Source organism: Nocardia sp. NPDC058499, from assembly GCF_042719915.1.
Lineage (GTDB): Bacteria > Actinomycetota > Actinomycetes > Mycobacteriales > Mycobacteriaceae > Nocardia.
In genome coordinates this window covers 824,524-937,710 of record NZ_JBHXMZ010000002.1, presented here as the reverse complement: position 1 = coordinate 937,710, position 113,187 = coordinate 824,524, and the positions used below count along the sequence as shown (strand labels likewise).

113 protein-coding genes (1 of these 113 only partly in view) are annotated in these 113,187 nt (G+C 66.8%); 62 read left to right on the top strand and 51 right to left on the bottom strand.

From position 1 onward, the window contains the following. Positions 1-56: the 3' portion of a hypothetical protein gene (locus tag ACFWPH_RS09410; RefSeq protein WP_378749151.1), read on the top strand. The gene continues 448 nt to the left of window position 1, outside the view; 56 of the gene's 504 nt are visible here — the last part of the coding sequence; its start codon lies beyond the left edge, outside the window; it ends in the stop codon at positions 54-56. 83 nt (positions 57-139) lie between these two features. On the opposite strand, the gene sigJ is transcribed toward ACFWPH_RS09410, so the two are convergent. Beyond that, positions 140-1,036, bottom strand: a complete 897-nt coding sequence (gene sigJ, locus ACFWPH_RS09405; protein ID WP_378749149.1) for an RNA polymerase sigma factor SigJ — start codon at positions 1,034-1,036, stop codon at positions 140-142. 135 nt (positions 1,037-1,171) lie between these two features. Here sigJ and ACFWPH_RS09400 point away from each other — a divergent pair, with 135 nt between their 5' ends. Beyond that, positions 1,172-3,229: a thioredoxin domain-containing protein gene (locus ACFWPH_RS09400; protein ID WP_378749146.1), complete on the top strand. Its 2,058-nt coding sequence runs from the start codon at positions 1,172-1,174 to the stop codon at positions 3,227-3,229. A 533-nt stretch (positions 3,230-3,762) separates the two neighbouring features. On the opposite strand, the gene ACFWPH_RS09395 is transcribed toward ACFWPH_RS09400, so the two are convergent. Both ACFWPH_RS09395 and ACFWPH_RS09390 read right to left on the bottom strand, forming a co-directional pair. Next, positions 3,763-5,289, bottom strand: a complete 1,527-nt coding sequence (locus ACFWPH_RS09395; RefSeq protein ID WP_378749144.1) for an adenylate/guanylate cyclase domain-containing protein — start codon at positions 5,287-5,289, stop codon at positions 3,763-3,765. 130 nt (positions 5,290-5,419) lie between these two features. Further along, positions 5,420-6,088 (bottom strand): hemolysin III family protein, encoded by a 669-nt coding sequence (locus ACFWPH_RS09390; RefSeq protein WP_378749489.1) that lies wholly within the window; start codon positions 6,086-6,088, stop codon positions 5,420-5,422. Between the two features lie 371 nt (positions 6,089-6,459). Between ACFWPH_RS09390 and ACFWPH_RS09385 the strand changes: the two genes are divergently transcribed. After that, positions 6,460-7,239 carry an isoprenyl transferase gene (locus ACFWPH_RS09385; RefSeq protein WP_378749142.1) on the top strand — a complete coding sequence of 260 codons (780 nt, stop codon included), beginning with the start codon at positions 6,460-6,462 and terminating at the stop codon, positions 7,237-7,239. A 220-nt stretch (positions 7,240-7,459) separates the two neighbouring features. On the opposite strand, the gene coaA is transcribed toward ACFWPH_RS09385, so the two are convergent. After that, positions 7,460-8,392 carry a type I pantothenate kinase gene (gene coaA, locus ACFWPH_RS09380; RefSeq protein WP_378749141.1) on the bottom strand — a complete coding sequence of 311 codons (933 nt, stop codon included), beginning with the start codon at positions 8,390-8,392 and terminating at the stop codon, positions 7,460-7,462. 266 nt (positions 8,393-8,658) lie between these two features. Between coaA and ACFWPH_RS09375 the strand changes: the two genes are divergently transcribed. The 4 genes from ACFWPH_RS09375 (at position 8,659) to ACFWPH_RS09360 (ending at position 12,493) form a co-directional block, all read left to right on the top strand. Then, positions 8,659-9,849 carry a DUF885 domain-containing protein gene (locus ACFWPH_RS09375; protein ID WP_378749139.1) on the top strand — a complete coding sequence of 397 codons (1,191 nt, stop codon included), beginning with the start codon at positions 8,659-8,661 and terminating at the stop codon, positions 9,847-9,849. 484 nt (positions 9,850-10,333) lie between these two features. Next, positions 10,334-11,629: a serine hydroxymethyltransferase gene (glyA, locus tag ACFWPH_RS09370; protein ID WP_378749137.1), complete on the top strand. Its 1,296-nt coding sequence runs from the start codon at positions 10,334-10,336 to the stop codon at positions 11,627-11,629. A 168-nt stretch (positions 11,630-11,797) separates the two neighbouring features. Then, the gene (locus tag ACFWPH_RS09365) at positions 11,798-12,070 is read left to right on the top strand and encodes a hypothetical protein (RefSeq protein WP_378749135.1); all 273 of its coding nucleotides are present in this window, start codon (positions 11,798-11,800) and stop codon (positions 12,068-12,070) included. Between the two features lie 9 nt (positions 12,071-12,079). Further along, positions 12,080-12,493, top strand: a complete 414-nt coding sequence (locus ACFWPH_RS09360; RefSeq protein ID WP_378749133.1) for a limonene-1,2-epoxide hydrolase family protein — start codon at positions 12,080-12,082, stop codon at positions 12,491-12,493. A 183-nt stretch (positions 12,494-12,676) separates the two neighbouring features. On the opposite strand, the gene ACFWPH_RS09355 is transcribed toward ACFWPH_RS09360, so the two are convergent. Both ACFWPH_RS09355 and ACFWPH_RS09350 read right to left on the bottom strand, forming a co-directional pair. Further along, on the bottom strand, positions 12,677-14,026 hold the full coding sequence (locus tag ACFWPH_RS09355) for a PhoH family protein (RefSeq protein WP_378749131.1): 1,350 nt from the start codon (positions 14,024-14,026) through the stop codon (positions 12,677-12,679). 384 nt (positions 14,027-14,410) lie between these two features. Further along, positions 14,411-14,794 carry a DUF488 domain-containing protein gene (locus tag ACFWPH_RS09350; RefSeq protein WP_378749129.1) on the bottom strand — a complete coding sequence of 128 codons (384 nt, stop codon included), beginning with the start codon at positions 14,792-14,794 and terminating at the stop codon, positions 14,411-14,413. A gap of 105 nt (positions 14,795-14,899) precedes the next feature. Here ACFWPH_RS09350 and ACFWPH_RS09345 point away from each other — a divergent pair, with 105 nt between their 5' ends. Next, positions 14,900-15,172, top strand: coding sequence for a hypothetical protein (locus ACFWPH_RS09345; protein ID WP_378749127.1), 273 nt, complete (start codon positions 14,900-14,902; stop codon positions 15,170-15,172). Between the two features lie 34 nt (positions 15,173-15,206). Here the strand turns inward: ACFWPH_RS09345 and ACFWPH_RS09340 are convergent, their stop codons facing one another. The 4 genes from ACFWPH_RS09340 to adh are packed head-to-tail and all read right to left on the bottom strand — an operon-like array spanning position 15,207 to position 17,801. Further along, a complete protein-coding gene (locus ACFWPH_RS09340; RefSeq protein WP_378749125.1) occupies positions 15,207-15,614 on the bottom strand; it encodes a type II toxin-antitoxin system VapC family toxin in 408 nt (135 codons plus the stop codon). Further along, positions 15,611-15,847 (bottom strand): hypothetical protein, encoded by a 237-nt coding sequence (locus ACFWPH_RS09335; protein WP_378749123.1) that lies wholly within the window; start codon positions 15,845-15,847, stop codon positions 15,611-15,613. The genes ACFWPH_RS09340 and ACFWPH_RS09335 overlap by 4 nt, the downstream gene beginning before the upstream one ends. A 47-nt stretch (positions 15,848-15,894) precedes the next feature. After that, positions 15,895-16,284, bottom strand: a complete 390-nt coding sequence (locus ACFWPH_RS09330) for a DUF779 domain-containing protein (RefSeq protein WP_378749121.1) — start codon at positions 16,282-16,284, stop codon at positions 15,895-15,897. Beyond that, complete coding sequence (adh, locus tag ACFWPH_RS09325) at positions 16,284-17,801, bottom strand: aldehyde dehydrogenase (protein WP_378749119.1); 1,518 nt, start codon at positions 17,799-17,801, stop codon at positions 16,284-16,286. The genes ACFWPH_RS09330 and adh overlap by 1 nt, the downstream gene beginning before the upstream one ends. Before the next feature lie 367 nt (positions 17,802-18,168). Between adh and ACFWPH_RS09320 the strand changes: the two genes are divergently transcribed. The 15 genes from ACFWPH_RS09320 (at position 18,169) to ACFWPH_RS09250 (ending at position 31,452) form a co-directional block, all read left to right on the top strand. After that, positions 18,169-19,272, top strand: coding sequence for a serine/threonine-protein kinase (locus ACFWPH_RS09320; RefSeq protein ID WP_378749117.1), 1,104 nt, complete (start codon positions 18,169-18,171; stop codon positions 19,270-19,272). Positions 19,273-19,275: 3 nt separating this feature from the next. Then, positions 19,276-19,560: a hypothetical protein gene (locus tag ACFWPH_RS09315; RefSeq protein ID WP_378749116.1), complete on the top strand. Its 285-nt coding sequence runs from the start codon at positions 19,276-19,278 to the stop codon at positions 19,558-19,560. 217 nt (positions 19,561-19,777) lie between these two features. After that, positions 19,778-20,143 (top strand): hypothetical protein, encoded by a 366-nt coding sequence (locus ACFWPH_RS09310; RefSeq protein ID WP_378749114.1) that lies wholly within the window; start codon positions 19,778-19,780, stop codon positions 20,141-20,143. Beyond that, positions 20,140-20,769, top strand: coding sequence for a DUF3558 domain-containing protein (locus ACFWPH_RS09305; RefSeq protein WP_378749112.1), 630 nt, complete (start codon positions 20,140-20,142; stop codon positions 20,767-20,769). The genes ACFWPH_RS09310 and ACFWPH_RS09305 overlap by 4 nt, the downstream gene beginning before the upstream one ends. 171 nt (positions 20,770-20,940) lie before the next feature. Continuing rightward, on the top strand, positions 20,941-22,137 hold the full coding sequence (locus tag ACFWPH_RS09300) for a hypothetical protein (protein ID WP_378749110.1): 1,197 nt from the start codon (positions 20,941-20,943) through the stop codon (positions 22,135-22,137). Next, positions 22,134-22,841, top strand: coding sequence for an ESX secretion-associated protein EspG (locus ACFWPH_RS09295; protein ID WP_378749108.1), 708 nt, complete (start codon positions 22,134-22,136; stop codon positions 22,839-22,841). The genes ACFWPH_RS09300 and ACFWPH_RS09295 overlap by 4 nt, the downstream gene beginning before the upstream one ends. A 305-nt stretch (positions 22,842-23,146) precedes the next feature. Further along, the gene (locus ACFWPH_RS09290) at positions 23,147-24,142 is read left to right on the top strand and encodes a helix-turn-helix domain-containing protein (protein WP_378749106.1); all 996 of its coding nucleotides are present in this window, start codon (positions 23,147-23,149) and stop codon (positions 24,140-24,142) included. Next, complete coding sequence (locus ACFWPH_RS09285; RefSeq protein ID WP_378749104.1) at positions 24,102-24,311, top strand: DUF397 domain-containing protein; 210 nt, start codon at positions 24,102-24,104, stop codon at positions 24,309-24,311. Before ACFWPH_RS09290 ends, ACFWPH_RS09285 begins: the two co-directional genes overlap by 41 nt. Before the next feature lie 222 nt (positions 24,312-24,533). Next, positions 24,534-24,854, top strand: a complete 321-nt coding sequence (locus ACFWPH_RS09280) for a hypothetical protein (RefSeq protein ID WP_378749102.1) — start codon at positions 24,534-24,536, stop codon at positions 24,852-24,854. A 6-nt stretch (positions 24,855-24,860) separates the two neighbouring features. Beyond that, positions 24,861-25,901: a hypothetical protein gene (locus tag ACFWPH_RS09275; protein ID WP_378749100.1), complete on the top strand. Its 1,041-nt coding sequence runs from the start codon at positions 24,861-24,863 to the stop codon at positions 25,899-25,901. Continuing rightward, a complete protein-coding gene (locus ACFWPH_RS09270) occupies positions 25,895-26,812 on the top strand; it encodes a hypothetical protein (protein WP_378749098.1) in 918 nt (305 codons plus the stop codon). The genes ACFWPH_RS09275 and ACFWPH_RS09270 overlap by 7 nt, the downstream gene beginning before the upstream one ends. Then, positions 26,809-27,810 (top strand): LpqN/LpqT family lipoprotein, encoded by a 1,002-nt coding sequence (locus ACFWPH_RS09265; protein ID WP_378749096.1) that lies wholly within the window; start codon positions 26,809-26,811, stop codon positions 27,808-27,810. The genes ACFWPH_RS09270 and ACFWPH_RS09265 overlap by 4 nt, the downstream gene beginning before the upstream one ends. Positions 27,811-27,971: 161 nt before the next feature. After that, positions 27,972-28,850: a hypothetical protein gene (locus ACFWPH_RS09260; protein WP_378749094.1), complete on the top strand. Its 879-nt coding sequence runs from the start codon at positions 27,972-27,974 to the stop codon at positions 28,848-28,850. Between the two features lie 88 nt (positions 28,851-28,938). Beyond that, positions 28,939-29,808: a hypothetical protein gene (locus tag ACFWPH_RS09255; RefSeq protein ID WP_378749092.1), complete on the top strand. Its 870-nt coding sequence runs from the start codon at positions 28,939-28,941 to the stop codon at positions 29,806-29,808. 243 nt (positions 29,809-30,051) lie between these two features. After that, positions 30,052-31,452 carry a class II fumarate hydratase gene (locus ACFWPH_RS09250; protein WP_378749090.1) on the top strand — a complete coding sequence of 467 codons (1,401 nt, stop codon included), beginning with the start codon at positions 30,052-30,054 and terminating at the stop codon, positions 31,450-31,452. A gap of 266 nt (positions 31,453-31,718) precedes the next feature. On the opposite strand, the gene ACFWPH_RS09245 is transcribed toward ACFWPH_RS09250, so the two are convergent. The 3 genes from ACFWPH_RS09245 to glpX form a co-directional block, all read right to left on the bottom strand. Then, positions 31,719-32,576, bottom strand: a complete 858-nt coding sequence (locus ACFWPH_RS09245; RefSeq protein WP_378749088.1) for an acyl-ACP desaturase — start codon at positions 32,574-32,576, stop codon at positions 31,719-31,721. Between the two features lie 222 nt (positions 32,577-32,798). Next, a complete protein-coding gene (locus ACFWPH_RS09240) occupies positions 32,799-33,425 on the bottom strand; it encodes an esterase (protein WP_280419577.1) in 627 nt (208 codons plus the stop codon). Between the two features lie 227 nt (positions 33,426-33,652). Continuing rightward, positions 33,653-34,696 carry a class II fructose-bisphosphatase gene (glpX, locus tag ACFWPH_RS09235; protein WP_378749086.1) on the bottom strand — a complete coding sequence of 348 codons (1,044 nt, stop codon included), beginning with the start codon at positions 34,694-34,696 and terminating at the stop codon, positions 33,653-33,655. Positions 34,697-34,828: 132 nt separating this feature from the next. Between glpX and ACFWPH_RS09230 the strand changes: the two genes are divergently transcribed. Beyond that, on the top strand, positions 34,829-35,398 hold the full coding sequence (locus ACFWPH_RS09230; protein WP_378749084.1) for a DUF4245 domain-containing protein: 570 nt from the start codon (positions 34,829-34,831) through the stop codon (positions 35,396-35,398). Positions 35,399-35,401: 3 nt separating this feature from the next. Here ACFWPH_RS09230 and ACFWPH_RS09225 read toward each other — a convergent pair whose 3' ends face one another. Genes ACFWPH_RS09225 through ACFWPH_RS09215 form a run of 3 tightly spaced genes read right to left on the bottom strand, consistent with a single transcriptional unit; the run spans position 35,402 to position 37,781 of the window. Further along, on the bottom strand, positions 35,402-35,641 hold the full coding sequence (locus ACFWPH_RS09225) for an exodeoxyribonuclease VII small subunit (RefSeq protein ID WP_378749487.1): 240 nt from the start codon (positions 35,639-35,641) through the stop codon (positions 35,402-35,404). After that, complete coding sequence (gene xseA / locus ACFWPH_RS09220) at positions 35,638-36,993, bottom strand: exodeoxyribonuclease VII large subunit (protein WP_378749485.1); 1,356 nt, start codon at positions 36,991-36,993, stop codon at positions 35,638-35,640. Before xseA ends, ACFWPH_RS09225 begins: the two co-directional genes overlap by 4 nt. Before the next feature lie 14 nt (positions 36,994-37,007). Next, on the bottom strand, positions 37,008-37,781 hold the full coding sequence (locus ACFWPH_RS09215; RefSeq protein WP_378749082.1) for a lipid droplet-associated protein: 774 nt from the start codon (positions 37,779-37,781) through the stop codon (positions 37,008-37,010). A 248-nt stretch (positions 37,782-38,029) separates the two neighbouring features. Between ACFWPH_RS09215 and ACFWPH_RS09210 the strand changes: the two genes are divergently transcribed. Continuing rightward, positions 38,030-39,037: a 4-hydroxy-3-methylbut-2-enyl diphosphate reductase gene (locus tag ACFWPH_RS09210; RefSeq protein ID WP_280461162.1), complete on the top strand. Its 1,008-nt coding sequence runs from the start codon at positions 38,030-38,032 to the stop codon at positions 39,035-39,037. A 566-nt stretch (positions 39,038-39,603) separates the two neighbouring features. Here ACFWPH_RS09210 and ACFWPH_RS09205 read toward each other — a convergent pair. Beyond that, the gene (locus ACFWPH_RS09205) at positions 39,604-40,605 is read right to left on the bottom strand and encodes a DUF6542 domain-containing protein (protein ID WP_378749080.1); all 1,002 of its coding nucleotides are present in this window, start codon (positions 40,603-40,605) and stop codon (positions 39,604-39,606) included. A 291-nt stretch (positions 40,606-40,896) separates the two neighbouring features. Here ACFWPH_RS09205 and ACFWPH_RS09200 point away from each other — a divergent pair, with 291 nt between their 5' ends. Next, the gene (locus ACFWPH_RS09200) at positions 40,897-42,093 is read left to right on the top strand and encodes an exonuclease SbcCD subunit D (protein WP_378749078.1); all 1,197 of its coding nucleotides are present in this window, start codon (positions 40,897-40,899) and stop codon (positions 42,091-42,093) included. Then, positions 42,090-45,731: an AAA family ATPase gene (locus tag ACFWPH_RS09195; RefSeq protein ID WP_378749076.1), complete on the top strand. Its 3,642-nt coding sequence runs from the start codon at positions 42,090-42,092 to the stop codon at positions 45,729-45,731. Before ACFWPH_RS09200 ends, ACFWPH_RS09195 begins: the two co-directional genes overlap by 4 nt. A 267-nt stretch (positions 45,732-45,998) precedes the next feature. Here the strand turns inward: ACFWPH_RS09195 and ACFWPH_RS09190 are convergent, their stop codons facing one another. From ACFWPH_RS09190 to ACFWPH_RS09175, 4 genes are all read right to left on the bottom strand, one after another. Beyond that, the gene (locus ACFWPH_RS09190; protein ID WP_378749074.1) at positions 45,999-46,532 is read right to left on the bottom strand and encodes a methylated-DNA--[protein]-cysteine S-methyltransferase; all 534 of its coding nucleotides are present in this window, start codon (positions 46,530-46,532) and stop codon (positions 45,999-46,001) included. Continuing rightward, positions 46,532-48,124 (bottom strand): Ada metal-binding domain-containing protein, encoded by a 1,593-nt coding sequence (locus tag ACFWPH_RS09185; RefSeq protein WP_378749072.1) that lies wholly within the window; start codon positions 48,122-48,124, stop codon positions 46,532-46,534. The genes ACFWPH_RS09190 and ACFWPH_RS09185 overlap by 1 nt, the downstream gene beginning before the upstream one ends. Positions 48,125-48,218: 94 nt before the next feature. Then, positions 48,219-48,464: a YbdD/YjiX family protein gene (locus tag ACFWPH_RS09180; RefSeq protein WP_378749070.1), complete on the bottom strand. Its 246-nt coding sequence runs from the start codon at positions 48,462-48,464 to the stop codon at positions 48,219-48,221. Continuing rightward, the gene (locus ACFWPH_RS09175) at positions 48,461-50,722 is read right to left on the bottom strand and encodes a carbon starvation CstA family protein (RefSeq protein ID WP_378749068.1); all 2,262 of its coding nucleotides are present in this window, start codon (positions 50,720-50,722) and stop codon (positions 48,461-48,463) included. The genes ACFWPH_RS09180 and ACFWPH_RS09175 overlap by 4 nt, the downstream gene beginning before the upstream one ends. Positions 50,723-50,912: 190 nt before the next feature. On the opposite strand from ACFWPH_RS09175, the gene ACFWPH_RS09170 reads away from it, so the two are divergent. Genes ACFWPH_RS09170 through ACFWPH_RS09160 form a run of 3 tightly spaced genes read left to right on the top strand, consistent with a single transcriptional unit; the run spans position 50,913 to position 52,146 of the window. Next, positions 50,913-51,434, top strand: coding sequence for a pyridoxamine 5'-phosphate oxidase family protein (locus ACFWPH_RS09170; protein WP_378749066.1), 522 nt, complete (start codon positions 50,913-50,915; stop codon positions 51,432-51,434). A gap of 44 nt (positions 51,435-51,478) precedes the next feature. Next, complete coding sequence (locus ACFWPH_RS09165) at positions 51,479-51,703, top strand: hypothetical protein (protein ID WP_378749064.1); 225 nt, start codon at positions 51,479-51,481, stop codon at positions 51,701-51,703. Continuing rightward, complete coding sequence (locus ACFWPH_RS09160) at positions 51,700-52,146, top strand: PIN domain-containing protein (protein WP_378749062.1); 447 nt, start codon at positions 51,700-51,702, stop codon at positions 52,144-52,146. Before ACFWPH_RS09165 ends, ACFWPH_RS09160 begins: the two co-directional genes overlap by 4 nt. A gap of 78 nt (positions 52,147-52,224) precedes the next feature. On the opposite strand, the gene ACFWPH_RS09155 is transcribed toward ACFWPH_RS09160, so the two are convergent. Genes ACFWPH_RS09155 through ACFWPH_RS09135 form a run of 5 tightly spaced genes read right to left on the bottom strand, consistent with a single transcriptional unit; the run spans position 52,225 to position 55,632 of the window. Next, a complete protein-coding gene (locus ACFWPH_RS09155) occupies positions 52,225-52,701 on the bottom strand; it encodes a hypothetical protein (RefSeq protein WP_378749483.1) in 477 nt (158 codons plus the stop codon). 29 nt (positions 52,702-52,730) lie between these two features. Then, a complete protein-coding gene (locus ACFWPH_RS09150) occupies positions 52,731-53,819 on the bottom strand; it encodes a MerR family transcriptional regulator (protein ID WP_378749060.1) in 1,089 nt (362 codons plus the stop codon). Between the two features lie 52 nt (positions 53,820-53,871). Next, positions 53,872-54,300 carry an ester cyclase gene (locus ACFWPH_RS09145; protein ID WP_378749059.1) on the bottom strand — a complete coding sequence of 143 codons (429 nt, stop codon included), beginning with the start codon at positions 54,298-54,300 and terminating at the stop codon, positions 53,872-53,874. 59 nt (positions 54,301-54,359) lie between these two features. Continuing rightward, positions 54,360-54,785 (bottom strand): VOC family protein, encoded by a 426-nt coding sequence (locus ACFWPH_RS09140; RefSeq protein ID WP_378749057.1) that lies wholly within the window; start codon positions 54,783-54,785, stop codon positions 54,360-54,362. Between the two features lie 4 nt (positions 54,786-54,789). After that, entirely contained in the window at positions 54,790-55,632 is an 843-nt protein-coding gene (locus ACFWPH_RS09135; RefSeq protein ID WP_378749055.1) for a helix-turn-helix domain-containing protein, read from the bottom strand. Between the two features lie 386 nt (positions 55,633-56,018). Here ACFWPH_RS09135 and ACFWPH_RS09130 point away from each other — a divergent pair, with 386 nt between their 5' ends. Together ACFWPH_RS09130 and ychF are read left to right on the top strand one after the other, a co-directional pair. Further along, entirely contained in the window at positions 56,019-56,780 is a 762-nt protein-coding gene (locus ACFWPH_RS09130; RefSeq protein WP_378749053.1) for an oxygenase MpaB family protein, read from the top strand. After that, positions 56,777-57,856 (top strand): redox-regulated ATPase YchF, encoded by a 1,080-nt coding sequence (gene ychF / locus ACFWPH_RS09125; protein WP_378749051.1) that lies wholly within the window; start codon positions 56,777-56,779, stop codon positions 57,854-57,856. Before ACFWPH_RS09130 ends, ychF begins: the two co-directional genes overlap by 4 nt. A 556-nt stretch (positions 57,857-58,412) precedes the next feature. Here ychF and ACFWPH_RS09120 read toward each other — a convergent pair. After that, the gene (locus ACFWPH_RS09120; protein WP_378749049.1) at positions 58,413-58,601 is read right to left on the bottom strand and encodes a helix-turn-helix domain-containing protein; all 189 of its coding nucleotides are present in this window, start codon (positions 58,599-58,601) and stop codon (positions 58,413-58,415) included. A gap of 154 nt (positions 58,602-58,755) precedes the next feature. On the opposite strand from ACFWPH_RS09120, the gene ACFWPH_RS09115 reads away from it, so the two are divergent. After that, positions 58,756-58,926 carry a hypothetical protein gene (locus ACFWPH_RS09115; protein ID WP_378749047.1) on the top strand — a complete coding sequence of 57 codons (171 nt, stop codon included), beginning with the start codon at positions 58,756-58,758 and terminating at the stop codon, positions 58,924-58,926. A gap of 708 nt (positions 58,927-59,634) precedes the next feature. Here the strand turns inward: ACFWPH_RS09115 and ACFWPH_RS09110 are convergent. Beyond that, positions 59,635-61,458, bottom strand: coding sequence for a DUF262 domain-containing protein (locus tag ACFWPH_RS09110; protein WP_378749045.1), 1,824 nt, complete (start codon positions 61,456-61,458; stop codon positions 59,635-59,637). A 637-nt stretch (positions 61,459-62,095) separates the two neighbouring features. Between ACFWPH_RS09110 and ACFWPH_RS09105 the strand changes: the two genes are divergently transcribed. The 3 genes from ACFWPH_RS09105 to ACFWPH_RS09095 all read left to right on the top strand — a co-directional run bounded on the left by ACFWPH_RS09105 (position 62,096) and on the right by ACFWPH_RS09095 (position 63,512). Continuing rightward, positions 62,096-62,314, top strand: coding sequence for a type II toxin-antitoxin system VapB family antitoxin (locus ACFWPH_RS09105; protein ID WP_378749043.1), 219 nt, complete (start codon positions 62,096-62,098; stop codon positions 62,312-62,314). 548 nt (positions 62,315-62,862) lie between these two features. Further along, positions 62,863-63,096, top strand: coding sequence for an Arc family DNA-binding protein (locus ACFWPH_RS09100; protein ID WP_378749041.1), 234 nt, complete (start codon positions 62,863-62,865; stop codon positions 63,094-63,096). Next, a complete protein-coding gene (locus tag ACFWPH_RS09095; protein WP_378749039.1) occupies positions 63,093-63,512 on the top strand; it encodes a type II toxin-antitoxin system VapC family toxin in 420 nt (139 codons plus the stop codon). Before ACFWPH_RS09100 ends, ACFWPH_RS09095 begins: the two co-directional genes overlap by 4 nt. Positions 63,513-63,692: 180 nt before the next feature. Here the strand turns inward: ACFWPH_RS09095 and ACFWPH_RS09090 are convergent, their stop codons facing one another. Beyond that, complete coding sequence (locus ACFWPH_RS09090; protein ID WP_378749037.1) at positions 63,693-64,874, bottom strand: multiprotein-bridging factor 1 family protein; 1,182 nt, start codon at positions 64,872-64,874, stop codon at positions 63,693-63,695. A 220-nt stretch (positions 64,875-65,094) separates the two neighbouring features. Between ACFWPH_RS09090 and ACFWPH_RS09085 the strand changes: the two genes are divergently transcribed. Then, a complete protein-coding gene (locus ACFWPH_RS09085; RefSeq protein ID WP_378749035.1) occupies positions 65,095-65,340 on the top strand; it encodes a hypothetical protein in 246 nt (81 codons plus the stop codon). A 268-nt stretch (positions 65,341-65,608) separates the two neighbouring features. Here ACFWPH_RS09085 and ACFWPH_RS09080 read toward each other — a convergent pair whose 3' ends face one another. Then, complete coding sequence (locus ACFWPH_RS09080; protein ID WP_378749481.1) at positions 65,609-65,830, bottom strand: hypothetical protein; 222 nt, start codon at positions 65,828-65,830, stop codon at positions 65,609-65,611. Between the two features lie 216 nt (positions 65,831-66,046). Here ACFWPH_RS09080 and ACFWPH_RS09075 point away from each other — a divergent pair, with 216 nt between their 5' ends. Together ACFWPH_RS09075 and ACFWPH_RS09070 are read left to right on the top strand one after the other, a co-directional pair. Further along, positions 66,047-66,646 carry a TetR/AcrR family transcriptional regulator gene (locus ACFWPH_RS09075; protein WP_378749033.1) on the top strand — a complete coding sequence of 200 codons (600 nt, stop codon included), beginning with the start codon at positions 66,047-66,049 and terminating at the stop codon, positions 66,644-66,646. A 63-nt stretch (positions 66,647-66,709) separates the two neighbouring features. Next, on the top strand, positions 66,710-67,054 hold the full coding sequence (locus tag ACFWPH_RS09070; protein ID WP_378749031.1) for a hypothetical protein: 345 nt from the start codon (positions 66,710-66,712) through the stop codon (positions 67,052-67,054). Here ACFWPH_RS09070 and ACFWPH_RS09065 read toward each other — a convergent pair. From ACFWPH_RS09065 to ACFWPH_RS09030, 8 genes are all read right to left on the bottom strand, one after another. Continuing rightward, a complete protein-coding gene (locus ACFWPH_RS09065; protein WP_378749029.1) occupies positions 67,022-67,600 on the bottom strand; it encodes a hypothetical protein in 579 nt (192 codons plus the stop codon). The genes ACFWPH_RS09070 and ACFWPH_RS09065 overlap by 33 nt on opposite strands. Positions 67,601-67,690: 90 nt before the next feature. Continuing rightward, on the bottom strand, positions 67,691-68,464 hold the full coding sequence (locus tag ACFWPH_RS09060) for a type IV toxin-antitoxin system AbiEi family antitoxin (protein WP_378749027.1): 774 nt from the start codon (positions 68,462-68,464) through the stop codon (positions 67,691-67,693). A 287-nt stretch (positions 68,465-68,751) separates the two neighbouring features. Further along, on the bottom strand, positions 68,752-69,201 hold the full coding sequence (locus tag ACFWPH_RS09055; RefSeq protein WP_378749025.1) for a hypothetical protein: 450 nt from the start codon (positions 69,199-69,201) through the stop codon (positions 68,752-68,754). Between the two features lie 516 nt (positions 69,202-69,717). Beyond that, a complete protein-coding gene (locus tag ACFWPH_RS09050; RefSeq protein WP_378749023.1) occupies positions 69,718-70,035 on the bottom strand; it encodes a hypothetical protein in 318 nt (105 codons plus the stop codon). 201 nt (positions 70,036-70,236) lie between these two features. After that, the gene (locus ACFWPH_RS09045) at positions 70,237-71,121 is read right to left on the bottom strand and encodes an ABC transporter ATP-binding protein (RefSeq protein ID WP_378749479.1); all 885 of its coding nucleotides are present in this window, start codon (positions 71,119-71,121) and stop codon (positions 70,237-70,239) included. A gap of 2 nt (positions 71,122-71,123) precedes the next feature. Further along, positions 71,124-72,824, bottom strand: coding sequence for a dipeptide/oligopeptide/nickel ABC transporter permease/ATP-binding protein (locus tag ACFWPH_RS09040; protein WP_378749021.1), 1,701 nt, complete (start codon positions 72,822-72,824; stop codon positions 71,124-71,126). Next, the gene (locus ACFWPH_RS09035) at positions 72,821-73,819 is read right to left on the bottom strand and encodes an ABC transporter permease (protein WP_378749019.1); all 999 of its coding nucleotides are present in this window, start codon (positions 73,817-73,819) and stop codon (positions 72,821-72,823) included. Before ACFWPH_RS09035 ends, ACFWPH_RS09040 begins: the two co-directional genes overlap by 4 nt. Positions 73,820-73,880: 61 nt before the next feature. Next, the gene (locus tag ACFWPH_RS09030; RefSeq protein ID WP_378749017.1) at positions 73,881-75,608 is read right to left on the bottom strand and encodes an ABC transporter substrate-binding protein; all 1,728 of its coding nucleotides are present in this window, start codon (positions 75,606-75,608) and stop codon (positions 73,881-73,883) included. 222 nt (positions 75,609-75,830) lie between these two features. Here ACFWPH_RS09030 and ACFWPH_RS09025 point away from each other — a divergent pair, with 222 nt between their 5' ends. Together ACFWPH_RS09025 and ACFWPH_RS09020 are read left to right on the top strand one after the other, a co-directional pair. Further along, on the top strand, positions 75,831-76,478 hold the full coding sequence (locus ACFWPH_RS09025) for a hypothetical protein (protein ID WP_378749015.1): 648 nt from the start codon (positions 75,831-75,833) through the stop codon (positions 76,476-76,478). Beyond that, complete coding sequence (locus tag ACFWPH_RS09020) at positions 76,475-77,179, top strand: hypothetical protein (RefSeq protein WP_378749013.1); 705 nt, start codon at positions 76,475-76,477, stop codon at positions 77,177-77,179. The genes ACFWPH_RS09025 and ACFWPH_RS09020 overlap by 4 nt, the downstream gene beginning before the upstream one ends. 3 nt (positions 77,180-77,182) lie before the next feature. On the opposite strand, the gene ACFWPH_RS09015 is transcribed toward ACFWPH_RS09020, so the two are convergent. Next, on the bottom strand, positions 77,183-77,458 hold the full coding sequence (locus ACFWPH_RS09015) for a hypothetical protein (RefSeq protein WP_378749011.1): 276 nt from the start codon (positions 77,456-77,458) through the stop codon (positions 77,183-77,185). After that, a complete protein-coding gene (locus ACFWPH_RS09010) occupies positions 77,455-78,771 on the bottom strand; it encodes an MFS transporter (protein WP_378749009.1) in 1,317 nt (438 codons plus the stop codon). Before ACFWPH_RS09010 ends, ACFWPH_RS09015 begins: the two co-directional genes overlap by 4 nt. 82 nt (positions 78,772-78,853) lie before the next feature. On the opposite strand from ACFWPH_RS09010, the gene ACFWPH_RS09005 reads away from it, so the two are divergent. Next, positions 78,854-79,561, top strand: coding sequence for a lysoplasmalogenase family protein (locus tag ACFWPH_RS09005; RefSeq protein ID WP_378749007.1), 708 nt, complete (start codon positions 78,854-78,856; stop codon positions 79,559-79,561). A gap of 69 nt (positions 79,562-79,630) precedes the next feature. Here ACFWPH_RS09005 and ACFWPH_RS09000 read toward each other — a convergent pair whose 3' ends face one another. Continuing rightward, on the bottom strand, positions 79,631-80,113 hold the full coding sequence (locus ACFWPH_RS09000) for a hypothetical protein (RefSeq protein ID WP_378749005.1): 483 nt from the start codon (positions 80,111-80,113) through the stop codon (positions 79,631-79,633). A gap of 117 nt (positions 80,114-80,230) precedes the next feature. After that, positions 80,231-80,812, bottom strand: a complete 582-nt coding sequence (locus ACFWPH_RS08995) for a TetR/AcrR family transcriptional regulator (RefSeq protein ID WP_378749003.1) — start codon at positions 80,810-80,812, stop codon at positions 80,231-80,233. 146 nt (positions 80,813-80,958) lie between these two features. Here ACFWPH_RS08995 and ACFWPH_RS08990 point away from each other — a divergent pair, with 146 nt between their 5' ends. From ACFWPH_RS08990 to ACFWPH_RS08955, 8 genes are all read left to right on the top strand, one after another. Next, positions 80,959-81,978, top strand: a complete 1,020-nt coding sequence (locus ACFWPH_RS08990; protein ID WP_378749001.1) for an aldo/keto reductase — start codon at positions 80,959-80,961, stop codon at positions 81,976-81,978. Between the two features lie 51 nt (positions 81,979-82,029). Continuing rightward, the gene (locus tag ACFWPH_RS08985; protein ID WP_378748999.1) at positions 82,030-82,902 is read left to right on the top strand and encodes an LLM class flavin-dependent oxidoreductase; all 873 of its coding nucleotides are present in this window, start codon (positions 82,030-82,032) and stop codon (positions 82,900-82,902) included. A 54-nt stretch (positions 82,903-82,956) separates the two neighbouring features. Further along, a complete protein-coding gene (locus ACFWPH_RS08980) occupies positions 82,957-83,397 on the top strand; it encodes a hypothetical protein (RefSeq protein WP_378748997.1) in 441 nt (146 codons plus the stop codon). A gap of 44 nt (positions 83,398-83,441) precedes the next feature. Next, the gene (locus ACFWPH_RS08975; RefSeq protein WP_378748995.1) at positions 83,442-84,248 is read left to right on the top strand and encodes an NmrA family NAD(P)-binding protein; all 807 of its coding nucleotides are present in this window, start codon (positions 83,442-83,444) and stop codon (positions 84,246-84,248) included. Positions 84,249-84,394: 146 nt separating this feature from the next. Beyond that, a complete protein-coding gene (locus ACFWPH_RS08970) occupies positions 84,395-85,477 on the top strand; it encodes a nitronate monooxygenase (RefSeq protein WP_378748993.1) in 1,083 nt (360 codons plus the stop codon). A gap of 112 nt (positions 85,478-85,589) precedes the next feature. Further along, a complete protein-coding gene (locus ACFWPH_RS08965) occupies positions 85,590-86,987 on the top strand; it encodes a sigma 54-interacting transcriptional regulator (RefSeq protein WP_378748992.1) in 1,398 nt (465 codons plus the stop codon). Positions 86,988-87,015: 28 nt separating this feature from the next. Continuing rightward, positions 87,016-88,968 (top strand): hypothetical protein, encoded by a 1,953-nt coding sequence (locus tag ACFWPH_RS08960; RefSeq protein ID WP_378748991.1) that lies wholly within the window; start codon positions 87,016-87,018, stop codon positions 88,966-88,968. Between the two features lie 34 nt (positions 88,969-89,002). Further along, complete coding sequence (locus ACFWPH_RS08955; RefSeq protein ID WP_378749477.1) at positions 89,003-89,416, top strand: TIGR03668 family PPOX class F420-dependent oxidoreductase; 414 nt, start codon at positions 89,003-89,005, stop codon at positions 89,414-89,416. Positions 89,417-89,505: 89 nt separating this feature from the next. Here the strand turns inward: ACFWPH_RS08955 and ACFWPH_RS08950 are convergent, their stop codons facing one another. Further along, positions 89,506-90,093 (bottom strand): TerD family protein, encoded by a 588-nt coding sequence (locus ACFWPH_RS08950; protein WP_062973285.1) that lies wholly within the window; start codon positions 90,091-90,093, stop codon positions 89,506-89,508. A gap of 52 nt (positions 90,094-90,145) precedes the next feature. Further along, positions 90,146-90,661: a MarR family winged helix-turn-helix transcriptional regulator gene (locus ACFWPH_RS08945; protein ID WP_378748990.1), complete on the bottom strand. Its 516-nt coding sequence runs from the start codon at positions 90,659-90,661 to the stop codon at positions 90,146-90,148. A gap of 74 nt (positions 90,662-90,735) precedes the next feature. Between ACFWPH_RS08945 and ACFWPH_RS08940 the strand changes: the two genes are divergently transcribed. From ACFWPH_RS08940 to ACFWPH_RS08930, 3 genes are all read left to right on the top strand, one after another. Next, positions 90,736-92,175 (top strand): MFS transporter, encoded by a 1,440-nt coding sequence (locus tag ACFWPH_RS08940; protein ID WP_378748989.1) that lies wholly within the window; start codon positions 90,736-90,738, stop codon positions 92,173-92,175. Positions 92,176-92,234: 59 nt separating this feature from the next. Further along, positions 92,235-93,191, top strand: a complete 957-nt coding sequence (locus tag ACFWPH_RS08935) for a hypothetical protein (protein WP_378748988.1) — start codon at positions 92,235-92,237, stop codon at positions 93,189-93,191. Between the two features lie 457 nt (positions 93,192-93,648). Further along, positions 93,649-94,362: a DUF1906 domain-containing protein gene (locus ACFWPH_RS08930; RefSeq protein WP_378748987.1), complete on the top strand. Its 714-nt coding sequence runs from the start codon at positions 93,649-93,651 to the stop codon at positions 94,360-94,362. Positions 94,363-94,369: 7 nt separating this feature from the next. Here the strand turns inward: ACFWPH_RS08930 and ACFWPH_RS08925 are convergent, their stop codons facing one another. From ACFWPH_RS08925 to typA, 4 genes are all read right to left on the bottom strand, one after another. After that, positions 94,370-94,822 carry a hypothetical protein gene (locus ACFWPH_RS08925; RefSeq protein ID WP_378748986.1) on the bottom strand — a complete coding sequence of 151 codons (453 nt, stop codon included), beginning with the start codon at positions 94,820-94,822 and terminating at the stop codon, positions 94,370-94,372. 119 nt (positions 94,823-94,941) lie between these two features. After that, positions 94,942-95,862: an N-acetyl-1-D-myo-inositol-2-amino-2-deoxy-alpha-D-glucopyranoside deacetylase gene (gene mshB / locus ACFWPH_RS08920; RefSeq protein WP_378748985.1), complete on the bottom strand. Its 921-nt coding sequence runs from the start codon at positions 95,860-95,862 to the stop codon at positions 94,942-94,944. After that, positions 95,844-97,631, bottom strand: a complete 1,788-nt coding sequence (locus ACFWPH_RS08915) for an ABC transporter family substrate-binding protein (protein WP_378748984.1) — start codon at positions 97,629-97,631, stop codon at positions 95,844-95,846. Before ACFWPH_RS08915 ends, mshB begins: the two co-directional genes overlap by 19 nt. Before the next feature lie 50 nt (positions 97,632-97,681). After that, entirely contained in the window at positions 97,682-99,580 is a 1,899-nt protein-coding gene (gene typA / locus ACFWPH_RS08910) for a translational GTPase TypA (RefSeq protein WP_378748983.1), read from the bottom strand. Between the two features lie 148 nt (positions 99,581-99,728). Here typA and ACFWPH_RS08905 point away from each other — a divergent pair, with 148 nt between their 5' ends. Together ACFWPH_RS08905 and ACFWPH_RS08900 are read left to right on the top strand one after the other, a co-directional pair. Continuing rightward, positions 99,729-99,905 (top strand): hypothetical protein, encoded by a 177-nt coding sequence (locus tag ACFWPH_RS08905; RefSeq protein ID WP_168443446.1) that lies wholly within the window; start codon positions 99,729-99,731, stop codon positions 99,903-99,905. A gap of 75 nt (positions 99,906-99,980) precedes the next feature. Beyond that, positions 99,981-100,271 (top strand): 4a-hydroxytetrahydrobiopterin dehydratase, encoded by a 291-nt coding sequence (locus ACFWPH_RS08900; protein WP_378748982.1) that lies wholly within the window; start codon positions 99,981-99,983, stop codon positions 100,269-100,271. Here ACFWPH_RS08900 and ACFWPH_RS08895 read toward each other — a convergent pair. Continuing rightward, on the bottom strand, positions 100,216-101,478 hold the full coding sequence (locus ACFWPH_RS08895; RefSeq protein ID WP_378748981.1) for a mannosyltransferase: 1,263 nt from the start codon (positions 101,476-101,478) through the stop codon (positions 100,216-100,218). The genes ACFWPH_RS08900 and ACFWPH_RS08895 overlap by 56 nt on opposite strands. Positions 101,479-101,881: 403 nt before the next feature. Between ACFWPH_RS08895 and ACFWPH_RS08890 the strand changes: the two genes are divergently transcribed. Both ACFWPH_RS08890 and ACFWPH_RS08885 read left to right on the top strand, forming a co-directional pair. Next, entirely contained in the window at positions 101,882-102,643 is a 762-nt protein-coding gene (locus ACFWPH_RS08890) for a hypothetical protein (protein WP_378748980.1), read from the top strand. Between the two features lie 70 nt (positions 102,644-102,713). After that, complete coding sequence (locus ACFWPH_RS08885; protein ID WP_378748979.1) at positions 102,714-103,061, top strand: hypothetical protein; 348 nt, start codon at positions 102,714-102,716, stop codon at positions 103,059-103,061. 355 nt (positions 103,062-103,416) lie between these two features. On the opposite strand, the gene ACFWPH_RS08880 is transcribed toward ACFWPH_RS08885, so the two are convergent. Together ACFWPH_RS08880 and ACFWPH_RS08875 are read right to left on the bottom strand one after the other, a co-directional pair. Beyond that, entirely contained in the window at positions 103,417-105,090 is a 1,674-nt protein-coding gene (locus ACFWPH_RS08880; RefSeq protein WP_378748978.1) for a PH domain-containing protein, read from the bottom strand. Continuing rightward, positions 105,087-105,599 (bottom strand): PH domain-containing protein, encoded by a 513-nt coding sequence (locus ACFWPH_RS08875; RefSeq protein WP_378748977.1) that lies wholly within the window; start codon positions 105,597-105,599, stop codon positions 105,087-105,089. Before ACFWPH_RS08875 ends, ACFWPH_RS08880 begins: the two co-directional genes overlap by 4 nt. Before the next feature lie 164 nt (positions 105,600-105,763). Here ACFWPH_RS08875 and ACFWPH_RS08870 point away from each other — a divergent pair, with 164 nt between their 5' ends. The 5 genes from ACFWPH_RS08870 to ACFWPH_RS08850 all read left to right on the top strand — a co-directional run bounded on the left by ACFWPH_RS08870 (position 105,764) and on the right by ACFWPH_RS08850 (position 113,000). Then, the gene (locus ACFWPH_RS08870) at positions 105,764-108,343 is read left to right on the top strand and encodes a bifunctional FO biosynthesis protein CofGH (RefSeq protein WP_378749475.1); all 2,580 of its coding nucleotides are present in this window, start codon (positions 105,764-105,766) and stop codon (positions 108,341-108,343) included. Positions 108,344-108,602: 259 nt separating this feature from the next. Next, on the top strand, positions 108,603-108,926 hold the full coding sequence (fdxA, locus tag ACFWPH_RS08865; RefSeq protein ID WP_033243332.1) for a ferredoxin: 324 nt from the start codon (positions 108,603-108,605) through the stop codon (positions 108,924-108,926). Between the two features lie 13 nt (positions 108,927-108,939). Continuing rightward, the gene (gene dapC / locus ACFWPH_RS08860) at positions 108,940-110,052 is read left to right on the top strand and encodes a succinyldiaminopimelate transaminase (RefSeq protein WP_378748976.1); all 1,113 of its coding nucleotides are present in this window, start codon (positions 108,940-108,942) and stop codon (positions 110,050-110,052) included. A 298-nt stretch (positions 110,053-110,350) separates the two neighbouring features. Continuing rightward, positions 110,351-111,988, top strand: a complete 1,638-nt coding sequence (gene pruA, locus ACFWPH_RS08855) for an L-glutamate gamma-semialdehyde dehydrogenase (protein ID WP_378748975.1) — start codon at positions 110,351-110,353, stop codon at positions 111,986-111,988. Positions 111,989-112,067: 79 nt separating this feature from the next. Beyond that, positions 112,068-113,000: a proline dehydrogenase family protein gene (locus ACFWPH_RS08850; protein ID WP_378749473.1), complete on the top strand. Its 933-nt coding sequence runs from the start codon at positions 112,068-112,070 to the stop codon at positions 112,998-113,000. Positions 113,001-113,187: the final 187 nt, after the last annotated feature.

Below are 113,187 nucleotides of genomic sequence, written 5' to 3'. Positions count from 1 at the left end.
ATATCAATACTCCGGATGAACGGATGCGTGCCGAGGTCGTTCTCCCCGAGGAGTGACGGGCTGCGGCGTGGTTCGGGCATTCGCCGCTCCGGGAACTCGGGACGCGCTGCCGGCGAGCGGATTTCGAGCGGCTCCCACGTCACGTGGCCGACGACCGCCAAGGGCGCAGTTTCTCCGGATTCCGGATCGCCCAGATACGCGTGATCCGGCCCGCGACGATATCGAAGGCGTACACCGAGACAATCGCGTCGTCGAGTTGCGCAACCAGGCCGGGCCGGCCGTTCACAGTGCGCTCCAGCAGTCTTCCCGAGGCGACGTGCGGGATGCGTGCCCAGGCCCGGGCGATCTGCTCGCCGCCGTGGATCGGGTCCCGGAAGGCCAGTGCCAGTCCGCCGCTGTCGGCAGTCGCGACGGCCGCCGGATCGAGCAGGCCGATCAGCGCCTCCAGATCCCGTGCCTGCCACGCACTTTTGAATTTCCGGACCACCTCGGCGTGCTCGGTGCTCGAGGGAGCCTGCCGCGCGGTTTCGAGGCGGCGGCGGGCATTCCAGGCGAGTTGCCGGCAGGCCGCGGGGGTGCGTCCGACGATCTCGGCGACCTCGGTGAACGAGTAGCGGAAGACATCGTGCAGGACGAATGCCACTCGTTCGGCGGGAGTCATGGCGTCCAGTACGACGAGAAAGGCCATACTGATCGACTCGTCGAGGGTGATCCGGTCGGCCGGATCCTCAGGGACCGTACCGTCGAGCCATTCGGACCGGTCCGGTATCGGTTCCGGAATCCATTCCCCGACATAGCGTTCGCGCCGGACACGTGCCGAGCGGAGCTGGTCCAGGCAGATTCGGCCGGCGACCCGGGTCATCCAGGCCCCCGGCGTCACCACCTCGTTGCGCTGCTGCTCGGTGAGCGTGTACCAGCGTGCGTAGGTTTCCTGCACCACATCCTCGGCCTCGGCCAGCGAGCCGAGTAACCGGTAGGCGAGGTTGATCAGTTTCCGCCGCTCTGCGATCACCGCGGCTGATTGTGGGTCGCCCACATCCGGCTCCTTCGGTCGATGGCCTCACCCATTCGACGAATCAATGATCCCGAACGTCACGCGGCCGCACAATCGGAACGGCTGTTCCGTTCTTGCCGGGCATCGCTTGCCGGCGTTTGTGGAAGGCTGGAGGGTATGAACCGTCTGTCCGGTGCCACCTCTCCGTACCTGCGTCAGCACGCGAACAACCCGGTCCACTGGCGCGAATGGGATGCCGATGCGCTGGCCGAGGCCGCGGCACGGGATGTGCCGATTCTGCTGTCGGTGGGGTACGCGAGTTGTCACTGGTGCCATGTGATGGCGCACGAATCGTTCGAGGACCAGGCGACGGCGGCGCAGATGAACGACGAGTTCGTCTGTATCAAGGTCGATCGGGAGGAACGCCCGGATATCGACGCCGTGTACATGAACGCCACCGTCGCCATGACCGGTCAGGGTGGCTGGCCGATGACCTGTTTCCTGACCCCGGCGGGCGAACCGTTCTACTGCGGGACGTACTACCCGAAGGTGCCGCGCGGCGGGATGCCGTCGTTCACGCAGCTGCTCACCGCGATCACCGATACCTGGCGGAACCGGCGCGCCGATGTCGATACCGCGGCCGATCAGGTTGCCGATGCGCTGCGTGCGCAGGCGGGCGGGCTGCCCGAGAGCGAACTGCGGATAACCCCGCAACTGCTGGACCATGCTGTATCCGCGGCCGTCCGCGATTTCGACGAGGTCCACGGCGGTTTCGGGGGCGCCCCGAAATTCCCGCCGGCCGCGCTGTTGGAGGGCCTGCTGCGCAGCTGGGAGCGCACCGGCGATCCCGAGGTCCGCGCGGTGGTGGACCGTACCGCCGAGGCGATGGCCCGCGGCGGTATCTACGACCAGTTGCGCGGCGGCTTCGCCCGCTATTCGGTGGACGCCGCGTGGGTGGTCCCGCATTTCGAGAAAATGCTCTACGACAACGCGCAACTGCTGCGGTTCTACGCGCATCTGGCGCGGCGCACCCCGGACGATCCCCTGCCCCGGCGGATCACCGAGGAACTGGTCGGATTCCTGTTCGACGATCTGGCGACCGCGAACGGTTTCGCTTCCGCGCTCGACGCCGATACACAGGTGGAACCGGGCGCGCCCGGGATGGAGGGCGCCACCTACGTGTGGAACCCCGCCGAACTGGTCGGCGAACTCGGCCCGATCGACGGGGCGTGGGCAGGCGAAATCTTCGGGGTCACCACGGGCGGCAACTTCGAACAGGGCAGCTCCGTGCTCACCCGCGCCCGGGACCCCGAGGACACCGAACGATTCGAACGTCTGCGCACCGCTCTGCGCGCCGCCCGGGACCGGCGCCCGCAACCGGAGCGGGACGACAAGATGGTCACCGCCTGGAACTGTATGGCCATCACCGCGCTGTGCGAGGCGGCCCGGGCACTGGACCGGCGCGACTGGTTCGACGCCGCCTACGAGCTGTCCCGGGTGATCCTCGACATCCACGTCGTCGGCGACCGGGTGCTGCGCGCCTCGCTGGGCGGGGTCGCCGGGACCTCGGCAGGCGTACTGGAGGACTACGCCTGGCTGGCGACCGCGCTGCTGGCGCTGCACCAATACTCCGGGTCGGCCGGCTGGCTGCCCGATATCCACCGGATCCTGGATTCGGCGATCACCCATTTCGCCGACCCGGACGAACCCGGTAGCTGGTTCGATACCGCCGACGACGCGGAAACGCTTATCGCCCGCCCCCGCGACCCCATCGACGGCGCCACCCCGGCGGGGGCGTCCGTGCTCGCCGAAGCCCTCCTGACGGCATCCGCGGTGGTGGAACCCGAGCGCGCCGGCCGCTACCGGGAACTGGCCGATCAGACACTGACGCGAGGCGCGGTGGTGCTCGCCAAGGCGCCGCGTTCGGCCGGACAGTGGCTGACGGTCGCCGAGGCCGCGCTGCAGGGCCCGCTGCAGATCGCGATATCCACGACCGGCTATGTGCCGGTGGGTGATGTGGAGCTGCTGGAGGTCGCCCGGGCCCACGCCCCCGGCGGTGCGATCATCGTGCGGGCGACCGCAGACACCGTCCCGCTGCTTGCCGACCGCCCCGCGATCGAGGGCACCGCCGCGGCCTATGTATGCCGCGGTACGGTCTGCGATCTCCCGGTGACATCACCGGATGATCTACGTGCTGCCCTGACCGGTGAAGCCGCCGGGAACGTGCCGGAGTAGTCGGCGAACCCTCCCCGCGGCGTCGTACCGCAAGACTGCTCGAGGCCGTGACGGGCGCTCGGCGGTCGTTGGTTGGGCGCCGAGAGGCGGACTTCGACACCCGCCTTCCACAGGGCCGGCGAATCATGTTCGTAACCGCCGGACATGCCCGGCCGACGGCCTGGATGGATGGGTGCCACGATGGGCAGGGCCTCGCCGAAGGTCGTCGGGAAGCTGCGTTCGCCTTCAGGCAGCAGCATGTCGAGAGCATTGAGGACATGCGAGGCGATCGGATCGGATTTCATCCAGTGCAGTGGAATGCCGGCCTATTCGAAATGCACGGCCCGGTCCACAAGGACCGGGCCTTCGTCGTTTCCCGCCCGTGCCTGCCGGACCACGGGCCTGGGGTGGGCTGTGTTCGATCAGGCGTTCGCGGATAGATGGCGAGGCAGTGGCCGGGCGACTTTCAGGCGCTTCGGTGGGCCGGGACCGTGCGGACGGGCGCTGGGGCGAGGGCGGTGGAAATGGTGAGAAGCCGCCCCGAGTGCCGGTTCCTACGGTGTCGGCTCGGGTTCGCGGTCGGTCCACGAGGAGGTGGGCTCGGTGATGCCGCGGAGGGCCACGGCACCGTGTTTCACCCATTTCTCCCGCTCGTTCGCCGCGGCGGCATCGACCACGCTCTGCGATACCAGGATGCGCCGCGGCACTTCTTTGGCGCGGGTGGTGAGGCGGGCGGCGGCGTTCACCGCGTCGCCGATCACGGTGTATTCGCGACGGGTGTCGGTGCCGAGATCGCCGGCGAACACCCGGCCCCGGGCGACCCCGATACCGATATCCAGTTCCCCGGCCGCCGCGATCTCGTCGCGGATCCGGCGGGCCGCGCGCAGCGCGGGGGTCGCGTTGTCCGCCAATGCGATCGGCGCGCCGAAAATACACAGCGCCGCATCGCCTTCGAACTTGTTGACCAGCCCGTCGTTGTCCTCGGTGGCCGCGACCACGGTCGCCATCAACCGGTTGAGTTTGGCGACGAACTCCTGCGGCGGCAGTCCGGTGGAAATCGCCACCGACCCGGTGACGTCCACGAACAGCGCCGTCACCTCCCGCACATCGCCGGTCAGATCGACCCCGCCCGCCAGTGCGCGTTCGGCGACCTCTTCGCCGACATGCCGGTCGAACACATCGCGCAGCCGCAGCCGCTCCCGCAGATTCGCCGACATCTCGTTGACCGAATGTTCCAGCCGCCCGATCTCGCTGGCGCTGCCCACCGGCACCCGCACGTCCAGGTCACCCTGGGTGATGCGGTCCACCGCGATCCGCAGGGTGCGTAGCGGGGTGGCCACGGCCCGGGCCAGCGCCCAGGTGGCGCCCACGCCGACCGCCAGGCTGATCGCCGCGAGATAGATACCGGTGCGGATCCGGTGGTCCTGGGTGGAGGACGGATCGGCCAGCACCACGATCAACGCGCTCAGCGGCATGGCGCCGGATACCGCCCAGGCCAGTGCGACCCGCACGAACACCGAGGAACTCCAGTGCATGGTCGCGCCGAGGACACCGGCGACGATGGGCACCACGGGCCGGATCACCCGGTCGACGACGAGATAGGTCAGGCCGGCGGATTCGAGCCCGCCGATGGTGAACATGGCGAGCAGGACGACGAAATCGTTCTCCTCGGTGAGCCGGGCCAGCAGCACCGCCGAGATCACCACACCCGGTGTCCACATGGCGATCGCCCGCAGCGATACGGCGATGGGTAGATGGAGCAGGCGCCGCGCCTCGTTCGGGGTCGGTTTGCGTGACTGGTCGAGCCAGCCGAAATAGGCCATCCGGTCGCGGATGGCCAAACCGATCCCCGCCAGGATCGCCAGGGCCGGGTAGACGGTGACCGCGGCCAGCCCGCCCAGTTGGTCGGCGCCCACGCGACTCGGGAATCCGATGAGCCAGAGCTGGGTGACGATGACGGCGAGACCGGCGAAATGCGCCGCGATAACCATCAGCGACAGGCCCCCGCGGACACGGACGCTCCACAGCATCAGCCGGGAGATCCTGCCGGGCCGGGGCCGGACCGTACTGCCGTCGCTCATCGCCGGACTACCCGCGGTGGCCGCGGTCGCCGGAGCGGCCGGTATCGAAGGACACGACACAGCAGCCTAATCGACACGGCCGGGCATATTCCCACTATCGGCCTGCGTTCCCGCGCCGGACCGTGGCCGGTCAACCCAGCAGCACCAGCCATATCGCCACGTAGTGGCACAGCGCGGCGAATACGGTGGCAGCGTGGAAGAACTCGTGGTGGCCGAAGGTGGTGGGCCACGGGTTCGGCCATTTGGTCGCGTAGAGCACCGCGCCGATGCTGTAGGCGAGCCCGCCGGCCACGAGCAGCAGCACCGCCACCGGCCCGACCGACCGGTAGAGCTCCCCGCCCACCGGCACGACCGCCCAGCCGAGCAGCAGGTACAGCGGTACGCCGACCCAGGGCGGGGCGTGTGGCCACAGCATCTTCAGCGCGACTCCGGCCAGTGCCCCCGCCCATACGACCGCCAGCAGTATCCGGCCGGTGGAGCTGGGCAGACCGAGCAGGGCGAACGGGGTATAGGTGCCGGCGATGAAAAGGAAGATCATCGAATGATCGGCGCGTTTCATCCGGACCCGCGCCCGCACGGTGGTCCAGGTGATCCGGTGGTAGGTGGCACTGATTCCGAACAGTGCGCAGATGGTGAGCCCGTAGACGGTGGTCGCGACGACGGCGGTGGCCGATACGGTCGTGGCGGCGGCGACCAGCGCGATCACCGCGAGGGCGGCGATTCCGGTGGCCCAGGTGTGGATCCAGCCGCGCATCCGGGGTTTGACCAGCGCGACCAGGGAATCGGCGGGGTTGGGCACCGGATCGTCGTCATCGGTGTTTCGTGCGGTGTCGAAGCCGCGAGTGACGCTGTCGCTGTCGGGGGAGTGCCGCAGCGCGTTGCCGGGGTCGTCCGGCGGCTCGCCGGTGCCGGATCTCGGGTCTGCCGGGTCGAACACGGAACCTCCTGGATCGGCGGGGACGTCGCGGTGTCGGTTCGGGCTGTGTGGGCGGCCTGATCGGTTCGTTGTCGAACCGCCGGACAGTCCTTGACTCGCCGGTAACCTACGGCAGCGTAGGTTGCTTCGGTTGTCACTGTACCGGGTTCGCCGCGAACGCGGGCTGCTGTGGCCCACCCCACGTTCGGCGGCGAATGCGGATGAACCCCGGAAAAGGCGTACTGTAGGTCGTCGTGGAATTTCCGAGCCGGCTGCGGGGCTTTCCCTATCGCATCTACGAGGCCCGTCTGGCCAAGAAGCTTGCGGATAAACAGCATCCGCGCCACGTCGCCGTGGTGTGTGACGGCAATCGCCGCTGGGCCCGTGAGAACGGGTTCACCGATATCACCCACGGCCACCGGGTCGGGGCCCTCAAGGTCGCCGAACTGGTCAGCTGGTGTGAAGCCGAGGGAATCGAGCTGGTCACCGTCTACCTGCTCTCCACCGAGAACCTGCACCGCGGTCAGGAAGAACTGGAAACCCTGTTCGAGGTCATCACCGACGTGGTGGAGGAACTGGCCGCCCCCGAACAGAACTGGCGGGTGCGGATCGTCGGCACCCTCGACGGTCTACCCGATCTGGTCGCCAAGCGGATGCGCACCGCCACCGAACGCACCCGCGAACGCACCGGCACCCACGTCAACGTAGCCATCGGCTACGGCGGCCGCCAGGAAATCGCCGACGCGGTCCGCCAGCTGGTCCGCCAGGAAATCGCCGCGGGTGAGACCGGTGAAGACCTGGTTCAGTCGATCACGGTCAACGCCATCGGCCAGCACCTCTACACCTCCGGCCAGCCCGATCCGGACCTGGTGATCCGCACCTCCGGCGAACAACGCCTCTCCGGCTTCCTGCTCTGGCAGAGCGCCTACTCCGAAATCTGGTTCACCGAGGTCTACTGGCCCGAATTCCGCCGCGTGGACTTCCTGCGCGCCCTCCGCGACTATGCGGCCCGCCACCGCCGCTACGGTGTTTGATTGCGTCGCCTCCGGCGCCGCGGGTTTCGGCCCCCGAGGTCCCTGCTTTCAGCACTCGACACTCGCGGCTTCGCCGCGTCGCATCGAGTGCTGAAAGCAGGAACGGGCCGAAACCATTCAGGGCCTCGCTGAACTCGGCACCGCCGCTGGTTGCGTTCGGAATGGTGCCGGTGCGGGGGTCTCCGGGGCAGCGGGTCTCAGGTAGCCCCGGCAGCGCGCTTCACAACTTCCGCAGGCGGAGGCGGTTGATGCTGTGGTCGGAATCCTTGCGCAGGACCAGGGTTGCGCGCGGACGGGTGGGCAGGATGTTGTCCACCAGGTTCGGACGGTTGGTGGAATTCCAGATATCCGTGGCGGCTGCGGTCGCCTCGGAATCGGTGAGTCTCGCGTAATGGTGGAAATGGGCCTTGGGATCGGCGAATCCGGTGGCGCGCAGGCTCAGGAATCGGCGCACGTACCAGGCTTCGATATCCTCGATCCGGGCGTCCACGTAGATCGAGAAATCGAACAGATCCGAAACCATCAGGCGCGGGCCGGTTTGCAGCACGTTCAGGCCCTCGACGATCAGGATGTCGGGCTGACGGACACAATGGAATTCGCCGGGAACGATATCGTAGGAAATATGTGAATACACCGGTGCGCATACCTCTTCGGCGCCCGATTTCACCTCGGTGACGAAACGCAGCAGTTTGCGCCGGTCATAGCTTTCCGGGAAACCCTTGCGGTGCATGACGCCGCGGCGGGTGAGTTCGGCCGTGGGATAGAGGAATCCGTCGGTGGTCACCAGATCGACCCGCGGATGGTGCTCCCAGCGGGCCAGCAGCGCCTGCAGAACACGAGCGGTGGTGGATTTCCCGACGGCGACACTACCGGCGACCCCGATCACGAACGGCACCTGTTTATCGGGATGCGCTTCGCCGAGGAAGGTGGCGGTCGCGGCGAACAGCCGTTGTTTCGCGGCGACCTGCAGGTGGATGAGTCGCGCGAGCGGCAGATAGACCTCCGCGACCTCTTCCAGGTCGATCTGCTCGCCCAGGCCCCGCAGCCCGATCAGTTCTTCTTCGGTGAGTACCAGCGGAGTCGATTTGCGCAGTTCGCGCCACTGCTTCCGATCGAATTCCACATACGGACTGGGCTCGCTCGCCTTGGCCATCTACTCAGCGCTCCACTCTGCCGGACACTCGTATTCACGGTGCCGTACCTGTGAGATGCCCTGATCTCGGTGACCTCTGGTGCGGTCGGTCCGGCGCTCTGGCTGTGCCCTCATGGCTGAATTCTGCCCCTCGGGTACGAGCTGACCGACGAGGGGGTCCATTACGAGTCGGCATAACCACAGCACACCGCGGTCATTCGAACAGGTGAGCAGGTATGTGCCGGGCCGGACCGCGAGAGCCCGCATTCGCGGCTATCGTCGGATGGATGCAAGCCCATCCTGTGGTAACGGAATACCTGCGGCTCGGATTGGCATTCGACCGGCTCGAAGAGGGATTCGTCGACGCCTACACCGGCGCCCCTCAGTTGCGGCGCGATATCGAGAACGGGCCCCGTCCCGAACCCCGTGAGCTGGCCACTACCGCCACGCGGCTGCGCGCCGAACTCCTGGCCGCCGGGCTGGGGCCGCAACGCACCGCGTTCCTCGACGCGCACCTGCGGGCGCTGGAGTGCTCTGCGCGCAAGTTCGCGGGCGAAGAGATCGGCTTCGTCGACGAGGTCAGCAGGTACTTCGATGTGGATATCGCCCCTGGCGATCCGGCCGAATACCGGGAGGCACACCAGAAGATCGGCGAAGTGCTGGAGGGAGAGGGACCGCTCGCCGAACGGATGGCCGCCCACCGCAAGGCCGACGAGATCCCACCGGACCGGCTCGAAGACTGTGTGCACGCGTTCTCCGGGGCGCTGCGCGAGCTCGTGCGAGCGCGGTACCCGCTACCCGACCACGAACACGTCACCTACGAGGTGGTGGGCGACAAGCCGTGGTCCGGGTTCAACTACTACCTGGGGAACTACCGCTCGAAGGTCGCGATCAACTCCGATCTGCGCCAGCACATGGCGGTACTACCCAAGCTCATCGCCCATGAGGCGTACCCGGGTCATCACACCGAGCACTGCCGCAAGGAAGCCGGGCTGGTGGCCGCCGGCCACGGCGAGCAGACCATCTTCCTGGTGAACACGCCGCAGTGCCTGATGGCCGAGGGTCTCGCCGATCTGGCGCTGCGCTCGATCATCGGCCCCGGCTGGGGGAAATGGGCGCAGGAGATCTACGCGGACCTGGGCCTGCGGTTCGACGGTGAACGCGCCGAACGCCTGTCCGAGGCCTCGGCGCAGCTGCTCGGTGTCCGCCAGGACGCGGCGCTCATGCTGCACGATCAAGGCAAGGACGCCGACGAGGTGGCCGGCTTCCTGGAACGCTGGTCGCTGACGACCCCCGACCGCGCCCGCCAATCCCTGCGCTTCCTGTCGTCCCCGCTGTGGCGCGCCTACATCAGCACCTACGTGGAGGGCTACAAACTGCTCGGCGGCTGGCTGGACCGTGCCGCCGATGCGGACGACCGCGCCGACCGGTTCCGCCGCCTACTGGACGACCCCCTCATCCCGTCGTCCTTGCGCTGATCAATTCGGCGACTCGGTCCCCGATCCCGGGAACCGAGCCCCTGCACCACTACCTCCCCGAACCGTTTACGTTCCCGGGGTGGGGCCCGCCCGGTTCTGGAGCGACGGAGCGGGGGAGCGAAGCGGAGGAGCGGAGGAGTGAAGAACCGGGCCCCCAAGGGCCCCACCCTCGAGACGCGGAGCGTCTCCAAAATTACAGCCCGCCCCTTCACGGACGGCCTACCGCGAGACCAACGTCGACCTGCGAGAGCTAGGTCACCCTGCAAGCCCGACGTCACCCTGCTAGTCCGACGTCGACCTGCGAGACCGACGTCGACCTGCGAGACCGACGTCGACCTGCGAGACCGACGTCGACCTGCGAGAGCCACGTCGACCTGCGAGAGCGGCCATCAACCTCGAGGCCGGTGTCAACCTACGAGCGCAGGACGCAACACCCCCCGACCCCGCGCCGCCGGAGGCACCACCATGAACATAGACTGGCGCCGTGACGCAGACGACCGCCTCTGTCAATACCCAGTCTCTCGGTGAGCTCGATCCGGAGCTCGCCGCCGCGATGGCGGGTGAGCTCGCCCGTGAGCGCGACACCCTGGAGATGATCGCGTCGGAGAATTTCGTGCCGCGCGCGGTGCTGCAGGCGCAGGGCAGTGTGCTCACCAACAAATACGCCGAGGGTTACCCCGGCCGCCGTTACTACGGCGGTTGCGAGCACGTCGATGTCGTGGAGAACATGGCCCGCGAGCGCGCGAAGGCACTGTTCGGCGCCGATTTCGCGAACGTGCAGCCGCATTCGGGTGCGCAGGCCAATGCCGCGGTGCTGATGTCGCTGATGGATCCGGGCGACCGGCTGCTCGGCCTGGACCTCGCGCACGGCGGCCACCTCACCCACGGCATGCGGCTGAACTTCTCCGGCAAGCTGTACGAGGTCCATTCCTACGGTGTGTCCAAAGAGGACCATCGCGTGGAAATGGACAATGTCCGGGCGATCGCGCGGGAATCGCGGCCGAAGGTGATCGTGGCCGGCTGGTCGGCGTATCCGCGGCATCAGGATTTCGCGGCGTTCCGGGAGATCGCCGATGAGGTCGGCGCCTACCTGTGGGTGGATATGGCGCATTTCGCCGGGCTGGTCGCGGCCGGGCTGCATCCGTCGCCGGTGCCCTACGCCGATGTCGTCTCCTCGACCGTGCACAAGACGCTCGGTGGCCCGCGGTCCGGCCTGATCCTGGCCAAGCAGGATTACGCCAAGAAGCTGAACAGTTCGGTGTTCCCGGGTCAGCAGGGCGGCCCGCTCATGCATGTGATCGCGGCCAAGGCCGTGGCCTTCAAGATCGCGGGCACGCCGGAGTTCGCGGAACGCCAGCAGCGCACGATCTCCGGCGCCAAGATCCTCGCCGAACGCCTCACCGCGGCCGATGTCGCGAAGAACGGGGTCAGCGTGCTCACCGGCGGTACGGATGTGCATCTGGTCCTGGTGGATCTGCGCAATTCCGATATCGACGGCCAGCAGGGTGAGGATCTGCTGCACGAGGTCGGTATCACGGTGAACCGGAACGCGGTCCCGTTCGACCCGCGCCCCCCGATGGTGACCTCCGGTCTGCGTATCGGCACCGCCGCCCTGGCGACCCGCGGTTTCGGCGATACCGAGTTCACCGAGGTCGCCGATATCATCGGCACCGCCCTCGCCGGTGGCGCCGATCTGGACGCACTGCGCGCCCGGGTGTCGAAACTGGCCCAGGACTTCCCGCTGTACCAGGACCTGGAGGACTGGAACCTCCTGGGCTGAGAGCCCACGCGACGGAACCGGCTCGGGCGCAACACGTCCGATCCGGTCGTCCAGGCCTTGTTGCCCGCTGTACGCAGCCGGCCCTCGGAAACGACGTGCGGCCGCCGGGTCGGCGACGGGCCGAACGGAACCCGTTCGCGCGGCGGGCGTGACGGCTGGAGTGCCCGTGTGGGGACTACCGAATACGCACCGGGTGACGTCGTCTACTTTCCCGTCGGGCCGTTCTGGGATGTCTGTGGTGTCGTGCGGGAGGTCGACCCCCATCGCGGCGAACTACGGATCGACTTCGACGAGGGGCTGGTCCACCGTGAGGGTGGTGTACTTCGGGCTCGGCGGCACAGTATGACCGTCCGGTTCGACGAGGTCGAGCTGCTCTGGCTTCCCGAGTCCGGTCCGGACTTCCGGCGCCGAGCCCCGGCGCGCAGCGCGGCCCTGCTCTAGGCTCGTGAGATGGAAACCGAGTTGAACCAGGACGCGGTCACCACCGTCCGCGAATTCTTCACCGCGATGGAGATCGGCGCGATCGGCGAAGCGCTGGAACTGGTGCATCCCGATATCGTCTGGAAGAACACCTCGCTACCGGATGTGCGCGGTGCGCGGCGGGTCGGCAAACTGCTGCGCGGGCTGGACCGGGAGCAGTTCGGGTTCTCGGCGCGCATGCACCATATCGCCGCCGACGGTGCGGTCGTGCTCACCGATCGCACCGATATCCTGCGCTTCGGTCCCGTCGGTATCGAGTTCTGGGTGATGGGGACCTTCGAACTGGTGGACGGCCGGATCATCCTCTGGCACGACCACTTCAGCTGGGAGAACTTCCTGCGTGGTACCGCGATGGGTCTCGTCAAGGCCGTTCTCGGCCGCTGAGCACCACGTCGCCACCGCAGCAACCCCGCCGCGGCCAACAATCGGCCGACTCGTGAAAACGGCCGTTCGAGGGCGCCGTAGCGGCCCTCGAACGGCCTCGCCGGTTGGTTCGACGGACGGCCGGCGCCGTACGTTGCGGACCTGTGCGGTCCCGGGATACGGCGCCGCCCGGCTATGCGCGGATCAGGCGCTCGGCGCGTACTCCTCCAGCATCTCGGTGACCAGTGCGGCGATCGGCGACCGCTCGCTGCGGGTCAGGGTGATATGCGCGAACAAGGGGTGGCCCTTGAGTTTTTCGATCACCGCCGCGACACCGTCGTGCCGGCCCACCCGCAGATTGTCGCGCTGCGCCACATCGTGGGTGAGTACCACGCGGGACCCGCTGCCCAACCGGCTCAGAACGGTGAGCAGCACATTACGTTCCAGCGATTGGGCTTCGTCCACGATCACGAACGAATCGTGCAGTGACCTACCCCGAATATGGGTCAGCGGAAGGACTTCGAGCATATCCCGGCTGAGGACCTCCTCCATCACCTCGCGGCTGGCCAGCCCGTCGAGCGTATCGAAAACGGCCTGCGCCCACGGGCCCATCTTCTCGTTCTCGCTACCGGGAAGATAGCCGAGTTCCTGTCCGCCTACCGCGTACAACGGCCGGAACACCACGACCTTGCGCTGAGTGCGCCGCTCCAGCACGGCTTCCAGTCCCGCGGTGAGCGCCAGCGCCGATTTACCGGTACCGGCCCGGCCACCCAGCGAGACGATGCCGACACTTTCGTCCAGCAGCAGATCCAGCGCGATCCGCTGTTCCGCGGACCGGCCGTGCAGCCCGAACGCCTCCCGTTCCCGTACCAGCTGTACGCGTTTGTCCGCGGTGACCCGGCCGAGTGCACTGGAATTGTTGCCCAGCAGCCGGATCCCGGTGTGGCAGGGCAGTTCCCGCGCCTCGTCTAGGTCGACGACCGATTCGCTGTAGAGCTGGTCGACGATTTCGGAGGCGGTGTCGATTTCGGCCATACCCGTCCAACCGGAGGTCACCACGTCCTGGGCGTGATATCCCTCCGCGCGTAGACCTACCGCGCTGGCCTTCACCCGCATCGGGATGTCCTTGGACACCAGCACCACCTGGCGGCCGTCCGCGGCGAGGTTCAACGCGCAGGCCAGGATGCGGGAATCATTGCTCTCGGTGCGGAAACCGACCGGTAGCACCGTGGGATCGGTGTGGTTCAGTTCCACCTGCAATGTGCCGCCTTCGGTGCCGATCGGCAACGGCTCGTCCAGCCGGTCGTGGGTCACCCGCAGATCGTCGAGCATGCGCAGGGCTTCCCGGGCGAACCAGCCGAGTTCGTGGTGGTGCCGTTTACCTTCGAGTTCACTGATCACGACCAGCGGTAACACCACCTGATGTTCACCGAACCGGGTCACCGCCCAGGGGTCGGACAGCAGCACGGAGGTGTCGATGACGAAGGTCTTCAAACCTTTCTCAATGAAGCGAGAATTCGCCGAGGGGGCGGATACGGAGCGATTATCAGTCACGGTAGGCTCCTAGGTCTGCGCGGCACCCACACAGACAGTCTCGCTGGGCCGGTCGGTCCGGATGGCTGCTGACGGGGTGCGTCAGCAGCCACGAGGGCCGGGTGCCGGCCCCCTCGTACTGAGTTGCTCAGTCACGGTCAGGACCTCCCGAGCGAGCCACAACGCGTGACCCGCCACTCCGAAGCTACCCCGTACCAGCCCCTGTGCGCTCGCAGAAATGCGGGAGGGTTTGATGAATTCGGTGTGAACGGGGCCCCGAATCGGAATATTCGGGCAGGTCAGACAGGCTATTTGCGAGTTCGTTCGGATATCGTCAGCGGATGGCCGCCGGCGGGAGCCCGATGCCCGGGTTCGCCCCACATTCGCCCCGGCCGACACGTCAGGCTATTCGCCCAGGGCCTGCATCAGTACGGGAATATGGCTGCTACCCGGATCTTTGACCGCGGTGATGAGGGTGACCGGCGGATTGGTCCGCGCCAGGCCGCGTAACCGGACGAGCGCCTCCCGGGCCGCCCGTCCCGCGAGTTCTTCGCGATACCGGTCCGCGAAATCGTCGCGGCGGGTCTCCGGGGCTTCGTGGAACCAGCGGCGCAGCTCTGTCGAAGGCGTGAGGTCCTTGGCCCATTCGTCGATCCGGGCCGCGGATTTGGTGACCCCGCGCGGCCACAGCCGATCGACCAGCACCCGGTAACCGTCATCCGGTTCCGGGGCCTCGTAGGCCCGTTTGACCTGGAAGCCGCTGGGGACGGGGTAGGTCTCGTCGGTCATGACGCCATCGCATCACGCGCGCCGGCCGCTCCGGGAGCGCCACGCGGGACGAAGCTCCCGGCCGGAAACGCGACCCGACGCCACGGGCGGGATTAGAGTCGGCGTATGGGCACGAACGAGGAGTTGGAAGGCCTGTCGTCGAAGGAACTGCACGACCGGGCGGTCAAGCTCGCGGTGCGGCACGGCGATATCCGTTTCCTCTGGCAGCTGCTCACCCGCATACCTGCCGCGGAAGCCACGGCGGGGCGGGTCGGGGAGAGCGAGGCCGATATCAAATGGGTGGTTCCCATGCTCGACGATTACGTCCATGCCGGTGACGGCTATCTCGCCGAGGCGCTGCGCGGCTTCTATCTGGAGTACCTGCGCGAGCATTCCTGAACTCGCCGAGGCAGTAGCCCGGCGCGACTCCGTCCTATTGCAGGACCGTCACCTGGAGATCGGGCATGCTCTGGATTGCCGCTTTTGCCAGCCGAGCGTCGAAAGTTATCAAAGGCGCATCATGCACCGCGGCTACTGCCAGATACGCCGCGTCGTAGACGGAAACGTTGTGCCGCAATTTCCACACGGTCTGCAAGAGCAGTGAGTCCGTTTCGAGGTAGGTGATCTGCATCGCAGTAATTGCCCGGAAAGCAGCGTGGGCGTCTTCGTCGGGGAGTTGGTTGGTCAACACGGCTTTGTGCAGTGTCCGCAGGACTTCCAAGGGCATATGGGCCGGCGCTGCCCAATCATCGTCCGCGAACAGCGCCGACCGCGCGGCATCTCCTCGATCTGTAGGGCCGGCAAGTGCCATGACCATGACGTTCGCATCGACGACGATCACTCGTCGGCCTCGCGTCCGGCCCGGATTTCTGCGACTACTTCGTCGGCATCCATCGCCAGGGTGCGGCGCCCGACAAGGCTTTCGATCAGGTGCCTGTTGCGCTCGGCGCGGAACTCCCGCTCCAATAGCGCCCGCAAGTAGGCTTGAGTCGATTGGCCCCGCGACGCGGCTCGCCGTGCGATCGCATCACGCACTTCTTCCGGTACGTCTTTGATCTGGATGGCAACGCTCATGGCTACAGGGTACATGCGCATGACATGCGCATGTACCCTGTGTTCTACTAGCCGCCTGTCCTCGGTGGTGGCGCGGATTCCAGTTGGAGGAATTCGTCGTCGGTGAGCAGCCGGGAACGGATCAGGAAGCGCACCCCCTCCGGCGCTTCCAGCGAGAACCCGCTGCCGCGGCCGGGCACCACGTCCACCGTCAGATGAGTATGTTTCCAGTATTCGTACTGGTCGGCGCTCATCCAGAACGGTGTATCCGCATCGACCTCCCCGAGCAGCACATCCTGCCCGCCGACCCGGAACTCGCCGCGCGGGTAACACATGGGCGCGCTGCCGTCGCAGCAGCCGCCGGACTGGTGGAACATCACCGGGCCGTGCCGCTCGATCAACTCGTGCAGCAGGCGGGCGGCGGCCGCGGTGAGTTCCACCCGGTTCGGCTCCGGCATCAGAAGAATCCGAGTTTCTGGGCCGAGTAGCTGACCAGCAGGTTCTTGGTCTGCTGATAGTGGTCCAGCATCTGGGCGTGGTTCTCCCGGCCGATCCCGGACTTCTTGTACCCGCCGAACGCCGCGTGCGCCGGGTAGGCGTGGTAGCAGTTCGTCCACACCCGGCCCGCCTTGATACCGCGGCCGAGGCGGTAGGCGGTGTTGGCGTCGCGAGTCCACACCCCGGCACCCAGGCCGTACAGGGTGTCGTTGGCCAGTTTCAGGGCTTCCTCGGTGGAATCGAAGGTGGTGACCGAAACGACGGGGCCGAAGATCTCCTCCTGGAAGATCCGCATATCGTTGCTGCCCTTGAAAATGGTCGGCTCCACGTAGAAGCCGTTCGGGTAGCCGTCGACCGTGCGCGCGTTGCCGCCGGTCAGCACCTCGGCGCCTTCCTTCCGGCCGATATCGATATAGGACATGATCTTCTCGAACTGATCGTTACTGGCCTGCGCGCCGATCATGGTGGCGTCGTCGAGCGGGTTGCCGCTCACGATGGCCTTCGTCCGTTCCACACACCGGGCCATGAATTCGTCGTAGATCGACGAATGGATGAGCGCACGCGACGGGCAGGTGCAGACCTCACCCTGATTCAGCGCGAACATCACGAACCCCTCGACCGCCTTGTCCAGGAAATCGTCATCGGCGGCCATCACATCCGGCAGGAAGATATTCGGGCTCTTACCGCCGAGCTCCAGCGTCACCGGGATGATGTTCTCGCTGGCGTACTGCATGATCAACCGACCGGTGGTGGTCTCCCCGGTGAACGCCACCTTCGCCACCCGCGGGCTCGACGCCAGCGGTTTACCGGTCTCCACCCCGAACCCGTTCACCACGTTCAGCACGCCCGGCGGCAGCAGATCGGCGATCAATTCGACCACCTTCAGAATCGACGCCGGCGTCTGCTCCGCCGGTTTCAGCACCACCGCATTCCCCGCTGCCAACGCGGGCGCCAGCTTCCAGGTGGCCATCAGAATCGGGAAGTTCCACGGAATGATCTGCCCGACCACCCCGAGCGGCTCATGGAAGTGATACGCCACCGTATCGGCATCGATCTCGCTGATCCCGCCCTCCTGGGCCCGGATCGCGCCGGCGAAATAGCGAAAATGATCGACCGCCAGCGGCAGATCGGCCGCCTTGGTCTCGCGGACCGGTTTCCCGTTCTCCCAGGTCTCCGCCACCGCCAGGGCCTCGAGATTGTCCTCGATCCGGTCGGCGATCTTGTTCAGGATATTCGCCCGCTCGGTCGCGGAGGTCGCGCCCCAGCCGTCGGCGGCGGCATGCGCGGCATCCAGCGCCAACTCGACATCGGGTGCGGTGGAACGCGCTACCTCACAAAAGGTTTCACCGTCGACCGGCGACGGATTGTCGAAGTACTTCCCTTCGACAGGCGCGGTCCATTCACCACCGATGAAATTATCGTATCGATTCGCATAGCTGACGATGCTGCCGTCGGCACCGGGCTTGGCGTAGGTCATGAGGAGCTCCTCGTTCGACTCGGACGCAGTGATACGCGCCGGGTTGATGTGGTGATGTGCCTCACTATGCCGCTCCGGAGTGGCGGGCGCAGGGCGTTCCGTGGAATGGACGGCATCGTCTTCGGAAGGCTTCGGCCCGAGGTATGGATGCGGTATCCGCCGCGCTTCCCTGATCCCGCTGCGGCCCAGACCGTGGACCGTGACCGGAAACCCACGTCGCCTCAGTCGGACTCCGAGTCGAAGAAGAATGGGGTTCTCGTGGAATGGCCGGTCGAGAATCCGGTGCCGAGGCGCGCCGCCGAGCGGATGTTGGCGGCCGATGGTCGAGTAGGGTTACCCGGGATTTCGATTCGCGGAGGGGAACCGGGTGGCGCTGACACAAGGTGACGAATTCGCCGGTTACCGAATTGAACGGCTGCTCGGTGTCGGTGGTATGGGCGAGGTCTACTTGGCGCAGGACCGCGATCTGCCGCGTCCGGTCGCCTTGAAACTGCTCGGCGGTGCAGTGGCCGGTGACCCCGGTGTTCGGGCGCGGTTCCAGCGTGAGGCCGATACCGCCGCTCGACTGGCGCATCCGAATATCGTGAGTGTGTATGCCCGGGGTGAGTACGCGGAACGGCTCTGGATCGCCATGGAGTACGTCGACGGCACCGATATCGCCGCGCTGCTGGGTAACGGTGCCCTGGCTCCGGACTACGCAGTGTGGATTCTCACCGAGGCAGCCCGGGCCCTCGATCACGCGCACCAGCACAACATCCTGCACCGGGACGTGAAGCCGGCGAACATCCTGCTGACCCGTAGCCCGCAGCAGCGGGTTCTGCTCGCGGATTTCGGCATTGCCAAGGCGCTGGACGAATCGGTGGGACTCACCCGAACCGGGGAGGTGTACGCGAGTTTCCGGTACGCGGCTCCGGAACAGTTCGATCCATCCACCGCCATGGATGGGCGCGCTGATGTCTACGCGCTCGCCGGGACGTTCCATCACATGCTCACCGGTGCGCCTCCTTTCCCGGCGTCCACCACTGCTCAGCTCATTCACAGTCACCTCAACCTTCCGGTTCCACCCCCGAGTAGTAGGAATCCAGGCCTTCCACCGGCATTCGACTCGTTGATGGCGCGGGCGATGGCGAAGAACCCGCAGGAACGGTTCCGTAGTTGTGGTGAGTTCGCCGCCGCTGCGGCCGATGCGGTGCGCGGGGTCGCTTCCCCGATGGTGGTCGCTGCTCCCGCTGGACCGATGCCTCAAGCCCCGCGTCGACGGCGATGGATAGCGGTAGCCGCTTCCATATTCGGTGCGATCGTGCTGGTCGGAGGTGTAAGCGCCGGGGTTGTAGTGGCGATGAACATCGGCGCCGACGCACGGCAGGTTGTCTCCGAACAGGACAGTGAGCAGGCATTGGAGGTCCGGGCGTGCGAGATCGGCACGATACTGATGACGTCGGAACTCGGTAAGACCGACGAAGAGCTATAGGCAATGATCGATAACACCACAGGGAATGCCCGGGCCAACTTCGAAAGAAGCAGGACAGAACTGGTCAAGATCATGCAGGAAGCTCAGGGCACGTCGCGTGTGAGTGAAACGGAGTGTTTCTTCAAATCCGGCGACGAGCGCACCGCGGAGGTGCTGTTCACCGGCAACCGAACGGTCACCAATGTGGGGCGTCCGGAGCCGAGAACCGCATACACATCGATGAGCATGACCTTGGAGAAGGTCGACGGCCGGTGGCTGTGCAGCAATACGGTGTTCCTGGAGAGCTGACGTCGGAACCGCGGGCCAATCCTTACCGGCTGGCCAGCGCTGTTTGTCCGCTGGAAGCTCTTGGCCGGCACAGATAGCCGAACCCGGCAAACCGGGCATAGTGGTGAGCTGTCCCAGTGTGGTAGATGGTGGTCGGTCGCCAGGCGGCGGAACCGATGTGGGCCGGGCTGCGTCAGGTATGGTGACCGATAGTTTGACGAAGGGTGGGCCGAGCGCTATGGACGTGGGGCAGGGGACCGCGAACGCGCTGTATCAGCAGGCTGTGGCGGGGACTTTCCGGATGGAGCGGGGAACTGCGGAGCGCTGCGCAGCTGTTTACACCCGGCTCGTGGAAACCTGTCTCGATCAGCAGGTTGCCGCAACGCAGCGTTTGATGGATCTTCAGGGGTTCGGCGGCTTCGATTCGTCGAAGGAACTCCAGGGAGGTTTCGTCGATAAAGGGCTTGCGACAATGGAAGCCGTGTCCGGGGTTCGGGAGGCCGCGTTGCGGATGGCGGCGGCCTTCCTTCAGGCCGGGGGCGCCTTCGAAGAAGCTGATGCGATGAACAGGCGAGCGCTCGAATCCGTGGAGGTGGAGCAATGAGACGGCTTTCCATGCATGCGACAGCGGTTGTATGCGCGGGGTTTGTAGGGCTGTTGATGCCCGCATGCGCGGAGAGCGACGATGAAACCGGTTCCGCCGTGCCGGTATCGGAGTCGTCGCAGCCCTCATCGGCAGCGCGTCCGACATTGACAGACCCCGCATTGCAGCCTCCTCCTTTGGAGAACGAATACTCTACAGGCGAACGCCCCCAGGTAGTATTCGACCCATGCACCTGGATCAGTGATCAAGCTGTAGAGGCAGCCGGTCTCGACCCGTCCACCAGGCGTCGCGGTGACGATCTTGTCGCGGAATATTCGTTTCTGACATGCGACTTCGACAGCGCTCACTGGAATCTCCAGATCAATTCCGGAAATGTCACCTGGGAAGAGGATTTCCAGAAGAACGGTGCCAACAGCGAGCCGCTGACAGTCAATGGCCGTGAGGCGATGTGGGTGCGCGACCCTCAGATGAGGAAGACTTGCAGCATTCATCTGCGCACGAAGGCCGGTTTTGTGATGATGACGACCACACGCACCTTCGCGGCCTCGGAGGCCGGATTGGATAGGTGCGATGGTGTTCTCGGCATAGCTCAGGCGCTGGAACCCGAGATCGGTGAAGGGAACTGAGCCGTGAGTGAAGGGGAGCAGACTCCACCGCTCGGACAATTCGGTCCAGCACAGGCGCTCAGCCCCGAATCCATGCAGGTTCGGGTGTCTGGGCAGCAAAGCATAACCGGCGCGCAGTATTTCGGTTCCCAGGTGTCACATGGTGGGCAGGATCCCGCTTACATCACTCGGATGGAGTTCTTCGAAGGGCTTTCGCATGAAGAGATCCATGCAAAGGTCGAGGAAATGCTTCCTGGCGTTATGCACGGCATTGCGGAACGCTATCAAGACATCGCCAACTCTCTGGGCGGCGCACTGTTCGGCTCCTTGCTGTCCATTCAGCGCGAGCTCTCCGATGGTATGGCAGGCGAGTTTGCGGACGCGGCGAACCAAGCTTCGCGAACCTTCTTCGATCAGGCGACCGATGTGCAAGAGGTTCTCAACGCCGTAGGTATGCGTATCCACGCGGCCGCCTACGGCGCAGAAGTCGTGAAGAAGTCCGTACCGCCACCGCCTACCCCGGGGGCGGCCCCTGGCGGTACCGCCGTGACCACAACCGTGAACGACCCTGGACGGATTGCCGAGACAGTGGTCAGCGCGGCCGACCCGGCGGCCCAGGCGGCATTCGACGCATACAAGGAAGATCAGCGGCTGGCCGCCGTCGAAGTGATGAACACGGCTTACAAGCCCACATACCAACCTGCGGGTGAGGGCGTGCCGACATTTGTCCCGGTTCAGATGCCGGGCGACCAACCCGGTCCGGCCGGACCGAACGGGACGACTGCCAGCGGACCCGGTGGCACCACCTCTGGACCCGGCACGCAGGTGCCGAACGGTGAGAATCCGGGGCAGAACGAAACCGGCGAGCAATCCCAGGAAACCCCTGGTTCGACAGAAGAACCCCAGGCGACCACGGCGAGCAGCACCGAGAATCCCACCACCTCGCAACCGCCGGGTACCGCTCCCGGCAACCCGGCCGGTGATCCACAGCGGACCACGTCCTCGACCACCACGCCCGGCGCGCCCGGCGTACCTACCGGAACTCCCGGTTCGCCCGGGATGCCCGGCGGTGCGCCGCCGCAGAATCAGGCACCGGGTAAGACTGTCCCGGGAGCTCCCGGCGGTGCGCCGAACGGTCCGGCCGGAGGGCCCGCGGCCGCGGCTGCCGCTGCGGGTACAAGCCGGGCGATGTCGGGTATGCCCGGGATGATGGGTGGCGGTGCGGGCGCCAGGCGGGGCGAGGACGACGAGGAGCACAAGGTGCCCGACTACCTCGTTCATGATCGCGAGGAAGAGTTGTTCGGTGCCCGGCCCCAACTGCTGGACGGTGTGCTGGGCGGCGACGCCCCCGCGGCGCAACCGGCCGATGACCGTGGAGAACGTCGGTGAAATGGGAGTTCACGCCGGACGAGTTCATGCACGTCTGGAAGGAGACGGGTAAGGACCGCTACCCGTATCCGCTGGAGTTGCGTTCGTCGGTGCAGTGGGAGGACGAGTACCAGCGGCTGGCGGCCCGGATCGAAACCGAATACCCGCGTGGTGCCGACCCTGATCTCACGGCCGCGTTGCGGGCCGCGGCGGATCCCGAAGCCACGCTCACACTGTCGGGCAGCCGACGCCGCCGGATTCGCGCCTACGGTGCCTTCGCGGGCACCGCCGGAGTTACGGTGGTTCAGTTCCCGGGCACCGCAACCGATTTCGACGGAAAGTTCGTGGTGCAGATCGGAACGACGGCGATCGTCCCGCGAATCTTCCTGCAGATCCTCGGCGAACTGCCCAAGGGCACCCGCCCGCCGCTGGTGGAGAGTATCGATCGGCTGCGCGACACCTACGAGATCTGGAACGGCGGAAAACCGCAACCCGCGGACCATATGCGCCGCATGTTGAAAGCGCCCCGGGCGGGATCGGGGTTCCTGCAGGTACGCCACCGGCTCCGCGATTCCGAGCCGCCGGAACCGCGCTACCTCAGCTGGTTCGATATCGCCGACGACGGCCGCTACGTCTACCGGCACCGGTACCAGGACTTCCATATCGACCCGGTCTCGCACGACGAACTGAAACGTGCACTCACACAATTGATCGCCCCGTTCTGAACCATATCCGTCCGGCCCCCGCTGTTCCCACGGCAGCGGGCACCGGCGGGTATGGGCCGCCACCGGTAGCGATCGGTGGCGCAGAAGTGCAATCGCCCACTATCTTTCACTCCTCGGGTTAGTCTTGGCCTACGCCCGGCGCAGTATCCGGCGGGGGCACATGGACAGTGCCGGACCTCCCACAACTTTTCGGTGTTGCGGTGGGACGTTTCGCGAAGGTGAGTCACGAAACAACCCGCGCCGGGCGTATCTCCAGTAGATAGGAAAGGCACGCGGTTGCGCGGCCTCTGCGCTGGGGAAATGTCGTGGTAGAGCTGAATTTCCACCACGGCGCCTTCCATATCGAGACAATCCAGTTAGCGAGGGTAACTATCGTGGGTAGTGGGTCCATGCTTCCCCGGCGAGCCTTGGGGCGTCAGCTGCGCAAAATGCGCCTGCGTGAGGGGGTGACACAGTCCGGTGCCGCTCGGGTCGCGGAGGTGTCGCCGCAGTCGTACGGACGATTGGAGGACGGCCGGCCGACCAAGGTCACCGATCTGGCCATGAACGCACTCTGCAACGCGTTCTCCAGTACAGACGAAGAACGGTTGATCGTCCTCGACCTGGCGCAGGCGATCAGGAAATCCGGTGGGGTCGACGGAGCTTGGTGGCTGTCGCAAAGGAATGTAGTTCCCACGAGCAACTTCAGTGATTTCGTCACCTTGGAAGAATCTGCAAATCACGTATTCTCCTGGGAGACATGCCTGATTCCAGGATTGCTGCAAACCAGGGAGTACCGCCGCGCATTGCTGTGGGCAGAGTTCCCGGAGATGCCGTCGCGTCAGGTGGAATCGATTCTGGATGCGGTAGCTCGGCGCCAAGAGCTGTTGAACAAGAGCGAGTTTCACTATGAAGGGCTGATTGCTGAATCTGTGCTCACCACGGCGGTAGGGGGTCCGGCCGTACTCGCGGACCAGATGTCACATCTGTTGGCGGTATCTCGCCGCCCGAACGTGACCATGCGGATTGTCGGCAGCTGCGCCAAGGATCCGATCGGCATGGTCACAGGACCATTCGTACTGTTCGAGCTGCCGCCGTTGCCGACATCAAGGTTGCGACAGACGCCGGTAGTGTACGTGGAGGGACAGTTCGGCAGGATTTATCTGGAACATGAGTCAGAGGTTGCCAAGTACGCCAGAGTCCGGGAAAGGGTGCGGCGGACGGCCTACTCAGAGGAGGATTCTGGTGAGCGGGTGCAGGCGGCATTGAAGGAGTGGAACAATGACGGACCTATCCACTGCCCAGTGGTTCAAGAGCAGTAAGAGTTCAGGAGACGGAAACTGCGTAGAGGTCGCGTTTCTGGACGGTGGGACAGTGGGGGTGCGCGATTCCAAGAATCCGACCGGCCCGGCCTTGGTCTTCGGCGCGGCGGAATGGGCCGGTTTCCTCACCGGCCTGGGCGCTGCCGGTGTCGGTGCAAGGCACCGATAGCACCACGGTGTGATGGGGGCCGGATGCGCCGGCGGATGAAGTCCGCCGGCCTATCCGGGGATTGTTGAATTGCCCGTGCGTGTGGGGCTTCGGGCCGACCCGGTCCGCGGTGCACCCCCGTCGCATTGTTCCGGCGCATCCGACCGGAAGCGCTACATCCGATCATGGTACGAATTGGTGGATCGGATTATGGCCCCGGGCAGGTAAGGGCGAAGGGGGAACATGTCTATCGAGGTGGACGAGGACAGCCTACGGCAGGCAGCTGCGGCGTTGGCTTTGCTGCCCAGCGATATCGACGCAGTCCCGAAACTCGATGCTGAACGAGCCGGGAATACTTTGAGAGGCTCCGCTGTCGGTGCCGCGCTGATGGGTTCCAACGCGGCCAGCACTCGGGCCAAGAACCTGATCAGCGCGCGATTCAATCAGCTGTCCGGCCTGTTGGCGATGTCGGCGAACAGTTTCACCGGAACCGACGTCGACGCTGCCCATCGGCTCGCTGCTGCCGTCGATCTCAATTCCGGCGATCCGTATGCAGTGAAGTAGTCCGGGATGGCGACACCGACCGAAGTTCTCAGCTGGGACGTTTCGAACCTGCCCACCGTGACGACCAACGCGACGGGCATAGCCGACGGAATCATCAAAGCCGCCGGCACCATGTACGACACGCTGCACAACGGCCTCATGTGGAAAGGCGAGGCCAAGGTCGCGGCGGAAGGCAAGGCCGACCGCGAACAAGTACAGATGCGCGCCATCGCCACGGCCTATGACGACCTTGCTGCGGCCGCAACCGGTGCCTACCAGGCAATGGAACATACGCTCACCGAAATCAAGGTGCTGTTCCGCAACTACGCGCACGCGCCCGTCGTAGTCGGCGAGGACTGGAGCGTGAGTGGCGTCGAGGACTGGAACTCCGAGGCCGGAATCCAGCTCGCCCGCCTACCAGGGCTCGCAGAAGCCCTGATGACCGCCGACGCCCAGTGGGGCGCACGGCTCGCCGACGCAAACGCCGAACTCGAACGCATGGCTTCCGATGAAACTCTCACTGCCATCGTGAACGCCGTCAAACAGATCAAAACCGACGATCCCAAGGCGTTGCCGGACGGGATCGCCGAGTCTCCGTGGGCCCATTGGAAACCGGACGTGCCGGCAATGACAGCCGCATCAATCTCCGGCATGATGACCGACGGGGTGAAATTGGGCTTGGAAGGTGCGGCGAAAAGTGCCAACGACGGCACTGTTCTGAAGTGGGTGAAAGAATGGGGGACCTTCGCGGACGGTAAGTATACGACCGGTTTGAGTCGGCTGGGGATAATCGGAAATGCGATAGGTACAGTGCCCGCAATAACCAACGACATCGAAGGGGGAATGGACCCGACGAAGGCTGTTGTCAGTGAGTCTGCCGGTACCGTGGCGGGCATGGCCGCGGGGGGAGTCGCCGGTGCTTGGGTCAGCGGAGGCTCCATCGGTGCAGCGATCGGTACTGCGGTGCCGGTGCCCGGTGTGGGTACTGCCGCAGGGTTCGTCATCGGCGCAGGCGTAGCTGCTGGTGCGGCGTACCTGACCTCCAAGGGAATTCAAAAGATATGGTGATGAAAGACGGTGTGTTTCCCGAAGTCGACTGGATCGAGAGTTGGCCGAAAGGCCGATCCAAGTCTGCTGTGATCGTGCCGGTTGCTTTTACGATCATCTTTTCGGCGCTTGCCGTAACGCCGATACTGGGGGCGCCGTGGGGGGCCGGTCCGGTGGTGACTCTGGGGGCGATCGGTGGGGTTCTGGCCTTCCTTGGCCTTGCGTATTTCTTCGCTTCTCTGGGTTTCGGATACTTTCCGCGCCGGAATGCGGGCATCACGCCATACAACGATGCTACGTACGGTTCGGGCATCAGGTTGGACGTTGACCGCCTCGAGTCGACACGCCTCCTTCCCGCTCTGGCCGGGATGTCGGTGTACGGATTCTGTGGATGGTTGGATTGGCGGGCAGGTGGGGATGCCCTTCTCCCGATGTCCAAATCCAATACGGGCGGCGCGACGGTGGCCCTGATCTTTTCCGTTGTTACGGGTGTCTCGGTGCTGCTATTCGGCGCGCTCAGTAGGTGGTCGATCCAGGTTGGGGTTCATCCGTTGGGGATTGTTCGACGACTTTCTATGCCTTTTGGAAAGGGGAAGAACGAGTTCGTCCCCTGGGAGGACGTGGTCACGATTGATTCAGGGGCGTTCTCTTCGGGAAAAGCGAAGAATCTGCCGATTTTGAAGCTTCACCTTTCGGATTCGTCAGCGCCTCCCAGTCATAGGATGTTCGATCAGCCCGGAGTGTTCGGCATCCCGCTGCATATCTATAGATGCGATCCGAACTCTTTGTTCTCGATAGTTGTTTTCTTGCATCAACACCCGGAGAAGAGAGGTATTTTGACCTTTCCGGAGATTCCGCAATGGTTTATTCAAGTCGAGCAGCGAGGCGAAGGAACGGGTGGGCCCTCGGAGAGCCATGGCGGTGACGTATGAATTCACCGTCGAGTAGTTCGGCGGGACCGTCCAGCGTTGCCGAATATCTCGTAGAAAACGCCGTGCGTTCCACGCCCGTCCATCCGGATACCGTTGCGGCGCCCCGAATATCGCTCGACGTTCCCCTGGAGTGGCAGGAGATCCCTCGGGAGGTTCTGCCCGGCGCGTACTGCGCCTGGGCAGCGGCTCCGGAGGGTGCTACGAGCTGGTCGGACAATGTTCTCATCATGGCCGGCCGGCTGGACCGGCCGGTGGATTCCGCCGCCTTGTTGCGTTGTGGATACACCGATTCGCGGCGCATGCCGGAGTGGCAGGACATCCAGGCTGATGCCTACCCCTGTGCCGGGTTTCCGGCGGTTGCGGTATTGGGGAGGTATCGGGTCGAGGGCAGCGAGTTCATCGCATATACGCGGTACATCCTGGTAAGCGCAGGGCCTGTGCAGTATCTGGTCCAGGTCACCGCCACAGTGCGAGCGGCCTCGTCGACCGCGGTAGCCGATATCGGCATGATCAGAAGTGGCCTGAATATCGTGCTGTCCGACGACCGGAGCGCGCCCGCCAGTAGTGCCCGGGTGACAGAACCCGCCCCGACTCGGGGCGGGTCGACGGCCATCACCACAGCCGATGTCCGGGGTATCGGAATCGGGTTGGATCCCTCCGGGCACCTGCACAGTCTGACCATCGATGTGCAGGCTTTCGCCACGGGGCCCGACGCGTTGGCGGCGAGCATCATCGAGGCCTACCGGCGCGCTGCCGCCGCGCTCCCATCCATCGAACCAGCCCGGCCGGACACAGCTGTTCCGGACCCTTCGAGATGGCGCGCACCGGCCGCCGGAGACGACTGGCTGCCGGACAACGGGGGCCGTGGTCCGGCTGGTTATGACTCGATGACCGCGCAGGACTTTCCGAGGCAACAATCCCAGTATCGTCCGCTGTCGAACGCCCCTGCCCCCGCACAGCATCATCCACAGTGGCCGCCTCCATACGGATGGCGCTAGTCTCACTGGAAGTCGGTGGCAGCCTCCGGGGATCACTGAACCGCTCCGGTCATAGGGGCTGCGGTACGAGCACCTGTCACGGCTTCGTTGTGGTTGTGCGAGTCATACCGGAAATGACTGTCGCTCAGTAGTTGTCGGTGGTGCTCGCTACGGTGCGGGCTATGCCTTCGACCCCGCATGAAGTGGTGATCGATATGTTCACGGAGCGGCCACAATTGGTCGCTTCGCTGTTGACCGCGCTCGGTTGCGAGCTACCCGATTACGAGACGGTGGAACCCCGCTCCGAACGAGCCGCTGTCGTGGCACCCACCGAGTACTACGCCGATGCGGTACTGGCGTTCCGGCGAGGCGACGACACGGTCCTGGCGGTCGTGGTCGAAATCCAGCTGCGCCCGGACCCGGATAAGCCATGGGCGTGGCCGGTATACACCACATCGTTGCGGGCACGGATGAAATGCCCGGTCCTGCTCCTGGTCGTCTGCCCGGACCGGCGGACCGCGAAGTGGGCTGCCAAACCACTCGAAATCGGCTTCGGTAATCCGCCCACCACTGTGACGCCCCTGGTCCTGGACCCGTCGACGGTACCTGTGGTCACCGACCCGCAGGTGGCGACGGAGCTGCCGGAGCTGGCCGTATTGTCTGCCGTCGCGCACCCGCACCACCCCGATCACACCCGGATCTGGATGGCCCTGGCCGCGAGTTTTCGAGCTCTGGGGGCGGACCCGGCCCTGCGATACCATGACTTCATCCTGACGATGCTGCCGCGTGCTGTTCGTCCTGCTTGGGAGGCTTTTATGTCCACCGGTCTGCGTGATTACAACTTCACCAGCGACTTCGCCCGCAAGTACATCGCCGAGGGGGAGGCGAAGGGTGAAGCAAAAGGGGAGGCGAACTCGATCCTGACCGTCCTCGATGCCCGTGGAATAGCTGTGTCCGAGCAGGTCCGAGAAACCATCACCTCCTGCGATGACCTCGACCAGCTGCAGAAGTGGCTGCGGAGGGCTCTGGAAGTTGTCGAGGCGGAGGAACTGCTCGCCTGAGTGAGACAAAGGGTCTTTTCAGATCTTGTGGGAGCCCGTACCTTGTACGGATCGGCCGAGATTTTAGGCCGTCTGAACAAGGGAAAATATGAATACCTGGCGCGATCTGGACCCTTCTGTCCGGAAGGCATTACTGCGAGGGGAGCCTGCCGGCGATCCCGAAACCGACCGGGTCGGGCGGGCGTACGCGGAGCAGAAGCTCGGCCGCTCGCAGACCCGGATCTTTCTGGTCTACTTCCTCATCGGCTTGGGCGTGGGACTGCCGCTGGGGCTGTTCGTGGTGCTGGACATCCTGCCGATGCCGGCTGCCGGGTTCGTGGTGATCGCATTGTGGCTCGTCTGCTGGGTTGTCGAGGCTCGCCGCAAGGTCGCGCTGATCCGCTTGGTGAATGTCAGCAACGGGGCGCCTCGGGTGCCCGTCGTGCCTGCTACGCCGGGGCGGCTGGAGATCAGGGTGCCGACTCGTGGTGTCCTGCGACTGATGCCCCCCTTTCTCGGGCTCGTCGCCATACCGCTCATTGTCGGACTGGTGTATTCGGCGCCTGCGATTGCTGTGGCGGCCGTGGTTCCGGCCGTTCCGATAATCGCGTACTTCGGCCATTTGCTGTCCTGGTCGATCCCGGGTCACCCCACCATCCTCGACGCCGACGGCCTGCACTCACCGAAAGATGGAGTGCGGATCGGCTGGGAAGCGGTGCGGGAGATCAGGGTCGTCCCTCTCCGGGCGACACCCCGCGACCGCAGGCAGGTGCTCGCCTTCATACTCCACGACGACCAGTTCTACTTGCGCCAACTCCCGCGCTGGCAGGCTCTGCTCGGGAAGTTGAACAAGAAGACCTACCTCTCGCCGCTGGTCCTCATGGACGGCATGTATGACAAGTCGATGGAGGAGGTCGCCGCGTCGGCAGCCGCACTGTCGGGTCTCCCCGTATCCACGGCGCCGAGACAACTCCAGTAGTCGCAGCCGGAGCGCACAACGCGGTGTGGTTCGCCAGTGGTTGTGTGATCGACCCGATTGTGCGCTGTATCCAGCAGCAGCTGTGGCCCGCCGGCCAGGACCTTCAGCCCAGGCGCCGAGATCCTCATCGCGGCAACCACGTTTCATCCGACCTGTCGTGGCGCACTGTCGGCGTATATGCCGGTGACCGAGACCTCACGCGTGGCAACCCGACTTCGTACGGTGCGCGCATAGGGTCGGGTTATGAGCGAGGAGACGCAGTATCGCATCGAGCACGACACCATGGGTGAGGTCCGGGTTCCGGTGGATGCGCTGTGGCGGGCGCAGACGCAGCGGGCGGTGGAGAATTTCCCGATCAGCGGGCGTGGGCTGGAGCGGGCGCAGATCCGGGCGCTCGGCCTGCTGAAGGGGGCCTGCGCTGTCGTCAATCGGGATCTGGGGCTGCTCGACGCGGAGAAGGCCGACGCTGTGATCGCGGCCGCGGCGGAGATCGCCGAGGGGCGGCACGACGACCAGTTCCCGATCGATGTGTTCCAGACCGGGTCGGGGACCAGTTCGAATATGAACGCCAACGAGGTGATCGCTTCGATCGCGGCGGGCAACGGGGTCACGGTACATCCGAACGATCACGTGAACATGTCGCAGTCGTCGAACGACACGTTCCCGACCGCCACCCATCTGGCGGCCACCGAGGCCGTGATCAAGGATCTGCTGCCGGCGCTGGAGCATCTGCGGCTCGCGCTGATGGACAAATCCGGTGAGTGGCGCACGGTGGTGAAATCGGGTCGTACACATTTGATGGACGCTGTGCCGGTGACACTGGGGCAGGAGTTCGGGGGATACACGCGGCAGGTTGCGGCGGGGATGGAACGGCTGCTGGCGACCCTGCCGCGGCTGGGGGAGTTGCCGATCGGCGGTACGGCGGTCGGCACCGGGTTGAACGCGCCCGCCGGTTTCGGCACGAAGGTGGTGGCGGAGCTGGTGCGCACCACCGGGATCGACGCGTTGAGCGAAGCCGAGGATCATTTCGAGGCGCAGGCCGCGCGGGACGGCCTGGTGGAGGTTTCCGGAGCGCTGCGCACGGTCGCGGTGAGCCTGACGAAGATCGCCAACGATATCCGCTGGATGGGTTCCGGACCGCTGACCGGGCTGGGGGAGCTGCAGTTGCCGGATCTGCAGCCGGGTAGTTCCATCATGCCCGGCAAGGTCAATCCGGTTCTGCCCGAGGCAGTTACGCAGGTAGCGGCGCAGGTTGTCGGTAACGATGCCGCGGTGGCGTTCGCCGGGGCGGGCGGGCATTTCGAACTGAATGTCTACATTCCGGTGATGGCGCGCAATGTGCTGGAATCGATTCGCCTGCTGGCTGCGGTCTCCCGGTTGTTCGCCGATCGGTGTATCCACGGTCTCACCGCGAATGCCGATCGGTTGCGGACGCTGGCCGAATCCTCGCCTTCGATTGTGACGCCGTTGAATTCGGCGATCGGGTACGAGGAGGCCGCGGCGGTGGCCAAACAGGCGCTGCGGGAGGAGAAGACGATCCGGCAGACAGTGATCGACCGGGGATTGGTCGGCGAAGAACTCAGTGAGGAAGAATTGGACCGGCGCCTGGATGTGCTGTCCATGACGAATATCGACAAGGACTGAAACCGCCCGTTCGCCGAAGTCGATGCGAAGTTGCGGGCGGCAGCCGGGGCGCACGCCCGAACTTCGACGGTCGGGCCGGTAGACGGCGGAACCGGCACAGTCCGGCGATGTGCCGGCGGTGCCGGTCCGCGGCCGTCGTGCATATCGCGCCGCGGGTGGCTGCGTGGCGACGGCCTGCCGCGGCAATACGCCCTGGTGGACCGTGTCCGGGGTACCGGAACCACACCGGGAGTACCGGGGCCGGGGGACGACCGGCCCCGTAGCGGTCAGGAGCGGAAGCGGTCGAGTTCGGCCCGTGCCGCCTCGCCGGCTTCACCGAGATCGGTGCGGCCGAAAACATTCCAGCGCTGCAGCAGCGGGGCGAAGACCAGCTCGTCCTGTTTCGCCGGATCATAGATTCCGGCCTCGGCCAGCACCTCGTCGCTGCTGCGGCCGCCGGGCAGGGTGAGCGACGGCACCCGGAATGCGGTGATCTGGTCGGCGACGGCGCGCATGGCCTGGTCCGGCGCCTGCTCGAAGCCGGCCGCCAACAGATCGGCGAAAACCTCCGCTTGGGTTTCGTCGTCCCGCGCGATCCGCTCGCTGATGGCGGTGACCAGCTCGTTCTCTCCGAGCGCCGCGGTGTTGCGGTGCCGGATGGCGGAGGCCTTCTCCTCGAACGCGCAGGCGGCCAGCACATCGAGCAGATGCATCGGTTCGCGGCGGAAACCGGTGGTCATATGGTCCATGCGCAACCGTTCCAGTTCCACCGGATCGCAGGCGCGGGTGGTCATCAGATAGTTGCGGATCAGGACGGAATGCCGGGCCTCCTCGGCGGTCCAGCGGCCCACCCACCGCCACCACGCGCCCGTTCGCAGATATTTGCCGACCTCCCGGTGATAGGAGGGCAGATTATCGGCGATGAGCACACTCACGGTCAGCGCCGTGCGTGCGGTATCGCCCAGTGTGGACTGGGCGGGGTCCCAGTTCTCGCCACCGAGGAAGGCGAAGTTGCGTCCGTCGTCCCACGGGACGTAGTCGTGCGGCTGCCATTCATCGGCGGTTTCCGTATGGCGCCGTATGGTCAGTTCCACCTCGACCGCGAGGGATTCCAGCAGGTCGCGGTCGGTCAACAGATTCTGCACGCACACACGGTAGCCGGTCGGAGGGGAGATCGGGTGGGCGCCGGGTCGGGTTGGGAACTATCGGTCACGGGTTCAGTTCCGGTGGTGATCATGCACGGTTTCCGAAGCACTCGAAAAGTGATCGCGAATTCTGTGCGGAGTGTGCCGCGGCAACGGTTTTCGGCCGGCTTTCCGCGGACAGCAGCAGGGGCGCCCGCCGCGGCGAGCGCCCCTGCGCCGAAATCAATTCTGGGTGACGGTGGTGGAGCGGTCGGAGGAGTTCCAGGTGATGGTGCCGCCCTCGAACTCGCTCATCTTGCCCTCCGGGGCATCCTGCTCGTCCGAGGTCGGGAACCCGAGCTCGCCCTCGGCGCCGCCGTTGGCTTCCCACGCTTCCCGGATATCGCCCCACACGATGTGGGCGCCGGTGTCCTCACTGAAGAAGATGGTGCCGCCGACGAAGTTCTGGTAGCGGCCACCGTCACCGGCGACCTGCTCCTCGCCTTCGGGCATACCGAGTGTGCCGGCCGGGCCGCCCGCCTCGTTGTATTTCTGATAGATGCTGCCGGACACCGTGACCTCGGTGCCGTCCGGTGTCTGCACCGTGGTTTCGCCGGCGTCGGCGTTGGGGTCCTGGTCCGGGGTGGGCGAGCCCTCGGCGCCGGTGGTTTCGGTGGGCGACCCCTCCGCGCCCGGCGACCCGGGCGGGGTGTTGCCCTCACCGGTGTTCTCGCCGGGCATCACCTGCGAGGTGAGCGAACCGACAGTGTCCGACACCGAGGTGTCGTCGTCGCCGCAGCCCGCAACCAGCAGGCCCGCGGCCGCGAGCGCAATGGTGAATCCTGCTGAACGTCGAGCGAAGTGGTGCATGTCCATCCTCTCGCGACAGGCCGGCGTGATTCGCGGCCGCGGCCGCGTGGCTCATCACTCCGGCTCATTGAGGTGGCTACGCGACGGCTACCCAGCGCGAGATCCGTGGCGCCACCACCTTCGGTGGTCACGGGGATCGTACCTGTAATCGACAGGCGCAGGATCGTATGCCCGATATTTGCTGTAGCGGGTGTGCCGACGCGCGAATCACGCGCCGGCACCCGCCGTCACGGCAGGGGCGGATTGGCGTGTTCGTCGCCGTGGAAATCGACCGAGGAATACTCGCGGAGCTTGGTGAGCCGGTGATAGGCGTCGACCATCCGGACGGTGCCCGATTTCGACCGCATGACGATCGACTGGGTGGAGGCGCCACCACCGTAGTAGCGGACGCCGCGCAGGAGGTCGCCGTCGGTGACACCGGTGGCGCAGAAGAACACGTTGTCACCGGACACCAGGTCCTCGGTGACCAGCACGCGGTCCAGATCGAGTCCGGCGTCGATGGCTTTCTGGCGTTCGTCGTCGTCCTTCGGTGCGAGCTTGCCCTGCAGCACGCCACCCATACAGCGCATGGCGGCGGCGGCGATGATTCCTTCGGGGGTGCCACCGATGCCGACGAGGATATCGGTGCCGGAATCGGGACGGGCGGCGGCGATCGCCCCGGCGACGTCACCGTCGGAGATCAGCCGGATCCGGGCGCCCGCGTCGCGCACCTCCTGGATCAGATCGGCGTGCCGGGGACGATCCAGGATGCAGACGGTGATATCGGACACCGACGCGCTCTTGGCCTTGGCGACCTTGCGGATGTTCTCCGCCATCGGCGCCGAGATATCGATCACATCGGCCGCATCGGGGCCCACGGCGATCTTGTGCATATAGAACACGGCCGACGGATCGAACATGGCGCCGCGTTCGGCCACCGCGAGTACCGAAATGGCGCCCGGCGAACCCTTCGACATCAGGGTGGTGCCGTCGATCGGGTCGACCGCGAAGTCGACTTCGGGCCCGGTGCCGTCGCCCACGTTCTCCCCGTTGTAGAGCATGGGCGCCTCGTCCTTCTCGCCCTCACCGATCACCACGACACCGCTCATCGACACCGAGCTGACCAGCTGCCGCATCGCATCCACGGCCGCCCCGTCGCCGCCTTCCTTATCGCCGCGGCCCACCCAGCGGCCCGCCGCCATCGCACCGGCCTCGGTGACACGGACGAGTTCGAGCGCGAGGTTGCGGTCGGGCGCCTCGCGGCGGCTCGAAGGGGTCGCGGATGCCGTCATAGCGGGTGCCTCCTTGGCGTCGGAACTTCGGGGTAATTGTCGCATTGACCCGTTCCATGGAAATGATCAGCTGGTACGGCAGTACCGGGGGCGGGGCAGGGTGGTGCCTCTACCACGGTGGATACTGGGTGCGTGCCGAACAAGAAGCCACGCATCATGAACGACTACCGGGATCTCGTCTGGTCGCTGATCCCGTTGGTGCTGATCGCCGTGGTGTTCGCCGGGCTCACCAGCCAATGCAGTTTCGCGGCGAACGGCCCGACACAGGGAACGATCCCGAGTTTCGACGCCGCCGCGGCCCTGCGCTCCGATGCGCAGAACCTCCGGTTCCCGGTGCGGGAACCGGCGCTGCCGGAGAACTGGAAACCGAATTCGGGCAGTCGTGACACCATCCCGGCCGCCGGGGGCGGCACGGTGAGCACGATCGGCTACATCACCGGTGCCGGGACCTACATGGAACTGAACCAGAGCGATGCCACCGAAGAGGTGCTGGTGGATCACGTGGTGGGCACCCGATACGCCACCGGCACCCACGAAACGGGCGGACAGAAATGGGTGGCGTACGACGAGCCGGACGCCGAACCCGCATGGGTCGCCGACTTCGGGGACAGCCGGGCACTGATCCGGGGCGCCGGCGATACCGCAGCCTTCGAGACGCTGGCCGCGGCGGTGGCGGCTGCGCAGCCGCTGCCGTCCCGGTAACGGCTATTCCCGCTCGGACTCGGCGAGCGCCTGCTCGACCCGCTGGCGGGCGCCGGCCAGATGCTCCTCGCAGCGGTTGGCCAGGGCCTCGCCCCGTTCCCACAGGGCCAGGGCATCGTCGAGGTCCATACCGCCCTGTTCCAGCATCTTCACCACATTGACCAGTTCGTCACGGGCGCGTTCGTAGCCGAAACCGGCGATCTCGGCCAGCTCGTCGGTGGCGCTGGTATCGGGCACGGTCAGGTCCTCTCGGTGTTGTGCGGTTCGGCTGTATCGGTTGCGGGTGGCTCGGCGCCGCGCCGGGTCGGGGCGCGGCCCTCGCCGAGCGGGATCGTGCCCAGGCCCGCGGCGGAGATCGCGCCGTCACCGACCCGGATGCGTAGCTGACTACCCGCGGGCGCGTCCTCGATACTGCGCACCACATGGCGTTCGGGGCCCGCCACTCGCTGCACGACAGCGTAGCCGCGGGCCAGGGTCGCGGCCGGTCCGACAGCGGTCAGCTGGCGCCGCAGATGGCCGGCGGTGGTGGATTCGGTGCGGAGCAGATCCGTGACCGTGCGGCGGGCGGCGGTGCGCAGGCGTTCGACCTCGTCGTGGCGATGGCCGAGTTCGCGCAGCGGGTCGGCCAGAACGGGCCGCGAACGCAGTTGTGCCAGCGCGGCGGCCTCCCGCTGAACCCAGCCGCGCAGGGCGGCGGCGGAGCGGGAACGCAGCTCACGGACCAGCGCGGTTTCGGCCGCGGCATCGGGGACGACACGTTTGGCGGCATCGGTCGGGGTGGCGGCGCGCAGATCGGCGACCAGGTCCGACAGCGGGGAATCGGGTTCGTGACCGATCGCGCTGACGATCGGCGTGGTCGCGGCGACGATCGCGCGGCACAGGGTCTCGTCGGAGAAGGGCAGCAGATCCTCGACACTGCCGCCGCCGCGCGCCAGCACAATCACCTCGACCGCGGGATCACGGTCGAGTTCGGCGAGCGCGTCCAGAATCTGCGATACCGCGGACGGCCCCTGGACAGCGGTATTGCGTACCTCGAACCGCACCGCGGGCCAGCGGCCGCGGGCCACGGTCAGCACATCGTGTTCGGCCGCGCTACCGCGGCCGGTGATCAGACCGACGGTCGCGGGCAGGAACGGGAGAGGTCGTTTGATGCGCTCGTCGAACAACCCTTCCGCGGCCAGCAGCGCCTTGAGCCGTTCGATCCGGGCCAGCAGTTCACCGACCCCCACCGGGCGGATCTCGGTGACCCGCAGCGACAGGGTGCCGCGACCGGTGAAGAACGACAGTTTGCCGTACACCACCACCCGGCTGCCCTCCTGCAGCGGGACGGGGGCGTCGCGCAGCAGCGCCGGATCGCAGGTGACCGACAGCGACATATCGGCGGCGGGGTCGCGCAGGACGAGAAACGCGGTGCGGGTACCGGGCCGCAGATTGATCTGGGTCAGCTGTCCCTCGACCCAGATACTGCCGAGCCGGTCGATCCACTGGGCGACCTTCATCGACACCGAACGCACCGGCCACGGCTGTTCGGCGGAATTGGCGGGGGCGGGCGGCTGCCCGGACCGGCCGGAACCGGCCCGGCCGGCCGCGGACACCGAATCGGCTCCCGTCACTGGGCTCGCACGGTGGCGATCCGGTTGGTCAGCATGGTGACGAATGCCGCCCGGTCCCGGGTGCGCTGCTCGTAGTCCAGCAACGCGACCAGGTCGGCAACGGTCAGGGTGCGCAGCCGGCCGCGCAGCTGGGCGAGGGTCATATTCGGGTAGTCGTAGCGGGCGCCGACCTCCGGAAGTTCGGGCTCGGCGTTATCCGCCGGCTCCGAGTCGTTCTTCGCCTCGGCTCGGGCGGTATCGCCTGCTTCCGGCTCCGGGGCACTCGTGGCCTCCGGGGCAGGCGCTGTCCCGGGCTCCGCGACAGCGGTGCCGGTTTCCGGGGCGGGCTCCGTCGCGACCCGCTTCTCCCACTCTTCGGTCTCGAAGGTGGTGGCCTCGGGTACCGCGCTCCCGTTCTGCATCGCACGCAGACCGGCCAGAGTTTCCTGCAGCGCCAGTTCCACCTCCGCCGGATCGGAATCGAACCGGTCGAATCCGCTGTCACGCGCCGGCGCGGCCCCACCGGGCCGGCGGACCGGCAGGTCGTCGTCCTCGTCGAAGGTGGCCCATTCCGGCTGCTCCTCCGGACGGTTGACGATCCGGTCGAACACCGAATCACCTTTGATCGCGAGACTGGTGACGAACTGCTGGGCGTGCATACCCGCTTGCAGCAGCTGGCTCACGGCGGTGACGGGGAACTTGACCGCCGCGGAAGGCAGCCGTCGCGTCTCCTCCAGGACATAGACGGCGGCTCCGGCGGCGACACGGGCCAGGAACGGTGGTCGAAACATGGTACTAGCCTGCCCGATATCGCATGCTCCGCAAAAGAGGGTGTGCACACTCGGCCAGGCGCGGGACGCCGCCGGCGCCGGACGGATCGGTCCGCGGCCCGCCCGGCCACCGTACCGGCTGCCGTGGCGTATCTCCCACCGCAGGTCAGGGCCGTGCGGTGGCCACCCGCGGGCGCGGCGGCAGCGGGGCAGGTGTGCCACTGCGCACGGACGCAGCAGGGGCTCGGGTGCGCACGTATCCTGTCGGCATGTCCTCGGCCATACCGTTGAATGTCGGAATCACTCGCTCGGCAGGCGCCGCCACCGTCACCGCCGAGGGGAAACGAGTGCTGCTCGCCGAACCGCGCGGCTACTGCGCGGGCGTGGACCGCGCGGTGGAGACCGTGGAGAAAGCCCTGGAGAAACACGGCGCGCCCATCTACGTCCGCAAGGAGATCGTGCACAACCGCCATGTGGTGGAAACCCTGCGCGAACGGGGCGTGATCTTCGTCGACACCACCGACGAGGTGCCCGAGGGTGAACTCGTCGTGTTCTCCGCCCACGGTGTCTCCCCGGCCGTCCACACCACCGCCGCCGAACGCAACCTGCGCACCATCGACGCGACCTGCCCCCTGGTGACCAAGGTCCATCAAGAAGCCAAACGATTCGCCCGCGACGACTACGACATCCTGCTGATCGGCCATGAAGGCCACGAAGAAGTGGAAGGCACCGCCGGCGAGGCACCCGACCACGTGCAACTGGTCGACGGACCCGACGCGGTCGCCGGGGTGCGGGTACGCGACGAATCCAAGGTGATCTGGCTGTCGCAGACCACGCTCAGCGTGGACGAGACCATGGAAACCGTGTCCCGGCTGCGCGAGAAGTTCCCGGCGCTGCAGGATCCGCCCAGCGACGATATCTGCTACGCCACGCAGAACCGGCAGGTCGCGGTAAAGGCGATGGCGCCGGAATGCGATCTGGTGATCGTCGTCGGATCCCGGAACTCGTCGAACTCGGTACGCCTGGTGGAAGTGGCGCTGGGCGCCGGTGCGAAGGCGTCATATCTGGTGGACTACGCACGCGAGGTCGATCCGGCCTGGCTGGAAGGCGTGCAGACGGTCGGAATCACCTCCGGAGCCTCCGTCCCGGAGATCCTCGTGCGTGGGGTGCTGGACATGCTGGCCGAACACGGCTTCGGTGAAGTGCAGCCGGTGACCACCGCCAACGAGACCCTGGTCTTCGCGCTGCCGCGAGAGCTGCGCGCCGCCCGGCGCTGACCCACCGCACCGCACCTGCCGTCCGGTCATCGGGCCGGGCAGGTTCGCCGCCATCGGCGCCTGCCTGCCGATGGGCGGCGGGATCGGCGGTTTCGATTACGCCGGATCCGGTAGCCGGAAAGATTACGCCGATATGCGGCCGCGGCACGAAGGCCCCGGATGAGCACGTATCCGGGGCACTCCGCTGAGGCTGCCGGACGGCGGCCGCGAGGATACGGAGTTCTGCCCCGCCGGGGCGCCGCCCGGTATCGATCAGTGTCCGGTGTGCGGTTGAACGGTGCGTAAGCAGCTACCCGCGGAACGCGGAAGTGAGGCATCCAGCGAGTGATCGGGCCCCTAAGTGTCCGCGATCGGAAGTCGCATCGGTGGCCCCATCGGGATGGGTGCTGGGTGCGCGTGGTGCGGTGCCTCTGCTGGTACCCGCACAGCAACGGTGCCGGGCGCTGCGGCAGCTGTGGGCCCGCCGCGGGGCCGATACGCCGGTATCGGCCTGCCACGGGGCAGCACTGAGGTGACGGCTGTGGTTCAGCAGCGATAGTGGGTGCCGGGCTGTTCACCCGGCCTGTTCACATCCGTTCCGGGCGCCGGCGTTCCGGGATGGGCTCGCGATCGCGGAACCGGGCGACCTGCGGCTGGCGCGGTGGTTCGCCGCCACCGCGCCGGGGGCGTGCTCGGGCCGGCTCCTCCGGCATCGGGGCGCCGGTGCGCGGGGGACGGTGCGGACGCACCTCCCGGCCCCGCGGCTGGGCCTCCCGGGCGCGCGGTGCGGCCGCTCGCGCCGGTTGTTCGGCCGCCGGCCGGCCGCGACCGCGCCGCGGGGGTTCGGGGGCGGATTCGCGGGTGTAATCCGGCTCGGGGTTCTCCGGACGCTTCGGCCGGGATTTCGCTTTGGCCTTCGTACTCGTCTTCGACCGTGCGGCCAGAGTTTCGGCGCGGGTCGGTTTACCGCCGCGTGCCGGTTTTCCCTCGCCTGCCACCGGACGTTTGGACTGTCCACGCGCGGGGCGTTTCGCGGTATCGCGGCGCGGCCGGTCCTGCGTGCGGCTCCGCGGCTCCGCGCGGCTCGTGCGCCGTTCGCGCCGCCCCCAGCTGGTGCCGCGCCGTGCCTCGACGGTTTCCCGGGCCGATTTCTCCGACCGGTACTGCGCGATCCGGATCGCGGCCACCAGCAACACCAGCACGGTGGCCAGCATCATGGGCGGGAAGCGGTGAACCAGCGGGATGGCCAGGTTCAGCAGGATGTCCTTGAGCGAGGAGGTACTGCTTCCGGTGAGCTGGCGGTAGGCGATCGGGACCGCGATGAACAGCAGTAACGGCGGTAACACCATCGTCGTGAACAAGCCGCGGAACCGCACGACCGCCACGGCCGCCAGGCAGCCGACGATATAGAAGGCGCTGAAGGTGCCGGTGAGGTCCGGGACATCGCCGAGGGCATCGATGAGGAAGCCCACGAATGTGCACGCCGCCGCGATGAGCACCGCGGCATATGCCGGTACGCCCGGCACCGTCGGCAGTAACGAACGTTGCGGCGCGGGCACCCGGGAATTCACTCGTTGGGAAGCAGCCACGTAATGAACACTATCGCCCGGATGGGTCGGCCGCGTTACGGCACGGCGGGTCCGGCGCCACGATTGTGCGGAAACGGTGCTCGGCGGGCGTATTCATGACTGTCCAGTCCCGTAGGTGGTGCCCGCCACGATGGCTCATTCGAGACACAGGCCGGACTGGGACATCCCACCCGGCGTGCGCTACGGCCGGATCGGCGGGCGGAGAACGACGTCGGCGTGTTGCCGGTGTGGCGGCACCGGGAAACGGATTCGCGTTGAAAGGTGTCGGTGGGTTGCCCTAAGTTCGCGGTCATGCGAATCCTGCATACGTCGGACTGGCATATCGGGCGCACCTTCCACGGCGTGGACCTGCTGGCCGACCAGGAGCGGGTCCTGGAGGCGATAGCCGGGCTCGTCGCCGCGGAGGGGGTGGACACCGTTGTGCTGCCGGGCGACGTCTACGACCGGTCGATCCCCAGTGCCGACGCTATCGCGGTGTGCAACAGGGGTTTCGAGGCGATTCGTGCTGCCGGGGCACGGATAGTGGCCACCTCGGGCAACCACGATTCCCCCACCAGGCTCGGGGCCGGCGCCAGTTTCGCCGCGGCCGGTGGGCTGTATCTGCGCACCACCGTGGCCGATTCGCACCGGCCGATCCTGCTGTCCGATTCGTACGGTGAGGTCGCGTTCTACGGGATCCCCTACCTGGAGCCGGAGATATGCCGGGCCGAACTCGGGGTGCCGCAGGCCCGCTCCCACGCCGAGGTGCTCGCGGCCGTGCTGACCCGTATCCGCGCCGATATCGCGGAGCGCCCGGGAGTCCGGGCGGTACTGCTGGCGCACGCCTTCGTGGTCGGCGGGATGGCCGGTGGTTCGGAACGTTCCATCTCGGTGGGCGGGGTGGAGACGGTACCGCTGCAGCTGTTCACCGAACTCGCCGCCGACTATGTGGCCCTGGGACACCTGCATTCCCCGCAGACACTGGCCGACTCGGTGCGCTATTCGGGATCGCCGCTGCCGTACTCGTTCGGCGAGAGCTCGCATCGGAAGAAGGTGTGGCTGGTCGATCTCGACGCCGGGGGCCCCGCCCGGGTGCGGGAACACGAACTGCCGCAGGTGCGCGGTCTGAGCAAACTCACCGGAACCCTGGAGGAACTGCTCGCCGATTCCGCCTGGGAACCGGCCGAACAGCACTACGTGTCGGTAACCCTCACGGATTACGCCCGGCCGGTGGATGCCATGCGGAAACTACGGGAGCGGTTTCCGCACGCCGTGCATGTGGAATGGGAGCGGCCACAGGCGAGCACGGCACTGAAATACCGGGAGCGGGTGCGCGGCCGCGACGATACGGATATCGCCCGCACCTTTCTCGGTGATGTCCGCGGCGAACCCAGCGAAACCGAGATGCAGTGGCTGGCCCGGGCGATGGCCGCCGCGGTACGCGAACCCGAATCCGGCGGGGGCGCCATCACGGAACCGGCGGCCGCCGGAACGGAACTCACGGCATGAGATTGCACCGGCTGGAGATGACGGCGTTCGGACCGTTCGCCGACCCCACGACGATCGATTTCGACGAACTCGGCGCGGACGGGCTGTTCCTGCTACACGGCCGCACCGGAGCGGGAAAGACCACGATCCTCGACGCCATCGCCTACGCGCTCTACGGCCGGGTCCCGGGCGCCCGCGGGGACAAACGCCTGCATTCCGATCACGCGCCCGCACATATCCGGCCGGAGGTGAACCTCGAGGCGACCCTGGGCGGGCGGCGGGTCCGGATCATCCGCAGCCCGGAATTCGAACGGCCCAAACTGCGCGGCAGCGGAACCCGGGTGGAGAACGCCAAGGCCACTCTTGCCTGGCTGGACGGTCGCGGTACGAATCTGTCGCGGATCAACGAGATCGGCGACGAGATCATCCGGCTGCTCGGAATGAGCGCCGACCAGTTCTTCCAGGTCGTCCTGCTACCGCAGGGAGATTTCGCCCGCTTCCTGCGCGCCGAGAACGAGGACCGGGAACGGCTGCTGGAGAAGTTGTTCGATACCGGCCGCTTCGGCACGGCCGAACAGTGGCTCGCCGCGCAGCGCAAGAACTCCGGTGAACAGATCGGGGCGCAGCAGCGCAATGTCGAGGATCTGATCACCCGGGTCGCGGTGACCGCCGGTATCGACCGGACCGAACGAATCGATATCCTCGACGCGGTCGAATGGTCGCAGGATCTGCTGACCACCGCCCGCGGCGACCTGGAAAGGGCGCAACGCGAATTGGCGCTGCGCCGGGAGGAATCGGCGGACGCCGACGAACAGGCCGAAAGCGAACGGCGGGCGGCCGAACGGCGCCGGCGTTTCACGCTCGCCCGGCAGCAACTCGACGACTATGCGGCCGGCGCCCGGCAGCGCGAAGCCGACCGCGCCGAACTGGAACGAGCCCGGCGCGCCGAGCCGGTGGCCGCCGCGCTGGCAGAGGCCGAGTCGGCGGTGGAATCCGCGCGGGGTCGCGATGCGGAAGCCGAAGAGGCGGCTCGGCGATTGGCGCGACTTGCCGAGGAGCCCGAAAGCCTGGATGTTCCGGGTATTCACCTGGTGCGGCCAGGGGCGCATATCGATCGGTCCGCTGGGCGCCGACCGGACGAAGCCGCAACGGCGCCGGGTGCGACAGGCGATTCCCGTGACGGCACCGCGACCGGCGGTACTGCGCGGTCCGCTGCGGAAACCCCGGACGAGGACCTCACGCTGGATACCGCGATCCGCGGGTGGAGCGCACATCTGGGCAAACTCGAGGAAATCCGGTCCGCCGCCGCGGACGCCGAGAAGCTGCGGAACGAACTCGGCCAACTACACGAATCCGGTACGCGGCTGCGTGACCGGGCGGCCGGACTCACCGCCCGCCGGGCACAGCTGCCGGAGATCCTCGCGGCCGCCCAGGCCCGCGCGCGGGAGGCAGACGACGCGAAGGCGGCACTGCCCGGGCTGCGGTCCGAACACCAGCGGTTGCAGCAGGCGGCCACTGCCGCGGTCGAACTGGCCGGGGCGCGAACCAGGCTCGATCGGGCGCGTGTCGATTCCGACGCCGCACGGGCGGGACATCTGGAAGCCCGCGAGCGGGTGCTGGACCTGCGTGCGCAGCGTCTGGCCGGGATGGCGGCGGAACTGGCCGGCCATCTCGTCGACGGGCAGGCCTGCGCCGTCTGCGGATCGGCCGACCATCCACAGCCCGCGCGTCCCGGAACGCTCTCGGTCTCCGAAGAGGACGAAGCGGCGGCCGTCGCGGCCGAACAGGCCGCTCACCTCACCTCGGAGCGCGCGCAGAGCGCGATGGCCGAGGTGGAACGCGAGATCGAAGCATTCATCGCCCGCGGCGGGGATGCCGATCGCGGGGAGCTCGCCGCCGCCTTGGACCGGGCGACCGACCGCAGTGGTGACGCGGAAGAACTGGCCGCCACGGCCGACGAATGTGCCGCCGAGATCACGCGCCTGCGCGCGGAGGAGAACCGGCTGCACGACGCCCTCCGCGAGACCGAAACACAGGCCGGTGCGGTGACCGAGCAGATCCGGTCCGGACAGCACCGGCTCACCGAAATCGAGCGCAGGCTGCGCACAGCGGCCGGTCGCGACATTACGATCGGCCGCCGCCGCGAACGTCTGTACGCGCTGATCGCCGCCGCCGGGGACCGGCGCGAAACCCTGGCGGCCGCCCGGGCCGCATGGGAAAGAGTGGCAGGTGGCGTGGCGCGCCTCGAAAAGCTCGCGGCCGCAGCAGGGCTCGATTCTTCTACGAGTGCGGTCGATCACGCGAATCGTCCGGGTCTTGCCTCGGATGACCGTGGGGCACGGGTGCGCGCCACCGGCGGCTCGGCGCCGGCCTACGTATCGGACGAAGCCGGAGTCCCGGAAGCGGCCGATGTACCAGGCGGGTCCGGTTTCGCTGGGCCGGCCGAGTCGTCGACGAGCAGGTCCGGTCCGGCGGGTACCGGCTACGGACCGGCTGCGGCCGGTGTCTCGGCGGCGTCGGTCGGTGCGGGGGATGTCGCGGGGGCTGTCGGCGGGCCGGAAGTAGCGGGTGTCTCGGCGGCGTCGGTCGATGCGGGGGAAACCGGTGTCGCGGGGGCTCTCGGCGGATCGGAAGTGGAGGGTGCCGCGGAGGCGGTCGGTGAAACGAAGGGGGCCGGTGTCGCGGCGGCGGCAGGTGAACTGCGAGTGGCGGGCGTCGCAGGGGCGGCCGGTGGTCCAGCGGCGGGGGAGAGGCCGGCAGCGGTCGCTACACCTGCGGCACTGCTGGCCGTGTTGCGCTGGTACGCGCCTTTGGTCGCCGCCGCGACGCGAACCCGGGAACGGCAGGAAACCCTCCGTGCGACCCTTGCCGCCGCAGAAGAGTTGCGGGCGGCCGCGCAGGCCGTGGTCGACGAGCCGGAGATCCGGGCCGCGGCTGCCACCGAGCCCCGTGACCAGGACGGACTCGCGGAAGCGGTACACAAGGCGCGGCAAGTGCTGGACGAGGCGGTGGCCGTGCACGGGGCCGCCGTGCAGCGGGTGACCCGGCTGGAAACGCTGTGCGGACAGTTGTGGGCGGCCGTGGATCTCATCACCCCGGCCCAGCGGGCGCACAGGGAGTTGGCGGAACTGGCCGAGGTGGTCGCCGGCCGTGGCGAGAACAACCGCCGGATGTCGCTGCGGTCCTATGTGCTCGCCGCCCGGTTGGAAGAGGTGGCGGTGGCGGGGTCGGCCCGGTTGCGCCGTATGTCGGGTGGGCGGTTCGAATTCGTGCACACCGACCGTGCCGGTACGCACGGCCGGCGCGGTGGCCTGGGGCTGGACATCCACGACGACTACACCGGTGCCGTCCGGCCCGCCCGCACACTCTCCGGCGGCGAGACATTCATGGCTTCGCTGTCGTTGGCGCTGGGTCTGGCCGATACCGTTGCCGCGGAGGCGGGCGGGATCATCCTGGACACCCTGTTCATCGACGAAGGTTTCGGCAGCCTGGACGCCGATACTCTGGACGCGGTGATGGGCGTGCTCGACGAGTTGCGTGACGGCGGCCGGGTAGTGGGCCTGGTGAGCCATGTCGACGAGATGCGCCAGCGCATTCCCAGCCGCCTGCACGTGATCCGCGGAGCCGATGGTTCCCGGGTGCAGACCACCGTCGTCTGATCGGCCACGGACCCAGGTCCGAATTGTGCTCGCAAGTCGATGGGCCGCCCTCGGCTGCCCGGACGGTCCTCGAGAGGCCGGTATCTCCGAAAGAACCGCCGTGCGCCTCGACCGGGCACGCCTTCCCCGGTCGAGGCAGTGATATCGGTAGCCACGGGTTGTTGAAGACCGTGGCCTCGGGCTACGTGATTTCGCGAACGGACGCGGTGCGGCGCCTCCGTTCGGCGACCGGCAGACAGTGTGCCGAGATCGAGCCGTCCTGCGTCGTCAGTTGACTGACTCGTGGTCGAGCAGCCAGCGCTTGGCGGGCAGCCCCCACCGGAATCCGCCCAGGGTTCCGTCGGTGCGCAGGATCCGGTGGCACGGTACGAAGAGTGCGGCGGCGTTGCGGGCGCAGGCGCCGGCGGCGGCACGGGTGGCGGCCGGACGGCCGGCGCGGGCGGCGAAAGCTGTGTAGGAGATCGGGTTTCCGGCGGGTACCGTGCGCAGCACCTCCCAGGCGTGGGCGAGGAATTCGCCGGACTGCTGCCGTACCGGGACGGTATCGATGGCGGTGAGGTCGCCGTGGTGATAGGCGGTGACTGCCGCGGTCACCGAGCCGAGTTCGGTGCGGGCGCGCAGATCGTCCGGCCGCAGGGTGGGGTGGACGAGAGTACGCAGGTCCTCCGGTGCCGCGGTCCAGCCGGCCGCCAGTACCGCCCCGTCTGTCGCGACGATGGTGGTGAACGGGCCGAGTGGGGTGTCGACGGTCGCGAAATCGGCTGTGCCGGTACGAGTGGGGGAGACGGTGGGAGCGGACATCACGAGATACTCACTTTCGCTTCGGAATCGGCGTTTTGCGCGGCGGCGCCGGTTGCGGCGCGGGCACGCAGTTCGGATCGCCACAGTTGCATGGACAGGTAGGAGCGCCAGGGGGACCAGCGCGTGGTGTCGGACAGGTCGATCCCGTGCCGGGTGGCGCCGCGTCGGACCACGAGATCGGTGGTGAGCAGGATGTCGGGATCGGCGAGTAACCGCATGGTCACGTAGTCGGCGGTCCATGGGCCGACGCCGGGGAGTGCCAGCAGATCGCGGCGCAGGTCGGCGGCCGTCCGGCCCTGGTGCAGGACCAGCTCGCCGCTCGCCAGTGCGGCCGCGGCGGCCGTGATCGACCGGATGCGCTGGGCGGGGCCGGCCAGCACTTCCGCGCCGTTCTCGGCGATCGCGGCGGAGGTGGGGAAGAGCCGCGGTATCGGCCCGTCGGTGGGTTCGCCGAGCGCGGCGACCAGGCGGGCGGTATGAGTGTTCGCGGCCGCCACCGAGATCTGCTGCCCGATCATGGTGCGTAACAACAACTCCGCAGGGTCCGCGCAGCCGGGTACCCGGAGGCCCGGGGTGAACGGCGCGATTCCCCCGGGCAGCTGCCCGGCGTGCAGGAGTGCTTCGTCGATGGCGACCGGATCGGCGTCCAGATCCAGTAGATGCCGGATCCGGGCCACCGTGGGCGCGAGATCGCGCATATCGCGCAACGCCAGTTCCGCGCGGACATGGCCCGGCAGCACACTGAGCCGTATCCCCGCGTATCCGTGCGGTGTGCGGAGGTTGCGCAGGTAGGTGCCTTCGCCGGCCGGCCCGGTCTGCCACAGTTCCAGCCCGGGGGTCGTATGGGCCGACAGGAACCATTCGAGCCAATCCCGGTCGAGTGGTTCGCGGTAGGGCAGGCGCAGGGTGAGGGTGCCGCAGGCGATGGGGGCCGCCGGGTCGGTGGCCCACGCCCCCTCCTTGCCGTTCTGCCGCGGTGATTCGGAGCGACTCCGCCGCTGTGATTCGGTGCGAATCCGCCGCTGTGCCTCCACACGCATAGTGCTGGGGCTCACCGCGAAGACCTCGCGCACGGTGTCGTTGAACTGGCGGATGCTCGCGAAACCCGCGGCGAAGGCGATATCGGACATCGGCATATCCGTGGTCTGGATGAGCAGCCGCGCCGTATGCGCCCGGTGGGCCCGGGCCAGCGCGAGCGGGCCGGCGCCGAGTTCGCTGGTGAGGACCCGGGTGAGCTGGCGCTGTGAATAGCCGAGGGTCGCGGCCAGCGCCGAGACCCCGCCGCGTTCCACCACTCCGTCGCCGATGAGTCGCATGGCCCGGGCGGCGAGATCTGCCCGGGTGTTCCACAGTGGCGATCCCGGCGCGGCATCGGGCAGGCAACGCCGGCACGCCCGGTAGCCGGCCTGCTGCGCGGCGGCCGCGGTCGGTAGGAAGGTCACGTTGGCGGGTTTGGGGGTGATCGCCGGGCAGGACGGGCGGCAGTAGATCCCGGTGGTGCGGACGGCGGTGTAGAACTGCCCGTCGAACCGGGAGTCGCGCGCGGTGACGGCGCGGTAGCAGCGCTCGAAATCCAGGACAGTGATGCTCACCCGGTTCACGATGTCAGGTCACGCGGGTCATGGCTAGCGGAAAACGGACATCGCAGCGGACGAGTCGCCGAGGTGCCGCGGGGCCGCTTTCCGGTCAGCAGCAGCGGGCGCCCGGGTTCCGTTCCGCGTCGGCATACCGTTCACGCCAGTACGCGCTTTTGTCGGCGATCGGCTTGCCCGGGTGGACCCGGCGCATATGGGCAACGTATCGCTGGTAATCCTGTCCGCCGACGACGGAGTCCAAGTACCAGCCGACCGTCCGCACCGCCCGGGCCACCGCGGCGGCCCCCGCACGCCACGGTGTGTGGCGTGCGGGGGCGTCCAGGTGGCGGCGGATCAACTGCGTACCTCCGTGTGGGCCGCGCCCGGCACCGCGACCTCACCCTTGGCGATCAGCTCGTCCCACTCCTGCTGCACTTCCTTCTCTGCGCGGGTCGGGAGGAAACCGCTGGGCGCGAAGATCTTCGACGGCTCCTCCGGCGATTCCGTGGTGGACGTCCCACCGGACTTCCAGGCCCGGTAGCACACCCACGCGCCGGCCAGCACCACGATCAGCACCAGTACCGCGAAGATGATCGACAGCGCACCCTGGATGAACGTATTGCGGATCACCGCGTCCACATCGCCGGGGGTTTTGGCGGTCAGGCAGAGTTCGCCGGCGTCGCGGGCGGCCCGGCAGATGCTGTTCTGCTTCCAGTAGCCCACCTTCGGGTCGGCGGAGAAGATCTTCTGCCAGGAGGCGGTCATGGTGACGATCAGGTCCCAGGCCAGTGCGATACCGGGGATCCACGCCCATTTCGTCAGGCCCTTCTTCACCAGGATCGTCAGCACCACCACCAGTGCGATCGCCGCCAGCAGCTGGTTGGCGATACCGAACAGCGGGAACAGGGCGTTGATACCGCCCAGCGGGTCGGTGACGCCCATCAGCAGGATCGAACCCCAGGCGGCCACCACGATCGCCGAGCACAGCCAGGCGCCGACTCGCCAGGACGGGTCGGAGAACTTGCGGGCGGGGCCGCGCAGATTACCGAGCGAATCCGAGAGCATGAACCGTGCCACGCGGGTGCCCGCGTCGATCGTGGTGAGGATGAACAGCGCCTCGAACATGATCGCGAAGTGGTACCAGAAGGATTTCATACCGGCGCCGCCGAGGAATCCCGCGAATACTTCCGAGATACCGATCGCGAGGGTCGGGGCGCCGCCGGTCCGGGAGATCACCGATTCCTCGCCGACATCCACCGCGGCCTGGTCGAGAGCGGCACCGCTGGTCGGCGGCCCCGACAGGCCCAGGCTGTTCGTGTAGGCGGCGGCGCTTTCCGCTGTTCCGCCGGTCGCGCCGGCGGGAGCGTTCATCGCGAAATACAGGTGCTGGTCGATGATCGAGGCCGTGATGATGGCCATCACCGCCACGAACGACTCCATCAGCATGCCGCCGTAGCCGATCATCTTGGCGTGCGATTCCTTCTCCAGCAGCTTCGGCGTCGTACCCGACGACACCAGTGCGTGGAATCCGGACAGTGCACCGCAGGCGATGGTGATGAACAGGAACGGGAACAGGCTGCCCGCGAACGCCGGGCCGGTGCCCGAGGTGGCGAATTCCGAGATCGCGGGTGCTTTCAGCACGGGCAGGGTGATCAGGATGCCGACGGCCAGCAGCCCGATGGTGCCGATCTTCATGAAGGTCGACAGATAGTCGCGCGGCGCCAGCAGCAACCACACCGGCAGCACCGAGGCCACGAAACCGTAGGCGATCAGCATCCAGGAGATGGTGACCGGGGAGAAGGTGAACCAGCCTGCCCAGGTCTCGTTCTCGTTGACCCACCCGCCCGCGACGATCGCCAGGATCAGCAGCACGAAACCGATCGCCGAGATCTCACCGACCGCGCCCGGCCGCAGATAGCGCAGATAAATACCCATGAACAGGGCGATGGGGATGGTCATCGCGATGGAGAAGACACCCCACGGGCTTTCCGCGAGCGCATTCACCACCACCAGCGCGAGTACCGCCAGCAGGATCATCATGATCACCAGCACGCCGATGATCGCCGCCGCTCCGCCGATCGAGCCGAGCTCGTCGCGCGCCATCTGGCCGAGACTGCGACCGCGCCGCTTCATCGACACCCACAGCACCAGATAGTCCTGGACGGCGCCGGCGAAGACGACACCGACGATGATCCAGATCGTCCCCGGCAGGTACCCCATCTGCGCCGCCAGCACCGGCCCGACCAGCGGACCCGCACCCGCGATGGCCGCGAAATGGTGCCCGAACAGCACCCGCCGGTCCATCGGCATGAAGTCTTTGCCGTTGTCCATGATCTCGGCGGGCGTCGCGACGTCGTCGCGGGGTTTGACCACCCTGTATTCGATCAGCCGCGCGTAGAACCGGTAGGCGATGATGTAGGTACAGACCGCGGCGATCACGATCCATACGGCGTTGACCGACTCACCGCGCGCGATCGCGAGGATCGTCCAGGCCACCGCCCCGAGCACCCCGATGGCCGCGAAGATCGCCTTCTTCGCGGGGGTGATCGGGGAGCGGTCGACCACGCCGACCGGTGGCCGGTCAGGGTCGGTCTTGAGGTATTCGATTGTCCCCATCGGGCAACTCCTGTACAGCGAGCGGACATGCCTGTCACATGAAGTTAACCGATGGGTACCGGACGGTCGGACGATTGCGCCGAACGGTCGCTGTGGCGCGCCGAGCGGACAACGCCCGGTTCCCGCACCGACGCCGAAGTGAGCAATTTCGGTCAACCGTGGCGAGTCCGGACGCGCTTACGGTGGGGCAATGCGCGAAACTCCGGAAGAACTCACCGCATTGCAGGCCCTGCTCGACTCGTCCCTCGCGGGCTCCACAACCCATCTGCGCTCGATCATCGCCGCCGACCGCACCTTGACCGCGGAGCAGCTCACCGCGGTCCTCACCGGTATGCGCACATTGGCCCTGTCCACTGTGACCGCCAAAGGGGAACCGCGGATCAGCGGTGTCGACGGGCACTTCCTGCACGGCAGGTGGTACTTCGGCACCGCGCGCAACGCCGCCAAAGCTCGCCACCTCGCCGCCCGCCCGGGCGCCAGTGTCGCGCATATGGACGGTGAGGACCTGGGCGTGTTCACGCACGGCACCACGGAGGTCCTGAACCCGGCGAGCGGCGAGCCGGATGCCGAGTGGCCCGAACTGCTCGCGTACGTCAGGGACCTCTACGGTGACGACGCCTTCGACTGGAACGCCGAAGTCGTCTTCTACCGCCTGCGCCCGCACTGGATGACCGTCTACGCCCCCGACTACACCAAGCTCACCGCGCCGTGATCGAAGCCGCGATGTCGTGATATCTAACTTGGTATCGTCGGAGTATGGCCTGGACGATGCGGCTGCCGGACGACGAAGAGCGTGCGCTCAATGCGCAAGCCGAGGCCGAAGGTCGTGCCAAACACGAGATCACCCGCGATGCGGTGCGCGCCTATCTGTTGCGTCACCGCCGGTGGGACACGGCTTTGCTGACCGACGACGAAACCTTCGATCTCGGCGGTCCGATCAGCAAAGCGGATATCCATGACGCCATGAACAAGCCGGCGTGATCGCCGTAGCCGATATCTCCGGTCTGCTCGCTCTGTTCAACCGTTCGGATCCCGATCATTTCGCAGCGCGCCGGGCCGCCGACGCAGCGAGTGCGATAGTGGTCAGCCCGCTCGCGCTGACCGAGGTGCACCATGTGGCGAGTATCCGAGCCGATCGCCGGGCCGCGGACAGTATCGTGCGATCGGTGGCCGATCGGGTGGCGTCGAGTCGTATCGTCCTTCCCGAAGTCGATGCGTGGACCATTCGCACAGCGGTCGAGGTCCGTGCCCGCTACTCCACGATGAACCTCGATCTGGTCGATGCCATGTGCGTCTGCTTGGCGGATGCATTCGATACCGATGCGGTACTCACCCTCGACCGTCGTGACTTTCGCGCACTGCGGCCACTGACGCGATATGCAGTGTTCCGGCTCCTGCCCGACGACTTCGATCAGGTGCGCTGACCGTCGGCCACAGCCTCGCCTGTTTTGTCCAGCCGGGACCGCGCCCTCGCCTGGAGAGGTGTGTCGGAGCCGAACTGTTCAGGACTGCGGCCCCGGAGCGCTCGGGCGGGGTTCGGTGGATCGCTGCCTGATCGCCGCCGCGACTTCGTCCAGTGCCGTGCGGATCATCTCTCCGTAGGCGTCGTCAGGGAGGGCGTTCAGATGTGCCCGGGCGGCGGTGAGTTGCTCGGTGGCCGCGTCCCACGACCCCAGCCGCCGGTAGTTGTCGGCAAGGTTGAGGTGCAGTGAGGGGTAGAAGCCCGCCACCTGCAGGCTTGCGTGGTACTGCTGGACGCGATCGTCGCTGAGGGCGTCGGCGGCGTCGAGTGCCCGGATATCCCAGGCCAAAGCCCGGGCGGGGTCGTCGTAGAGGTCGGCCAGATAGTGGGCGAGACTGCAGCGGTGCAGGGGGTCGCCGGCGGTTCCGAGCTCGGACCAGATCTCGAGCAGACGGGTGCGGGCGGTTTCGGTAGCACCGGTTCGGCCGAGCGTGACGGCCTCGGTGATGGCGTTCATGGTGGTATCGGCGGACAACTGGTCGGTGGTCAATTCGGGATTCCGTTCTCTGTGTCGACAACTGTGGGGTCGGCAGGCATGGCCAGGGTGGTGAGGTCGCCGTTGTCCGCGGACCGGACGACCATCGGGTGCCGCGGGCCGCCGATATCGAGGCGCACATCGGGTCCGATGGCGGTCCCGACGGCCGGATGCAGGATGGTGAAACCGAAGACGAGGTCGGTGGACGGGCCGGTGACCAGCGCGGAAACTCGAGTTCCGAGTGTCGCCGCGGTATCCGAGACCGCCAGCGAGCCGGGCGAGACCGTGAGCCGGAGATAGCGCGCCCGCTGCTGTTCCAGCGCGTGCATCAGTTCGTGTTTCGATACCACCGCATGGGTCTGTGCCGCAGGTAGCGAGGCCAGCAGCGCGCGGTGGTCGGGGAAAGGGTCGGTCAGCGTCCGGCAGGTGCGCACGACCCCGTCCGCGGAACGGAACCGGATGCTGTGCTCTCCGGCCTCGAGTTCCACCAGATGGGCCCGGCGGATCTCCTGCAACGCCGCGCTCAGATCGATGCCGTCCACGGTCGCCGACCATTCGGCCGAACCGGCCGGCTCGGGTACGACCGTGCGGGTGGACAACCGGTACCGGTCGGTGGCGGTGAGGGTCAGCGATTCGGGGGTCGACTCGAGCCGGACACCTGCCAATACCGGCAGATCGGGGTCGGTGCCGGTGGCTGCGAGGATCTGCTCGACCGCCGCCGCGAGTACCGGTCCGCGCACCGTCGCCACCGGCCATCCGGCGGGTTCGCCCAGCGCGGCCTTCACGCTCTCCGCGGTCCGCCGCGCCTGTTGGGTGCGCTCGACCAGCCGCGCCATATGGTCGTCGATCAACCGGGCCGCATCGTGGGCGTCGGCGGCGAGCACCCCGGCTATACCGTCCAGCGGCATATCGATTTCCCGCAACCGGCGGATGGTCACCGCCCGGGCCACCTGCTCGGGGGCGTAGTAGCGGTAGCCGGTGCTCTCGTCGACCCCGGCCGGCGCGAGCAGGCCGGAGTCGTCGTAGAACCGCAGCGCGCTGGCGGTGATACCGCAGGAGCGGGCGAACGCGCCGATGGTGATCAGGTCGGATTCGGGCACTCGCCCATCATCGGGCTTCGAGCAAGTTGAAGGTCAAGACGGGATGCGCCGATTATCCCAGCGCATCCAGCTGCTGCATCAGTGACAGATCGGCGCCGTGTGGCCAGTATTCGGCGAGCCGGTCGTCCGCGACGCGGAACAGGTCCATACCGGGGTAGCGCACTCGGGTGCCGGCCGCGGCCCGGATACCGGCAATTCCTCCGATATATCGTCCGGCGAACTCCCATCGGGCCGCGATCCAATCGCCATCCACGATCGGGCCGGTGAGCAGCGTGACCGAGACGTCGTCGAACATGCTGTAGGTCTGCTGGACCCGGGCCGCGATGGCTTTCGGGCCCACCGGATCCTCGCCACTACCCCAGTGGCCCACCGCGTCCGGCGCGAAGATCTCCTCGGCGATCGCCGGCATCGTCTCGGGATCGGAATTCCACAGTTCGGGCAGCCACTTGCGGTAGAGAGTGCGCATCGCGTCGTTGTCCATCGGCAGGATCTCCCCTTGGTATATGTCTGGACGAAGTCGTAACGGCACGTCGCGGCCGGTCACTGGCCCCGGTAGGTGCCGAAGCTCCAGTAGTTGCCCTCCGGGTCGGCGACGGTGAACCCGCGCGACCCGTAATCTTCGTCCTTCATTCCCCTGATCGTCTCCGCGCCCGCGGCGGTGGCGCGTTCGTAGAGGCCGTCCGGGTCGCTGCACACGACGTACACGGACTCCGTGCCCGGTGTGCGCCGCTCCGGCAGGCCACCGCCCTTCTCCGCGGTGCCGAACATGATCCCGCCGCCCTCGGGCCAGCGCAGTTCGGCGTGTTCGACGACCGACGGATCGTCGTCGCGCGCATACATCGCGGTCAGTTCGAATCCGAAGGCCTTGACCAGGAAGTCGGCGGTGGCGCGAGCATCCCGGAATGCCAGGCACGGCCAGACGGTCGGCGCGGGTGTGGTTGTCGTTGTTCTCTCTGGTGCTGTCATGGTTTCAGCCTGGCTCGCCGGCGAGCTCCGGGTCTTGGACGGATGGAATCTCCTCGGCCAGCCACTGGGTCGGGCTGCAACCGGCCAGGCGCGCGAACTCGCGGTTGAGATGCGGTTGGTCGTAGTACCCGCAGGTGGCGGCCACCTGCGCGATCGAAACGAACGACGGGGTGTTCAGCAGCATCTGCTTGGCCCGCTCGAATCGTGCGATCCGCCCTGCCACTTTCGGACTCAACCCGAACTCGCTGCTGAATCGCTTGGTGAGGTATTGCCGGCTCCACCCGATACGTTCGGCGAGCGGTTCCACACCCACCGTCCCGTGCGACCGCGCGACCGCACGCCATGCCCAGGACAGCTCCGGGCCGACGGTCCGTTCCGTGACAAGCATCCGGGTGAGCACCCGATCACATGCCGCGAACCGCTGTGGCCAGCCGGAATGCTCCTGGAGTTCCTCCCACAGTTGCCGCCCGGGTGCACCGATCAGATCGGCGAATTCGATCGACGTACTCCACAGTTCCGCCGCGGGCAGCCCGAACAGCGCTCGGCAGCCCATCGGGGTGAGCTTCACGGCGACGCCCTCCTGGGTGCCGTCGTGGGCGATCATCGCCGGAGTGTCCTGGAGGCCGCCGAGCACGCAGCGGTAGTTGTCGGGGGACTGGCGGGCGTCGGTCTGGCTGATCACATCGATCGCGGGCCCGATGGCCACGATGAACGTCATATGCCGGGACGGCAGCCCGCGATGCAGGCCCGCGTCGAACCCGGTCATCCGGTAGCCGATATATCCGTCGATGAACGCGGCCAGCGCCGGGGCCGGGTGGGCCGTCACCACCTCAGAGGTCGGCTCCATGAATGCCACGCTACGCGGGTTGCGAGCGTATCGCCGCCGGTTCCGCAGTGGGTCCGGCGATTGCGCCGACGCCGATGGGAGTGAAGGTGACCGGTCAGCCGTCGATCGGGTGGGCGCCGATTGTTCGCGCGGGTAGTGAAGTGCGGAGTCCGGCGGGGCTCGTGCAGCACGAGAGTTTCGTCGAACCGCCGTCCGAAATCAGGCGGGATCATCATCCCGGGCGCGTGCTGGTCGGCAGTGCGTTGATGTACTCGCGTGGAGGTTGCCGACGGGCGTGGGCGGCTGAGTATTCAGCCGCCCGGCCGCGCGGTGTGACATGATGAGAGAGTATTGCTTGCTTACTCTCAGGTTCCGTTTCGTGGAACTTCGCAAGAGGGGAATGCCGAATGCAGACTTCGGACCCGGCCGATCACGGCTCACTTCTCCGCAGCTACCTGCCCGACCGCCGCTTCCTGCTGACCCTGCCGCGGGCGGTCACCCTGCAGATCCTTCATCCCGCTATTACCGCCTCGTACGGCGAGCATGTGCACACCGGTGTGTGGGCGCACAAACAGCGCACGGTCGACCGGATGATCGGGCTGGCGTGCAAGGGTCACCCCGACCCGGCCCGCGTCATCCGCTACGCCCACGAACACGTGAAGGGTCGCGACCACACCGGTAACCGCTACCACGCCCTCACGCCCGAACTGTTCCATTTCCAGCACGCCACCTACGTCGAAACCCTCGTCACCGCCATCGACACCTACGTCCGCCCGGTCGATTCCGACTCCCGCGAACAGCTCTATCAAGAGTGCTGCGACTGGTACCGCATCTACGGCATCTCCACCCGGGCCGTACCCGGCAGCTGGCCCGAGTTCAGCGAATACTTCGCCGAAGCCCTCGCCACCGAACTCCGGTACACCGAAGCCGCCGCCCGCCTCGCCGAACAGTCCCTGAACCCGCCGTGGTGGGCCTTCGGCTTCATCCCCGGTTTCGCCGCCCGCGCTGTCCAGCACGAACGCGCCGTCGAACTCCTCGGTCTCACCGAACAGCCCGGTGACCGCCTGAAGTTCGCCGCCTTCTCCGCGAGCCTGCGCGCCGGCGCCCGCGTCCACGGACGGCCGACCGCCGACCCGGCCGCTGTCCCGCGTAGACTCCAGTCCTCGTGAGTCTCACCCTCGGAATCGTCGGCCTGCCCAACGTCGGAAAATCGACGCTGTTCAACGCGCTGACCCGCAACGACGTGCTCGCCGCGAACTATCCCTTCGCGACCATCGAGCCCAACGTCGGCGTGGTTCCGCTGCCCGACCCCCGCCTGGACGAACTCGCGAAAATCTTCGGCTCCGCCCGCATCATGCCCGCCACGGTGTCCTTCGTGGATATCGCCGGCATCGTGAAGGGTGCCTCCGAGGGTGCCGGCCTGGGCAATAAATTCCTCGCCAACATCCGCGAAGCCGACGCCATCTGCCAGGTGGTCCGCGTCTTCGCCGACGACGATGTGGTGCACGTGGACGGCGAGGTGAACCCGGCCTCCGATATCGAGGTCATCGAAACCGAGCTCATCCTCGCCGATCTGCAGACTCTCGAGAAGGCGGTCGTGCGTCTCGAGAAGGAAGCCAAGGTCAAGAAGGATCGCAAGCCCTACGCGGACGCTGCGAAGCAGGCGCAGGAAATCCTCAACAGTGGCCGGACTCTGTTCCATGCCGCGAAAGAGATCGATGGGGAACTCCTGAAGGAACTGTCGCTGCTCACCACCAAGCCGTTCCTCTACGTCTTCAACGCCGACGAATCGGTGCTGAGCGACGAAGCCAAGGTTGCGGAGCTGAAAGCGTCTGTGGCTCCGGCTGATTCGGTGTTCCTGGACGCCAAGGTCGAATCCGAACTCCTCGAACTCGACGACGAATCCGCCGCCGAACTCCTGGAATCCATCGGCCAGACCGAACCCGGGCTGCACGCCCTGGCCCGCGCCGGCTTCCACACCCTCGGGTTGCAGACCTACCTCACCGCCGGCCCGAAAGAAGCCCGCGCGTGGACCATCCACCAGGGCGATACCGCCCCGAAGGCGGCCGGTGTCATCCACACCGATTTCGAACGCGGTTTCATCAAGGCCGAAGTGGTGGCATTCGACGACCTGGTCGAGGCGGGGTCCATGGCGGCGGCGAAGGCGGCGGGCAAGGTCCGGATGGAAGGCAAGGACTACGTCATGACCGACGGCGACGTAGTCGAATTCCGGTTCAATGTGTAGAAGACCAGGTCAGAGCCGATTCTGATCGTGCGACCCAGAGTGGTTGAACTCTGGTTGGGACCGATGCGCGATGAGGTGTCGGCTGGGGTTAGGCCGCCAGGCTGACGGGCTCCACGCCGTGCGCTCACACATCTCTACGCCTGCTGCAGCGGCTTCGCCGGTCAAGAAGCGGTAGCCGAACTCGGGTCGTCGCGATGGGCATCCAGCAGGGCATCGGCTCGATAGGCCTCGGTCAGCTCGGCTGCAGCGCTCCCTGGGCGCCGCAGATCACGCGCCACCTACCCGCGTATCAGTCCCCCTGTCCGCACATGAGTCCCCGCACGAGACAGGCTCGCCGTGTGGGGGCCATGTCGCGTTCACCGAGCATGAGCCGCAATTATCCGTTGAGGACGTAAGCCCATTCGTACCCCTCGTGGGTCTCGAGGGCGGGCTGATCCGGGCCGCGGCTTCCGTGGAGGATGAAACTTGTAGGCCTTGATACCGCCGGGGCGCGGTGTCAACGGCAGGACCGTGTGCCTTCCCTTGCCATGGGATAGAGCGTAGGTAAACACGTGGGTCACCGGTTGGCTGGAGCATCGACCAGCTCGTCGAGCGTGACGCCGTGCGCTCTGGCCAGCGGTAGTAGCTGGTCCAAGGTCGGCCGCCGAGAGCCGGACTCCAGCCGGGACAGCGTGCTGATGGAGATGCCGGTAGCGGTCGCTACCTCGGCCAGCGTGGTCTCACGTTCTCGGCGCAGGTTGCGCAACCGGGGCCGACGGCGTCGAGGCCCTCGCCCTTCTCGGTGTTCATGGCGGACAGTTTGCCAGAGCGGCAAAAATTTTTGCGATGAGCTGTGCTGCCGTTGCAGTGTGGCACCTGAAGGGCGCTCGTTTCGGGCGTCAACCGGAACAGGAGGATCTATGTCTACTGAGGACTCTGGACACCCGGATGTGCCGGTGGAGTACGCGACCTGGCGGAAAAACCGTTGGGAGGAGGTTGCCGGCCCGGGCGGCAAGGCGGGCGCAGTCCAGCTGGCCATGGTCTCGCATCCCGAACCGGGGGTGCCGGGCTTGCCCGTCGATGGGAGGTGAGTGCCTCGGGGGCATTGACCGTCACCGTCACCGCCGCAGACGGAGCGTCGATCGGCGGTCGGCCGGTGCCGGTACCGAGTTGCCCGTGGCGATGTACTTCGGTTTCCAGGACGGTCTCATCGACCACATCGAGGAGTACGCGAACATGACGCCGCCCAACGAAGGCAGCGCGAGCTGATCCAACGCTGCGGAATCTTCGGCACCTGAGCACGACCGTCACCCAGGTGCCGAATCTCTGTCAGCCCTTGTCCTCGCGGCAGCGGGCGACACTAGATAGCCCCCAAAGATCAAGCAGTAGTTGCTGCGGCGAAGCCGTGTCGACGCCGCTGGTGCGGAGCTGCGCTGGCCCGGAACCGCCGCGCGGATCTCGACGCAGAGGTCATTCGGCTACGGAATGCGGTCGAGTTCCGCTTCAACGTGTAGCCAGGCATTTCCGACTTCGGGGAGAAACTGGTAAATGCTCCTGTCCAGCTTATATTCGAGTAGAACATGGGTGCTTGTGGTTCGAAGTAAGTCAGTGGTTGGACGGGATGTTTCGGGGCCGTACGGAATCAAGAGGGATGGTGTAGAGGCCGCCACACCGACGAGGTGGCCGTCGTTGGTTGATGGGAAAAACCCCGTCGCGGCGGGAACCTGTTGCCGCCCATACGTGTTGTGTGGGCATCGAGAGGTCCCGCATACCTCACCGTCCGAGGTTTTGTACATAGCTTATGCGGTGAAACGCTGAATCACCGAGACCATCTCCGTGCCCGGCTCTACCTGTACTGTTTCAGAGCCCCTGCGCTCAAATAGCGTGCTTCCCTTGTAGAATGCAACCTCATTGGCGGCCTGGATTTTGAGGACTCCAACTGATTTGTTCCTGTATTGGATAAGGCGCGCGTTTCTTCCGACGGAGGCGGCTAGCCATGGCGGTACGTCTGCAGAAGAGCTGATTCGCTGGATTATCCATGTCCAGTATTCGCCTATGTTCATCCCGCGAACGCGTGCTTCTCGGTCTATGCCCACAATGTCAAAGCCCCTGAAGTTGAAAGCCGTTACGCCGTCTAGATCCTGGATACGCTCGGTTGCAGAAGCTTTATCTGCGATGCCGAGTACTATGTATCCGGTTGAAGAGGGTCCAATATTCGAAATTGCGGTCATCGTTTCTAGGATTCTATCGAAGAGGGTGGAATCAAATGCACGGTTTGCGTCCAGTCGATGGAGTCCCTGTTTGTACTCGAACGACTGCTGCTCAATTAAGGCGTTGGTAAGCAGCGCCTCTAGGTTAACTGACCAGCCGAAAGTCTGCGGATCTTCATCTGTATCTGAAATTGCTTGTAAAGAATCTTCAAGTATTCCCTTAAACGCATTGATGGTCTGCCTCTTGCTTTTCACGGGCCAGTCGCCACCCGTTGTAATTGAGGCGGCCTTCGATATGCCCAGAAGTTTGCTCCGAAGTAGTGCGATGTCGTGAACTTGTCGCCGAGGAATCGACTTGAATCGGAACTCCCATAGTGCAACGTATAGAGCATGAAAATATCGAGCGCTCCTACCGGATGGACGCAAACCGATAACTTTTGAAAAGCCGTCCTCATCAAAGTCGAGAACCTCACGGATTTGGTCATATATCAACGTGAAGTCGCCAACTAGTTTCTCGCGGCCGTACGCGGTAATGGTTGCGTTGGCCGAATTTCCCTCGAGTGGCTCGGTGCCGGGATCTTCGCCGGCCCCTTCGAAATTATAAGCAGCGTCTCGGACCGTGCCAGTAGTGGTCTCCATTGGCTCGACCAGGCAGTCGAGGAGTATGTCCAGAATTACTTGCTCATCGAGAGATTCGCGTATGTCGTTGCTACGGAGGATATTCTCTCGTACCCAGAACACTTCCGTGACTGGGATGCCGTAGTCGAGCTGTCGGTTGCTTATGCTGAGGAGCGGCATCTTCCTGAGAGGGACGATTGATTCGCGAGAGTTGTCTCCTCGAATTATGGAAGATAGCTCCCTAATTATATCGGCGAGTTCACTTGTGGCTCCAGCTTGGCGAAGTTCCTGCTTGGATAGACGCCGACCTCCCGAGTTGATGCGCCGAAAGACCTCTTCAACGGCAGCGTCGTTGCTTGCGCGAAATACCGACAGTGCAAGCGAGTAGTTTGCAAAAGCTACGGAACTGTCTCTGCTCAGAACTGGGAAGTTCTGGTGGATTGCGCCGGAGTCCTTGAGGGCCTTTGTGTCTGCAAGTGTGTCAAGGTCGAAGTAAGCGCCTTTGTAATCGAATTCCTGTTCGATGAAAGAGAAAACTGCATTGAGTCGCTGCATTCCGTCAATGAGTTCGAGGATTGTATCTGTACCTGTGGGCGTCTCTGCAACGAGGAATAGGGGTAGAGGCAGCGCCAGTAAGATGGAGTCGATTAGCTGCTGTTTTTCCTCGACCGACCAAACGAGCTTTCGCTGGTATCTGCGATTAACCCGATATTGATCGGACCTGTACGCGGAGTAGGCACTCTGGATCGGCTCACTGCGAACTGTAAGGGCGAGGGAGGAAGGCGATTCTGCCACGTACGTGCTTCCGATCGTAGTCAGTCGAAGTCTCAGTTTTGGGATGGTATCAGCAGGATGCCCGCTAGGCCGGTGCTTACGCCGGGGCATGCCGTGGCTCGCTTGTTGCTGTGGATGACTGGAGGAAAGATCGGGTGCGTTCCGCGATCGAAGGCCGCAATCCGACCGTCTTCACCGAGCCCGGTACGGCATTCGCGATATCGGCGCCGTGCGGTTCCTGCCCGGCCATGCGTTCGCGCTAATCAAGACACGGTGCCGATCGATTCAAAGTCTCCCTCCGGATGAAGATGTCCGATTCCTCGTTGATGTTGGCCTCGTCGCTACCAGGCGGCCACCGTCGCCTGACACCGGGCGCTCACGCTGATTTGACATCATCCGCCGTTCGAGGTTGCTGGTTCGGGTGCATCGCTGCCGGATGCGGCCGCCTCGAATGCGTGCTGCGTCGTTCGGGCGTATGGGGGCGTTCTGGAGCGCGTTGCGGAATGTCGAGGTGCATCTCGCGGAGTTTGGGAAATAGAGCGAGTGCGTGCCCGATGGCTCGGGTCGGTGCTTCGGTCCTCGTGCTGGAGTCCCGGTACGGCTCGGGCTGGGGCTGGCCACGGGATAATCAGACATATAAGGAATGGGAGGGCTATTCATGGCAGTCACCAGCGTCGACCTGGATCCGCAGCTCATCGAGCGTGCCCGAGTGCTCACAGGCGAGCGATCGAACCGAGCCGTTCTCGACCTCGCGTTGCGCCGGCTTATCGCCTCGAAGCAGAAAGGTGCGATGATCGACGGTATTGCAGGACTGACCGACCTCGGCAACGAGCTCGGCGCGCCGGTGGTCTCTCCGGGCGCGTCTCAGTCGCCGTGACCGACTACCTGGTCGACAACTCGGTCTGGGCGAGGCTGGCTACGGGGACTCGCGGATCACTGCGCGCCGGCGGCGTATCGAGCGCGCGCCGACCGACCTGTTCGTCACCTGCCCGCCGCAGGTGCTCGAGTTCTGCCATAGCGCCCGGACGTCCGAAGAGCACGCGAACTACCGAGAGCAGATCTCCCTCGGATTCCCGCTCGAGCACGCGCCCGACGAATCGTTGGTGCTCGATATCCGGGCAGCCCGGGCTCGTCCGTGCGGTCGGCTCGCACGACATCCTCATCGCCGGCTACGCCATCGTGAACGATGCGACCGTGCTTGCCGCGGACCACGACTTCGAGCACATCGCGAGGGTGTCCGACCTGCAGTGCGAATACATCGCGCCGTCGCCGTGACGTTGGTTCGGGGCGGAATATGGTCGAGTTCCGGTTCAACGTGTAATCGAGCTTCGGTTCAACCTCTGATCTGAGCCTGTGAGCTCAACGGCGACTCCCCGCATACAAGGTGCTATCATTGTCGATAGCACTTTTGGGAGGTGATCTCCGATGACATCCATCATCGTTCGGGGGCTCGACGAGTCCGTCAAGGAGCAACTCACTATGCAGGCAAAGGAGCATGGCCGCTCCATGGAGGCGGAGGTCCGCGATATCCTCACGAAGGCCGCGCGCAGGCCTCATATCGGCTTGGCGCTCATGCAGGTAGCGCAGGAGGTGGTAGGCCTCGACGGTCTCCCGGTTCCTGAGCGGAGCGACGTCGCACGAGCGGTGGACTTCGATTGATCGTCCTCGACACCAACGTCATCTCGGAGATCTTTCGACCGCAGCCCGACTCGCACGTCGTCGCGTGGCTTGAGTCGCTCACCGGAGATGTTGCCATCACCGCCGTAACGCTCGCGGAGTTGCTGGCGGGCGTGCGCCGCCTCCCTGATGGCCGGCGCAAGACGGCGCTGTCCGGACGTATCGAAGTCGCGGTCGAGCCCTACCGGGATGGTCGCTCCGTGCTTGCATTCGATGACACTGCTGCCGAGCATTACGCGGACATCCTCGTCGCGCGAGAGGTGGTTGGGCTGCCGATCAGCACGGCCGACGCACAGATCGCAGCGATCTGCCGAGCGCACAACGCCACATGCGCGACTCGGAATTCGAAGGACTTCGCGCACACTGGCGTCGAACTGCTCGACCCGTGGAATGCGTGATGGATCTGTCGCGGTAGTTGGCCATCGCAGCTTCCGTTGGTCCGCACCCGCAACGTGCCGGGTCTCCTTCCTCGGCAGACTGACCCTTCGGCGACTCAGCCAGGGGTTGTTCTGGCAGGGCCTGGCTCGTCCTGAACTCCCGCGACCGCCTACTTGACGTACTGACTTTCGGATTGGTTCTCAGAGTTGGACGCCGAGCCAGGAAGCGAACCCGGCGAGGCTGTTGGTCTGTCGGCGTTGCGCTGCCGCAATACCGTAGATGGTTTCCCGGACGGACGGGTGCAGGCGAGTCTGCTGCGGAGCGATCCGGCGCGCGCGGTTGAGGGCGTCCAGTGCCTGATCTGGCTTGCCGATCATCAGCCACGCGCGGCTGACATCCTGCCAGTGATGGCCTGCGCGGGGCGGAGCGATCTTCGTCGGGAGGACGAGGGCCGAGCCTTCGCGGGCAGCCTTATCCGGATTGCCGGCTTCCAGCGCCACAGCCACCGAGTGAATGCCGACGTTCGCGGGGCCGAAAAGCGTGCCGTAAAGGTCGGATTCACCGGGCATCGCCGGGGCGAGGCGGCGTGCGTGTCCGATGTGCTCGGCTGCGGTGCCGGGCCGGAAGCCGCGGGCGGCCACGATCGCGCCGCAGAGGTGCCCGTATCCGCGTACGGCGTTGGCGGCCTCGGTGTCGCCTTCGATCTCGTCGAGTGCATCCTCGACGAGCCGTAGGCCGGTGTCGTTCGAGTCGAAGTACATGAGTACCCGCGCCCGCTTGATTTTCGCCTGAGCTGTGTACAGCGGATCGTCCGCGGAGACTGCTGCCCATTCGAGCCTGTCGAGCACAGTGGGGGCCAAGTGTATAAAACCGAATCGCCTGCACAGCCGCTCAGTCGTCACGTAGGCGGCGCACAATAGCGAGAACACCTTGCCCCGCTCGTCAGGGCCGGCGCTGTGTAGTGCCCCGTGCAGTTGTCGCAGCAACATGGGCATCCGGGCAAGTGCGTTACGGCCCTTGTCGTTTCGGTATAAGAGGTCGACAGCGGCGATTTCGGCTACCAGTTCCTTCAGAGAAGGAGGGTCGGCGGGGCGCGCATATATGCCTTCGGCCAGCACCGCGCGCAATTCGGCCAGCCCCTCCAGGGGGCCGTCCTTCTCGATGAGGTCGCGGTAGGGCGTACCCGTCAGACTTTCGGGCTCTACCCGCAGGACACGCGCGGCCGCGGCCAGAAATGCCGGACTCGCGGGCTCGCGGCCCTGCTCAACCGCTTTGACCATAGCCAGGCTGTAGTTCGCGCGGTCAGCAAGTTGTCGCTGGCTCAGGCCCGCGAGTTTCCGTTCGGCGGCAATGGCTCGGCCGGCGTGGGGCGAAGCGCTCATATCTTCAGGGTAGAAGGCTATTCCAGTCCTAGCCCTTGGATGGATCAACTTTGACCAGGCTTCTCCTCAACACCCGGCATCGAGGCGATGACGATGACCCCTCGATGCCGGGTGAGTCCATACCGGAAAACAGGAGGGGTTAGTGACGGGACCAGAGTGTCCGAGGCGGGCTGTAGCTCTGCTGAACAGTGTCCATGATCCGACGGCATACGAAGCGCTGGTGCGGAAGCATGGACTGCGGGTCGTCTACACCGTGCATACCGATGCCGCCGCCGTACTTGCTGCGTTGATCGCGGTCCAGCACGCGCTCGAGCATTCGGCCGATGTGGTGGTGATTCCGCACGTCAATGAGTTGGAGCCCGGCACCTCGTGGTGGGTTGTGACCGAGGTGGCGGACCTGGTCACCGCGACGCATGAATATCCGCTGTGGTCGGGATTGTCGGCGGAGGTCAGGCGGGAGCCATGATCGTATTGGGGTTTGTGGTGGCGATCGGCCTGCCGCTCGCGGTGCTGACGTTGACGATCCTCTGGCCGGAACAGGGGACCGAGGTGCCGGACGAGAACGGAAACGCGTGAGCCTCGTCCGAGTTCGGCCCGGGGTAGACGCCACCTTGTTCACGGACGGCTGATCCGATTGCGTCGACGCCGAACCCGGGTTTGCTGCGCGTCGGTGTCGATGTTGTCCTGGCGGCCGGGAACCCGCCTCTGAAGGTGTCCCGGCCGGTTCGGTGACGTCACGGAATCGCCGCGAAGGCCTTCTTGGTGTCGCGATACCACCCCATCGCTTTGAGTGGACGCTTCCAGCGTCCTTTCATTTCCTCGTGGGCCGGGACGTGGTCGTCGTCGCCACCGCGAGCGGCCTCTCGCAGGTGCCGATCCTGTGCCTTGATGATCTCGTCTGCGGTCTCTGCGCTCAGTTCCAAGTCGCACGGGCCACCCAGTTGGCGGCAGGTCATGGTCTTCACAGCGTTCTCCTCGTCATTGTTCTCGCCTGTCGTTGTTCGGCGAGCCCAGTGGGGTCGGCCGCACCTGGCCGGTGAATATCTGTTTCTTGCCGGACTCGAGTTGGGTCCTGGCTGCTCGATTATCGACACGGCGCGTGTCGATAATCGCATCTTGCGCCAACTTCGTAAGCTTGTCAACGGCACGCACCGTGCCGGTATGCTCGGCGCATGGCCGACTCCTCCACCGCGCCGCGCCGCCGCGGCGCCGAACGCACCAGAGAGCTGCTCGCCGTCACCCTCGATCTGGCGACGGAGGTCGGCTATCGGGGGTTGAGTGTCGAAGCCATCGCCGCGCGGGCCGGCGTCGGAAAACACACCATCTATCGGCGCTGGCCGTCCATCGCGGAGTTGTTGCTCGACGCGCTGAGTGTCGTATGGATCAGTGACCTGGACTACCGCACGTCGGGGCCTGTCCGGGCGGATCTGCGCGAGCAGTTCGTACGTTCCAGTCGGGCTCTCTCCAGTCCGCCCATCGGCCCCGTCTACCGGGCAGTCATCGCCGAAGCGCAAGCCGACCCCGCGCTCAGGGCGACGTTGCACGAACGTTTTCTGGCCACGGTCGAACAGCGAACCCTCGATCGGATCACCCTGGCTCAGCGCGACGGCCAACTGGTCGCCGCCGCGAATCTGGAATACGCCGCCGAGGTGCTGTGCGGAACTCTCTACTACCGCTGGCTGCTCACGACCCGCCCCGTCGACGAGAACGCAATCGATGGACTTCTCGACATGTTCATGACCGCATACGAAGTACGCGAGGCCCGCACCTGAGGCCGAAATCGAGCTTGCGCAGCCAGGGGCTCTCGCGGCTGTTCCCCGTCGGGCTCGACGAATATGGTCGGTGTCGCCATCGATTTCGATGGTGGGCATGACGACGACGGTCGCATCGACGACATCGGCGGTGCGCGCTTTGCCGCAGAGAATTCCTGCGGCTTCGGCTGTTTCGAGGCCGACCGGCACGACGTGGCATCCGGCGAGGAACTTGCCGAGCCGGACCTGGCGTCGGGAGTCCCGCCATGCCTGGCTGACGACGACGGAGGGGACGTGGATATCGCGCCCGGCCGCGACCGCCCCGCCCGAGGACGCCGGGCTTCATCCATGAACACCCAGGGTCACAAAACAGCAGCTCAGAGGTTAAAACGCGAGCTAGAGGGTGCCGGCGACGTCCTGCCCGAGTAGATAGAGCGAGGCGACGTCGACATCCATCTCCGCTCTGATCAGCAATTCGACGCGACCGCTTTCCGGGTCGAAGAGTGATGCGCTGATGTCGTCGTCTTGCTGGTACCAGCCGCACGCGGTGGCGATGTCGGCGGCATCCTTGTACTCGCCGTTCACTGAACGGTCGCACCAGGCTTTCAGCTTCAGGGCGGCGTAGCCCGCTGGTGTGGGGAGTCGGATACGGTAGCCACTCGGAATCAGTAGCTCTATCGACCGGTCGAAAACTTCTTGGAATCCGAATACGTCGAGAGATTCGGTTCGGCCGGGTAACGGGGTGGTACCTGTGGGGTCCTCGATATCTCCGAACGGAACGACGTCTACGGCGGTGTTCGCGATCGAGTACCGAACGCCGGTGGCGCCCGTGCGGGGAAGGTCGGCGGTGATTCGCTGGTATTCGTGATACCCCTTGACCGCGAGTGCGATATCGATATCGCTGGTCGAGCGCAGAGCATCGGCCCGCCCGAATGCTGTATGCAGTAGGTCGCGGCAGTGTGCCCCGATGACCATGATCGACTTTCATCCGTCCGGTCGTCGGCAATCAGCTCGGCTGTCACCCGGTCCACGAGTTCGAGGGACTCCGGAGTGATGCGCAGGTGATCAAACAAGCTGATCCTTCCGCAGAGTTCTCGCAACCTCGGCTTGCCGTGGCTCGTTTGCGGTGAGCAGGTCCGCATAGACCAGGACTGGCGGAGCCGCAGACCCGGCAAAAGGCTTGCGTGGACCGGAAGGGGTCTCGGAAAGCTCGCTCCAGAACTTCCGGCGTATCTCGATATTCGGAGCGTCCGACTTCCGCCAGCCGTTCTCGACGGCAACCATCGCATCGAATCGCTCGGCGTATACGACGAGGGTGTGCGGCCGCCGGATGTTTTCGACCGCAGATTCGCCGCTGATCAGGTAGCCAGGCGGCAGTGACCGGCTCTCGATCTCCCCGCTGAAGCTGTTCTGTCGGATCCTCGGTAGAAGAGTGCCACGAAATGCGGCGGTCCAGAGGTCGATGAGTTCGTCACGGCGATGCAGATTCTTACCGATCAAGTAGTCGTTTTCTCTCATCGTGGTCAACGTCGACTGGGTGATCCCGACCGATGTCCCGGCGGCGTCGGCGATCGTGCGGACCGGCATTCTTGCCGCGTTCGGCCATGCCAGCAGTACGAAGAGGACCTGCATTCGTCTGGCGCTGAAGAGATTGGCGGCGGTGGCCCGAGGGATATTCTCGGGTGCGGAGCTTTGGTCGTTTGTGGGGCGCGGTCGGCCACGGATATCAATCAGGACCGGGCCGAAACTCAGGTGTGCATTGCCGGCTTGATCGACATAGTCGAGCCCGGCGTCGCGGAAGTTGCCGGCGGTGCGGTTGGTGATATACGGGGCGATCACCAGCGGTGGACGTCCATCGTCTTGTGGTGCCAGCCGAGATATGGCGGACAGCGACGGTTGTGGTAACCAGACCAATCGGTAGGCTGTGTCGGCGCCGTGGTGACCGACGGTTACCAGGGCAGTTTCCTCCGATGTCCACTGTTCCAGTTCGAAGTCGAGGGCGAGCTCGTAGCCCGATCTGATTCGTGCGACCGCTGCGGCTGTGGACGAGTTTGTTCGCGAGGGCGGTCATCGTCATCTCTCTGCCCGCATCGACCAGGCCGGCCAGGAGCTGTTCAGGTGGCCGGTCAGCCACGCAAGCTGTTGAACGCGTTCTGGACCAGAGGAGCGAAAAGGGTGTCCAGGCGGGCACGGGTGACCGGCGTGTTCTTGTCGCCCACGAGGACATAGAGCGAGATGTAGGCATTGCTGTCCCACGCCACGATCGTGTAATACGCCCCGTGGCCGTTGGGCATTATGTCCGCATCGGAGTAGGCATCGGTGCCCACGCCGGGTACCGGGCCGTTCTCGCCGCGGCCCCGCTGCATTTGTCCACGGCGCGTATCGAAGTGTTCCGCGCTGCTCGTCAACCGGTCGGAGAACTCGACATTGATCTGCATATTTGTCGAGACCGAGACGGTCGAGGTTCCGGTGGTGGCGTACTCGCTGTCGCATTCCATCTCGCCGCCTTCGTAACCGTCCGGTGGCGTCGTTTCATGGGTCTGCTGCTCCGGTGGTGAGGTTACGAACGCGAACATGGCGTTCGGTGGTATCAGGTCGCAGGGGTTGGCTACGGCGGAAAACGAATAATCCCCGGGGGGAGGCGCTGCGGTGGTGGTTGTGACCGGTGGCCGGGATGTCGTCGCCTGGGCGGTTGCCGGTGCCGAATCATCGTCCGGCCCGGACGCGGAAATGATCGTGACACCACCGATGAGCAGAAGTACGACCGCCACTACCACGGACAGGATCAGGGGAGTCCAATTTCGCGGTGGTGGCGGGCTGTACGGGGGATAGGGGCCTGGGTGCCCATACCCGGACTGCGGTGGATAGCCGTGTGGGGGAGTTCCGGGCGGGAATCCTTGCGGTGGATAGTGAGTCATCGAACCGTGACTCTACGGCGCTTCATTACCTGTCGGTAGATACGCCGGATCTCTCATCGGGCGCCGCGCCTGGCGGTCGGAGTGAGTGTGCGGCATCTGATTTCGGCACTCGTGGTCGGCGCGCGACCCACCGGGGCCGGCGGTGCGAGTTCGCTGGATCGGCCTGGCCGCGACCTACGCTTGGATGACCTCGACCCGCACCAGCGCCCCTGGTGAGTCGCAACTGGCCCAGGACTGATTCTGTCCGTAATGCACCGGCCCGTACTTCCAATAGGTGAACGGGACGGGCCATGCGACACAAGTGAGCTTCACCTGGTGCCAGGCCGGGAGCTCGCAATTGGCCATCCCGCCGGTGTTGAAGATGTTGTAGACGTGACAGTTGGCCTGCCACACCGGAACATCGGCCTGAGCCACACCGCCCCCTGCAAGCACAGTCGCCGCGGTTGCGGTGGCAACGATGGCGCCGGCGGCGAGCCGTTTCGCAGACAACATATCGGACCTCCTGAATCGATGTTGTATGGATCACATCGCTGAGAAGTCGCTCTTGTTACCTGGATCGGTTGTGACGTGCGCGGGGGGCGGTTGCTGCGCGCTCGGTGCGGGAGCGCAGATCACGTCCGGTGCGGGAGCGCGAAGAGGGCTCGGTGCTTCAGTGCCTCCGCGCCGCTGGTCTCGGATATGCCGTAGGACGTATCACGCCCCAGGCGGCGCTTCGTCGGTGCCGGCGAGGCGGCGGGACCCACGCAAGGCTGCGAGTAGGAGTTGCTTCGTGGTGGGGTGCTGTGGATCGCGCAGGACCTGCGCGGTCCGACCTTGTTCGACGATCGCGCCGTCGGCCATCACGAGGACGCGGTCGCAGGTGTGGGCGGCGAGGGCGAGGTCGTGGGTGATGTGCAGGATCGCGGTGCCGTGGTCGCGGGCGAGGTCGCCCATGAGCTGGGATACCTCGGCGCGGAGGGTGGCGTCGAGCATGCCGGTCGGTTCGTCGGCGAGGATCACGGCCGGCCGGGTGACGATCGCGCGGGAGAAGGCGACGCGCTGGCGTTCGCCGCCGGACAGTTCGTGTGGGAACCGGCGGGCGTAGTGCGCGGGGTCGAGGCCGACTGCGTGCAGTGCCGACCGGGCGGCTTCCGTTCTGGTCGCGGTATCGCCGATGCGGTGGATGACCAGAGGTTCGGCGACGATATCGAGGATTCGGCGATGCGGCGGCAGGGACGCGTAGGGATCCTGCATCACGAGGTGCACGGCGCGGCGGGCCGCGCGGCGGACGGAGGCGGAGGCGGCGAGCAGATCGATGCGCTCGTATCGGTCGCCGCTGTTCGCCGAGATATCGAGCAGCGCGGACCCGTTCGACGGGATGACCAGCCCGGCAATTGCTTTCGCGATGGTGGATTTGCCCGCGCCCGAGCCTCCGACGAGAGCTACGGTCTCGCCGGCCTGGAGTTCGAGGTGCACCTCGCGGACGGTGACGGTTTCGCCGTACCGCACCGTCAGATCGGCCACGCGGAGAACCGGCTCCTGCCGGCCCGCCGAGTGGTTGCCATTCGCCGCCGCTGTCCTGATCGTTTCGGTCGTCATCGTCACAGGGCCTTCTCGAACTCGCTCATATCGGGCATCGCGCCCATCAGGTCGCGGGTGTAGGGATGCTGCGGGTCGGTCAGCACGGGGCCGGCCTCGCCCTGCTCGACCACAGTGCCTGCGCGCATGACGGCGACGCGGTCGGCGGTCTGCGCGACGACCGGCAGATCGTGCGTGACGATCAGCATCGTCAGGTGCAGCCGGGACCGTAGTTCCTCGAGCAGGTCGAGGATCTCCTGCTGGACGAGTACGTCGAGGCCGCTGGTGGGCTCGTCGGCGACCAGTAGTTCCGGTTCGTTGGCCAGGGCGATCGCGATGACGACGCGCTGGCGCTGCCCGCCCGAGAGTTCGTGCGGGAACGCCCGGTATCTTTCCGCCGGCAGTCCCACCATCCGCAACAGTTCACGGGCGCGTTCCTGCGCGCGGTTGTGGGTGACATCGCTGTGGACGAGGACCGCTTCGTGGATCTGGTCGCCGATACGGTGCACGGGGTTGAGCGCCGATTGCGCTTCCTGCGGTACGAGACCGATACGTGAACCGAGCAGCGCGCGCCGCTCGCGGTTGCCGAGGTCGAGCAGGTCTACGTCGCCGAGCCGGATACGTCCCGAGACGACCCGGGCTGCCGCGGGCATGAGACCCACGATCGCGGCCGCGACGGTCGACTTGCCCGACCCCGATTCACCGACCAGACCGAGGACCTGCCCACGCGGTATCACCAGATCGACGCCGGTGCATCCGCCGCCCCCGTTCTCACCTTCGCCGTAGCGCACGGTCAGCCCCTCGATGCGGAGCAGCGCGTCGCCCATATCGCTATCCGGGACAGCTGTAACCACCGCGGAGCGGCTGGGCTTGCCGCGCCGGGCGAATCGGCGGGTGACCCCGCCCGCCGTGCGCTCCACGGCGCCACCGGCGAGCGCGAAACCCAGCACGGTGAGTCCGATGAGCGCTCCCGGCGGGACGACCCACCAGAGCCAGGCGTCGGTGAGGAAGGCGCTGCGGCCGTTGGCGACACTCAGCATCATGCCCCAGCTCATGGAGGTGATATCGCCGAGACCGAGGAACGCGAGCGAGGACTCCAGCAGTACCGCGTTCTTGACCGCGAGTACGAGCTGCGGTACGACGAGTACGCCGACGGCCGGAACGATATGCCGTATAAGCACATAGCTGTGGCGGGCGCCCATGGCGCGTAGTGCCTGGATATGGTCGCGCTCGCGCACACTGAGCACCTGTGCGCGCAGCTCGCGGGCGACCGGGGCCCACAGGGCGAGGGAGATGACGAAGATCTGCGTGACGATCCCGGGCCCGGCCAGTACGCCGATCACCAGGGTGAGCGGGACGACGGGTAGCGACAGGACCACGTCGACGATGCGCATGAGCACGGTATCGGTGATCCCGCGCAGGTAGCCGGCCGTGATGCCGACGGCCATCCCGACCAGGGTCGCCGCGATGGCGGCGATGAACCCCACCAGCAGCGAAGGTCGCGCGCCGAAGAGCAGGATACTGAGCAGATCGTGGCCGACATCGTCGGCGCCGAGCAGATGCGCTGCCGACGGCGCCGCGAACGGTCGCGTCACGCGTTCGCCAGGGTCGTACGGCGCGAGCCACGGGGCGAAGATCGCGACGGCGCACAGGATGAGCACGATGCCGATACCGATACGGCTCGTGGCGGACAGGGACCGCCAACCGGTGCGCAGACGCGTCATGCGGGGACCACCTGCCGGGAGTGCCGGACCCGTGGGTCGAGCAGGGGGTACAGCAGATCGGCGAGGATATTCGCCAGGATCACGCCGACCGTGGCGAGCAGGAACGCGCCCTGCAGCATCGGGTAGTCGCGCGCGGCGACCGCATCGGCGATGACCTTCCCCAGACCCGGATACGAGAACACGGTTTCGACCACGACCGCGCCGGAGACGAGGGCACCGGCGGCCATCGTGGCGTTGGTCGCGATGGGCAGCAGCGCGGTGCGCAGGGCATGTCCGGTGGCGACGCGGCGTTCGGGCAGGCCTTTGGCGCGGGCGAGCCGGATGAACGGCTCGCCCAGCACGGTGGTCATCGATGCCCGGGCGAGCAGATAGTAGGTGCCGATCGAGGTGATGATCATCGTCAGCAGCGGCATGATCAGCCGGCGGCCGGATTCGACCAGCCAGGCGAAGGTTTCGTCGGGTAGTTCGGCCGATGCGTACGACGGCAGCCAGCCGAGTTGTGCGGAGAAGACAGTGATCAGCAGCATCCCGATCCAGAATCCGGGCATCGAGTCGACGGCCAGGACACCGACGAGTGTGCTCTTGTCCTGTCCGGGACGTCCGGCCCCGCGCCGCCACGCCGACCACGCCCCGAGCAGCGCGCCTACGACGATGGCGCCGATGAGCCCCAGCCCGACCAGCGTCAGCGACCAGGGCAGTCGTTCCATGAGGACATCGGCCACCGGCCGGTTGTGGACGGTCGACAGACCGAGATCGCCGTGCAGTAGATCCGTCCAGAACCGCCCGTACTGCACAAGAACCGGATCGTCGAGCCCGTACAAGGCGCCGAGTTCGGCGAGCTCTTCCGGGCTGGGATCACCCTCGCCGGTGAACATGACCAGGGCGGGGTCGCCCGGAGCCAGCCGCGGCAGCGCGAAGTTGAGGGTGACGGCCACCCACAGCACCACGGCGTACTGCCCGATCCGCGAGAGCCAGGATCTGTCCGGCCGCTTCATCTTCGGTCCTCTCGATGAACCAGGCGACCGGCCGCCCTCATCGCGGCCGGCCGCCTGATCGTCAGTGCCCGTGCTCTTCCGAGGCCGGGGGCTCGGTGACGTCCGTGGCCGGTGCGGTACCGGTGAGCTCGGTGATCGCGTCGACCGTGCTCGAATGTGCCGCTTCGACAACCTCTTTCGGCAGGAACGACCATTTGTGGACGATGCCGTAGCCCGGGCTCTCGGACCATCCGCCGTAGGTGTGTGAGACGGCCCAATGCTCTTCGGGGTAGAACAGCGGCACGGTGGTCGGGGCGGCGTTGTGGATGGTCTGCAGATCCTGCATCACGCGGATGCGGTCCGCATGGGTCGTCTGGGCCAGCCATTCGGCGTATTTCTTGTCCCATTCGTCCCAGGCGACCTTCGTCGCCCAGAGGTAGCCCGAGCGATGCGACATGATGAACTGGTCCGGATCGGCCACACCGTGCGCGCCGATCGAGCCCACGAGCAGGTCATAGGTTTTCTGGGCAGACCGCTCCTTCAGCGCCGCGGCGTCCATCCCCTCGATCTCGACGCCGATACCGACTTCGCCGAGGTCTTCGGCGGCCAGTTCGGCGGCCCGGACATCCTGGGGGAGGCCGGAATCCACGTACATCCTGAGCACGAGCGGTTTGCCGTCGATCTCGCGGACACCGTCACGATCGGTATCGGTATAGCCGAGTTCGTCGAGTGCGGTGCCGGCGGCCGCGCGGTCGGTCGGTGTGGAGTTACCGGGATTCGCGAAGGGCGCGTCGGGATGGGGATAGCCCTGGGTCGCGGCCCGGCCCTGGCCGAGCGCGACCACATCGAGCATCTGTTCCTTGTCGACCGCATCCGAGAGGGCGCGCCGGAACTTCGGCGTATCCAGCGGTTTCCGCAGGAAGTTCATCTTGATCTCGGGGAAGCTCAATGCCTGCGTGGTGAGCGAGTCGAGGTTGCCCGACTGCTCGAACTGCGCGACGAGCTCGGGGCTGAGTGTGCGGGTGGTCGCATCGATCTCGCCGGATTGCAGTGCGGTGAAGGTCGCCGACTGATCGGTGATCACCGGCATCTTGATCGTGTCGACCGTGGGTTTTCCCGCGAAGTATTTCTCGTTCGCGGTGAGGGTGTAACCCTCGGTGGGACTGTAGGCCGTCAACTGGTACGGGCCGGTGCCGATCGGCAGGTCCTGTACCTTTTTCGCTTCGGCCGGGTCGATATCGGCCCAGATGTGCTCGGCCACGATCGGGAGGTCGGCGAGGGTGACGCGGGCCAGCGAGGGGCAGGCGTCGCGGCATTCGAAACGCACGGTGTCGTCGTCGACCTGCACCACGCGATCGACGTAGGGGGTGTCGTTGACGTGGTGGGTATAGCGGCCGGTGGGTGCGTCGTGCATGTACTGGAACGAGAAGACGACGTCTTCCGGTGTGAACCGCTCACCGTCCTGCCAGGTGACGTCTGTGCGCAGATCGGCTTCCCAGGTGGCCGGGTCGAGCTGACGTACCTCGGTGGCGAGCCACGGCTGCGGGTCGTCGACATACGGCGAGGGCGCCAGCAACTTGTCGTAGACGAGCTCGACGAGTTGGTCGCTCGCTCCGGCGAACAGGTTGATGGGGCCGGAGTCCTTGTCGAGCGCGATGGTCAGCTGCTCGGCGGTGGCCGGACCGCTCAGGTCGCCGAACGCCGTGGTCCCGGAGCCGGAGTCCGTGCTGCCGGTGCAGCCACTCAGGGCGACCGCCAGCACGACCGCGGCGCCGGCGCCGGTGCGGGCGCGGCTCGGACGGTTGATCATGGATCCTCAATTCGAGAGTCGAGCACGGCCGGGGTGTGGGCGGTGGGGGTGCCGTCACCCCGGCTGAGAATGGAGGTTAGCCTAACCTCATGCCCATTGTGAAGTTGCCGCGGTTCAGAAAGTTGATTCCCGATGCCACGCAAGCACTGTGGGCGCCCTCGACGCCTAGGTTAGCCTAACCTTTATAACTCGTGCCGTTCCGTTACCGGTGAAGGAGTCTCGATGCCCCCGGTTCTGCAACTCGTCCAACGCCGCGCCTCACCCTCGGAAGACACGCCTCGGATCGCTGTCCGCGATGTATACGACCTCGACGGGATCGACCTCGACGCTTACGCCGGCATCATGGTCAGCGGCGCCTGTGATCAGCGCTTTCTCGCCGCGCGCACCGACCGGCTGTCGGCCTGGGTACGCGCCGGCGGACGCATTCTCGTCAACGGTCATCCGCTGGAGCGGTTCGTCGAGAACATGCCCAAGTACCGCAAACTCGACTTCCACACGACCCGCGACCTTTGGCTCACCGCCATGGGAACGCACCCGATCTGGGACGGAGTCGACCGCCGCGACGTGCTCTTCAACACCGGGGTGCCCGGAACGCACTCGTTCGAAGATCTCGAGCGTATCGGCGTCGCAGGGTTCTATGCCCACGCCTACCTCGTCGACCTCCCGGACGGGGCCGTGGTGATCACCGGAATCGGCCAGGGCCGCCTGCCGGTCGACGTGACCTACCCGCTCGGAAACGGCGAGGTCATCCTGCATCTCGGCAACGATATGACGGCCTTCAGCCGCCCCGGCACCTCCGCCGCCGACCTCGGCGACCGCACACTCACCTACCTCGAGGGCGCCCCGGCGCTACAGGAGACGGCCCGATGACCCGCGTCGCTTTCGTCCACACCGGCAGCTTCTTCCACCTCGCCGACCTACGCGATCCCGCCGTACGCGCTATGGGCCCGGTCGATGTCTACGCGCCGGATCTGAAACCGGGCGGACTCGACGGCTTCGACGCTGTCTACGTCGCGGCCAGGTTGCATCCGGCTGTACTCGCCCGCATCGCGCCGATCCTCATCGGCTTCCTCGACACCCCCGGCGCGCGGATGTACATCGACGGCGAGAACACCGTCGGCGACTGGCTACCCGGCACCACCGAAACCCCCCGCGGCACGAACTTCTGGGCCTGGCGGATCGGCGAGGACGTCGGACGCCGCTCGGTCAACCGGGAGCACCCGTTCTGGGACGGACTCGCCGATGATGCCGTGCACTGGCACTATCACGGGGTCCTCACCCACCCTGATACTGCCGTACCGCTCGTCCGGCTCGAGGAACTGCCGGACCACGCGGACGCCGAGTCCGACGATCCCTGGGGCACCCCGTACCGGGCCGTCCCCGGGCACAGCAACACTCTGATGTACTACGACGCAGGCACATTCGCCGCAGAAATCGTCGTCAGCACCATGGACGCCTCCTATCACCACGGCTCCGGTTTCATGCCGGGCGCTACACAGTTGATGTACCGGATGATGCACTGGTTGCGCGGCGCACACGCTGCCCACCGTGCGTTGGCGGAAGCTCGCTGAGTCCTACGGACGGCGGCACACGGTGGTCGGGGCGAAGAGGCGCCCGAGGATATCGCCGAGGCGCGGCAGTGCCGCGCCGAGGTGATCGCCGGTGAGGGAGCCTGCTGCGGCGGCATCCCGTTCGAGGTGCGCCGAGCGGAGGGTTTCGGCGAACTCGTCGTGTCCGGCGCAGAAGATGACCTGGCCCGCGACGGGATCATCGCTGCCATGGCCTGGCACGAAGCCTGCAGGGGCCAGGATCGGGTCGAGAGCTTCGGTGATCGATTGTGCGGGGGTCATTGCGCAATAGTTCCAGGCTCTGCTGCGTCGTCCGCGCCGGCAGGTTCGGCGGGGCGCCTCCGCGCCGTCGTCGGGCTGTCCCACACCGCGTGCACACCGCTCGGCCCCTTGCCGCGATCTGTGGCGATGATCAGTACCGCGCAACCGAGACCGGACAGGACCAGGCTCGACCCGAACAGGGCAGGGTAGCCGAGAAGTTCGCCGACCGTACCCGCCGCGAACCCCGCGATCCCCTGCACCGTCACGACCGCGCAGGCCAGCAGGGTGTAGTCGCTGCCGGCGTGGTCGCGGTCCGAGGCGTCCATCATGAGGGTGAACACCGCGACGGTCGCGGCGCCGCCGAGGATGTGCTCGGCGAGGCTCGCGGTGACGATCAGGCCGAAGCCGCCGGTTCCGAGTGAGGCGATCAAATAGAGAGCCAGGCTGGCGGTCTGGGTCACTCCGCCGATCAGCAGGGCGCGGCGGCGACCGTACCGGAAGCACAGCCAGCCGCCCAGCGCCGCGCCCGCGAGCGCGCCCGCCGACGACAGGGCGCCCTTCACGAGAGCTATCTGGCCGAGGGTGAGTCCGGCATCGGACATGAACGGGCCGACCATTGCCGAGCCCATCGAATCCCCGAATTTGAAACCACCGATGAGCAGGATGAAGGTGAGCATCCCCGGTCGTCGTAACCGTTTCCACCACCCGGTCGTCAAAGCGGCCGGGCGGGGTGGTGGCTTCTGTTCGTTGCGTTCGGGGGTCCGCGGTAACCACCACACCGGGATGGTGGTCAGCAGGAGCAGAATCGCCATCGCGGCGAACAGGCTCCGCCAGCCCGCGAGCGCGAACAGCCAGAGCAGCGCGCCGCCGCCGACGATCATGCCGATCCGGTAGGCACCGACCTGGATCCCGTTCCCCAAGCCGCGTTCCTGCGGGCCCAGCAGTTGGACGGCGAGTCCGTCGGTGGCGACATCCTGGGTCGCGGATACGGCGTTCACCACGGCGATCCCGATGAGGAGCCAGCGCAACGACGAGGAGAGGTCCAGGCAGGCGAGCCCGAACGCGATGGCCGAACTGGTGAGCTGCAACGTCAGCAGCCATTGCCGCCGGGTGCCGTAGTGGTCGACGTAGGGTGCCCACAGGAATTTCAAGGCCCACGGCGCGAACAGGACACCGGTGGCGCTGATCTCGATCAGGGAGAAACCGGATTCACGCAGCACCACCGGCAGCGCTTGGGTGAAGAACCCGTACGGCAGGCCCTGCGCGAAATAGAGCGCTGTCAGCAGAACCAGAGTCCCGGCGGAGATCGTGCCGGGCCGTGCCATGGTTCTCATGTGGTCATCCTGGCAGACCCGGTACAACCGCGTCGCGTCGCCGGATAGCCTGGCAGGCCGGCGATGGAAGGTCGGTACGGGTGTGAGCGACAGAGCGAAGCTGCCGAGTTCGTCGGTGTTCGGTGATACCGCACCTATCGTGTGGATTGCCTTCACCGCCTTGGCATGTGTAACAGGCGTGCACTTGATTGCTCAGATTGCGGCGCCCGAGGGGTTCGTCTCCGATATCACGCAGGTGCTCCTCATGCCCTTGCTCGCCGCGGCGCTGTTCACGGCGACGAGCAGACCCCGGACCCGGCTGGTTCGGCTGGTCCTGGTCGCGCTGTTCTTCTCGTGGCTCGGCGATACGGTGCCGCGTTTCGTTGCCGGTGACGGCGGATTCCTGGCCCTGGTGGGCTGCTTCCTGGTGGCGCAACTGTTCTACGCCGCGGCTTTCTGGCCCTACCATCGGCATTCGTTACTGGTTCGGCCCACCGCGGTCGCGGTGTATGCGGTCGCGCTCGTGATTCTGGTGGCGCTCTGCCGCGAGCAGGCCGGCGCGCTTCTGGTGCCGGTCATCGTGTACGGCCTGGCCTTGGTGACCATGGCGGTACTGGCGACCGGGCTCGGCCGGACGGCCGGGGTGGGTGGCGCGATCTTCCTGCTCTCCGATTCCCTGATCGCACTGCGTGCCTTCACCGATATGGAACTACCCGTGCACGGCTTCTGGGTGATGCTCACCTATGTGGTCGGGCAGGTTCTGCTCGTGATCGCTGTCGTGGCCGTCGATCGGACGCCGGCCGGGAAATGATTCCCGCGGCGGCGCCGGCGCATTCGGCACTGACCGCGTTCCAGCTGCGGCGATGCGTATCCGGTCTGGTTATTGCGTCGCCGACGAACGTGCCACGGCCGATTGCCGGCCGCTGGCCCCGGCCGCATCGCCGGCTCCGGCTCGCCGGCTCGCGCTCGGCCGCGCGAGCATGAACAGGCCGCTGCCGAGGAGCCCGGCGAGTGGCACCAGTGGGAGGTAGGACACCCATATCGGTCCCTGCAACGCCAAGGTGACGGTCGTGACGACGATGCTCACCACGAAGAAAGCGGCCGCCCCACGGTGCAGCGCCCGCACTCCGGTCGCACGGACTCGAGGACTGCGAGGCCCGGTCTCTGCCGTCCGCCTGCCGGCGTACGGCCGCACGTACAGATACAGGCCGGAGAACAGGAGCAGGGCGAGTGGGGGCAGTGGGAGATAGGAGACCCAGACCGGCCCCTGCAATGCCATCACGGCAATCGTGACGACGACGGTCGCCACGAACACGAGCGCCACCACCCGATGCGTCTGCCGGGTTCGTTTGTTCCAGGTCATATGGTCCTCCTCGGCCGGTCGCGTCCGGCGTACTGCCCCGCGATCTCGATGAGGACGACGCTAATGACAGTGCGGTGACCGGTGCTTCTCGATTCCTGACCACTCTCGCGGCGAGTGCTAGCGGGTGCGCAGTCCCCTGATCAACAGCCCGACCATGCGCCGTGCGTGGTAGCGGGGGTCGCTGCCGGCGCCGATGCAGAGGTTGCCTGCGCCGCGCATCAGTTCGTAGGGCTCGATATCGGACACGATCTCGCCGGCGTCCACGGCGGCGTCGAGCAGTTCGGTGCAGACCGGAAGCAGCCGGTCGATGAAGTAGGTGTGCAGGGATTCGAAGGCGGCATCGTCGGACTGGAGTGCTTCGGCGAGACCGTGTTTGGTGACCAGGAAGTCGACGAAGAGGTCGATCCAGCGGGTGAGGGCGGCGTGCGGAGTGGGGCCCTCGGCCAGTAGTTCGGGGCCCGCTTCGGCGCAGGCTTCCACCTGGTGGCGGTAGACGGCGACGATGAGGTCGGCGCGGGTGGGGAAGTGGCGGTAGATGGTGCCGACGCCGACACCGGCGCGGGCGGCGATATCGCGGACGGGTACGCCGACTCCGGATTCGACGAATGCGGCGGCGGCCGCGTCGAGCAGGGTTTGCTCGTTGCGGCGGGCATCGGCCCGTTTTCGTGGGGCCGGTTCGGGGGTGTCTTTTCCGGTCACTGGGCAGCGGCCTCCGTCCTTCCGGTTGGCAAACGGAACAATGTTCCGTATGTTGGTTATCGGAACGTTGTTCCGCTTTCAGGATGCCAGGGTCGCACTGCCGGAGTCGAGCGGGTCGCGCCCCAACTCTCAACGGAGGAACAGTTATGCAGTACCGCAGCTTGGGCCGGACCGGTGTGCAGGTGAGCACCCTCGTACTCGGTGCCATGAATTTCGGGAGTCTCGGGAAAACGACTCAGGACGAGGTCACGGCCATGATCGACGTCGCGCTGGACAGCGGTATCAACCTCATCGACACCGCGGATATGTACAGCCAGGGCGAATCGGAGCGGATGGTCGGCAAGGCCATCGCCGGCCGTCGCGACGATATCGTGCTGGCCACGAAAGCGACCATGCCGATGGGCGACGAACGCAACCATCGAGGCGGGTCACGGCGCTGGCTGTGCACGGCCGTGGACGACAGTCTGCGCCGGCTGAACGCCGACCATATCGACCTCTATCAGATGCACCGGTGGGATCCGGACACCAGCGATGACGAGACCCTGTCGGCGCTGACCGACCTGCAACGTGCAGGAAAGATCCGCTACTTCGGATCCTCCACCTTCCCGGCCTACCGGATCGTCCAGGCGCAGTGGGCAGCGCGGGAGAATCATCTGAGTCGCTACGTCACCGAACAACCGGCCTATTCGATTCTGCAGCGCGGGATCGAGGCCCACGTACTGCCCGTCACCGCGGAATACGGGCTCGGGGTACTGGCGTGGAGTCCGCTGGCCTCGGGCTGGCTGTCGGGTGCCATCCGGGCGGACCGGGAAATCACGACCAGCCGGTCGGCGATGCTCCCGGACCGCTTCGACACCACGATTCCCGCCAACCGCGCCAAGCTGGATGCCGTCGAGAAACTGGCCGTTCTCGCCGACGAAGCGGGCCTGTCCATGATCCAGCTGGCGCTCGGTTTCGTCACCGCCCACCCGGGCGTGACCAGTGCGATCATCGGCCCGCGCACCCTGGAGCATCTGCGTTCCCAGCTGGCGGCGGGGGACACCGTGCTGTCCACCGAGGTACTCGATGCGATCGACACCATCGTCGCCCCCGGAGCCGACCTTGCCCCCGGCGAGAAATTCGATACGCCACCCGCATTGCTCGATCCGGCGCTGCGGCGCCGGTGAGCTCCGCGCTTCGACCCGTTTCTGTGTTCCGCCGGAAGGACTGATCACCCCATGCCGCACACCGCGCCGAGCTTCGGCATCATGACCGCACCCATGCAGGTCGACTACCAGGACATTGTGCGCGTCTGGCAGGAGGCCGACGCTATCCCGGAAATCCGGCACGCCTGGCTGTTCGACCATCTTTTCCCGATCGCGGGCGATATGACAGGGCCGATCTTCGAAGGCTGGTCCCTGCTTTCCGCCCTCGCCGCGCAGACCCGCCGCCTGCGCGTCGGGCTGCTCGTCACCAGTAACCGCTTCCGGCCCCCGGCGATGCTGGCCAAGATCGCCACCACCGTCGATATCGTCTCGGGTGGCCGGCTCGATTTCGGGATCGGCGCGGGCTCCCGGCCCGGCCTGCCGATAGCCCGCCGCGAATACGATGCGCATGGCCTGCCGTATCACGGCTTCGGTAGCTCGGTGGAGAACCTCGACGAAGCCTGCACGGTGATCCGGCGGCTGTGGACCGAACCCGAACCGTTCGATTTCCAGGGCGCACACCTCCGCCTTGCCGGCGCGTTCGGCAACCCCAAACCGGTTCAGCGGCCGTATCCACCGATCATGATCGGCGGTCGCTCGGACGCGGTGTTGCGGGTGATCGCCGAACATGCCGACCTGTGGAACATCCCGGGCGGTGATACCGCCGATATCGTCGATCGTGGAGCCTTGCTGGACCGCTATTGCGCCGATATCGGCCGCGACCAGGCCTCGATAGTCCGGTCGACTTTCCTTCCGGTCTCCTACGACCGGCCCGGCATCACCCGTGCTGCGATCGCCGAAGCCTTCGAGGCCGGTATCCGGCATTTCGTCCTCGGTGTGGACTCACCGTATCCGGCCGGCGTTGCGCAATGGGTCGCGGACGAACTCATCGCGCCGTCGTCGTAATCGCGGCCCGGCGTGCGCTTTTGACGCAGGGGTCCCGGGGCTAGGGTTCTTGCGATGTCAGAGTACATCCGCTTCCAGAGTGCGGTTCCCAACCGCCACGGGCGATACCCGGGCGTTTTCGCCATGGCGAACGGTCTCGCCCGCAACGGTCTGCTCGGCCCCGCCGACGGTGAATGGTTGCGAGCGGCGAACGCGTCTATGAACGCCGCCTATCCGGACCCGACCGGCAGCACTCCCGATTGCTATGACCCGCAAAAGAATCCAGGCGCCCGAGCATGGTTCAAGTGTGGTGCGGCGGAACTGCTCGAGGCGGCCCGCGGCTACCTGTCCCTACTCGACCGCTCCGGAGTCGGGTGGGTCGAGCCGCGTACGGCCCGGCCCGGCCGGATAGTCCACGAGGACGCGGTGCAGGTCGTCGCTGTCCCCTACCGCTACCCCGACGACTGGCCGTTTGTTTCGTCGTGCTCGACCGGTGCCGCTTCCATGTTGACCTGAACTTATGTTCAGGTCTTAGCGTTCCCGGTGGAAGGGAGCTCGAAGTGACGATATTGGTAACGGGCGCAACAGGAAATACGGGACGGCATGTGGTGGCCGAGCTGCTGGGGCGAGGGCATTCGGTCCGGGCGCTGACCCGGGATCCGCAGCGGGCAGCAGCACTGCTGCCGGCGGGGGTGGAAATGGTGGCGGGCACCCACACCGAGCCGGGCACGCTGGAAGCCGCGTTGGACGGTGTCACCGGGTTGCATATCACCGTGACGGCCGGAGTAGCCGAGACCGGGCCGGAACTGGTGCGACAGGCTGTTGCCGCAGGGGTCGAGCGGATCACCATCCTGTGGGGTGGATACGTCGGGCCCGCCGAAACCGCGGTCGCGGAATCCGGTGTGGCCTGGACCCGGCTCGAACCCCAGGAATTCATGTCGAATGCGCTGACCTGGCGAGGATCCATCCGGACAGAGGGGGTGGTACGGGAGCCGTTCGATCTGCCGAGCGCGGTCGTGCACGAAGGCGATCTCGGTGCGGTGGCCGCGCTGGCCCTCACCGAGGAAGGGCATGCGGGCCGCGCATACAACCTGAACGGGCCGCAGGCGCTGACCACGAGTGCGCGGGTGGATATCCTTTCCGCCGCACTGGGCCGGGAGATCGTTTTCGAGCAGATCGGCGGCGAGGCGGCCGTCGGAAGAATGCTGCGCGAAGGGATCTCCCGTGCCGATGCCGAGTATGTCGTCGGATGGCATGCGGATCCGCCGGCGGAGGCGCGGATTCCGGACGGCACCGTCGAACGGCTCCTGAGGCGGCCCGCGCGAACTTTCGCCGACTGGGTGGCCGAGCACAAGGATCGTTATTGAGCCGCAGGTTCCGTAGCCCGCTGCCGTCGTCGGCGCCCGGCCGTACGGCGGTCGCGGGCCGGGCCTCGCCCCTATCCGGCCCCTGGCCTCCGCGACCGGACTGGGTAACCTCGGAACCGAATCCGACCAGCGCAGAAAGGTGGATCGTGTTCGATCTCGCGGAGTTGGCCGTTCCGATCATCGCGGCGCCGATGGCGGGCGGCCCGTCCACACCGGATCTGGTGGTGAGTGTCGGCGAAGCCGGTGGTCTGGGGTTCCTGGCGGGTGGCTACAAGACCCCGGAGGCGCTGGGCGAACAGATCCGGGAGGTGCGTGCCCGCACGGAGGTGGCGTTCGGGGTGAACCTGTTCGTTCCGCAGCAGCCCGCCTACGATGCGGCCGCCGTCCACGAATACCGCGACCGGTTACGTGCGGCCGCCCAGCGGTACGGGATCGAACTGCCGCCCATCCGGGAACGGGACGACGACTGGTTCGCGGCGAAGATCGAACTGCTGGTCGACCAGCAGGTTCCCGTGGTTTCGCTGACGTTCGGCCTGCCGCCGGCAGATATCGTCCGGCGGCTCCGTGAGGCGGGATGCACGGTGATCGCGACGGTGACCACCCCTGCGGAGGCGCGCGCCGCGACGGATCGCGGAGTCGGGGTGCTGTGTGTGCAGGGCCCGGAAGGCGGCGGGCATCGGGGAACGTTCCGGGTCGAGGACGAACCGGAAACGACACCCCTGCCGGCCCTGCTCGACGAGATCACGGCGCAGTGCCCGCTGCCGGTGGTGGCGGCCGGTGGGATCGGTGACGGCGCCCGGATCGCGGAACTGCTCGCCCGCGGCGCGGTGGCCGTCCAGCTCGGTACCGCATTCCTGCGGAGCCCGGAGTCGGGGGCGAAGGCCGCGCACAAGGATGCGTTGACCGATCCGCGGTTCGACCGCACGGTCGTGACCCGCGCGTTCTCCGGACGACCTGCCCGCGGACTGGCCAACGAATTCATCGCCCTCTACGACGCGGCCGCGCCGGCGGCATACCCCCAGGTCCATCACCTCACCAGCCCGGTTCGTGCGGCAGCGGCCGAGCGGCACGCGCCCGCGGATATGGCGCTGTGGGCCGGCACCGGCTACCGCTCGACCTCCGCGGACCCGGCCGCGACCATCCTGCGGCGGCTCTGGACCGAAGCCGTTGCGCACGGAGCGGGCGGTGACCGGGGCGGAGGCGAGCACGCTCAGCTGCCGAACCGCTGATTCGGATAGAACCGCGCACCGGCACATCGGGCGATATCGCCCGGGGGTCTCGGCAGTGGCTGTGATCGCCCAGCTGTCGACCGATGACGGAAATCGTCGTAGCGTCGGTGAGGTGACTGTGCCAACAGACCTGCCCGCCACCGCGGGCGCGTTGCGGGCGGCCGGGTATCCGCCGCGGAGTGTGAAGGCCGAGATCCGGGAGAACCTGCTGGCCCGCCTGGGCTCGGGGGAGGATCCGTGGCCGGGGATCGTGGGATTCGAGCGGACCGTGCTGCCGCAGCTGGAGCGGGCGCTGCTGGCCGGTCACGATGTGGTGCTGCTGGGGGAGCGCGGACAGGGCAAGACCCGGCTGCTGCGCACGCTGCTCGGGTTGCTCGACGAATGGACTCCGGTGATCGAGGGTCTGGAGCTGGGCGAACATCCACTCGAACCGATCAGCCCGCAGGGGCTGCGGCTGGCGGCCGAACTCGGCGACGATCTGCCGGTCACCTGGCGGCATCGGTCGCAGCGGTACGCGGAGAAGCTCGCCACCCCGGATACCTCCGTGGCGGACCTGATCGGCGATGTAGACCCGGTGAAGGTGGCCGAGGGGCGCAGCCTCGGCGATCCGGAGACCATCCATTTCGGGCTGGTGCCCCGGGCGCATCGCGGCATCGTCGCCGTGAACGAACTGCCCGATCTGGCCGAGCGGATCCAGGTCGCGCTGCTGAATGTCATGGAGGAGCGCGATATCCAGGTCCGCGGTTATACGCTGCGGTTGCCGCTGGATGTGCTGCTGGTAGCCACAGCCAACCCCGAGGACTACACCAACCGCGGCCGGATCATCACTCCGTTGAAAGACCGTTTCGGCGCGGAGATCCGCACCCATTACCCGCTGACCGTGCCCGCCGAGATGGCGCTGGTGCGGCAGGAAGCCGAACTGGTCGCCGAGGTGGGCGATCCGCTGATCGAGGTGCTGGCCCGGTTCGTGCGGCGGTTGCGGGAATCGCCGGCCATCGATCAACGCTCGGGGGTGTCGGCACGTTTCGCGGTCGCGGCGGCCGAAACGGTGGCCGCGGCGGCGCTGCGCCGGGCTGCGCTCACCGGGGAGAATCCGGCTGTCGCCCGGCCGGTCGATCTGGAATCGGTACCGGCCGTTCTGCGCGGCAAACTGGAATTCGAATCCGGTGAGGAGGGGCGGGAACAGGAGCATCTCACCCATATGCTGCGGCGCGCCTTCGCCGAGACGGCGCGGACGCGGCTGGGTGGGCTGGATCTGCAACCACTTGCGGAAGCTGTGGAACAGGGACATCTGGTGACCACCGGTGAGCGGGTGCCCGGGGCGCAGGTACTGGCGGGTCTGCCGGAGCTGCCGGTGCTGCACGAGGTGGCCGTCCGGCTCGGCGTGGACGCCGGGGAGGCTCCTGCGCGGATCGCGGCCGCGGTCGAATTCGCCCTGGAATCCCTGTATCTGGCGCGCCGGGTCGCCAAGGATTCCGATGACGAGGGCACAGCGGTGTACGGCGCGTGAACGTTGTACCGGCCGGAGAAGAGGCGGCATGACAGCGGCGGACAGCTATTCCTACGGGCCCTATCACGAGGGGCCGGATCCGCTCGCGCCTCCGCTCGACCTGCGTGAGGCACTGGCCGATATCGGCCGCGAGGTGATGGAAGGATCGTCGCCACGGTCGGCCCTCGAGGAACTGTTGCGGCGTGGAACGACCGGACTGCCGGGGCTCGAGGAGCTGACCCGGCGGCTGTGGGAGCGGCGGGCCGAGATATCCCGCAACCATCGGCTGGACGGGACGTTGCAAGAGGTCCGGGAGCTTCTGGACAAGGCGCTGGAAGCCGAACGCCGGGCACTGTTCCCCGACCCTTCCGACGACGCCCGGTTCGCCGAAATGCAGCTGGACGCCCTGCCGTCGAGTACCGCGGGTGCGGTCCGCGAACTCGGTGAGTACCAGTGGCGTTCGGAAACCGGACGCGAGAACTACCGGCAGATCCGCGATCTACTCGGCCGGGAATTACTGGAATCCCGTTTCCAGGGCATGAAACAGGCGTTGGAGAACACGACTCCACAGGACGTGGAGCGGGTCCGGCAGATGATGTCGGATCTCAACGACCTCCTGGCCGCGCACGGTCGCGGCGAGGACACCACCGAACAGTTCGCCGAGTTCATGGCCGAGCACGGTGAGTTCTTCCCCGAGAACCCCCGTAACACCGAGGAATTGATCGACAGCCTGGCCGCCCGCTCCGCCGCCGCGCAGCGGATGCTGAATTCGATGTCGGATCAACAGCGGTCGGAGTTGAACGAACTGCTCGGGCAGGCGTTCGGCGATCCCGCGCTGGCGCAGCAGATCGCCGCACTGGACGCCAATCTGCGTGATCTGCGTCCGGGTGAGGACTGGGAGTCGGGCCGGCGGTTCCGCGGCCAGGATCCGCTGGGGATGGGAGAGGCGGTCGAGGCGATGCAGGACCTCGGCGAACTCGACGAACTCGCCGCGCAGCTCGCGCAGTCGTATCCGGGCGCGCGGCTCGAGGATATCGACCTGGAAAAGCTGGAACGTCAGCTCGGCGCCGACGCCCGGGTCGACGCCGCCAGGCTGGCGGAACTGGAACGGGAACTGCGCCGCCAGGGTCTGTTCGAACGGGCGCCCGACGGCTCGTTGCGGTTGACCCCCAAAGCCTTACGGCAGCTCGGTGAGGTGGCGCTGCGGGATATCGTCGGACAGCTGCGCAGCCGGAAAGGAGAGCGGGAAACCGCCCGCGCCGGCGCCTCCGGGGAATTGACCGGGGCGAGCCGGCCCTGGCAGTTCGGCGATACCGAACCCTGGGATGTCTCACGGACGGTGCGCAACGCGGTGCTGCGGACAGCGTCCACCGGGAGCCCCACGGTGACCTTGAATGTCGCGGATGTGGAGATCGCCGAGACCGAGCAGCGGTCCCGCGCGGCAGTCGCGCTGTGCGTGGACACCTCGTGGTCGATGGTGCAGGACGGGCGCTGGGTGCCCATGAAACGCACCGCGCTGGCGCTACAACACCTGATCAGCACCCGGTTCCGCACCGACGCACTCGAACTGATCACCTTCGGCCGCCATGCCACCACGGTCGAGATCGGGGAACTGACCGCGCTCGAACCCGTCTGGGAACAGGGCACCAATCTGCATCACGCACTGCTGCTGGCCGGCCGGCATCTGCGCCGCCACCCCGACGCCGTGCCGGTGGTGCTGGTGGTGACCGACGGTGAACCCACCGCCCATCTGGAATCCGACGGGACATCGTTCTTCAACTGGCCACCGGACCGGCGCACGCTCGCCACCACCATGATCCAGGTCGACTCCCTGGCGAAACTGGGCGCGTCCATTTCGGTGTTCATGCTCGGTGAACAGCCGCGGCTGGCCGCCTTCGTGGATATGGTGGCCCGGCGCAGCGGCGGCCGGGTGGTGGCGCCGGACCTGGACGGTCTCGGTGCGGCCGTGGTCAGCGACTACCTGCGGGGCCGGCGCCGCTGACCCACCGGCGTGGACGCGAGGAGGGCGGATGCGGTTGGACGAACGGCAGGCTCGGGAGCGGTTCGCCGCGGCCCGGGTCGCCCGGCTCGCCACGGTGACCCCGGAGGGCAGGCCGCATCTCGTGCCCATCGTGTTCGCCGTCGACGGCGATACGATCTACACGGCCGTGGACGCGAAACCGAAATCGACCACGGCCCTGCGTCGCCTCGCCAATATCACCGCGAACCCGGAGGTCGCGGTCCTGGCGGACTTCTACGAGGAAGACTGGACGCGCCTGTGGTGGGTGCGCGCCGACGCTGTCGCCGCGGTGGTCACGGGAGGGCACGCGCGCGCCGGTATCGAGCAATTGACCGCGCGATACCCGGTATACCGGGATCAGCCGCCGCCCGGGCCGGTACTCGCACTCGACGTCACCCGCTGGTCCGGCTGGTCCGCCGGGGCGGCCTGATGTGCGGAATCCACACACTGCGCGGTGTCACCTTCGGTAACGCGCCGGACACCGTGGCCGCCGCCGGCGCGTGACCGCTCAGGTCTTGTTCACTGACCGCCCATGGCGAACCGCAGCAGCGCCTGCTTATCGCCCTGCTTGATCTTGCCCTTGCGGTTGAGCACCTCGAGTTGCCAGGCATTGCCGTTGCGGAACGCGCGGGCCACGGCGTTCGCATTGTCGGCACCCAGCAGCGACGGCCAGATATCGGCCACCTGCTGGCTGCTGCCGCCGGATGCGTCGTACACCTTGAAGGAGATATTGTTCGCCTTCTCGAAGGACGTGCCCTTCTTGAACGCGGCCGCGACGAAGATGACCGCGTCGATACCGTCGGGAACATCGGCGAAAGTCACGTGCACGGTTTCGTCGTCCCCGGCGGCCGCGCCGGTCTGCTCGTCGCCGGAATGCAGCACCGAACCGTTGCCCAGCGGATCCAGCGAATCCAGCCCGGCGAACCGCACCGGTTCACTGCCCTGCATGAGGATGGCGATGAGGTCCAGGTCCACCCCCTTTTTGCGGCGCGCCCAGCCGAGCGCGCCACCGCTGGCGCCCGCGGAGGGATCCCAGCTGACCCCGACACTCAGCTTGGTCATCCCCGCGAGATCCGCAGCGCCGTCTTCTTTTTTGAGCGTGATCATGGCTCAACGGTACCGGCTGCCGGAGAACACCGGGTGACCGGCGAGTTTGCGCTTATCGACCGCTCGAACCCGCGGGCCGGTGCGGGCGCGGCCACGGGTGGCGCACGACTCCTTCGACGCTTTCGTTGAACCGCTCCATCAGCCGTACCAGCTGGTCGATTTCGTCGTCGGGCCAGTCGGCGAGCATATTCGCGACTCCGCTGCGCTGCAGTTCGAGATCGGCCTCGATGAGCCGGATCCCTTTTTCGCTCGGCTGGATCTTGCGGGCCACCCCGCCGTCGGGGTCGGGGACCCGTTCCACGAGATCCTGTTCGATCATCGCGGCGACCTGCCGGTTGATGGTGGAGACATCGAGACCGAACGCCTCGGCGAGTTCGCGCAGCGACAGCGGCGCCCCGAGTTGTAGGCGGGTCAGGATCAGATACGCGGATCTGTCCAGCTGGAACGGGGTTCTGCGGCGCGCGGCGGGATGGTGCCGGGACAGTAGGGTCAACTCCAGGACGAGCCGTGCCAAGACGGTCGGATCCCGGTGATCCGCCGCACCGGCGGGCAGAGCCGAATCGGACATTCGGCCACTATGGCGTCTGATTCGTCCGATTGCAAAATTGTGCACCATACACAGGCTATGTAACGTGCATAGGTGTGACCGCCGTTGCCGATGACCCCTCCAGATCCGACGAACGGGGTCGTCGGGGCGTATCGCCCACCATCCTGATCGCGACGCTCAGCACCATCGGCATCGTCGTCTCGCTCATGCAGACACTGGTCGTCCCGCTCATCCCGAGCCTGCCGGCCCTCCTGAACACCACGCCCACCAACGCATCCTGGGTGATTACGGTAACCCTGCTGGCTTCAGCGGTGTGCACACCGATCAGCGGCCGGCTCGGCGATATGTTCGGCAAACGCCGCATCCTGCTGTTCGACCTGCTCGCGATGGTCATCGGTTCGGTGCTGTGCGCGATGTCGTCGTCACTGATTCCCTCGGTTGCCGGGCGCGCGCTTCAGGGTGTGGCGATCGGCGCCATCCCGCTGGGGATCAGCATCCTGCGCGACGAATTACCGCCTGAGCGCGTCGGTTCGGCCATGGCCGTGATGAGTTCGACGCTGGGTGTGGGCGGAGCGATCGGGTTGCCGCTGGCCGCGGTCATCGCCGAGCATGCCGATTGGCATGTGCTGTTCTGGGCCGCGGCCGCCATGGGCACGGTCGGCGCGGCGCTGATCTTCCGGTTCGTTCCCGAATCGCCGGTACGCACCCCCGCCCCGTTCGATTTCGGTGGCGCCGCGGGGCTGGCGACCGCCCTGCTGGCCCTGCTCATCGCGATCACCCAGGGCGCGCAATGGGGGTGGACCAGCTCCTCGATCCTCACCTTGTTCGCGATATCGATCCTGGTCTTCCTCGGCTGGGGCCGATACGAGATCGGCCGCCGGCACCCGCTGGTGGATCTGCGGGTATCCGCGCGACCCCGCGTGCTGTTCACCAATATCGCCTCGATCGCCGTCGGATTCTCGCTCTACGGCATGTCGCTGACCTTCCCGCAGCTGTTGATGGCCCCGGCCGAAACCGGCTACGGATTCGGCCTGTCCATGGTTGCGGCCGGATCGGCGCTGGCACCCAGCGGTTGCGTGATGATGCTGCTCTCCCCGGTATCGGCGCGGATCTCGGCCCGGTTCGGCCCGAAGCTGACCCTCGGAATCGGTTCGGGCGTGGTCGGTCTCGGCTATCTGTGCGCTTCGGCGACGATGAACAGCGTCTGGCAGATCATGCTGGCATCGGTCCTGGTCGCGGGCGGTGTCGGGCTGGCCTACGCCGCGATGCCCGCGCTGATCATGGGGGCGGTCCCGGTCACCGAAACCGCGGCCGCGAACGGGTTGAACGCGCTGATGCGTTCGGTCGGCACATCCACCTCGGCCGCGGTGATGAGTGCGGTGCTGGCCAATATGACCATCACCCTGGGCAGCCAGGTCCTGCCGTCCCGGGACGCCTTCCACACCACCTTCCTGATCTCTGTCGCCGCCGCCTGCGTGGCCATCGCACTCACCGCGCTCATCCCGAAACAGACGAATATGGCGGACCCGGCATGAGAGCCGCGCGAGCCCGAAACCTCGATCGCGTAGCGTGAGCTCCAGCGGTGGAGGTGAAGGTGTCGGAACGGCTCATGGAACCGGTCGAAGCAGTCGAGATGGAATGGATCGATTACGCCGAATTCGGCGAACGATTCGTCACCCACGCGGTGACCGAATCCCGGATCGAGGCGGCGGTCGCCGGCATCACCGGACGCGGGCTGAGTATCGGCCCGTTCAATCTCGGCCCGGCCGGGCTCGCCGGTTTCCTGGCCGAAGGCCGGATCGGGCAGCCCCAGGTGGTGCGCCGCGGTTCGCGGGTGAGTTTCGATGTCCGGATCCCGGTCTCGCTCGCCGCGAAAATCCTGCTCGGCGGCCGCCGGCTCGGGCTGGAAACGGTGGTCTCGATCGACCTCACGTTCCACGCCCGCACCGCCGACCCGTTGCTCATCGTGATCGATATCCCCGAGGTCCGGCGGTCGGATGTGCGGGTGCTGCTGCGTCTGGCCGCGGCGGATTCGGTGGCCGAATGGATGCTCGATCCGATCTCCGGACTGCTGCAGACCGAGGTCGCGAACCGGGTGAATGCGATGCTGCGCGATCCCGGTGTGATGCGCAGCCGGATCTACGATATCGAGGCCATCGTCGACGGGCGGCGCTCTCCGTATCGCGGCCGCACCGAATTCGAGTGGATCGATTACGCCGAGTTCGGCCGCCGTTTCTTCCCGTGGATGGTCACCCGGGAACGTCTCGCCGGTTTCGTCGCGCATCTGGCCGGCCGGCCGATCGAGATCGGCCCCTTCCGCACCGGACCCCGCGCGGCCGCCGAGGTCACCGTGCGCGGTGAGGTCGGGCAGCCGCTGCTCACCGATCTGCCCGCGGCCCCGGCGGGGACGGCGATATCGCCCTGGTGCGTTTCGGTCTCACGGTCCCGGTATCTCTCGACCTCACCGTCAACGTCCTCAAGGACAACCGCTACCGGGCCGACCTCGAGATTCCCCTGGTCCTCACCGCCCACGCCGCCGACCCGCTACTGATCGTGGTCGAGGTGGATCCACCCGCCCGGGACGACGTCCGCCTCGAATACGCGGCCCAGGGCATGCGCGCCGCCGCCCTTGGGGCCCTGGGCGGGATCAAGAAACAGATCATCGCCCAGGTGGTACGAGTTGTCCGCGCCGAACTGGCCGACCCCGCCACCCGCACCCTGGACGTGGCCGCACGAATCGACCGCATGCTGTAGCACTGCCACCGATGCGAAAGCCGGTGGTCCGAAGGCCCAGCCCCGGAGGCGTGGGCCGCTACCGTGCCGAGCAGATCGGTATACGAGCTGCCCGCGGTTCGTGCCGTGCTCCCGCCGGGCCCCGCGCGTCGGCGCGGTGGAGAACAGCGCACGTGATGCAATGGTTTCCGCGTTCGAGGCTGTCGATGCGCAATGGGGCGGGGCGGCGCCCGAACAGACTTTTGCTGTTTCCACCGGGTGCGAAGGAGACTTCGATGGTTTCTCTGTCACGACGTGCGCTGCTCGGGTACACCGCCGCCGGAGTCGCGGCAGGAGCGATGGGTTCGATGATGACGGCCCGGCCCGCCGCGGCCGCAGCGCGGGGCACACTGCTCGACTATGCGGCGGGTGTGCCGTCGGCGGAAGCGATCAAGGCCGCCGGGCACGCGGGGGTCATCCGGTACGTGTCGGATCGGCGGCCGGGGGCGGAGTGGATGGCAGGGAAACCGCTGCTGGCCAGGGAAGTTTCGGCGCTGCGCGAGGCGGGACTGGCGATCGTGTCCTGCTACCAGTTCGGCAAGGGCCCCACCGCGGACTGGCGGGGTGGGCTGGAAGCCGGTAAGCGGCATGCCGAACGAGGGCTGGAATTGCACCGCGACGCAGGCGGTCCGGAGAATCGGCCGATCTACGCGTCCATCGACGACAATCCCACGCCCGTCGATTTCGCGACCATGATCCTGCCGTACCTGCACGGCTGGCAATCGGTAGTGGGGCGCGAGAACACCGGTGTCTACGCCAACGCCCCCACCATCGAACTGGCCCGGATCGCCGGGGTGGGTGCATGGTTCTGGCAGCACGATTGGGGCACCCCGGAGGGGTTCGTCCATCCGGCGGCGAACCTGCACCAGTTCGAGATCGACGATCGCACGGTGGACGGGGTGGGAGTGGATGTGAACAATATCCTCACCGCCGAATACGGCGCCTGGTGAACGCGGCTCAGTTCTTCGTCGCCGGCTTCGGCCGGTTCGCCGCCACATACATGTAGATCAGCGGGACCACCGCCCCGCACAGGAACAGCAGCAGCGTCGGCAGATCGCTGCGCAGCGGGTAGTCACCACCCGGTCCGCGACTGGCGGCGATCAGGAATGCGGCCAGCCAGGCGCCGACCGGCAGGAAAAGTACCGAGAGCCGGGTGCTCACCGTCGCGACCGCCCACACCAGCGCCAGATTCACCGGCCCCGCCAGGATCGCGGTGATCGGCACCGGCACCGTGCCGATATAGAGGGGGAGATAGAGCACCTCGAGGATCAGTGCGATCACCGCGTCCAGGACGAGCACGGCGATGATCAACGGGCCGGGTATCCCGTTGACGGCAGCGTTGGCCCAGCCGCCGATCCGCGACCGCAGACTCCGGGCCGGGGCCGCCGAATCGTCCACGGTGGCGGTCACCGGCGCGGCCGAGTCGCCGGCGGTGCACCTGCTGTCGCCCGCGCCGCGCGGGCCGGGTCGCCCTCGAATTCCCAGTGCTGCATGCGGACGAGTGTATTCGGCGCCGCCGCGCCCGGCGGCTACGCCAGTCCGGCGAACAGATCGTCTTCGCGGCCGTCCGCGGCGCGCAGCCCGATCCGGCCGCGGGCCAGTATGTAGTGCTCCTCGGGGAGAACCGGCTGGGCAACCATATTGGTCAGCGCGAACTCGCGCCCCGACGGCGCGACCGCGAGCTGGGTGGCATGGGCTCGCAGCGCGGCACGTTTGGCGCTCAATACCTCGGCCACATCGATCGTGGTGGTCACCGAGTCACTCGGCACGCAGGCGAGTTCGTTTTCCGCCGCGAGCCGCCAGCCGGGTGGCAGGGCGCCGGGCAGGCCGTCGACAGTGCGCCGGGCCAGCGCCCGCAGATGATCGCGCAGGATATCGGCGTCGGTCACGGTCCAGTAGAGCTTGGGAGTGTCCCAACCGTGGGCCGCGGCGGCCGTCACCGCGGCGGTGGTGACCTGATGTGCCCGGATATGGTCGGGATGCCCGTAACCCCCGTGGGGGTCGTAGGTCACGACCACGCGGGGCCGCATCCGCAGGATCACCTCGGCCAGCGCCTCGACGGCGGCGTCACCGGACCGGACGAAGGCGCGCGGATGTTCGGCGGCGGGAGTTCCGGCCATACCGGAATCGCGCCAGCGGCCGGCGCCGCCGAGGAAACAGGGCGCGCCCGCGTCGAGTTCGGTGAGGGCGCGGGTCAGTTCGCCGATACGGTAGCCACCGAGCTGGTCGGCGTGATCGGCGGCCAATCCGGCCCAGGTGTCGCCGATGATCTCGCCTTCTTCACCGAGCGTGCAGGTCACCACGGCGACCGGGATCCCGAGCCGGCGATAGTGCGCGATGGTGCCGCCGGTGGTGATGCTTTCGTCGTCAGGGTGGGCGTGCACCAGCAACAGCCCGCCTGCTGGGGCGGGTGTGCGCTCGGTGCCGGGCGTCACGGTATCCGCCGCCACATCGCCGCGTCACCGAAGATGCCTGCCTGGATGGCTCCGCTGAGCGAGGCACCGTCCACCGAGGGCCCGGCCGCGGCGACCACATTGTCCTGCACGATCGGCAGGACGATCGATTCGCCCCACAGCCGTGGTTCGGCGTCGGCCAGCGTGCGGGGCACCTCGACCCCGCGCAGGGCGCCGTCGATCGCCGGCTGGAATTGCGGATCGCAGACACCGGACAGATTGCTGGGCGCCTGCCGCGCCGCTTCCACGGCGGCGGGCACCTCGGTTTCGGATTCCTTCTCACCGTCTTCGGGTGCCGCGGCGGGCGCTGCGGGCGGACAACCGTAGCGGGAGGCCAGTGCCGTCGCGGGGTCACCACCGGTCGCCTCCCAGCCGACCACGGCGTCGATGGTGTTCTCGACCAGTTCCTTGCCGTACAGCTCGTCGGCCGGCAGATTACGCACCGACGCGTCGATCCCGGCGCTGCGCAGCTGGTCGGCGGCGGTATTGGCGACGGCCAGGGCGGTATCGTCGCCGGTTACCGCGCCGATCCTCAGGACGAGGGGTTCACCGTTGCGGGCCAGCGAACGCGGTCGCGGCGCGGGGGAGGTCGCCGAAACCGGGGGTGGTTCCGGCGCCCGGCCGAACCCGGCCTCGGCCAGCAGCCCGAAGGCCTGGTCGGCATTGAGCGGCGGCGGCTGGGTAGGGGTGTAGCCGGGATCGGAGGGGGAGAGTACCTGCGCGCGAACCGGTTCCACCCAGTTGCCGGTCTGGGCGCCGACGGTGGCCAGTAGCGCCGGGTCGAGCAAGGCGAGCACCGCTGTGCGCACCCGGTGATCGGCGAGGACACCGTCGCGGCCGTTGAGGGTCAGCCGCAGCTGCCGGGATTGCGGCATGATCGCGGTCCGCACCGAGGGGATCGCGGCGAGCTGGGCCTCGGTGGCGACACCGCCGTGTACGAGCGCCATCTGGGTATCGCCGTTGCGCAGCGAATCGGCGAGCTGGGCGGTGGTGCCGCCCCGGCGCAGCAGGATCTGGTCGGGCCGGGCGGGAGTGCCCCAGAACCGGTCGTTGCGTTCCAGCAGGATCTCGTCGCGGCCGGGATCGGCGGATTCGATGGTGAAATTACCGCCCGATACCGGGATCTGCTCGACCAGTGTGCGCTGGAAACCGCCCGGCGAATCCTTCATCAGGTGCGAGGGAAGCAGGTTCGCGAACAGCTGCGGCCACGCCGGATACGGCTCGTTCAGGACCACGGTGACGGTTTTCCCGCCGCCCGACGAGCGGACGTCGGAGATGAGCCGGTACCCGGCGGGGTCGATCACGCCGGGCTGGGTGATCATCTGCTGCCACAGGTACCAGAAATCCTCGGCCGCGATGGGCGCGCCGTCGGACCAGTTGGCCTGATCCTTCAGCTGATAGGTGATGGTGAACGGTGCCTGCGAGGTGACCGTCGCCGATTCGAGCAAGGCGGTATCCGGTACCCACAGCGTCGCGCCGGGCGCGGCCGGATCCGGGGTCGGCCGAAAGGGGCTCGGCAGCACCATGGCCGCGACCGCCGACGTCGCCGGGGACTGGTTCGATCGCAGATGCGGGTTGAACCCGATCCCGATATCGTCGACCGCCACCACCACCGTGTTCTTGGTCGGCAGCGCCGGTTCGGTTTTCGGGCTGTCGGTACTGGCGATGGGCGGCGGCGGATCGGCGGTGCATCCGGCCAGTACCGGTAGGAGCACCGCCAACAGCACCAGCAGCCCGCGCCATACCGCGCGCCTCCCCGAAATCATCCTCGGCACTCTACCCAACGCCCGGCGGTCACGTCCGGCGGCGAAACCGGTTACAGCGCGGCCCGGTCGCGAGCCTTGCGGCGGGACAGTTCCCGGGCCCGCTCATTGGCGGCCAGCGTCACCTTGCGCACCCGCACGATCTCCGGGGTCACCTCGACGCATTCGTCGGCCGCGCAGAATTCCATGGCCGCTTCCAGATCCAGCTGCAGCGGTTTGGCGAGCGTCTCCATCACATCGGCGGTGGAGGAGCGCATATTGGTGAGCTTCTTCTCCTTGGTGACGTTGATATCGAGGTCCTCGGCGCGCGGGTTGATCCCGACGACCATGCCCTCGTACGTTTCCGCACCGGGTTCGACGAAGAACTGCCCGCGGTCGGCGAGCTGGATCATGGCGAACGGGGTCACACTGCCGGACCGGTCGGAGACCAGCGATCCGGTGTGCCGGGCGCGGATCTCGCCCGCCCACGGCGCGTAGCCGTGGAAGACGGCATTGGCGATACCGGTGCCGCGGGTTTCGGTGAGGAAATCGGTACGGAACCCGATCAGCCCGCGCGAGGGCACGATGAACTCCATCCGGACCCAGCCCGCGGCATGGTTGTTCATCTGCACCATCTTGCCTTTGCGGGCAGCCAGCAGCTGGGTGATGGCACCGAGGTATTCGTCCGGGCAGTCGATGGTGAGCTCTTCGAACGGCTCGTGCACCTTGCCGTCGACCTGCCGGGTCACCACCTGCGGTTTGCCGACGGTCAGCTCGAAGCCCTCGCGCCGCATCTGCTCGACCAGGATGGCGAGGGCGAGTTCACCACGGCCCTGCACCTCCCAGGCGTCCGGGCGGCCGATATCGAGGACCCGCAGCGAGACATTGCCGACCAGTTCCTGGTCGAGCCGCGATTTCACCATGCGGGCGGTGAGCTTGTGCCCCTGTACCCGCCCGACCAGCGGCGAGGTATTGGTCCCGATGACCACCGAGATGGCGGGCTGGTCCACCGTGATCCGGGGCAGCGCGACCGGCTCGTCGGGGTCGGCGAGAGTATCGCCGATCATGATGTCGGCGATACCGGCGACGGCGACGATATCGCCGGCCACCGCGACCTCACCCGGCTGCCGCTCGACGCCGACGGTCTGCAGCAGTTCGGTGATCTTGACGTTCTTCACGCCGTCCGCGTGCATCCACGCGACGTTCTGCCCCTTGCGGAGTTCGCCGTTGTGGACCCGCACCAGCGCGAGCCGGCCCAGGAAGGCCGAGGCGTCGAGGTTGGTGACATGGGCCTGTAGCGGCGCGGTCGAATCGCCCTTGGGGGCGGGGATGTTCTCGAGCAGCACATCGAACAGTGCGTCCAAGTTCTCCGCGTTCGGCACCTCGCCGTTCTGCGGCTGCTCCTTGGATGCCTTGCCCGCGCGGCCCGACGCATAGAGCACGGGCAGATCGAGGGCGAGTTCGGCGGCCTCGGCGGCGTCGTCGTCGAGATCGGAGGCGAGGTCCAGCAGTAGATCGTGGCTTTCCTCGACGACCTCGGCGATCCGGGCGTCGGGGCGGTCGGTCTTGTTGACCACCAGGATCACCGGCAGACAGGCCGCGAGGGCCTTGCGCAGGACGAACCGGGTCTGCGGCAGCGGCCCCTCGGAGGCGTCCACGAGCAGCACCACACCGTCGACCATGGACAGGCCGCGTTCGACCTCACCGCCGAAATCGGCGTGGCCGGGGGTGTCGATGACATTGATGACGGTGACACTGCCGTCCGGATGGTGCCGGTGTACGGCAGTGTTCTTGGCGAGAATGGTGATGCCCTTCTCGCGCTCCAGATCGCCGGAATCCATCACTCGATCGACGAGTTCGGCACGTTCGGCGAAAGCGCCGGACTGTCGCAGCATGGCGTCGACGAGCGTCGTCTTGCCGTGGTCGACGTGTGCCACGATGGCGACGTTGCGAAAATCGCGTGCAGACGACACGCCGGTTCCTCCTGCTGTTGGCTGTTGCTTCTCGGTCGGACCCTGGAATAGGGAGATAAGGACTCACCGGGCATCTGGGCCGGGTATACCCTACCGGGGCCTGTGGTCGCTTGTTCGCGCCGCCCAAGGTAAGGGTATGCTAACCCGCATGGGCAAGGTCAAGGCGAAAGAGGTATCGAGCCTCAAGCCGAAGAAGAAGTGCTGTCGCAAGAAGACGCGCTGCGTGAAATGCCCTGTCGTGATCATGCGGATGAAACGCCTGGAAGCCACGGGTGCCACCGGTAAGGAATTGAAAAAGGGCCTGAAGAAAGCCCGCGCTGCCTGAGCCGATCATCGCCGCGAGGCGAATCGCCGGTGACCACTGTTGTGAGAATGCGAATTCGCGGGGTACCACAGCGGTATGACCACACCACTGCTCACCGAAACCGAGATCACCGACGCCCTCGATTCGCTGCCGGACTGGTCGCGTGCCGGCGATGCGATCAACCGCACCGTGCAGGCGCCGTCCTTCCTCGCCGGTATCGAACTCGTGCGCCGCGTCGCGGAGGCAGCCGAGACGGCGAATCACCATCCGGATATCGATATCCGCTGGCGCAAGGTGACCTTCGTCCTGTCCACGCATTCCGCGGGCGGGCTCACGGCACAGGACGTGGCGCTGGCCCGGGAGATAGATCGGCTGGCGGGGCGTTGACCCGGGAAACCGTCCGGCCAGCCCAGATGGTCCAGGAGTAGAGCGCGAGCACGCCGATCACATCGACGGCGCCCAGCCACGACCACACCCCCCACCGCGAGATCGTCCAGATCGAATCCTGCAGGAACGACAGCACCCACGGTGCGCCCACCAGGGTGGTGACCAGCCAGTACCCGGCCAGGATCTTCGCCCCGGCCACCTCCCGGAACGGTCCGTAGAGCAGCCACAGGACCGTCGGCAGCAGCCAGCCCCAATGATGCGACCAGGAGATCGGCGAGATCAGCAACCCGAACAACTGCACGATCAGCGCGGTACCCAGCAGATCGTCGCGGCGCAGCGCCCGCCAGGCGAACCAGCCCAGTGCTGCCATCACCAGCACACCGGCGATCCACCACGGCCCGGTGCCGACATCGGTACCCAGCAGTCGGCTCAGCGCCCCGCGCAGGGATTGGTTCCACACCGACCCCACCGGGCCGATCCGGTCGGCATCACCGAGCAGGGTGCCGAAGTAGCGCCGGGTCTCCTGAGGGTTGATCAGGAAACTGGCCCCGACCGTCAGGCCGAAGACCACCGCCGACCAGACCGCCGCGAGCCAGCGGCGCCGCGCCAGGAAATACAGCCCGCTGATCGCCGGTGTCAGCTTGATCCCCGCGACCAACCCGACCAGCGTCCCCGAGATCCACCACCGCGTACTGCGGATGGCGAGCATCACCCCGAGCATCAGGAAGACGTTCACCTGCCCGTAGTCGATCGTGGTGCGTACGGGTTCGAACCACAGACCCACCGCCGTCCATGCCACCGTGGCGGTCCGCCACCGCGGCTCGGTCAGCGCCGCCGGGCCCAGCATCAATTCGAACGCGATCCGCACCACCCAGTAGAGGGCGGCGACGATCGCGAACAACCACAGCACCGCGACCACCGTGAACGGCAGGAAATGCAGCGGGAAGAAGACGACCGCGGCGAACGGCGGATAGGTGAAGGGAAGCGGGAAATCCGGAGTCTTCTCGGCGTAGGTGAAATCGTAGAGACGGTCGGTGAGCAGTGACGCCGAACCGTCCACGTAGACGTGCAGATCCACCAGGTTCATACCGTTGGGCGTCAGCAGCATCCACAGCAGGCGCACCGCCACGCTGATTCCCAGTGCCGCCAGGGCCAGGCGAAACGGTGTGAACACCCGAAGGTCGGTCCGGGCGCTGGGCTGATTCAAGACGTGGGCTTTCGAGTCGGTCCGGGTCGGCGGCCGGACCCGGCGCGGCGGCAGGTGTTTCCGGCGCGGAATACATTAACCCGACCGGGTGGTGGCGCCGTGCGACCGGTTGGCCGGACAGTCCGCGGGTGTCGGCGAGCGGAAACCGGGATGTCCGGAAACATCGGGTCACCCACGCGACACACATATACATTCGACTCAAATTTCACACATGTCACAATGGTTACCCGCTACTGTCTGGTATCACAGCGAAATAGGGGTCGCAATCGCTACCCCGGTGCTGTACAACGCGCGCCGGTGTCCTTAGAGTGACCCCGAAACGACGGCTTTTCAGCGTCGCCCAGATGTACCCGAGGTAAGGACGGCTAGACCAGTGCTTCGCACCCGAGGATCGCGGATCGCAATGTCCGCGCTCGCCATTGCGGCGGGCGCCTCCCTCGTGGCGCCCGCGACGGCCGTCGCGGCCCCGGCCACCGAGACATCGGTGAACAGCGTCCCGATGGTCCCCGAAGGGGTCCCGGTCGACGTTCTCGCCGCCCTGGCCCCGGTCATCGTCAATCCGCCGGCGGCGCCCATCGCCCAGGACGTCGCCGCGCCGGGTAGCCCCCAGGCCGCGATCCTGGCCCAGGCCCGCGCCCTGCTGGATACGGTGAATCTGCCCCCGCAGATCAAATCGACCCTGGAACGGGTCATCACCTTCCTGGACGGAAGCGGTGGCGGCGGCCCCGATATCCCGGAATCCGGGCCGGTGATCGCCCAGTTCCTCTACCCGACGATCGGTAAGGGCTGCATCGCCCCGTCCGGTGATTCCGTCGGCACGGCCCTCGCGGTTCCCGGCCCGGCGCAACTGCCGCCGCCCGGCCCGGCCGCAGGCCAGACAGGTTTCGTGTTCACCGCGCTCGGCACCGAACGGCCCACGGCCGAACAGCCGCAGCCGATGACGGTGCAGTGGCGCAACATCGATACCGGCGCCGTCGGCACCGAGGTACTCACCGACGAAGCGAAGATCAACCCCGACGGTCCCGCGACGCTTTCGGCGATCGCGAACACGGGCACCGGGCGCGTGGTCGCGGTCATCGGCGGCGGGCTCACCACCCAGGCCACCGAAACCGAGGCGCGCACCTGCACCTTCGCCCCGACTCTGGGCTTCTTCACCGTCGGCTAGTCACCAACCCGCTGTATTTCCGGCGCATTCGTGCGCCGGAAACCAGGGCCGGTTGTGGTAAACCGGGGATATGGCGACTGTCGAGCATTCGCACAGGTCGATTCGGAGTCGGCGCGCATCGCGGTCGATTCTGTCCATCAGGTCCGAAGGGTCGATCCTGTCGATCGGATCGGCGTATTCCATCCTGTCCATCGGCAGCGCCGGATCGGTCCTGTCGATCGGTTCGATCGGATCCTTCGGATCGCTCATCTCCAGCGGGTCGTTCCTGAGCCTCGGCTCGGCGCTGTCCGGGCTGTCGCGCTGGTCGCTGCTGTCGTGGATGGGTAACCATTCGAGTCCGGACGAACGCCCCGGGCTGCGGGTGGTCGCGGACGAACCCGACCTCCGGGTCGCCCCGACCCGCCACTGCCAAACCTGAATTTTTGGCGCCGACTCCGTCGGCGCGGGTTTTGGCTGTATTGATGGCGCCGCCTGCGGCGGCGCGGGTTTTGGCCCCCTTTGGTCCCTGCTGTCAGCGCTCGATGCTCGCGGCTGCGCCGCATTGCCTCGAGCGCTGACAGCAGGGACGGGCCAAAACCTTTGAGGGCCTCGTAAGACTCGGCGCCGCCGTTGGTTGCGTCGGGGCTCGAGAGGGGGCCTCGCTGAACTCGGAGCTGCGGTGGGTTGAGGGAGGTGTGGAGGTGGCCCGCTGAAGCCGGAGCTGCGGTGAGTTGCGGGGTCGGGAGGTGGCCCGCTGAACGCGGCGCTGCGGTTGGTGGCGTTGGGGGCTGGGCCTAGAGATCCGGGGTGACCTTCTCGATCAGGGGGCGGACCTGGTCGAGGGAGATGTCCGGGATCGAGTAGACCTTCTTGCCGGCGGCGGTGGCCGCCGAGAGGGTGGCCAGGCCGGCGCGGCGTTGCCAGAAGGTCTGCCGAACCGTCCAGCCGATGATGCCGGGTGCTTCCAGGCAGGAACGTTCCCGGTCCAGGGAGCCGGATCGGACGACCAGCCAGGTCGGTGCGCCGGCTTCCGCGGGCAGGACCGCGTGGCCGAGGCCGCGGTAACGGTCTTCGGCGAGCAGCGCGCAGATCGGGACGAGTGCGATCGGGATCAGCCACCACCACACCGCGACCTGCCAGCCGGCGGCCGTGGGAATTGCCAACGCCGCCAGGGCCAGTGGTACCGGCCAGCCTGCGCGGATATAGCGGCGGCGACGGGCCGCTGGTCCGTGCGGAGTGAGCGGGGTCCGGGCGGGCGCCCGAAGATGCGGTAGCGCGGCGGGATCCGGGGCGGGCTGATCACGCCGGGGGCGGAGTAGCTCGGCGAGGGTGTGTTCGACGGCCTGCCGGGGCGACTGCGGCAGGATTTTCTGCCTCGGGTTCTCGCCGGTCATGATCGCTTCGAGCTGGGCGGCGCCGGCCGAGCGCAACAGCAGGGGTTCGATGATCGTGGCACCGCGCAACCGGGCCGTATCGAGGGTGATCTGCCGCAGCGTGAACAGGCCGCGCCGGACCTGCAGTGTGCTGCCGTAATCGGTGACGCGGAGCCCGAAATACGTGATCAGGTAGTGCGCACAGGCCGCGACACTGACCACTACCACGAGGGCGGCCAGGAACAGTACGCCGAGGATGATCAGCGCCGCGATGCCGACACCGCGCACCGTATCCACGGTCTCCCGGTCGACCTGGATTTCGGTGGAACCCAAGCCGAACTGGGCGGCGATACCGAGGGCGGAGGCGGCGAGGGCGAACCCGGTCAGCGACAGCGGCGCGTAGCGCACCCACTCCGCACGCCAATGCCCGATTTCGCGGCCCGCTGCGGTATCGCTCTTGTGCTCGGCCACGGAACCGGTGCCGTCACCCGCCGCCGCGCCCGTGTGGCTACGATCCGCGCCGGCGAGTGCGGTGGTGTCCTCCGGATCGAGCTCGGAGGCCCCGCGGCCGTCGGCGGAGATATGGGGCCGCCGGGTGTGGGCGAGCAGTTCGGTACGCAGCGGGCGGACCTGATCGGCGGCCAGAGCGTCGAGAGTGAATCGATCGTCGGCGCCGGCTTCCTGTCCGGTACCGATCACCACCGCGGCCAGCCCGAGGATCCGGTGCAGCGGGTCGGCCTCGATATCGACCGAACGGATCCGGGCCCGCGGCACCGATAACCGCTTCCGCTGGATCACGCCGGTGCGGAGTTCGACGTGGGTCGGACTCATCCGGTAGGTGGTGGTGAACCAGAGTGCGAGACCGTACGGCACAACGATGACCGGCCCCAGCAGGACCCACAGCGGATTCCCGGAGCTGATACCGAGCACCGCGCCACCGATCACCGCCGGCAGGAACTTCATGACCGCCTGCACCGGATGCACCAGCAGCATGCGGCGGTCGAGACGCTGCCACGGTCCTTCGCCGGTGGTCACGCCCGGCGGCGCGCCGGTACCGGAGCCGGCGGCCGGCCGCTCGCCGGCCGCGCCGCTCATGTCGCGTCCCCACGGTGCCGGGCGGCGATCTCGGTCAACTGCGCCACCGTCTCGTCGGCGAGTGATGTGTCGAGCAACCCGATCCGGACGGCGCCCGCCGAGGAGGCCGTGGTGACGGTGATCGTCGACAGGCCGAGCAAACGCTCCAGCGGGCCGCGTTCGGTATCCACGGTCTGCACCCGGGAAATCGGCGCGACCCGGCTCTCCAGGGACAACCAGCCCACCCGGGTGTACACCGCCTCGTCGGTCACTTCCCAGCGGTGCACCCGATAACGCCAGCGAGGCACTACGATCGTCGCCAGCACGGCAACGGGAACGACGACCACCGCCGCGGCCACCTGCCAGGGTCGGCGGTCGGGATCGACAACCACCCAGGCCACCAGCGCGGCGATGAGGACCAACCAGGTCAGGGCGATTTCCACCGTCCACAACGTTTTCGCGCGGGGGCTGGGCCGCCGAGCGGGATCGAGCAGCGGATCGGTGGACCGAGGCGGACTGTCCGGCGACATGTATTCATGGTCGCACGCTTGTTCGGCGTTTCGGCCCGGACAAGATCGAACGGCGGCCCGGCGGTCCCCGCGCACAGCCTGCGACCTGCACGGAATAGCCCGCGATACAGCGGGGTTGTGAACGCTCGACGACCTGGGAGGAGACAGTTCCGGATGTGTACCGCATGATCGAGGGCGTGACCGAACTACCCGAACCGACCGTCCCGACCCCCGTGCCCACGCCGTCCGCCATGCGACGGGCGTTGCGCCGGGCGCGCGACGGGGTCACGTTGAACGCCGATGAAGCCACCGTGCTGCTGCACGCCCGCGACGACGATCTGGCCGATCTCTGCCACAGCGCCGCCCGGGTGCGCGACGCCGGTCTCGAATCGGCCGGGCGACCGGCCACCATCACCTACTCGCGCAATGTCTTCATCCCGCTCACCCACCTGTGCCGGGATACCTGTCACTACTGCACCTTCGTCACCGTGCCCGGCAAATTGCGCGCCCAGGGCCGCGGGATGTTCCTCGAACCCGACGAGGTGCTCGAGATCGCCCGGCGCGGCGCCGAACTGGGTTGTAAAGAAGCACTGTTCACCCTGGGTGACCGGCCCGAGGCGCGCTGGCCCGAGGCCGCGCAGTGGCTCGACGAGCGCGGTTACGATTCCACGCTGGACTATCTGCGCGCGGTCTCCATCCTGGTGCTCGAGGAAACCGGTCTGCTGCCGCACCTGAATCCCGGGGTGATGTCCTGGGAGGAGATCTCCCGGTTGAAGCCGGTCGCGCAGTCGATGGGGATGATGCTGGAGACCACCTCGACCCGGCTGTTCACCGAGAAGGGCAATTGCCATTACGGCAGCCCCGACAAGGATCCCGCGGTGCGGTTGCGCGCGATCACCGACGCCGGCCGGCTCTCGGTTCCCTACACCACCGGAATCCTGGTGGGTATCGGGGAGACCATGGCCGAGCGGGCGGATACGATCCTGGCGATCCGCAAACAGCACAAGGCTTTCGGTCATATCCAGGAAGTCATCGTGCAGAACTTCCGGGCCAAGGACGATACCGCGATGCGGCACGCCCCCGACGCCGATATGTCCGAATTCCTGGCCACCATCGCGGTGACCCGGCTGCTGCTCGGCCCGGATGTCGCGGTGCAGGCGCCGCCGAATCTGGTGTCCGGTGCGGAGTGCCGGGCGCTGCTCGCGGCCGGAATCGATGATTGGGGCGGCGTCTCGCCGGTGACGCCCGATCATGTCAACCCGGAACGGCCGTGGCCCAACCTCGATACGCTCGCCGAACTCACCGCGAGCGCCGGATTCGAACTGGTGGAACGCACTTCCGCGCATCCGAAGTACGTCCGCGCCGGCAACCCGTGGATCGACCCGCGGATCGGCGTCCACGTCGCCGCGCTCACCGATGCGGAGACGGGGCTGGCGAAAGCCGGCGCGCTCCCCGAGGGCCTGCCCTGGCAGGAACCCGACGAATCCTGGGAATCCGCGGGCCGCACGGATCTGAACACCGCCATCGACACCGCCGGGCGCAATACCGACACTCGCAGCGATATCGACAATGCGTTCGGCGACTGGGACACAATCCGCGAACAGGTTCGCGATCTCGCTGCCGCGCCGCAGCGGCTGGACGCCGATGTCCTGGCCGCGCTGCGTGCCGCCGAGAAGGATCCGGCCGGCCTCACCGACGCACAGTACCTGGCATTGGCGACCGCGGACGGGCCCGACCTGGAAGCCGTCGCCGGTCTCGCGGACCAGTTGCGCCGCGATGTCAGCGGTGATGACGTGACCTATGTGGTGAACCGGAATATCAACTTCACCAATATCTGCTACACGGGCTGCCGGTTCTGTGCGTTCGCGCAGCGCAAGGGCGACGCCGACGCGTTCACCCTCAGCACCGACGAGGTCGCCGACCGCGCCTGGGAGGCGTACGTGGACGGTGCCACCGAGGTCTGTATGCAGGGCGGTATCGACCCCGATCTGCCCGTCACCGGTTACGCGGATCTGGTGCGGGCGGTGAAGGCCCGCGTGCCGGCGATGCATGTGCACGCGTTCAGTCCGATGGAAATCGTCAACGGCGCCTCCCGCGGCGGCGAAAGCGTCCGCGACTGGCTGACGGCCCTGCGCGAAGCCGGGCTCGGCACCATTCCGGGTACGGCCGCCGAAATCCTCGACGACGAGGTCCGCTGGGTGCTCACCAAGGGCAAACTGCCGGCGTCGGCGTGGATTGATGTCGTCACCACTGCGCATCAGGTCGGGATCCGGTCGAGTTCGACCATGATGTACGGGCACGTCGACAATCCGAGCCATTGGGTCGGGCATCTGCGCGTACTGCGCGGTATCCAGGACGAAACCGGCGGTTTCACCGAATTCGTGCTGCTGCCGTTCGTGCACCAGAGCGCCCCCCTCTACCTCGCCGGCGCCTCCCGCCCGGGCCCCACCAACCGCGACAACCGCGCCGCGCACGCCCTGGCCCGGATCATGCTGCACGGCCGGATCGGCAACATCCAGACCAGCTGGGTGAAACTCGGCACCACCGGAACCCAGGTGATGCTGAGCAGCGGCGCCAACGACCTCGGCGGCACCTTGATGGAGGAAACGATCTCCCGGATGGCAGGCTCCCAGCACGGGTCGGCGAAGACAGTGGCTGAACTCACAGAAATAGCCGAAGGAATCGGTCGCCCGGTCCGCGAACGCACCACCACCTACGGAATCCCCCCGAGCCGCGGCCCGGTCCCCGGCCTGGAACTGGTCTGAAATACCGAACCCCCGGCGCAAACCCGCCGATGGACCACATCCGTGGTTCGGGGCCCGTCTCGTTCTGGAGCGACAGAGCGGGGGAGCGAAGCGGAGGAGCGGCGGAGTGAAGAACGAGACCAATGGGGCCCCGAACCCGCGACGCCGGAGGCGGCGCCAATAATTAGGACAGGCTCACCGGGGGTAGCGTTTGTGGCGCCAGGGATACTTGTGCGCGGGCGCAGTTACCCGGAGAAGAAGGAAGACTAGGAGAGCGGGAGTGACCTACATCATCGCCGAACCGTGCGTTGACGTGTTGGACAAGGCGTGCATCGAAGAATGCCCCGTGGATTGCATCTACGAGGGTGGCCGCATGCTCTACATCCATCCCGACGAATGCGTTGACTGTGGTGCGTGTGAACCGGTCTGCCCGGTGGAGGCGATCTTCTACGAGGATGACACCCCCGATCAGTGGAGCGGCTACGTGAACGCGAATGTCGATTTCTTCGACGAACTGGGTTCGCCCGGTGGCGCGACCAAACTGGGCAAGGTCGATTACGATCCGCCGTTCATCAAGGAACTGCCGCCGATGGCCGAGGAATAAGAGCGGTCGTTAGATGAGCACTGAGGTAACCCATCGCCGGCGGGTCAGCGCGGCACTGCCCGATTTCCCGTGGGACACCCTCGCCGAGGTGAAGGCGAGGGCGAAGGCACATCCCGGCGGGCTGGTCGATCTGTCGGTCGGTACCCCGGTGGATCCGGTGGATCCGCTGATCCGGCAGGCTTTGAATTCGGTCGCCGAGGTGCCGGGTTATCCGACCACCCACGGCACACCCGAGTTGCGCGCGCATGCCGTGGCCGCATTGACCCGGCGGTTCGGGATCACGGGTGTGGCCGAGGCGGCCGTGCTGCCGGTGATCGGGACCAAGGAGCTGATCGCGGGCCTACCGCGGCTGCTGGGGCTGGGTGCCGGGGATCTGGTGGTGATTCCCGAGGTCGCGTATCCGACCTACGAGGTCGCCGGTCTGCTCGCCGGCACCCGGATTCTGCGTGCCGACGGGCTCACCCGGCTGGGGCCGGAGAAGCCCGCGATGATCTACCTCAATTCCCCGTCCAACCCGACCGGCAAAGTGCTGGGTGTGGAGCACTTGCGCAAGGTGGTGGCCTTCGCTCGGGAACGCGGCGCGATCGTGGCCTCCGACGAGTGCTATCTGGGCCTGGCCTGGGATGAACCGGCGGTATCAATCCTCGATCCGCGGGTGTGCGACGGCGACCACACCGGTCTGCTGGCGGTGCATTCGCTGTCGAAGACATCGAATCTGGCCAGTTACCGGGCCGGTTTCGTCGCCGGCGACCCGGATCTGGTGGCCGAATTGCTGGAGGTGCGTAAACACTCCGGCATGATGGTGCCGTTCCCGATCCAGGCGGCGATGTCGGCGGCACTGGCCGACGACGAGCACGAATCCGTTCAGCGGGAGCGCTACCGCGCACGGCGCGAAATCATGCACTCCGCCCTGCTGGGCGCGGGTTTCCGGATCGACCACTCCGAAGCCGGCCTGTACCTGTGGTCCACCCGCGACGAACCCTGTCGCGACACCCTGGACTGGCTCGCCGACCGCGGCATCCTCGCCGCCCCCGGCGATTTCTACGGCCCGGCGGGCTCGCGGCACGTCCGCATAGCCCTCACCGCCACCGACGAACGAATCGCCGCCGCCGCCGACCGTTTGTGAGCCCGGCCCGTGCGGCCGGCCCCAGGGGCCCATCCCGAGTTCGCATCGATCCTCAGTCGACCAGCGGCAGTGCCGAGTCTTACGAGGCCCTGCGAGGTTTTGGCCCACGACCGAATCAACGCAACCAAAGGCGCAGCCGAGTTCAGCGAGGCCCTGAGAGGTTTTGGCCCGTCCCTGCTGTCAGTGCTCGATGCGATGCGGCGCAGCCGCGAGCATCGAGCGCTGACAGCAGGGACCAAAGGGGGGCAAAACCCGCGCCGCCGCAGGCGGCGCCAGAAATTACAGCTAGCCTGGGCATATGGACGCTGTCACAGTTGTCCCGACCCCCGTGAACGAACCGGTGCACACTTACGCACCGGGTAGCCCCGAGCGGGAACGTCTGCTCGGCAAGCTGGCCGATATCTCGGGCACCACCCTCGACATTCCGCTGGTCATCGACGGTAAACACCGTCCCGGGATCGGTGAGCGCCGCGAGATAGTCGCACCGCATCGGCATCGGCAGGTGCTCGGGACCTACACGAATACCACTCACGACGAAGCTGCCGCCGCGATCGAGGCGGCGACTGCTGCCGCGCCTGCCTGGCGTTGCCTTCCGTTCGACGAACGCGCCGCGGTGCTGCTGCGGGCCGCGGATCTGCTGTCCGGTCCGTGGCGGGAGACCGTGGCCGCGGCGACCATGCTGGGGCAGTCGAAATCGGCGGCGCAGGCCGAGATCGACGCGCCGTGCGAATTGGTCGATTTCTGGCGTTTCAATGTGTCGTTCGCGCGCGGCATTCTGGCGCAGCAGCCGCAGTCGAGTCCCGGTGTCTGGAACCGCCTCGATTACCGGCCGCTGGAGGGTTTCGTCTACGCGATCACCCCGTTCAATTTCTCGGCTATCGCCGGGAATTTGCCCACCGCGCCGGCGTTGATGGGCAATACGGTGGTGTGGAAGCCGTCGCCCACTCAGACCCTCGCCGCGTATTACACGATGAGGGTGCTGGAGGCCGCGGGGCTGCCGCCGGGGGTGATCAATATGCTCACCGGGGACGGGAAAGAGCTCTCGGAAGTGGCGCTCACCGATCCGCGGCTGGGCGGTATCCATTTCACCGGGTCGGCACCCACGTTCCAGTATTTGTGGAGTCGAGTCGGTGCCAATCTCGGCCGGTATCGCGGCTATCCGCGCCTGGTCGGGGAGACCGGGGGTAAGGATTTCATCGTCGCGCATCCCTCCGCGGACCCGGCCGCCCTGCGGACGGCGCTGGTCCGGGGTGCGTACGAATATCAGGGCCAGAAATGTTCGGCCGCGTCGCGCGCCTATCTGCCACGTTCGCTGTGGCGGAATATGGGCGACGATTTTCTGGGGATCGCCGATTCGCTGAGCTATGGGGATGTGGCGGAGCTGTCGAATTTCGGCGGTGCTCTGATCGACCGGCGTGCCTACGACAAGAGTGTGCGGGCGATCGAACGGGCCCGTTCGGCGAATGTGCCGATCCCGGTGGGCGGCACCTATGACGACAGCGAGGGCTGGTTCGTCCGGCCGACCGTGCTGCTTGCCGAGGATCCCCGCGACGAATCGTTCGCGACCGAGTACTTCGGCCCGATTCTCTCGGTGTATGTGTACGACGACAGTGCCCCGGGCGCCTGGGAGACCGTTTTGGCGGAAGTGGAAAGCGCCGCCCCGTACGCGCTGACGGGGGCCGTTTTCGCACAGGACCGGCATGCGGTGGAGGAGGCTTCCACGCGGTTGCGGTTCGCGGCCGGCAATTTCTATGTCAACGACAAACCCACCGGCGCCGTCGTGGGCCAGCAACCGTTCGGTGGGGCCCGGGCCTCGGGGACCGACGATAAAGCCGGCTCCCCGCTGAATCTGCTGCGCTGGGTGGCACCGCGAGCGATCAAGGAAACGTTCGTCCCGCACACCGATCACCGGTATCCACATATGGAGCGAGGATGAGCAGGCAAGCGTCTGTTGCGGTGGAGGTCCGGTGAACCCGCTGCGCCCGGCGATCCTCGCGGCCGCCGGGTCGGAACGGATGAAACGGACGTTGACCACCAGCCCGTTGACCGCCTCCCTCGTCCAGCGCTTCGTACCGGGGGAGACGCGAGCGGACCTGGTCGCCGCGGCCCGGGAACTGCTGGCGAGCGGCCGGGCGGTGAGCGTGGATTTCCTCGGTGAGTACACCACCGACCGGGCGCAGGCCGATGCCGCGGTCGCCGAATATCTGGCGTTGATCAACGAGCTTTCGGCCCTGGATACCGGCGCGGTCCCGGCCGGGGCGGCACCGCTCGAGGTCTCGGTGAAACTCTCCGCGCTCGGCCAGTGGCTGGGGCCGGACGGCCCGGTGATCGCCACCGAGAACCTGCGTGTGCTCTGCACGAAGGCCGCGGAGGCCGGGGTGTGGGTCACCGTGGACGCCGAGGACCATACGACCACGGCGTCCACCCTCGCCGCGATCCGGCAGGTTCGCCCGGAATTCCCCTGGTTGGGCACGGTGATCCAGGCATACCTTTACCGCAGCGTGGACGATTGCCGTGACCTCGCGGATGCGGGCGCCCGAGTGCGGCTCTGCAAGGGCGCCTACCGGGAGCCGGAAACAGTGGCCCATCAGCACCGCGCCGATGTGGACAGCGCGTATCTGCGCTGCCTGCACGTTCTCATGCGGAGCGCGGCCCGGCCGCTGGTGGCAACGCATGATCCCGCGCTGATCGCCGCCGCGACCGATCTCGCCGCCCGGACCGGCCGCGGTCCCGGCGAGTTGGAGTACCAGATGCTGTACGGCATCCGCACCGACGAACAACAGCGGCTAGCTGCCCGCGGCGACTTCGTTCGCGTCTACATCCCGTACGGCAACCAGTGGTACGGCTACCTCATGCGCCGCCTCGCCGAACGCCCCGCCAACCTGGGCTTCTTCCTCCGCGCCCTCACAGCCCCCACACGGACTCGACACCACTCGACCTCGCCCTGACGTAACAAGCGGCGGTGCCAGTCCAGCAAAGGCCCGGGAAGAACCCCACGCAACCAACGGCGGTGCCGAGTCTTACGAGGCCCTGAGAGGTTTTGGCCCGTCCCTGCTGTCAGCACTCGATGCAATGCGGCGCAGCCGCGAGCATCGAGTGCTGACAGCAGGGAACGAGGGGGCCAAAACCCGCGCC

Bases quoted from the DNA above. Each gene is read 5' to 3' on its own strand.
- ACFWPH_RS09360 (WP_378749133.1), top strand. From the start codon at position 12,080: ATGGAAACCGAGTTGAACCAGGACGCGGTCACCACCGTCCGCGAATTC.
- ACFWPH_RS08885 (WP_378748979.1), top strand. From the start codon at position 102,714: ATGGCGACTGTCGAGCATTCGCACAGGTCGATTCGGAGTCGGCGCGCA.
- ACFWPH_RS09135 (WP_378749055.1), bottom strand. From the start codon at position 55,632: ATGGAGCCGACCTCTGAGGTGGTGACGGCCCACCCGGCCCCGGCGCTG.
- ACFWPH_RS09165 (WP_378749064.1), top strand. From the start codon at position 51,479: ATGGCCTGGACGATGCGGCTGCCGGACGACGAAGAGCGTGCGCTCAAT.
- ACFWPH_RS08850 (WP_378749473.1), top strand. From the start codon at position 112,068: ATGAAACGGACGTTGACCACCAGCCCGTTGACCGCCTCCCTCGTCCAG.
- ACFWPH_RS09345 (WP_378749127.1), top strand. From the start codon at position 14,900: ATGGGCACGAACGAGGAGTTGGAAGGCCTGTCGTCGAAGGAACTGCAC.
- ACFWPH_RS09285 (WP_378749104.1), top strand. From the start codon at position 24,102: ATGACGGACCTATCCACTGCCCAGTGGTTCAAGAGCAGTAAGAGTTCA.
- ACFWPH_RS08905 (WP_168443446.1), top strand. From the start codon at position 99,729: ATGGGCAAGGTCAAGGCGAAAGAGGTATCGAGCCTCAAGCCGAAGAAG.
- ACFWPH_RS08945 (WP_378748990.1), bottom strand. From the start codon at position 90,661: ATGTCCGATTCGGCTCTGCCCGCCGGTGCGGCGGATCACCGGGATCCG.
- ACFWPH_RS09070 (WP_378749031.1), top strand. From the start codon at position 66,710: ATGGTCGGTGTCGCCATCGATTTCGATGGTGGGCATGACGACGACGGT.
- ACFWPH_RS09080 (WP_378749481.1), bottom strand. From the start codon at position 65,830: ATGACCTGCCGCCAACTGGGTGGCCCGTGCGACTTGGAACTGAGCGCA.
- ACFWPH_RS09140 (WP_378749057.1), bottom strand. From the start codon at position 54,785: ATGACAGCACCAGAGAGAACAACGACAACCACACCCGCGCCGACCGTC.
- ACFWPH_RS09255 (WP_378749092.1), top strand. From the start codon at position 28,939: ATGAATACCTGGCGCGATCTGGACCCTTCTGTCCGGAAGGCATTACTG.
- ACFWPH_RS09105 (WP_378749043.1), top strand. From the start codon at position 62,096: ATGGCAGTCACCAGCGTCGACCTGGATCCGCAGCTCATCGAGCGTGCC.
- ACFWPH_RS09075 (WP_378749033.1), top strand. From the start codon at position 66,047: ATGGCCGACTCCTCCACCGCGCCGCGCCGCCGCGGCGCCGAACGCACC.
- dapC (WP_378748976.1), top strand. From the start codon at position 108,940: ATGAGCACTGAGGTAACCCATCGCCGGCGGGTCAGCGCGGCACTGCCC.
- ACFWPH_RS09100 (WP_378749041.1), top strand. From the start codon at position 62,863: ATGACATCCATCATCGTTCGGGGGCTCGACGAGTCCGTCAAGGAGCAA.
- ACFWPH_RS08915 (WP_378748984.1), bottom strand. From the start codon at position 97,631: ATGATTTCGGGGAGGCGCGCGGTATGGCGCGGGCTGCTGGTGCTGTTG.
- ACFWPH_RS09260 (WP_378749094.1), top strand. From the start codon at position 27,972: ATGCCTTCGACCCCGCATGAAGTGGTGATCGATATGTTCACGGAGCGG.
- ACFWPH_RS09350 (WP_378749129.1), bottom strand. From the start codon at position 14,794: ATGACCGACGAGACCTACCCCGTCCCCAGCGGCTTCCAGGTCAAACGG.
- ACFWPH_RS08985 (WP_378748999.1), top strand. From the start codon at position 82,030: ATGCCGCACACCGCGCCGAGCTTCGGCATCATGACCGCACCCATGCAG.
- ACFWPH_RS08930 (WP_378748987.1), top strand. From the start codon at position 93,649: ATGGTTTCTCTGTCACGACGTGCGCTGCTCGGGTACACCGCCGCCGGA.
- ACFWPH_RS09090 (WP_378749037.1), bottom strand. From the start codon at position 64,874: ATGAGCGCTTCGCCCCACGCCGGCCGAGCCATTGCCGCCGAACGGAAA.
- ACFWPH_RS09020 (WP_378749013.1), top strand. From the start codon at position 76,475: ATGACCCGCGTCGCTTTCGTCCACACCGGCAGCTTCTTCCACCTCGCC.
- ACFWPH_RS09315 (WP_378749116.1), top strand. From the start codon at position 19,276: ATGATCGATAACACCACAGGGAATGCCCGGGCCAACTTCGAAAGAAGC.
- ACFWPH_RS09330 (WP_378749121.1), bottom strand. From the start codon at position 16,284: ATGCCGGAGCCGAACCGGGTGGAACTCACCGCGGCCGCCGCCCGCCTG.
- ACFWPH_RS09030 (WP_378749017.1), bottom strand. From the start codon at position 75,608: ATGATCAACCGTCCGAGCCGCGCCCGCACCGGCGCCGGCGCCGCGGTC.
- ACFWPH_RS09175 (WP_378749068.1), bottom strand. From the start codon at position 50,722: ATGGGGACAATCGAATACCTCAAGACCGACCCTGACCGGCCACCGGTC.
- ACFWPH_RS09250 (WP_378749090.1), top strand. From the start codon at position 30,052: ATGAGCGAGGAGACGCAGTATCGCATCGAGCACGACACCATGGGTGAG.
- ACFWPH_RS09045 (WP_378749479.1), bottom strand. From the start codon at position 71,121: ATGACGACCGAAACGATCAGGACAGCGGCGGCGAATGGCAACCACTCG.
- ACFWPH_RS09115 (WP_378749047.1), top strand. From the start codon at position 58,756: ATGTCTACTGAGGACTCTGGACACCCGGATGTGCCGGTGGAGTACGCG.
- ACFWPH_RS09130 (WP_378749053.1), top strand. From the start codon at position 56,019: ATGCAGACTTCGGACCCGGCCGATCACGGCTCACTTCTCCGCAGCTAC.
- glpX (WP_378749086.1), bottom strand. From the start codon at position 34,696: ATGACGGCATCCGCGACCCCTTCGAGCCGCCGCGAGGCGCCCGACCGC.
- ACFWPH_RS08960 (WP_378748991.1), top strand. From the start codon at position 87,016: ATGACAGCGGCGGACAGCTATTCCTACGGGCCCTATCACGAGGGGCCG.
- ACFWPH_RS09200 (WP_378749078.1), top strand. From the start codon at position 40,897: ATGCGAATCCTGCATACGTCGGACTGGCATATCGGGCGCACCTTCCAC.
- ACFWPH_RS08880 (WP_378748978.1), bottom strand. From the start codon at position 105,090: ATGAGCGGCGCGGCCGGCGAGCGGCCGGCCGCCGGCTCCGGTACCGGC.
- ACFWPH_RS09375 (WP_378749139.1), top strand. From the start codon at position 8,659: ATGCAAGCCCATCCTGTGGTAACGGAATACCTGCGGCTCGGATTGGCA.
- ACFWPH_RS08870 (WP_378749475.1), top strand. From the start codon at position 105,764: ATGATCGAGGGCGTGACCGAACTACCCGAACCGACCGTCCCGACCCCC.
- ACFWPH_RS09210 (WP_280461162.1), top strand. From the start codon at position 38,030: ATGTCCTCGGCCATACCGTTGAATGTCGGAATCACTCGCTCGGCAGGC.
- ACFWPH_RS08980 (WP_378748997.1), top strand. From the start codon at position 82,957: ATGTCAGAGTACATCCGCTTCCAGAGTGCGGTTCCCAACCGCCACGGG.
- ACFWPH_RS08890 (WP_378748980.1), top strand. From the start codon at position 101,882: ATGTCCGCGCTCGCCATTGCGGCGGGCGCCTCCCTCGTGGCGCCCGCG.
- ACFWPH_RS09065 (WP_378749029.1), bottom strand. From the start codon at position 67,600: ATGGTCATCGGGGCACACTGCCGCGACCTACTGCATACAGCATTCGGG.
- ACFWPH_RS08875 (WP_378748977.1), bottom strand. From the start codon at position 105,599: ATGTCGCCGGACAGTCCGCCTCGGTCCACCGATCCGCTGCTCGATCCC.
- ACFWPH_RS09215 (WP_378749082.1), bottom strand. From the start codon at position 37,781: ATGTTTCGACCACCGTTCCTGGCCCGTGTCGCCGCCGGAGCCGCCGTC.
- ACFWPH_RS09335 (WP_378749123.1), bottom strand. From the start codon at position 15,847: ATGAGCGTTGCCATCCAGATCAAAGACGTACCGGAAGAAGTGCGTGAT.
- ACFWPH_RS09280 (WP_378749102.1), top strand. From the start codon at position 24,534: ATGTCTATCGAGGTGGACGAGGACAGCCTACGGCAGGCAGCTGCGGCG.
- ACFWPH_RS09275 (WP_378749100.1), top strand. From the start codon at position 24,861: ATGGCGACACCGACCGAAGTTCTCAGCTGGGACGTTTCGAACCTGCCC.
- ACFWPH_RS08900 (WP_378748982.1), top strand. From the start codon at position 99,981: ATGACCACACCACTGCTCACCGAAACCGAGATCACCGACGCCCTCGAT.
- ACFWPH_RS09305 (WP_378749112.1), top strand. From the start codon at position 20,140: ATGAGACGGCTTTCCATGCATGCGACAGCGGTTGTATGCGCGGGGTTT.
- ACFWPH_RS09145 (WP_378749059.1), bottom strand. From the start codon at position 54,300: ATGGACAACGACGCGATGCGCACTCTCTACCGCAAGTGGCTGCCCGAA.
- ACFWPH_RS09055 (WP_378749025.1), bottom strand. From the start codon at position 69,201: ATGTTCGCGTTCGTAACCTCACCACCGGAGCAGCAGACCCATGAAACG.
- ACFWPH_RS09240 (WP_280419577.1), bottom strand. From the start codon at position 33,425: ATGCACCACTTCGCTCGACGTTCAGCAGGATTCACCATTGCGCTCGCG.
- ACFWPH_RS09300 (WP_378749110.1), top strand. From the start codon at position 20,941: ATGGAGTTCTTCGAAGGGCTTTCGCATGAAGAGATCCATGCAAAGGTC.
- ACFWPH_RS09310 (WP_378749114.1), top strand. From the start codon at position 19,778: ATGGACGTGGGGCAGGGGACCGCGAACGCGCTGTATCAGCAGGCTGTG.
- ACFWPH_RS09265 (WP_378749096.1), top strand. From the start codon at position 26,809: ATGAATTCACCGTCGAGTAGTTCGGCGGGACCGTCCAGCGTTGCCGAA.
- coaA (WP_378749141.1), bottom strand. From the start codon at position 8,392: ATGGCCAAGGCGAGCGAGCCCAGTCCGTATGTGGAATTCGATCGGAAG.
- ACFWPH_RS09395 (WP_378749144.1), bottom strand. From the start codon at position 5,289: ATGAGCGACGGCAGTACGGTCCGGCCCCGGCCCGGCAGGATCTCCCGG.
- ACFWPH_RS08990 (WP_378749001.1), top strand. From the start codon at position 80,959: ATGCAGTACCGCAGCTTGGGCCGGACCGGTGTGCAGGTGAGCACCCTC.
- ACFWPH_RS09035 (WP_378749019.1), bottom strand. From the start codon at position 73,819: ATGAAGCGGCCGGACAGATCCTGGCTCTCGCGGATCGGGCAGTACGCC.
- adh (WP_378749119.1), bottom strand. From the start codon at position 17,801: ATGACCTACGCCAAGCCCGGTGCCGACGGCAGCATCGTCAGCTATGCG.
- ACFWPH_RS09010 (WP_378749009.1), bottom strand. From the start codon at position 78,771: ATGAGAACCATGGCACGGCCCGGCACGATCTCCGCCGGGACTCTGGTT.
- ACFWPH_RS09040 (WP_378749021.1), bottom strand. From the start codon at position 72,824: ATGACGCGTCTGCGCACCGGTTGGCGGTCCCTGTCCGCCACGAGCCGT.
- ACFWPH_RS09400 (WP_378749146.1), top strand. From the start codon at position 1,172: ATGAACCGTCTGTCCGGTGCCACCTCTCCGTACCTGCGTCAGCACGCG.
- ACFWPH_RS09050 (WP_378749023.1), bottom strand. From the start codon at position 70,035: ATGTTGTCTGCGAAACGGCTCGCCGCCGGCGCCATCGTTGCCACCGCA.
- ACFWPH_RS09270 (WP_378749098.1), top strand. From the start codon at position 25,895: ATGGTGATGAAAGACGGTGTGTTTCCCGAAGTCGACTGGATCGAGAGT.
- ACFWPH_RS09015 (WP_378749011.1), bottom strand. From the start codon at position 77,458: ATGACCCCCGCACAATCGATCACCGAAGCTCTCGACCCGATCCTGGCC.
- pruA (WP_378748975.1), top strand. From the start codon at position 110,351: ATGGACGCTGTCACAGTTGTCCCGACCCCCGTGAACGAACCGGTGCAC.
- ACFWPH_RS09190 (WP_378749074.1), bottom strand. From the start codon at position 46,532: ATGTCCGCTCCCACCGTCTCCCCCACTCGTACCGGCACAGCCGATTTC.
- ACFWPH_RS09155 (WP_378749483.1), bottom strand. From the start codon at position 52,701: ATGAACGCCATCACCGAGGCCGTCACGCTCGGCCGAACCGGTGCTACC.
- ACFWPH_RS08950 (WP_062973285.1), bottom strand. From the start codon at position 90,093: ATGATCACGCTCAAAAAAGAAGACGGCGCTGCGGATCTCGCGGGGATG.
- ACFWPH_RS09000 (WP_378749005.1), bottom strand. From the start codon at position 80,113: ATGACCTGGAACAAACGAACCCGGCAGACGCATCGGGTGGTGGCGCTC.
- ACFWPH_RS09170 (WP_378749066.1), top strand. From the start codon at position 50,913: ATGCGCGAAACTCCGGAAGAACTCACCGCATTGCAGGCCCTGCTCGAC.
- ACFWPH_RS09025 (WP_378749015.1), top strand. From the start codon at position 75,831: ATGCCCCCGGTTCTGCAACTCGTCCAACGCCGCGCCTCACCCTCGGAA.
- ACFWPH_RS09195 (WP_378749076.1), top strand. From the start codon at position 42,090: ATGAGATTGCACCGGCTGGAGATGACGGCGTTCGGACCGTTCGCCGAC.